This window comes from Pseudomonas sp. TMW22091, assembly GCF_022496705.1.
GTDB lineage: Bacteria > Pseudomonadota > Gammaproteobacteria > Pseudomonadales > Pseudomonadaceae > Aquipseudomonas > Aquipseudomonas saxonica.
In genome coordinates, this window is the sequence record NZ_SCFI01000006.1 from 170,774 (window position 1) to 286,116 (window position 115,343).

Consider the following 115,343-nt stretch of genomic DNA (forward strand, 5'->3'; position numbering starts at 1 on the left):
AGTCGGAACATCTGCGGTGTGTATGCCTGCCAGATCAAACTACGATCGATCGTCGCAACGGCACGCCCTTGTTTATCCACCTTTTTAAGGGTGTCCCGTGCAGGCACGGCTAACAAGCCACCTACAGGATCATCGGCTAACTCACCCAAGAGTTTGTCGAGGTCTTCGCGAGAAAGATTCGGCCGGGCCGCATCGTGAACCAATACCCAATCGTCATCGCACGCGCCGTGCGCATGTAAATGCAAAAGTGCATTGAGCACCGAGTCGGCACGTTCGCGCCCACCGTCAACCCGCACCACACGCGGGTCAGCAGCTGACGGCAAGGACGGCCAGAAGGGATCATCAGAAGCAATGCTGACCACCAGCCCTTTAAGGCCTGGATGATCGAGAAAACAGCCAAGGCTGTGTTCCAGAATAGTGCGCCCGCCCAATTGCAAATACTGCTTGGGACGGTCTGCAGCCATACGGGCACCGACGCCCGCGGCAGGAATCACGGCCCAAAAGGCCGGTGATGAAAAGCTCATTGGGCCAACTGGTAGAGGGTTTCGCCCTCCTTGACCATACCCAATTCATGGCGGGCTCGTTCTTCAACGGTCTCCATGCCTTTTTTCAATTCAAGCACTTCCGCATCCAGCACGCGGTTACGCTCCAGCAACACTTCATTTTCAGCATGCTGATCAGCGATTTGCTGTGTCAGGTCGGTAACCTGCGCCAAACTGCCATTTCCCACCCACAGACGATACTGTAGGCCAGCCAGCAGCAAGAGCAAGATGAGAAACAACCAATTGGGACTGCGCATCGAATATCAGGTATCCAGTGAAAAGACAGCCATGCCGAAAACGTAAACAACGAATAGTACAAAGCCTGGACGAACCAGGCTTGGTATACAGAAGCATCAGACTAGTGTCAAAAAACCGTACTTGGCGAATTTTCTGACACTATCTGAGGACTTTTTACCATCTACCGCTTAGCCGCGAAACTCGTTGCGACCGTTGTACTTGGCTTTCGCCCCCAACTGCTCTTCGATGCGCAGCAATTGGTTGTACTTGGAAACGCGATCAGAGCGGCACAGAGAGCCGGTTTTGATCTGCCCAGCCGACGTGCCCACGGCCAGATCGGCAATGGTGGAGTCTTCGGTTTCGCCCGAACGGTGGGAAATGACCGCCGTGTAACCCGCGGCCTTGGCCATCTGGATAGCTTCCAGTGTTTCGGTCAAGGTGCCGATCTGGTTGAACTTGATCAGAATCGAGTTGGCGATCTTTTTATCGATGCCCTCTTTCAGAATCTTGGTGTTGGTAACGAACAGGTCATCACCGACCAACTGAACCTTCTCACCAATTTTGTCGGTCAGGATTTTCCAGCCATCCCAGTCAGACTCGTCCAGACCGTCTTCAATAGAGATGATCGGGTAACGCTGAGTCAGACCTTTCAGGTATTCAGCAAAGCCTTCGGAATCGAACACTTGACCTTCGCCCGACAGGTTGTACTTGCCGTCTTCGTAGAATTCGCTGGCAGCGCAATCCAGCGCCAGCGTTACGTCTGTGCCCAGGGTGTAACCGGCATTGGCGATAGCTTCGGAGATTACTTTCAGCGCTTCTTCGTTCGACGCCAGGTCAGGCGCAAAACCACCTTCGTCGCCTACAGCAGTGTTCAGGCCACGGGCCTTGAGCACAGCTTTGAGGTGATGGAAGATTTCAGTGCCCATGCGCAGCGCGTCAGAGAAAGTCTTGGCACCGACTGGCTGCACCATGAACTCTTGAATGTCGACGTTGTTATCAGCGTGCTCGCCACCGTTGATGATGTTCATCATCGGCACAGGCATCGAGTAAACACCCGGCGTGCCGTTCAGGTTGGCAATGTGCGCGTACAGCGGCAGGTCCTGATCCTGAGCAGCAGCCTTGGCCGCAGCCAAAGAGACGGCGAGGATGGCATTGGCACCCAGGGAACCTTTGTTTTCAGTGCCGTCCAGCGCGATCATCGCGTGGTCCAGCGCTTTTTGATCAACCGGGTCTTTACCCAGCAGCAAATCACGAATAGGGCCGTTAATGTTGGCAACGGCTTTTAGAACGCCTTTGCCCAAGTAACGGCTCTTGTCGCCATCACGCAGTTCCAATGCTTCACGGGAACCGGTGGAAGCACCGGACGGCGCGCAAGCGCTGCCGATGATGCCGTTGTCGAGAAGCACGTCCGCTTCCACGGTGGGGTTACCACGGGAGTCGAGAACTTCACGACCTTTGATGTCGACGATCTTTGCCATTGTTGTAAATACTCCAAAGTTGACGAAAACACGCAGCTGAGGGAAATTTCGTTATCGGCGGCAAGGGGTAAATGACAGGCAACCTTGCGGACGATAAGGCTCGGGCCCTGAGGCCCGAGAAATCGTGCGGTACTTTACCGGAGAAACGGGGTTTACGCGGTTTCTATTGTCGGAAAACTCTTAACCAACTCATCCAGCGCTTTCAACTGGGCCAGGAAAGGCTCCAGTTTGTCCAGACGCAAGGCACAAGGGCCGTCGCATTTGGCGTTGTCTGGATCCGGGTGTGCCTCAAGGAACAGACCTGCAAGGCTCTGACTGATGCCAGCCTTGGCCAGATCGGTGACTTGAGCACGACGACCACCGGCCGAATCGGCGCGACCACCGGGCATTTGCAGCGCGTGGGTCACGTCGAAAAATACCGGGTATTCGAACTGCTTCATGATGCCGAAGCCCAGCATGTCGACTACAAGGTTGTTGTAGCCAAAGCTGGAACCACGTTCACAGAGGATCAACTGATCGTTGCCGGCTTCTTCGCATTTGCTCAGGATGTGTTTCATTTCCTGAGGTGCAAGGAACTGGGCTTTCTTGATGTTGATCACAGCACCGGTCTTGGCCATGGCCACGACCAGATCAGTCTGGCGCGACAGGAAAGCCGGCAACTGGATGATGTCGCAAACTTCCGCGACCACGGCTGCTTGCGCAGGCTCGTGGACGTCGGTGATCACAGGCACGCCAAAGGCGGCCTTGATGTCCTGGAAAATCCGCATGCCTTCTTCGAGGCCGGGGCCACGGTACGAGCTGACAGATGAGCGGTTGGCCTTGTCGAAACTGGCCTTGAATACATAAGGAATACCGAGCTTTTCGGTAACCCGCACGTACTCTTCACACACCTGCATGGCCATATCACGGCTTTCCAGCACGTTCATGCCACCGAACAAGACCATTGGCTTGTCGTTGGCAATTTCGATATTGCCTACACGGATAATCTTTTGCGCCATGCTGTTTATGCCTTCTTCTCGTGTTGCGCCAGTGCTGCTTTGACGAAACCTGTGAACAATGGATGGCCATCACGTGGCGTCGAGGTGAACTCCGGGTGGAACTGGCAAGCGACGAACCAAGGATGATCCGGTGCTTCAACCACTTCTACCAACGCGCCGTCGCCGGAACGACCCGTCACTTTCAGGCCCGCTTCCATCAACTGAGGCAGCAGGTTGTTGTTCACTTCGTAGCGGTGACGGTGACGTTCAACGATCACGTCTTTGGCATAGCAGTCGTGCACCTTGGAGCCGGGTGCCAACTGGCAGTCCTGCGCGCCCAGACGCATGGTGCCGCCCAGGTCCGAGGTTTCGGTACGGGTTTCGACTGCACCAGTGGCGTCTTCCCACTCGGTGATCAGACCCACTACCGGATGGCCGCTGTTGCGATCAAACTCGGTGGAGTTGGCGTCTTTCCAGCCCAGCACATTACGTGCGAACTCGATAACCGCTACCTGCATGCCCAGGCAGATACCCAGGTATGGCACCTTGTTTTCACGTGCATATTGAACCGCGGTGATCTTGCCTTCGACGCCGCGCAGACCGAAGCCGCCCGGAACCAGAATGGCATCACAGCCTTCAAGCAGTTCAGTGCCTTTGTTTTCGATGTCTTCGGAGTCGATATAACGCAGGTTGACCTTGGTACGGTTGGAAATACCGGCGTGGCTCATCGCTTCAATCAGCGATTTGTACGCGTCCAGCAGTTCCATGTACTTGCCTACCATCGCGATGGTGACTTCGTGCTCCGGGTTCAGCTTGGCGTCGACCACTTTGTCCCATTCGGACAGGTCAGCGCTGTTGCATTCCAGACCGAAACGCTCAACGACGAAATCATCCAGGCCCTGAGCGTGCAGCATGCCCGGGATCTTGTAGATGGTGTCGGCGTCTTCCAGCGAAATAACGGCGCGCTCTTCTACGTTGGTGAACAGCGCAATCTTGCGACGCGAGGACACATCAACGTGGTGATCGGAACGGCAGATCAGAACATCTGGCTGCAAGCCGATCGAACGCAGCTCTTTAACCGAGTGCTGTGTAGGTTTGGTTTTCGTTTCGCCTGCGGTGGCGATGTACGGAACCAGTGTCAGGTGCATCAGCATGGCGCGCTTGGCGCCCACTTCGATGCGCAACTGACGGATTGCTTCGAGGAACGGTTGCGACTCAATGTCACCCACAGTGCCGCCAATCTCAACCATCGCTACGTCGGCATCGCCGGCGCCCTTGATGATCCGACGTTTGATTTCGTCGGTGATGTGCGGAATTACCTGAATGGTTGCACCCAGGTAATCACCACGGCGCTCCTTGCGCAGAACGTGCTCGTAAACACGGCCCGTGGTGAAGTTGTTGTTCTGGGTCATCGTCGTGCGGATAAACCGCTCGTAGTGACCCAAGTCCAGGTCGGTTTCTGCGCCGTCGTGTGTGACGAACACTTCACCGTGCTGGAACGGGCTCATGGTGCCCGGATCAACGTTGATGTAGGGGTCCAGCTTCAGCATGGTGACCTTAAGTCCCCGCGCCTCCAGGATGGCTGCCAATGAAGCCGAGGCAATGCCTTTCCCCAATGAAGAAACAACACCGCCCGTGACGAAGATGTAGCGCGTCATGAAAAACCCTAGAAGTCTGCGTTAAAGCGGTCAGAGCCGCCGGGGAAAGCGAAGGAAGGCCGAAGCCCCCAATCACCAGCATTAGTCACAGTGCACCTTTTGAAAAACTGCTGCGTTGGAACAGACCGATGGCAACCACCGGTTCGATACAAGCCACACATTTTTTTAAAATCGCCCAGCAAAGACTGCTTGGTAATCGGCAACTTCTGTAATTCTGGTGAATCTACAGAAGTTGTATCAAGAAGGGAGCGTAGTCTACCGGAAACCCCCTTTCAGCTCAAACCTTGATCGCTGGAAGTTGGCAGCCACTGTAATTTCCAGCGTCCACAGGGGCTGGAGTCCAGTCCGGGCACGTTTGCCACCGCCAATAACTGCTCATTTACAGATACAAGCGGCAATCTGCCACGGGCAAACAGCGGAACACCGCGCTCGTTCAACAGACGTTTGAGGTCGCGATGCCCCCGTTGTGCCAACTCCATCACTTCACCGCCTTGACGATAGCTCACTTGCACAGAGCCAGCGGGAATATCTCCGTGCAGGCTGAGCAAACCGTTACCCGGCAAGACGAGCGGATGCTGCGGCTGCATCCACAATCCGGGCGCAACAGGTGGCTTTAGCCAATCACCTGAAAGCCACCACACTCGCCCACTCGCACGATGCATTTCCCCACCCGCCAGGCGCCATATCGGCTGCGCCCCTTCACGGGCATCACGAAGGGTTTCCCACCCGGCCCAATGCTCCGTATCAGGCATGGGACTGAATGCATTGAGCCAATGACGCAAGGCGTTGCGCTGACGTGCAGGCGACATACGGGCAAGTGGAGCCAGCTCCAGCGATGGAACGCCTAGCCAGTCGAACGCTGTGGGCGAAACAGCGGCCTGTAAATCCTGTTCAGCCAATTCGCTCAGCAAGCCTTGAGCTTCAGCGCAGTGATCGGCATTGCGGGCGAGCGTGGTGGTGGCTTGCGGCCAGCGACGCTCGAGAACCGGAAGCACTTCATGACGCAAATAATTGCGGGAAAAGTTTGTCTGACTGTTGGAGGGATCTTCAACCCATGTCAGGCGCTGGTCATGAGCGTACGCCTCCAGTTCGGCTCGGGACACGTCCAGTAAAGGTCGACACAGTGAACCTTGCCCCAAGCGGCGCTGGCGCGGCATACCTGCCAGACCGTTCACCCCAGCGCCACGTAACAGACGAAAGAGCACGGTTTCAGCTTGATCATCACGGTGCTGCCCTGTCAGCAACACCTCATCGGCACGAGTGCAGGCCACAAACGCCTGATAGCGCGCCTCCCGCGCAGCCCGCTCAAGGCTTGCGCCAGGTTGCACCTGTACGCGAATGACCTGTAATGGAACCTTCAACTCATCACACAACGCCTGGCAATGGGCCGGCCACGCGTCAGCTGTCGCCTGAAGACCATGATGGACATGGACAGCGGTGATCGGGGGGAGTGAATGGGTTTGACGGAGTTGAACGAGAAGATGCAGCAGAACGGTAGAGTCAAGACCGCCGGAGAAGGCGACGTGCCAGGCTTTGGCTTTGCGCCAGGCTTTCAAGGCTTGAAGGAGCTGGATTGAGAGGTTGGGCATCACACAATCCCGCGAAAAAAAGCCATCAAGATCAAAAGCCCCTCACCCTAGCCCTCTCCCGGAGGGAGAGGGAACTGATTGCGCGCGACGCCAAGAACACCTCCAATCAGCGCCCTCTCCCTCTGGGAGGGCAACTGACTGCACGGGGCGTCAAGAACACCTACAATCAGCTCCCTCTCCCTTTGAGAGAGGGTTGGGGTGAGGGTCAGCCGTTAATCAAAATCAAAAGCCCCTCACCCTAGCCCTCTCCCGGAGGGAGAGGGAACTGATTGCGCGCGACTCCAAGATCACCTCCAATCAGCTCCCTCTCCCTCTGGGAGGGCAACTGACTGCACGGGGCGTCAAGAACACCTCCAATCAGCTCCCTCTCCCTTTGGGAGAGGGTTGGGGTGAGGGTCAGCCTTTAATCAGAGACCGTAGCTCATCAAGCGATCATAACGACGCTTAAGCAAGGTTTCGTGATCCAGCTTGTTCAGCATGTCGAGCTGGGAAATAAGATCGGCACGAATGGTGGCAGACGCCGCCGCCGGGTCACGGTGCGCGCCGCCCAAAGGCTCGCCAATCACCTTGTCCACGATGCCCAGGCCTTTCAAACGATCGGCCGTAATGCCCATCGCCTCAGCAGCGTCCGGCGCCTTCTCGGCCGTTTTCCACAGAATCGAAGCACAGCCCTCAGGCGAGATAACCGCGTAGGTCGAGTACTGCAACATGTTCAACTGATCGCAAACACCGATCGCCAACGCACCGCCCGAACCGCCTTCACCAATAACCGTGGCGATAATCGGTGTTTTCAGACGCGACATGACGCGCAGGTTCCAGGCAATTGCTTCGCTCTGGTTGCGCTCTTCAGCGTCAATCCCAGGGTAGGCACCCGGCGTATCGATAAAGGTCAGGATCGGCATTTTGAAGCGCTCGGCCATTTCCATCAGACGGCAGGCCTTGCGGTAGCCTTCAGGACGCGGCATGCCGAAGTTGCGGCGAACCTTTTCGCGCACTTCACGCCCTTTCTGGTGACCAATCACCATTACTGGCTGATCGTCCAGACGCGCAATACCACCCACGATCGCCGCATCGTCAGAGAAGTGACGGTCGCCGTGCAACTCATCAAACTCGGTGAAGATATGCTCGATGTAGTCAAGCGTGTAAGGACGACGCGGGTGACGGGCCAGACGGGCAATCTGCCAGCTGGTCAGTTTGCCGAAAATATCTTCAGTCAGCGTTTTGCTTTTGTCTTGCAGACGAGAGATTTCATCACTGATATTCAGCGAATTATCATTACCAACCAAGCGCAACTCTTCGATTTTGGCTTGCAGGTCAGCAATCGGCTGTTCGAAATCAAGAAAATTCGGGTTCATAAGCATCCGTCTTGGGTCGGCGGCAAAGCATGCCAGGAGGTCTAAAACCCAGCATTTGCTGGTGTATAGCGCCTCACTGGGGCAGCCGGTTGATCTGTATCGCGCCTACCTTAAGGGACAGGCGCTCTCAGGTCGAGATTAAAAATTCAGGTCAAGGTCAGGACGCGGCTATCGCCCCTGACCATCAACGGTATTGGAGGAAGACGTTGTCTCGCCCAAACTGGTCACGCAAGGCTTGAATCAAGCTATCCGCCGGATCAATTCGCCAGGTCTCGCCAAACTGCAACATGGCTTTGGCGCCTTCCCCGGTGTACTCCATGGTAATCGGGCACGCGCCACGGTGTTTCTTGAACAATTCGCCCAACCAACGCAACTGATCCCCCTTGAGCGCCGCTTGCGCCACTTTCAATCGCAGGCTTTCGGCCAGATTGGTGCGCGCATCTTCCATGCTCATCACGCGCTTGACCCGCAGTCGCAAGCCGCCCGAGAAGTCGTCATTGCTGACTTCACCCTCGACCACCACCATCGCATCCGTCTGCAATAAGGATTGAGCTGAATGAAATGCCTCAGCAAACAGCGAGGCTTCAATCCGGCCCGAGCGGTCATCGAGGGTGATAAAGCCCATCTTGTCGCCCTTTTTATTCTTCATCACTCGCAAGGCGATAATCATGCCAGCCACAGTCTGAGTATCACGAGCCGGCTTCAAGTCGATAATGCGCTGGCGGGCGAAACGACGAATTTCACCTTCATATTCATCGATCGGGTGCCCCGTCAGGTACAGACCGAGGGTGTCCTTCTCACCTTTGAGACGCTCCTTAAGCGTCAGTTCCTTAGCCTTGCGATGATTGGCATAGACGTCGGCGTCTTCCTCGACAAACAGACCGCCAAACAGGTCGGCGTGCCCACTGTCATGGGTACGCGCCGTCTGCTCAGCGGCCTTGATGGCTTCTTCCATGGCCGCCAGCAACACCGCGCGATTCTGGTCAATGCTCGCTTGCCACGCTTTGGGCTCATCATGAAAAAACGGCCCAAGCCGGTCCAGTGCACCACTGCGGATAAGACCATCAAGGGTACGTTTATTGATCCGCTTAAGGTCAACCCGTGCGCAGAAATCGAACAAATCCGTAAACGGACCATTCTGTCGCGCCTCAGTAATTGCCTCTACCGGGCCCTCACCGACACCCTTGATCGCGCCAAGGCCGTAAATAATCCGGCCTTCATCGTTTACCGTGAACTTGAACTCCGAAGCATTCACATCCGGCGCGTCAAGACGCAGCTTCATGGTGCGAATTTCTTCGATCAAGGTCACGACCTTGTCGGTGTTATGCATATCCGCCGACAGTACCGCGGCCATGAAAGGCGCCGGGTAATGGGTTTTCAGCCATGCGGTCTGGTAGGACACCAGGCCATAGGCTGCGGAGTGAGACTTGTTGAAGCCATAGCCGGCAAATTTCTCTACCAGGTCGAAAATGTTACCGGCCAGATCGGCATCAATGTTGTTGTTGGCGCAACCTTCAATAAAGCCGCCACGCTGCTTGGCCATTTCTTCGGGCTTTTTCTTACCCATCGCCCGACGCAGCATGTCTGCGCCACCCAGCGTGTAACCCGCCATGACCTGAGCAATCTGCATCACCTGTTCTTGATACAGAATGATGCCGTAGGTCGGCGCCAAGACAGGCTTCAAGCCTTCGTATTGATAATCGGAGTGCGGGTAAGCCAGCTCGGCACGGCCGTGCTTACGGTTGATGAAGTCATCCACCATGCCGGATTGCAAAGGGCCCGGACGGAACAAGGCCACCAGTGCGATCAAATCTTCCAGGCAGTCGGGCTTGAGCTTTTTGATCAGCTCTTTCATGCCGCGCGACTCTAGCTGGAACACCGCGGTGGTTTCAGCTTTTTGCAGCAGTTGATACGTCGGCTTGTCGTCCAGCGGGATAAAGGCGATATCCAGCGGCGGCTCATCGACTTTGGCGCGATCGCGGTTGATGGTTTTCAGTGCCCAGTCGATAACCGTCAAGGTTCTCAGGCCGAGGAAGTCGAACTTCACCAGACCCGCAGATTCAACGTCATCCTTGTCGAACTGGGTGACCAGGCCGCCACCCTCTTCATCGCAATAAATCGGCGAAAAGTCGGTGAGTTTGGTTGGCGCAATTACCACACCACCGGCGTGCTTACCTACGTTACGCACAACGCCTTCAAGCTTTCGAGCCATTTCCCAGATTTCTGCCGCTTCCTCATCAACCTTGATGAAATCGCGCAGAATCTCTTCTTGCTCGTAGGCTTTTTCCAGCGTCATGCCCACTTCAAACGGAATCATCTTCGACAGACGATCCGCCAGTCCGTAGGACTTGCCCTGAACCCGCGCCACGTCTCGAATAACCGCTTTCGCAGCCATCGAACCGAAGGTAATGATCTGGCTTACAGCATTGCGGCCGTACTTGTCAGCCACGTATTCAATGACCCGATCGCGACCATCCATGCAGAAGTCGACGTCGAAGTCGGGCATCGACACCCGTTCCGGGTTAAGGAAACGTTCGAACAGCAGATCGTATTCCAACGGGTCCAGGTCAGTAATCTTCTGCACATAGGCCACCAGCGAGCCGGCACCCGACCCACGGCCCGGGCCTACAGGCACGCCGTTGCTTTTAGCCCACTGGATAAAGTCCATTACGATCAGGAAGTAACCGGGGAAGCCCATCTGGATAATGATATCCAGCTCAAAATTCAGACGGTCGACATACACCTGACGCTTGGTGTCGTAGTCTTCGGTGGTGTCTTTGGGCAGCAGAACGCTCAAGCGATCTTCAAGCCCCTCAAACGACACCTTGCGGAAATATTCGTCAATGGTCATGCCATCGGGAATCGGGAAGTTGGGCAAAAAGTGAGTGCCCAGCTTCACGTCGATATTGCAGCGCTTGGCAATTTCAACCGAGTTAGCCAGTGCCTCAGGCAAGTCACTGAACAGTTCAGCCATTTCATCGGCGCTTTTCAGGTACTGCTGATCGCTGTAGTTCTTGGAGCGGCGCGGGTCATCAAGGGCCCGGCCTTCACCAATGCATACGCGGGTTTCGTGAGCTTCGAAATCTTGCTGGCGCAAGAACCGCACATCGTTGGTGGCCACCAGTGGAACGCCGAGCTTGTCCGCCAATGCGACAGCACCGTGCAAGTGCTCCTCATCATTGGGACGCTTGGTGCGCTGCACCTCTAGGTAGAAGCGGTCCGGAAATACTGACATCCATTCACGGGTCAGCATTTCGGCCTCTTGCGTATTACCACTGATCAGTGCGACGCCAATTTCACCCTCTTTGGCGGCTGACAGCATGATCAAACCTTCAGCCGCTTCAGCGACCCACTCACGCTCGATGATCACCTGACCATTGCGCTGGCCTTCGATGTACCCCCGGGAGATCAACTCGGTGAGGTTGCGATAGCCCAAAGGGTCCATCGCCAACAGGCTGATTCGGCTTAGCGGGTTTTCCGGGTCTTTGTTCGACAGCCACAGATCAGCACCACTGATCGGCTTGATCCCACCGCCCATGGCGGCTTTGTAGAACTTGACCAGGGAACACATATTGTTCTGGTCAGTCACCGCCACGGCAGGCATGTTCATACCGACCAGGGTTTTGATCAGCGGCTTGATCCGCACCAGGCCATCGACCAGTGAGTATTCGGTGTGCAGGCGCAGGTGAACGAATGAAGCCGGCATGGTGATCCTGTCTATAAGCTTTGAAAAACAACAAGGCCCGGATTGTACCGGGCCTTGGCAAAAACATCAGCCTCGCGGCTAAACCTTGGCAAACCCTTCGCGGGCTTCGTAGGCACGGCGCACCGGACCAAACGAACGCCGATGAATCGGTGTTGGGCCCAGACGCTCTAACGCCTCAAGGTGAACAGAGGTCGGATAGCCTTTGTGGCCACCAATCCCGTAACCCGGATATTGCAATTCAAACGCCGCCATTTCACGGTCGCGACTGACCTTGGCCAATATAGAAGCGGCTGCAATAGCAGGTACTTTGCTGTCGCCCTTGACCACTGCCTCAGCGGGCATCGTCAATACAGGGCAGCGATTACCGTCGATCATGGCCAGATTAGGGGTAATGCTAAGCCCTTCAACCGCTCGCTGCATGGCCAACATCGTAGCGTGCAGGATATTGAGCTCGTCAATTTCCTCGACCTCTGCACGGGCGATATGCCAGCTCAGCGCCTTCTCACAAATTTCATCAAACAGCTTTTCACGGCGTGTTTCTGTGAGTTTTTTCGAGTCATTGAGGCCAAGAATAGGACGATTGGGGTCGAGAATGACCGCCGCCGTGACTACCGCACCGCATAGCGGACCACGGCCAACTTCATCAACACCGGCCACGAGCTCTTCGACCAGATTGAAATCCAATCCGATTTGCATAGACACTTTACTCATTAAGGTTTTGCTATCAGGTCCAGTACCGCATGGGCGGCCTGATTGGAAGCGTCGAGACGCAAAGTTCGATGGATCTCGTCAAAGCTGCGAGTCTGCTCTTCACCGCCATCCAGTAAAGGCAACAACGCGCTAGCCAATGCCTCTGGCGTGGCATCGTCCTGTAAAAGCTCAGGAACCAGCATCCGTTGAGCAAGCAGGTTGGGCAGCGAGACGTAAGGGCTTTTGACCAAACGCTTGAGAATCCAGAAAGTCAGGCGGGCCAGGCGATAAGCCACAACCATAGGGCGTTTGTACAGAAGCGCTTCGAGTGTCGCGGTGCCTGATGCAATCAACACGGCATCGCAGGCGGCCAGAGCCAGATGCGAACGCCCGTCCAACAGCGTCAGCGGCAGATCACGCCCCACCAGCATTTGCTCGATCTGTGCACGTCGCGCAGCATTGGCACAAGGCAGTACAAAGCGAACATCTGGACGAGATTGACGAATAATCTGCGCAGCATCGAGAAACAGCCCACCGAGTTTGGCGACTTCTCCACCACGACTGCCGGGCATCAACGCGACCAGCGGCCCATCAGACAAGCCCAACTCGGCGCGAGCAGCGACCTTATCAGCCTCAAGCGGAATCGTATCGGCGAGTGTGTGACCGACAAAACGCACCGGCACACCCTTCTCTTCGTAGAATTTGGCTTCGAACGGTAAAAGCGTGAGCATCAAATCGCAGCCTTCGCGAATCTTCAGCACCCGTTTTTGGCGCCACGCCCATACGGACGGGCTGACGTAATGCACAGTCTTGATTCCCGCACGACGCAATTGAAGCTCAATATTGAGTGTGAAGTCAGGAGCATCAATACCGATAAATACATCAGGCTTTTCAGCGATCAGGGTTTGTACCAGATCCTTGCGCCGCTTGAGCAGTTCTCGCAAGCGCCCCAGCACTTCAACAAGGCCCATTACCGACAGGCGCTCCATCGGGAAGTAAGAGGTCATGCCCTCGGCTTCCATCAACGGACCACCCACACCGATAAATTCGATATCCGAATGCTGAGCCTTGAGCGCTCGCATCAACCCCGAACCCAAAATGTCGCCCGAGGCCTCGCCCGCCACCAATGCAATGCGCAATCTGGCCATAATTAGCGTGTAATGCCGCGGGTTGAGGAGCGGATGGACTCAACAAAAATAGCCACTTCCGGGAACTGTGCAGCAGGTTCGGCCAATTCGACCAACGCCTGTTCAACGGTCAGACCCTGACGGTAAACCACTTTATAGGCGCGACGCAGCGCATGAATGGCATCATCGCTAAACCCACGGCGACGCATGCCTTCGAAGTTCATGCTGCGCGCTTTTGCCGGACTGCCAAACACCGTCACAAACGCTGGTACATCCTTGCCAATCGCCGTACCCATGCCCGAAAAGCTGTGAGCACCGATGTGGCAGAACTGATGAACCAGGGTGAAGCCCGACAGTATCGCCCAGTCGCCCATATGCACATGGCCCGCCAGCGCGGCGTTATTGACCAGAATGCAGTGGTTGCCGATCACGCTGTCATGACCGATATGGGCATAGGCCATGACCAGATTGTGATCGCCTAATGTCGTTTCGGCGCGATCCTGGATCGTCCCGCGGTGTATGGTGACCCCTTCACGAATAACGTTGTGGTCGCCAATGACCAAGCGAGTGTCTTCACCCTTGTACTTGAGATCAGGCGTGTCCTCGCCTACCGAAGAAAATTGGTAGATGCGATTGTGCTTACCGATCCTGGTTGAGCCCTTGATGATCACATGCGGCCCAATCACAGTCCCCTCGCCGATTTCCACACCTGCGCCGATGATCGACCAAGGGCCGACCTCGACGTCGTCGGCCAGTACGGCCGTCGGATCGATGATTGCGCGAGGGTCAATCAAACTCATAGTTTGCGTTCCGCGCAGATAATCTCAGCCGAACAGACAGGCTTGCCATCAACTGTGGCCTGACATTCGAATTTCCAGATAGAGCGCTTGCTGCTCAGGAACTTGGCTTCCAGAATCAGTTGATCACCTGGCAACACCGGCTGACGGAAACGCAGTTTGTCAGAGCCTACGAAATAATAGAGTGTGCCGTCAGACGGCTTCAGATCCATCATCTTGAAACCCAGAATGCCAGCAGCCTGAGCCATCGCTTCAATGATCAGAACGCCCGGCATGATTGGATGCGCCGGGAAATGACCGTTGAAAAAAGGTTCGTTGATGCTGACATTCTTGTAGGCACGAATGCGCTTGTTCTCGACATCCAGATCCACCACTCGGTCCACCAGCAGGAACGGGTAACGGTGGGGCAGATATTCGCGAATCTCGTTGATGTCCATCATTTCGTGGGGAAGCCTGTAATAAAGATTGGGCGCGCGCAACTAAGGCGCGCTCCTCTAGCAAATCAAGGAGGCAAACCAGTGGCTATGCACTCTTGATATGGAAAATGTACTAGCCCTCTGAAGAAGCTTTGCTGTTCGGGGTCACTTCCCCTACGCGCTTCTCCAGATGTTTTAGCCGCCGGGCAATATCGTCAAGCTGACGAATCCGTGCAGCGCTCTTGCGCCACTCGGCTGCTGGCTGCATGGCAGTGCCTGAAGAATAGGCGCCCGGCTCGGTAATCGAGTGGGTCACCATCGTCATGCCGGTCAAAAATACGTTGTCACAGATTTCAATGTGTCCGACCAAACCGACGCCACCGGCCAACATGCAATGTTTGCCAATTTTAGTACTACCGGAAATTCCGACACAGGCGGCCATCGCCGTATGGTCACCGATATGCACGTTGTGAGCGATTTGTATCTGGTTATCGAGCTTGACGCCATTACCGATGACTGTATCGGCCAAAGCACCACGATCGATTGCCGTATTAACGCCAATTTCGACGTCATCACCGACGGTCACACCACCGATTTGGGCGATTTTTTGCCAGACACCTTTCTCATTGGCAAAGCCAAAGCCTTCACCGCCGAGCACAGCACCCGATTGAATGACCACTCGCTTGCCGATGCGCACATCGTGATAAAGCGTCACACGAGGCGCCAGCCAGCCGTTTTCACCGATCTCACAGCGCGCACCGATGAAGCACTGAGCCCCCACCGTAACCCCGGCGGCTATTCGCGCGCCGCTTTCGATCACAGCAAAAGCCCCAATGCTTGCACCAGGGTCAACCATGGCATCCTCAGCAATTACCGCTGTCAGGTGAACACCGGCAGAGGCTTTTGGCTTGGGATCAAACAGGTGTGAAATTCGCGCATAAGCCAGATAAGGATCGGGCACAACCAGCGCATCACCGGCATATTCTTCAGCGTCAGCGGCCTTGAGCAAAACGGCTCCGGCGTGGCAGTCGACCAGGAACTTTCGGTACTGAGGGTTGGCCAGAAAGCTCAACTGAGCTGGGCCAGCCTCTTGCAAAGTGGCTAGCCCAGTGATTTCTTTCTCCGCGGGGCCACGCAACGTGGCACCGAGGAACTCGGCCAATTGGCCGAGTTTTATAGTCGCAGTCATAATTACTTCAGCTGGTTCATGCGCTCGATAACCTGGCGAGTAATGTCGTACTGAGGTTTGACATCAATCACAGCACCACGCTCGAACACCAGGTCAAAGGCACCTTTCTTGATGACTTCTTCAACAGCGCTGTCCAGTTTTGGCTTGAGCTGTTTCAGCATTTCACGGTCAGCAACGGCTTTGGCTTCGTTCAGCTCCTTGGATTGGAACTGGAAGTCACGGGCCTTTTGCTTGAATTCAAGCTCCAGACGCTCACGCTCGCCCTGGGCCATTTTGTCGCCGCCTTTTACCAGACGGTCCTGAATGCCTTTGGCGCTGCTTTCCAGGCTTTTCAGCTTGGTCAGTTGCGGGCCGAACTTCTTCTCGGCATCAACGGCATAACGCTTGGCTGCGTCTGATTCGAGCAATGCCATCTGATAGTTCAGGACGGCAATTTTCATGTCGGCGAATGCCGGGCCAGCCACTAAAAGCGAAGCCAGGAGAACCAATTGAGTCAACTTACGCACGATGCACTCCTAAAAAATCCGTTATCTGTCGCTAAGGTCAGGCTTTTAGAAAGTCTGGCCGAGGGAAAACTGGAACACTTGGGTTTCTGCATCATTAGGCTTCTTGATCGGCATGGCCAAGCTGAAGCTCAGCGGGCCCAGAGCCGTCACCCACGTCACGCCAAGACCCACAGAGCTGGCCATGTTACTGAAGCCGATGTCGCAATCCTTAGTGTCGCCTTTGCAGTTGGTGTCGAACACGTTACCGACATCCCAGAATACTGACGTACGCAGGGAGCGCTGATCTTTCACGAACGGCATCGGGAACAGGACTTCAACACCACCCTGGATCAGCACGTTACCACCAAATGGTAGCGGATCTTGATCCGGGTCAGCGATGGTGCCTGGGTTTTTACCCGAGCTCGGCGTACTGCGAGGGCCCAAGGTGCTGTCTTTGAAACCACGTACCGAGTTGAAACCACCTGCGTAGTAGTTCTCGTAGAACGGCAGCCCCGAGGTCGAACCGTAACCGTCGCCATAGCCCAACTCAGTGTGCAGACGCATGGTGTAGGTGTCGCTCAACGGTTGGAACAACTGAGCACGGTAATCAAGCTTGTAGAACTGCAAGTCGCTGCCCGGGATGGTCGATTCAAGCACCAGACTCTGCGAGGTACCGCGGGTTGGCAATACGCCCTTGTTCAGGGTCGACTCAGACCAGCCTACCGACGCCTTGAAGTTGAGGTACTTGTCGCCTTCACGGTTTACGAAGTCGAAAATCTCGTCAACGGTGTACTGACCTGTGCTGATTTCATCTTGCTGCACGCTCAAGCCGTAGGTCAGACGCGAGGTATCACTGATCGGATAACCCATCGTGATACCGGCACCCAGGCTGTCAACGGAGTAGTTGGCAACGTCAACGTCCAGCTCTTTGTAGTCAGTGGTACGGTAGAAAACGTTGTAACCCAGGCTCACACCGTCCGCAGTCCAGTACGGGTCAACGTAGCTGAAGTTGTAACGGCTTTGATATTCGCTGCGCGTCAGGCCGATGCTGACCTTGTTACCGGTACCCAGGAAGTTGTTCTGTGTGATCGAACCACCCAGAATCAAGCCCGCGCTCTGCGCGAAACCAACGCTGGCGGTAATGGAACCCGAAGCCTGTTCCTCTACGGCGTAGTTCACGTCTACCTGGTCATCAGTGCCTGGCACTGCCGGGGTTTCAACGTTCACTTCCTTGAAGAAGCCCAGACGCTCAAGGCGCACCTTGGACTGGTCGATCAGGTACGTCGATGCCCAGCCACCTTCCATCTGGCGCATTTCACGACGCAGCACTTCGTCTTCGGACTTAGTGTTGCCGCGGTAGTTGATACGGTTAACGTAAGCACGCTTGCCCGGATCGACTACGAATGTAATGGCAACGGTGTGATTCTCAGGATCGGGTTGCGGCACGGCGTTCACGTTAGCGAACGTATAGCCCTCGTTACCCAGACGGCGAGTAATCAGCTCGGAAGTGGTGGTCATCAGCTTGCGCGAGAAGACCTGACCCGGCTGAACCAGCAACAGCGACTTGATCTGATCTTCCGGCACCTTGAGGTCACCGCTCAGCTTCACTTCGCCGACATTGTATTTTTCGCCTTCGTTCACGTTGACCGTGATGTAGACGTTTTTCTTGTCAGGTGTGATCGATACCTGCGTCGAAGCAATATCCATATTGATATAGCCACGATCGAGGTAGTAAGAGCGCAGACGCTCAAGGTCACCCGACAGTTTTTCACGTGCGTACTTGTCGTCGTTCTTGAAGAACGACAACCAGTTCGTGGTTTTCAGTTCGAACAGATCAACCAGATCGTCTTCAGGGAAGACGGTATTACCCACCACGTTGATGTGCTGGATAGAGGCAACGGTGCCTTCATTGATGTTGACCTTCAATGCAACACGGTTGCGTGGCTCAGGCACCACTTCGGTGTCTACCGTAGCGGAGTAACGACCTTGTGCAACGTATTGACGTTGCAGCTCGTTACGTACGCCCTCAAGGGTTGCACGCTGGAAGATTTCACCTTCGGCCAGACCCGACTGCTTCAGACCCTTCATCAGGTCATCAGTGGAAATGGCCTTGTTACCGTCAATCGTGATGCTGGAGACGGAAGGACGCTCGACAACCGTAATGACAAGCACATTGCCATCACGACCCAGTTGGATATCCTGAAAGAACCCGGTTTTGAACAACGCACGAGTGGATTCCACCAAACGGCGGTCATCCGCTACTTCACCCACGTTCAGCGGTAACGCACCAAACACACTGCCGGCGGAAACCCGCTGCAGCCCGTTGACACGGATATCAGAGACAGTGAAGGACTCGGCGTGAACTTCGGTGATCATCAGTACGGCGAGAACCGCAGTTAGCAGCAGACGTTTCATGAAGTCCTTTCTTATTTCCAACTGGCAATAAACAAACTGCCGCAAAATGCGGCAGATTCGCAATTCAGCGAAGTGTTTACAGACGGCCCAAATCGTTGACCAGGGCAAGAAGCATCACCCCAACCACCAAACTGATGCCAATCTGCATCCCCCAACCCTGCACCCGATCTGACAAGGGACGACCACGCGCCCACTCGATCAGATAAAACAACAAATGCCCCCCATCCAGTACCGGGATGGGCAACAAGTTCAGAACTCCAAGGCTAATACTCAGATAAGCCAAGAAATTCAGGAAATCCGCGACACCCGACTGGGCAGAAGCGCCCGCCACTTTAGCAATGGTTATCGGTCCACTCAAGTTTTTTACCGAGAGCTCGCCGAACAACATTTTCTTCAGGGAATCGAGCGTCAATACGCTCATGGTCCAAGTCCGCTTTACCCCCTCGCCGACAGCGGCGACCGGGCCAAAACTGACCTCCCGAATCATTGCTGGTGGCCAATCGACGCCTTTGACGCCAGCGCCCAGGTAACCCGCAGCGTCCTTGCCCTCGCCGCGAGAAGCGAGCGTGACAGGCACCTCGACAGGAACACCATCACGCTCAACACGCAACACAATGCGGGCATCCGGACGCTCTCGCACCCAGTCGACGACTTGCTGCCAGTCCTTGACCGGCTGATCGTTCATGGACAAGAGCTTGTCACCGGTTTTAAGGCCCGCGGCTTGCGCCGGGCCTTTCGGGTCAAGTTCTGCCAGTACGGCAGGCAATTCAGGACGCCAAGGCCGAATACCCAGCGACTTGATGGGGTCTGGCTCGTTTGCATTCTTGAGCCAGTCGTGAAGCGTCAGCTGATGGGTGGATTCCACCTCTGAGTCAGGACCACGTACTGCAACCTTTATGGAGCCGCTTTCGCCGAGGCGACGCACCAGCTGCAGATTCACATTCGACCAGCCGCCGGTTGGCTCGCCATCAATGGAAACAATTTCCTGACCCGCTACTAAACCGGCCTGCGCAGCCAGACTGCCGCTTTCAACTGCACCAATGACGGGGCGCACTTGCTGGCTGCCCATCATGGCCAATATCCAGAAGAACACGATGGCCAGCAGAAAGTTGGCAACCGGCCCGGCCGCTACAATGGCAATGCGCTGCCCGACGGTCTTGCGGTTGAAAGACTGGTCGCGTAGCTCCAAAGGCACGTCACCTTCGCGCTCGTCGAGCATTTTGACGTAACCGCCCAACGGAATGGCGGCGATTACGAACTCAGTGCCCTGACGATCATGCCAACGAACCAAAGGCGTGCCGAAGCCCACAGAAAAACGCAGAACCTTGACGCCACACCGGCGCGCCACCCAAAAGTGGCCGAATTCATGAAAAGTGACCAGCACCCCCAATGCCACCAGGGTGCCAACAATCATATAGAGCGCACTCATCTACTTTTCTCCGCATTCACGTCCGGTTTCGGCAAGCACCACCTATTAGCCGTTACGGCTTAACCACTGTTCAGCCCGCAATCTTGCTTTGCTATCAGCGCTAAATACCGCATCCAGCTCGTCTACGGCAACCACTGGTTCACTGCTCAGGACATCTTCAATCAACGCGGCAATCTGCGGGTAACGGATTTGCCCCTTGAGAAAAGCCGCTACCGCCACCTCATTCGCCGCATTCAGCATGGCCGGCGCGCTGTTACCCGCCTCGGCAGCTTCGCGAGCCAAACGCAGACAAGGAAAGCGCTGTTCATCAGGCCGCTGGAAGTCCAGGCGCGCCACGGCAAACAAATCAAGAGGCGCGACCCCCGAGTCAATGCGCAGGGGCCATGCCAATGCATTGGCAATAGGTGTGCGCATATCGGGATTACCGAGCTGCGCCAATACCGAACCATCGACATAGTCGACCAATGAATGAATCACGCTTTGCGGATGAATGACCACTTCGACCTGACTCGGCTTGGCATCAAACAACCAGCAGGCCTCAATCAGCTCAAGGCCTTTGTTCATCATGCTGGCGGAGTCTACGGAGATTTTGCGCCCCATCGACCAGTTCGGATGAGCACAAGCCTGATCTGGCGTCACACTCTCAAGCGCTGCCAACGGCGTTTCTCGAAAAGGCCCGCCGGACGCCGTCAACAGAATACGACGCACCCCGACAGCCCCCAAGCCGCGAGCATAATCCTGAGGCAAGCACTGGAAAATAGCATTGTGCTCACTATCGATAGGCAGCAGTACTGAGCCACTGCGCCGCACGGCCTGCATAAACAAAGCGCCCGTCATTACCAGCGCTTCTTTATTGGCCAACAGAATTTTCTTGCCAGCATTGACCGCCGCCAATGTCGGACGCAAGCCAGCAGCACCGACGATAGCAGCCATAACAGCATCGACCTCTGGCGCAGAGGCGGCCTGGCACAAGCCCTCCTCCCCCACCAGCACTACGGTATTAAGTCCGGCTTTACGCAAATCCGCCTGCAACAGGGTTGCAGCTTGATCATCCGGCACCACTGCCACCTGCGGCCTGTGTTTCACACACAATGCAAGCAGCTCAGCGAGCCGGCTATAACCGCTCAAGGCAAACACCTGATAGAGATCAGGATGACGCGCAATCACGTCCAGGGTGCTCAGACCAATCGAGCCTGTAGCCCCCAAAACTGTAATATTTTGCACATGACTCATGACGCTGCCATCCACAGCAATACCGCAAATACCGGAATTGCCGCTGTCAGGCTGTCAATACGATCCAGAACACCGCCATGGCCTGGCAGCAAATTACTGCTGTCTTTAATGCCGGACTGACGCTTGAACATGCTTTCAGTGAGATCACCCACCACCGAAATCAAGACAATAAGGGCTGCGCCTGCCAAAGCGGCGAACATCTGGCTCGCACTCCAACCACACACCACACCCACTACCGCAGTGATTAACAAGCTCAATAACAAGCCACCCAATACGCCCTCCCAGCTTTTGCCCGGGCTGACCTTAGGGGCGAGTTTGCGCTTGCCAAATTTGCGCCCTGAAAAGTAAGCGCCGATATCAGCCCCCCAAACCAGAACCATCACGGCCATGATCAACCAATTGCCCAGCGGCATAGCCTTGATAAGCACCAAGCCCTGCCAGGCAGGCAGCAGAATCAACAAACCGATCAGTAGTTTGGTTGCCGTTGCAGACCAATGCACCGCGGATTGCGGAAACGTCAGCACCAGATACGTAGCCACCGCCCACCACAAAACCGCTGCACCCAGCACCCAAGGCGCCAGATCAGGAAAAATGTGCAGTCCGAACAAGAGCACAGCAACAACGGCCGCAAATGAAACGCGCACAATCTGTGCGTCAAAACCTGCCAGACGCGCCCACTCCCATGCACCCAGGGTTACGACCAGGCCGATAAACAGCGCAAAGCCGGAACCCTCGAGCAGGAAAAAACCGCATAAGGCGATTGGCAGCAGAATAAGAGCTGTAATGATTCGTTGTTTAAGCATTAAACCCGGGCTCCAGCCTCAACCTGCTCGCTTGTTTTACCGAAGCGACGCTGGCGAGAAGCGAAATCAGCCAATGCATTACGCATGGCCTCGTGTTTGAAGTCCGGCCAGAACAGGTCGGAAAAATACAACTCGGAGTAAGCAAGCTGCCACAGCAAGAAGTTGCTGATGCGATGCTCGCCCCCCGTGCGAATACACAGGTCCGGCAAAGGCAGATCACCGGTTACAAGACAGGTTTGGAGCAGCCCCGGAGTGATGTCCTCAGGCTGCAGATGACCTGCCTGAACCTCCCGGGCCAGACGCTGCGCAGCCTGCGCGATATCCCACTGGCCACCATAGTTGGCGGCAATCTGCAGAACAAAACGCCCGGCACCTGCGGTGATCTGCTCCGCCTCACGCATCGCAACCTGTAAATCAGGGTGGAAACGTGTGCGGTCGCCAATGATCCGCAAGCTGATGTTGTTTTCGTTGAGACGCTTGGCCTCTCGACGTAGCGCCCTGAAGAACAAATCCATCAAGGCGCTGACTTCAGCTGCGGGACGCTGCCAGTTCTCACTGGAAAACGCGAACAAAGTAAGCACTTCGACCTTGGCCTCTGCGCATACCTCAATCACTGCACGAACAGCATCCACTCCCGCCTTATGCCCGGCCACACCCGGCATAAAGCGTTTTTTCGCCCAGCGATTATTGCCATCCATGATGATCGCGACATGACGCGGCACCGATGATGGTTCAGACTGCTTGGTCTTTTCCATAAAACGCCCAGGCCCTTATACGGCCATCAGGTCCGCTTCTTTCTGCTTGGTAGCTGCATCGATATCGGCTTCGGCTTTATCCGTCAGCTTTTGAATATCAGCTGCAGCACGACGCTCTTCGTCTTCGCTGATGGCTTTGTCTTTAACCAGCTTTTTAAGCTCGCCCAATGCATCGCGACGAATGTTGCGCACCGCAACACGTGCATCTTCAGCTGCGCTACGCGCTTGCTTGGTGAAGCCCTTACGGGTCTCTTCAGTCAGCGCCGGCATGGAAATCAGCAACAACTCGCCGAGGTTGGTCGGGTTGAGGTTCAGACCTGCACTTTGAATCGCCTTGTCGACTGCTGCCAGCATGTTGCGCTCGAACGCCACAACTTGCAGCGTGCGCGAATCTTTAACCGTCACGTTGGCAACGCTGCTCAATGGCGTATCAGCGCCGTAGTACGGCACCATCACGCTACCCAGAATGCTTGGGTGCGCCTTGCCAGTACGGATTTGGCCGAATGCATGGTGCAGGGAATCAAGCGACTTCTGCATGCGCGCTTGAGCGTCTTTTTTGATTTCGTTGATCATTGTTGACCTTCCTCGATCAGAGTGCCTTCAGCGCCGCCATGGACAATATTAAGCAAGGCGCCGGGCTTGTTCATATTAAATACACGTAGTGGCATTTTATGGTCACGGCACAGGCAGATGGCCGTCAGATCCATTACGCCCAGCTTGCGATCCAGCACTTCATCGTAAGTCAGATGATCGAACTTCTCGGCATGCGGGTCTTTGAATGGATCAGCGGTATACACACCGTCAACCTTGGTTGCCTTCAGCACCACATCAGCGTCAATTTCAATGGCACGCAGGCAAGCGGCCGAATCCGTTGTAAAGAACGGGTTGCCCGTACCTGCCGCAAAAATCACCACATCTTTTGCGTTCAAGTGGCGCATGGCTTTACGACGGTCGTAATGATCCGTCACGCCCACCATGGAAATGGCCGACATTACGATGGCGGAGATATTCGCACGTTCCAGCGCGTCGCGCATCGCCAGGGCGTTCATTACGGTTGCCAGCATGCCCATATGATCGCCTGTAACGCGATCCATACCGGCAGCACTCAGCGCAGCACCACGGAACAAGTTGCCACCACCAATCACCAATCCGACCTGAACGCCAATGCCGACCAATTGGCCAACTTCCAGCGCCATGCGGTCGAGCACCTTGGGATCGATCCCGAACTCTTCAGAGCCCATCAGGGCTTCGCCGCTTAGCTTGAGTAGAATGCGTTTATAGCGAGCTTGATAACCACTGCCCTGCTGAGCCATTGCGAATCTCTCCTGCCGCGTTTTATAAAAAATCTGTGCGAGGCCATGTGCGGCCTGCGCTTACTCTAGCTTGGCGCTGCACAGCAGCACCATCGGAACACGACGTTAGCGGTCGGTTCCGCAAGGACAGGCAAAAGCCTCTCCCATTTGAAAAGAGGCTGCGCGCGTGAGCGGGCAGCCTCTTCGGGTCGACAGTTTAAAACCGTCTTATTGCTTGGCTGCAGCCAGCTGAGCAGCAACTTCTTCAGCGAAGTTATCAACTGGCTTCTCGATGCCTTCGCCTACTTTGAAGTAGGTGAAAGAAACGATTTCAGCACCGGCTTTTTTAGCCAGATCGCCGACTTTGATTTCCGGGTTCTTAACGAACGCTTGCTCAACCAGGCTGGCTTCAGCCAGGAACTTGCTGATACGACCGGCAACCATTTTCTCAACGATTTCTGCTGGCTTGCCTTTGATCTTGTCTTCGTTGAGGCTCATGAACACAGCTTTTTCGCGTTCGATGGCATCAGCGGAAACTTGCGATGGCAGCAGGAATTCCGGGTTGCTTGCAGCAACGTGCATAGCGATGTCGCGAGCCAGCTCAGCGTTGCCGCCTTTAAGAGCAACCACAACACCGATTTTGTTGCCGTGCAGGTAAGCATCAACAACGTCGCCTTCAACACGCACCAGGCGGCGAATATTGACGTTCTCGCCAACTTTACCTACCAGTGTTTCACGTGCGGATTCTTGAGCGGCGATCAGCGGAGCTGCGTCGGTCATTTTGTCAGCAAATGCTTTTTCTACGCTGGCAGCAACGAATTGCTTGAAGTCGTCTTGCAGAGCCAGGAAGTCGGTTTGCGAGTTGACTTCAAGGATAACGGCCGACTTGTTGTCGTCCGCAACTTTAACTGCGATAGCGCCTTCAGCAGCAACGTTGCCTGCTTTTTTGGCAGCCTTGATGGCGCCCGAAGCACGCATGTCATCAATGGCTTTTTCGATGTCGCCGCCAGCCTTGGTCAAGGCTTTCTTGCAATCCATCATGCCTTCGCCGGTACGCTCACGCAGTTCTTTAACCAACGCTGCAGTAATCTCTGCCATTTCAAAATTCCTCTTGGATAGGTTTTCAACCATTCCACCCGATCGAACGGGCGTTCAATTCGTTTGAAGCGCACCTCGATACAACATTGCCAGGCGCCATCTGATACAGATACGACGAGCATAGTTACAACAAATGGATTTCGAGGTGGCAAAAAGGGGGCCAAGCCCCCTTTTTGCGTACTGAGTAAACGCTAGGCGTTAATGACTCAGCCTTCAACTACCGCTGCAGCTGGAGCTTCTTCGACGAAAGTGTCGGTGCCGCCAGCAACGTGGTTACGACCACGGATAACAGCATCAGCCATCGCACCCATGTACAGCTGGATGGCGCGGATTGCGTCATCGTTGCCTGGGATGATGTAGTCAACGCCTTCTGGGCTGCTGTTGGTATCGACAACGCCGATAACCGGGATACCCAACTTGTTAGCTTCGGTGATCGCGATACGCTCGTGGTCAACGTCGATAACGAACAGTGCGTCTGGCAGACCGCCCATGTCCTTGATACCACCCAGGCTACGGTCCAGCTTTTCCAGATCGCGAGTACGCATCAGCGCCTCTTTCTTGGTCAGCTTGGCGAACGTACCGTCTTCGGCTTGAATTTCAAGGTCACGCAGACGCTTGATGGAAGCACGGATGGTTTTGAAGTTGGTGAGCATGCCGCCCAACCAGCGGTGATCAACGTACGGCGAACCGCAACGTGCTGCTTCTTCAGCAACGATCTTGCCAGCGGAACGCTTGGTGCCGACGAACAGAATCTTGTTTTTGCCCTGGGCCAGACGCTCTACGAAAGTCAGAGCTTCGTTGAACATTGGCAGGGTTTTTTCAAGGTTGATGATGTGAATCTTGTTACGCGCGCCAAAGATGTATTTACCCATCTTCGGGTTCCAGTAACGGGTTTGGTGACCGAAGTGCACACCGGCCTTCAGCATATCGCGCATATTGACTTGGGACATGGTAGTTCCTTAGTAAGTCGGGTTAGGCCTCCACGTATCCCAACGACCAACCAGCAGCTTCGAGCTGAAGGCACCCAGGTCATCGTGTCGATACGTGTGTGGGTTTGTGCTCTGCGGGCTATACCCGCAAAGCGGCGCATTTTATACCACAAGACGCGCAAAAAACGAAGCGTGGATTTGGACTTTATTGCTAACTCGTTGCCCTACAAGGGTTTACGCTTCCCCTGAAAGTTGAAGCACCCACGTTTTTCGCTTGTTGCTTGGCGCTTCTCGCTTGCCGCTCAATGCTACTGCCGCCACCGAACACTGAGGCCCCTCACAGGAGGCTGCACGCTGGTGCGGTTATGGCACCGGGCAAGCATGGATATGTACTCAATGCTCCAGTTATATAAACCAGGTACATATCCATTTCATGTATCACGACTTTTTACGGGTTCCGCCCTTACGGCGGCTCACTTTTGTCAAACAGCCGAGTGTCGGACCACCACAAAAAAAGCAAAAAGTCCTTGCCTCCGCGTGCGGCCCTCGCTTCGCTCCGGTCCCGCTCCGTGGGCACGCTGCGCAGAACCTCCACTCGGCCTCCCGAAGGGGCGGTAGATCAAGATCAAAAGCCAGATCAAAAGCAGATCACAAGCAAGTCACAAGCAGCGCTTGTGGCTTGCAGCCTTTTGCACAGGGCTTGGAATAGCGCCAGAATGCCCCACTCTGTTAATAGAAGCGATGGCACAAGGCTCATGTTTGAAGCCGACCGTCTGTTAGAATCGCGTTTTTATGGCGGTGTGTAGCTGTAATGTCTTGTCACACACCCGCAATCCCGTTGATGAGCGCCAACGCGCGAAGAGAGCCTGTATGACCGTCACCCTCAAAACCCCCGAGGACATCGCAAAAATGCGTGTCGCCGGCAAACTGGCCGCCGAAGTGCTGGAAATGATCGCCGAGTACGTCAAGCCGGGCGTCACGACTGAAGAGCTGGATCGCATTTGCCATGACTATATCGTCAATGTGCAAAAGGCCATCCCTGCCCCGCTCAACTATAAGGGCTTCCCGAAGTCGATCTGCACATCGATCAATCACGTGGTTTGCCACGGCATACCCGGTGACAAGGCCCTGAAAGACGGCGATACCCTGAACATCGATGTCACTGTTATCAAAGATGGTTACCACGGCGACACCAGCCGCATGTTCCACGTTGGCAAAGTGCCGGTCTGGGCTGAGCGTCTGTCGCAGGTGACCCAGGAATGCATGTACAAGGCCATCGAAATCGTTAAACCCGGCTGCCGCCTGGGCGATATTGGTGAAGTGATTCAGAAGCACGCAGAAAAGAACGGCTTTTCGGTGGTTCGTGAGTTCTGCGGCCACGGCATCGGCAAGGTGTTCCACGAAGAACCGCAAATCCTGCACTACGGCCGCGCAGGCACGGGCATGGAATTGAAAGCCGGCATGACGTTTACCATCGAGCCGATGATCAATCAGGGCAAGGCCGACACCAAAGTCCTGGGTGATGGCTGGACCGCAATCACCAAGGATCGCAAGCTGTCCGCACAGTGGGAACATACCCTGCTGGTGACCGAAACGGGTTACGAGATCTTCACGTTGCGCAGCGATGACACGATCCCGCGCGTTTCCGGCTGATCCGCAGCTTCACTGACACGCGCCTCTATAAAACGAACATATTTACCCCAAGGAAAGCCAATCGATGCCGCAGGTGGATCCCGAACTTTTTGACCGCGGCCAGTTCCAGGCCGAACTGGCGTTGAAGGCAAGTCCCATTGCCGCTTTCAAAAAGGCGATCCGCCAGGCACACGAGGTGCTCGATGAACGCTTTCGTAAAGGGCGCGATATTCGACGCTTGATCGAAGATCGCGCCTGGTTCGTCGACAATATCCTGCAACAGGCGTGGAGTCAGTTCACCTGGAGCGATCAGGCCGATATCGCATTGGTGGCCGTCGGTGGCTATGGCCGTGGCGAACTCCACCCCTACTCCGATATCGACCTGCTGATCCTGCTCGAGAACGACGATCACGAGATTTTTCGTGATTCCATTGAGCGCTTTCTGACACTGCTTTGGGATATTGGCCTGGAAGTCGGCCAAAGTGTGCGCTCAGTGAACGAGTGCGCCGAACAGGCCCGTGCCGACCTGACTGTCATCACCAACTTGATGGAAAGCCGCACCGTGGCCGGCCCTGAACGCCTGCGCCAGCGCATGCTGGAGGTCACCAGCACCGCCCATATGTGGCCCAGCAAAGAGTTCTTTCTGGCCAAACGTGCCGAGCAGAAAGCTCGCCACCACAAATACAACGACACCGAGTACAACCTGGAGCCCAACGTAAAAGGTTCACCCGGTGGCCTGCGCGATATACAGACCATTTTGTGGGTAGCCCGCCGCCAATACGGCACGCTCAACCTGCGCGCCCTGGCCAATGAGGGTTTTCTGGTCGAAAGCGAACACGCGCTGCTTGCCTCCTCGCAAGAGTTCTTGTGGAAGGTTCGTTATGCCCTGCACATGCTGGCCGGGCGAGCCGAAGACCGCCTTTTGTTTGACTATCAACGCAGTATTGCCGAGCTGCTCGGCTATACAGGCGAAGACACCAAACAGACCATCGAAAACTTCATGCAGCAGTACTACCGCGTGGTCATGAGCATTGCGCAACTGAGTGACTTGATCATTCAGCATTTCGAAGAAGTCATTCTCGCTCCGGATGACGAAGCGCCGCCAACGCCGATCAACTCGCGCTTCCAGCTACACGACGGCTATATAGAAGCCACCAGCGATCATGTGTTCAAACGCACGCCGTTTGCGATGCTCGAAATTTTTCTGCTGATGGCCCAACACCCTGAAATCAAAGGCGTACGCGCTGACACCATTCGCTTGCTGCGCGAACACCGTTATTTGATCGACGATGATTTTCGCAACGACATTCGCAACACCAGCCTTTTTATCGAGTTGTTCAAATGCAAGATCGGTATCCACCGCAACCTGCGCCGGATGAACCGCTACGGCATTCTGGGACGTTACCTGCCCGAGTTCGGTTTTATCGTTGGGCAGATGCAGCACGACTTGTTCCACATCTATACGGTCGATGCCCACACCCTTAACCTGATCAAGCACCTGCGCAAGTTGCAGTACACCCAGGTCTCGGAGAAATTCCCGCTGGCCAGCAAGTTGATGGCCAAGCTGCCCAAACCCGAGCTGATTTACCTCGCCGGGCTGTATCACGACATCGGCAAAGGCCGTCACGGTGACCACTCCGAAATTGGTGCAGTAGATGCCGAAGCGTTCTGCATTCGTCACCACTTGCCTCAGTGGGACACACGTCTGATTGTCTGGTTGGTGCAAAACCATCTGGTCATGTCCACCACCGCTCAGCGCAAAGACTTGTCGGACCCTCAGGTAATCCATGACTTCGCCCAGTTTGTAGGCGACGAAACTCATCTCGACTACCTGTATGTATTGACCGTCGCCGACATCAACGCCACCAACCCGACGCTGTGGAACTCATGGCGCGCCAGCCTGTTGCGCCAGCTCTACACCGAAACCAAGCGTGCTCTGCGTCGAGGCCTGGAAAACCCCGTCGACCGCGAAGAGCAGATCCGCCAGACCCAGCGTGCAGCGCTGGACATCCTGGTGCGCAATGGCAATGACCAGGATGACGTCGAACAACTCTGGTCACAGCTGGGCGATGACTACTTTTTGCGCCACACCTCTGCGGATGTGGCCTTGCACACCGAAGCCATCCTGCAACAACCCAGTGATGGTGGGCCGCTGGTTCTGATCAAAGAAACCACCCAGCGCGAATTCGAGGGCGGCACACAGATTTTCATCTATGCACCCGACCAGCATGACTTTTTCGCCGTAACAGTGGCCGCGATGGATCAGCTCAATCTGAACATCCATGACGCGCGCATCATCACCTCCAGCAGCCAGTTCACCCTCGACACCTACATCGTGCTCGACAATGACGGCGACTCGATCGGCAACAACCCCGAGCGCATAGAGAAAATCCGCAAAGGTCTGACCGAAGCCCTGCGCAACCCGGATGATTACCCCAACATCATTCAACGCCGAGTCCCGCGCCAACTGAAACACTTCGCGTTCCCGCCACAAGTGACCATTCACAATGATGCGCAACGTCCGGTGACCGTACTGGAACTCAGTGCTCCCGACCGCCCCGGACTGCTGGCGCGTATTGGCATGATCTTTCTGGAATTCGATCTGTCGCTGCAAAACGCCAAGATCGCCACGTTGGGCGAGCGCGTTGAAGACGTCTTTTTTATTACCGACGAAAACAATCAGCCCTTGTCTGACCCGCAACTGTGCATGCGCTTGCAGGAAGCCATCGTTGAACAGCTGACCGTCGACAAAAACTCATCCCCTGAAGCCTGGCGCCTGAGTATCTGACCGCCGCTGTGTGAGACCCGTACCCGATGAACAATGCTCTAAACCAGTTACAGCCTTACCCGTTCGAAAAGCTGCGCGCCTTGCTTGGCAGCGTGCAGCCCAACGCCGACAAACGTCCGATTGCGCTGTCGATTGGCGAACCTAAACACCGCTCACCCGAGTTCGTCGCCAAAGCCTTGGCCGACAACCTTGACCAGATGGCGGTCTACCCGACCACCCTGGGCATTCCAGCCCTGCGTGAAACCATCGCTGGCTGGGCAGAACGCCGCTTTAACGTGCCTAAAGGCTGGCTTGATCCGGCGCGTAACATCTTGCCGGTCAACGGCACACGCGAAGCGCTGTTCGCGTTCACGCAAACCGTGGTCAACCGCGAGGATAACGGGCTGGTGATCAGTCCGAATCCGTTCTACCAGATTTACGAAGGTGCAGCGTTCCTGGCCGGTGCCACCCCGCACTACCTGCCTTGCCTGGCAGAACACGGCTTCAACCCGGACTTCGACGCCGTATCGACCGAGACCTGGAAGCGCTGTCAGATTTTATTCCTGTGCTCACCGGGCAACCCGACCGGTGCATTGATCCCGCTGGAAACGCTTAAAAAGCTGATCGCACTGGCGGATGAACATGACTTCGTAATCGCTGCAGATGAATGCTATAGCGAGCTGTATTTCGACGAACACACACCGCCTGTTGGCCTGCTCAGCGCCTGCGTGGCGTTGGGCCGCGAAGATTTCAAACGTTGCGTGGTGTTCCACAGCCTGTCCAAACGCTCGAACCTGCCGGGCCTGCGCTCAGGGTTTGTAGCGGGCGATGCCGAAATCCTCAAGGCCTTCTTGCTGTACCGCACCTACCACGGCTGCGCGATGCCGGTGCAAACCCAGCTGGCCAGCATTGCCGCCTGGAATGACGAAGCCCACGTGCGCACTAACCGTGATCTTTATCGCGAGAAGTTCGATGCGGTGCTGGAAATTCTGACGCCCGTGATGGACGTACAGCGCCCGGATGGCGGTTTTTATCTGTGGCCCAAGGTAGAAGGCGACGATGCCGAGTTTTGCCGCGACCTGTTCGCGCAAGAACACGTGACGGTGGTACCGGGCTCTTACCTGTCCCGTGACGTTGAGGGCTTCAACCCCGGTGCTGGTCGAGTGCGCATGGCGCTGGTTGCACCGTTGGCAGAATGCGTCGAAGCCGCAGGGCGGATTCGCGACTTCATCCTGCGTCGTCGCTAGTTAATCCGCGCCCCATAGCAACTGGCGCAGGCTGCGTTCGGCGACGAATTCGTCGTAATCGAACGCAGCCTGCGCCAGCGTGCTACCCAGGCAGGGGGCTATCCCCTACTTCACCGCTCCCAGATTCGCTTCGCTCAAATCCAGATCACGCAGAATCTCGCCCAGCACTTCATCGCCAATTTCGTGATGACGACGCATGCTATACAGCTCCAGTCGCTGCGCACGAAGCGCCTTGAGACGCAGACGCCCCTCCAGCTCATCCATTTTCGACGCCAAAGCCTGTGCTTCCGCCGAGTCATTGAACACGTCGAGCTGATGACGGTACTCAGACATGATCTGCGCCTTCAATTCAGACGCCAACGCTGCCTGAGCCGCATCCGGCTGTTCGTTGGGGTCAACTACCTCTTCGGTTTCCAGGGCATGAATGGCCGCCTCGGCCGTACGGCGCCAGGCCTCACGCACTTCATTGTGCTTGGCGTCATCTGACGTTTTGGAAATGCCGCGCAACAAGAGCGGCAACGCGATGCAGGCCACGATCAACGACAACAGAATCACGCCTGCCGCAATGAAGATCAGCAATTCACGCTCAGGGAAGTCGATACCTTCGTTAATCAACAAGGGGATCGACATCACGCCCGCCAGCGTGACCGCACCGCGCACACCGCCCACGGTCAGGATCCAGCAAGAGCGTGCTGTCGGCACCATGGTCAGCTCTTGCTTGCCACGCCAGCGGCGCAGCAGACCGGACAAGCGCCAAATGCTCTGCACCCAGATAAACCGCAAGGCGATCAGCACCAGGAAAATCACCACTACATCAAAGCAGCGATACATCAAGGTCGGCCACAGATGGGTTTCCAGATGCACAACTGCCTTGATGATGTCAGGCAGTTGCAGACCCAACAGCAAAAAGATCAGACCGTTAAAGGCAAACTCCAGAAGCGACCACACACTTCGGTTGAGCAATCGGGTACTGGTCTGGCGCGGCAGCAAATCCAGCCAGCTCTGCATCATGCCCGCCGCCACTGCGGACAAAATGCCTGAGGCGCCCAGACGCTCAGCCAGTACATAGGCCGCGAAAGGCAGCAGCAACATAAATACGACGTGGGTGGCCGGGTCATCCCAGCCACGGGCAATCATCCACGAACGCATACGTCCCACGACCCAGCTCAACGCAACCCCGATGGCAAGACCACCGCAGGCAACCAGCAGGAATGTGACACTGGCATTGGCCAGCGAAAAAACGCCCGTAATGGCGGCAACCAATGCGAATTTGAATGTCACCAGGCCGGTTGCGTCATTCATTAACGCTTCGCCTTGCAGCATATGCATCAAAGGTGCAGGCAAGCGGCTTTGCGCAATCGCCGAGACGGCCACGGCATCGGTGGGCGACAACACGGCAGCCAGCGCAAAGGCCACAGGCAAGGGTATGGTCGGCAACAACCAGTGAATAAAGTAGCCAGCGCCCACGACCGTAAACAGCACCAGCCCCACCGCCAGCGTCAAAATCGGCCCGCGCAAGCGCCAGAACTCACGCTTGGGAATGCGCCAACCATCCGAAAACAGCAACGGCGGCAAAAACAGAAACAGAAATAACTCCGGGTCCAGCGCCACATGCAGCCCAAGGGTTGGCCAGGCCAGCGCGGCCCCGGCAGCAATTTGGACCAGCGGTAATGGCAGCGGGATAACACGCCCCAATAAACGCGAGACTCCCACCAACATCAATAAGATGAGGACGGTATAAGCGGTTTGCATATCAACAGGTTTCCCAAACAATCAGCGTTCAACTAGACACAGCTAGCAACATTTTGGCATTGCAGACCATAGTAGCGTTTAACGGATCAACCCGAGCCTGAACAAAAGTAGCAGTGCGACGACATGTCACAAGCCCGTGCCAAGCTTGCAGCGGTGCACGCCCAAGGCCGTCGCTCATGGCATAATCCGCCACCGCTCATTTCAGGCATCTCCAAAGGAGGGGCAATTTCAGTGACCGAATCAGACAAAACGTTGCACCTTTTCGGCATCAAAGCCTGCGACACCATGAAAAAGGCTCGCACCTGGCTGGATGAACATGCTGTACGTTACGACTTTCATGACTACAAGAGCAGCGGTATCGACCGTGAACACCTCACTCGGTGGTGCAACGAGCACGGCTGGCAAGTGGTGCTCAATCGTGCCGGCACGACCTTTCGCAAACTCGACGACGAACAAAAAGCCGATCTCGACCAAGCGAAAGCGATTGAACTGATGCTCGCCCAACCCTCGATGATCAAGCGCCCGGTGCTTGAACTCGGTGACAAAACCCTGATTGGCTTCAAGCCAGATCTTTATGCGGCGGCCCTTCTTTAACCTGTGAGCCAAAACCGCCCATTATTTTTGTAAAGAGGTAATTGCATGTCTACTACCCTGTTCAGCGCAGCCTTCGGCGTCGGCACCCAGAACCGTCAAGGCGCATGGCTGGAAGTGTTCTACGCACACCCCCTGATCAACCCGTCGGCCGAGCTGATCGAAGCCATCGCCCCCATTTTGGGCTACACCGGCGGCAATCAGGCAATCACCTTCACCACCGCACAAGCCGCGCAATTGGCTGAAGCGGTCAAACCGGTCGATGCTGCTCAAGCAGCGCTGCTGACCCGTCTGGCTGAAAGCCACAAGCCACTGGTCGCCACTCTGCTGGCCGAAGACGCTGCACTGACCTCCACGCCTGAGGCCTACCTCAAGCTGCACTTGCTGTCCCATCGTTTGGTCAAGCCGCACGGCCTGAGCCTGGCGGGTGTGTTCCCGCTGCTGCCCAACGTGGCCTGGACCAGCCAGGGTGCGATCGACCTGAGTGAGCTGGCCGAGCGCCAACTCGAAGCTCGCCTGCGTGGCGATTTGCTCGAAGTGTTCTCCGTCGACAAATTCCCGAAGATGACCGACTACGTAGTTCCGGCGGGTGTGCGTATTGCAGACAGCGCACGTATTCGTCTGGGCGCTTACATTGGCGAAGGCACCACCGTCATGCACGAAGGGTTCGTCAACTTCAACGCGGGCACCGAAGGCCCGGGCATGATCGAAGGCCGCGTTTCGGCGGGCGTGTTTGTTGGCAAAGGTTCGGACCTGGGCGGCGGTTGCTCGACCATGGGCACCCTGTCGGGCGGCGGCAACATTGTGATCAAGGTTGGCGAAGGCTGCCTGATTGGCGCCAATGCCGGTATCGGCATCCCGTTGGGCGACCGCAACACCGTAGAGTCGGGTCTGTACGTGACCGCTGGCACCAAAGTGGCCTTGCTGGATGAAAACAACCAACTGGTTAAAGTGGTCAAAGCCCGTGAGTTGGCTGGCCAGCCTGACCTGTTGTTCCGTCGCAACTCGGAAACTGGCGCTGTGGAATGCAAAACCCACAAATCGGCCATCGAGCTGAACGAAGCACTGCACGCTCACAACTAAGCGTCTTTCTGCCACTGACGGGGCTGCGTACAGCCCCGTCATCAGAGCCCGGAACCCATGCTTTTGCCTTCCCCCTGGCGCGCTGACTTTCCAGCCATCGCGGCCATGCAACGTCAGGACCAGACCTATCTGGACAACGCTGCTACCACGCAAAAACCCCAAGCCCTGCTTGACGCACTGATGCACTACTACGCCAATGGCGCAGCCAATGTGCACCGGGCCCAACACCTGCCGGGCGCTCTGGCGACCCAGGCCTTTGAAAACACCCGCCATAAAGTGTCGCGATGGCTTAATGCCGGCGACAGCGGACAGGTTGTTTTCACCCACGGTGCCACCTCGGCACTGAACCTTCTGGCCTATGGCCTGGAGCATCTTTTCAATCCAGGCGATGAGATCGTCATCAGCGCCCTGGAACACCATGCCAACCTGCTGCCGTGGCAACAGTTGGCACTGCGCAAAGGCCTGAATCTGGTGGTATTGCCGCTGGAAGACAACGGCACCATTGATTTAAATGCCGCTGCACGCCTGATCACCTCACGCACCCGCTTACTGGCCGTCAGCCAACTGTCCAACGTGCTCGGCGTGTGGCAGCCACTGCACGCCCTGCTGGCTCTGGCCAAGGTGCACAACGCAATCACCGTCGTCGATGGTGCACAAGGCATCGTTCACGGCCGCCATGACGTACAAGCGTTAGGGTGTGATTTTTATGTATTTTCCAGCCACAAACTGTACGGCCCCGACGGGCTGGGCCTGCTGTTTGGCCGCCATGACGCACTGAGCCGTTTGAAGCACTGGCAATACGGCGGCGAGATGGTGCAAGACACCGACTACCAGCACGCGACCTTTCGCCCGGCCCCGCTGGGCTTTGAAGCGGGTACACCGCCCATTGCCAGCGTTATCGGTTTTGGGGCGACCCTGAGTTACCTGAGTAACCTCGATCAATTAGCCGTTGAAGCTCACGAAACGGCCCTGCACTCTTTACTGGTCGATGGCTTAAAACAGCGCAAAGGCATCCGTCTGCTCGGTTCTGCGCACGTCGCACTGGTTAGTTTTGTCGTTGAGGGCGTACACAACGCAGACCTCGCCCACTTGCTGACAGAGCAAGGTATTGCCGTGCGGGCCGGACATCACTGCGCCATGCCGCTACTGAAAAGCCTGGGGCTGGCCGGAGCTATACGTGTCTCGCTGGCGCTGTACAACGACTCAAGCGATGTAGAACGCTTCTTTGATGCACTCGATAAAGCGCTGGAGCTGCTGCAATGACTTTGCCTGTACAAGCCCAAGCGGCGCTGGACAGCTTTACGAGCTGCTCCAGCTGGGAGCAACGAGCACGCTTGCTGATGCAATGGGGCCAGCGTTTGCCGGAGCTTGATGAGCACGACAAAATCGAGGCTAACCGCGTGCATGGCTGCGAAAGCCAGGTATGGCTGGTGGGTGAATGCAAAGACGGCCACTGGCAGTTTGCTGCCAGTAGCGATGCGCGGCTGATTCGTGGCCTTGTGGCGCTGCTGCTGGCACGGGTCAATGGCTTGACTACGCAGGAGTTGAAGCAGGTCGATTTGCCCGACTGGTTCGACCAACTGGGCTTGAGCCGCCAGCTTTCGCCTTCGCGCAGCAACGGGCTGAATGCCGTTTTGCAGCGGATGCGGGAATTGGCATTGAGCTGAAAGCCCCTCACCCCAACCCTCTCCCAGAGGGAGAGGGGGCTAATCGAGGCACCTTGTAAAGTGTGTTCGACGCGGTGGTTCAGGTCGCCGAATCCGTTGGAACAACGCGGTCTGTCCCCTCTCCCTCTGGGAGAGGGCTAGGGTGAGGGCTTTGCTTAGCCTTAACCTTCTCTGATGGCCGCCGCACACCCGCCACGATCTTGTCCACGGCCTTGGTCGCCGCAACCATGCCGAACGTGGCCGTCACCATCATCACCGCTCCAAACCCGCCAGCACAGTCCAGCTTCACACCGTCCCCGACAAAACTCTTCTGCAAGCAGATACTGCCGTCCGGCTTGGGATAGCGCAGCTGTTCAGTCGAAAACACACACGGCACGCTGTAATGTCGAGTCACAGTGCGCGAAAAACCATAATCACGACGCAGCGTGGAACGCACTTTCGATGCCAGCGGATCATTGAACGTGCGGTTCAGGTCACACACCTGAATCAGCGTCGGGTCAATTTGCCCGCCCGCACCGCCCGTCGTAATGATCTGAATCTTGCGGCGCTTGCACCAGGCAATCAGCGCTGCCTTGGCATTGACGCTGTCGATGCAGTCAATCACACAATCCATATCCGGGGTGATGTACTCAGCCATGGTCTCGCGGGTCACAAAATCCGCCACCGCATGCACGGTGCAATCGGGGTTGATCTGACGCAGACGCTCAGCCATCACTTCGACTTTGTCCCGACCAATGGTCGAACTCAGCGCGTGCAACTGCCGATTGCTGTTGCTGACGCACACATCATCCAGATCAAACAGCGAAATTTCGCCAACGCCGCAACGGGCTATGGCTTCAGCCGCCCACGAGCCAACGCCGCCCACACCCACGATCGCGACATGCGCAGCTTTCAAGCGTGCCAGGCCTTCAATGCCATATAACCGGGCTACACCGGCAAACCTCGGATCTTCTGTACTCATGAACATCACCCTAAAACCGGCGCGCATTATAGGGGGACTACATAGCATTGAGTACTTTTCCTACCAAGCCAGCTTTAATAACTCTCAAAGTTAGAAGATTAGACCTACAAGCAATCGATAGAGATATTTAGGCAGCTTCAACAACCCTCTCTGGATCAGACTCCACGTGCTGTACGCTAGGTCGAAGCGCAGTGTAGGATGCGCGCCGCTTGGTCTTTGCCGAACGATCTTCGTTCCACTCCCTTTGGAACCCGAAATAGTTATGTCATCGCGTAAATTTGGACTCAACCTGGTGGTGGTGCTTGCCATCGCTGCACTCTTCACGGGCTTCTGGGCGCTTATCAATCGCCCGGTTTCAGCGCCCAACTGGCCTGATCAGATCTCCGGTTTTTCGTACTCGCCGTTCCAACAAGGCCAGTACCCACAGAAAGACCAATACCCGTCCGACGAGGAGATGCGTCGAGACCTGGAGATCATGAGCAAGCTCACCGATAACATTCGGACCTACTCGGTAGACGGCACCTTGGGCGACATTCCCAAACTGGCCGAAGAGTTCGGTTTACGGGTGACCATCGGTATTTGGATCAGTCCGGATAAAGAGCGCAACGAGCGCGAAATTCAGAAGGCCATTGAACTCGCCAATAACTCACGCAGCGTGGTGCGGGTTGTGGTCGGTAACGAAGCCTTGTTCCGTGAAGAAATCACGCCAGAAGAATTGATCACGCTGCTGGATCGGGTGCGGGCCGCCGTCAAAGTCCCCGTGACCACCTCCGAGCAATGGCACATATGGGAAAAATACCCGCAGTTGGCCAATCACGTTGACCTGATCGCCGCGCACATCCTGCCGTACTGGGAATTTATTCCCATGGAAGAAGCAGGCGAGTTCGTATTGGACCGGGCGCGCGACCTGAAAAAAATGTTCCCGAAAAAACCACTGCTTCTTTCGGAGGTTGGCTGGCCAAGCAATGGCCGCATGCGCGGTGGCGCCGATGCGACCCAGGCTGACCAAGCCATTTATCTGCGCACACTGGTCAACACGCTGAACCGCCGCGGCTACAACTACTTTGTGATCGAAGCCTTTGACCAACCGTGGAAGGCCAGCGATGAAGGCTCCGTGGGCGCGTATTGGGGTGTATTCAACGCGGCCCGCCAGCAAAAATTCAATTTCGAAGGCCCAGTGGTCGCTATTCCGCAATGGCGAGTACTGGCGATTGGCTCGGCTGTTATGGGCCTGTTATCACTGGCCTTGCTACTGATCGACGGTTCCGCACTGCGCCAGCGTGGCCGCACCTTCCTGACCTTCACCGCCTTTCTGTGCGGTTCGGCATTGGTCTGGATTGCGTACGACTACAGCCAGCAATACAGCACCTGGTTCAGCGTGACGGTGGGTATCCTGCTGGGTCTAGGGGCATTCGGGGTATTTATCGTCTTGCTGACAGAGGCCCACGAACTGGCTGAAGCGGTATGGATTCGCAAGCGTCGCCGAGAGTTTTTACCCGTCGAAAGCGACGACGCTTATCGCCCGAAAGTCTCGATCCACGTGCCGTGCTACAACGAGCCGCCGGAAATGGTCAAACAGACCCTCGATGCACTTGCGAACCTCGATTACCCGGACTTCGAAGTGTTGATTATCGACAACAACACGAAAGACCCGGCCGTGTGGGAACCGGTGCGCGACTACTGCGCCACACTGGGCCCGCGGTTCAAGTTCTTCCATGTGGCTCCGCTGGCAGGCTTCAAGGGCGGCGCGCTGAACTATCTGATCCCGCACACCGCGCCTGACGCCGAAGTGATTGCCGTGATCGATTCAGACTATTGCGTTGATCGCAACTGGCTCAAGCACATGGTGCCGCACTTCGCGGACCCGAAAATCGCCATTGTGCAATCGCCTCAGGACTATCGCGACTACAACGAAAGCACGTTCAAAAAGCTGTGCTATTCGGAATACCGAGGCTTTTTCCATATCGGTATGGTGACCCGCAACGACCGCGACGCGATTATTCAGCACGGCACCATGACCATGACCCGTCGCTCTGTGCTTGAAGAACTTGGCTGGGCGGACTGGTGCATTTGTGAAGACGCCGAACTGGGCCTACGTGTGTTTGAAAAAGGCTACTCAGCTGCCTATTCCCACAATAGCTACGGCAAAGGGTTGATGCCTGATACCTTTATCGACTTCAAGAAGCAGCGCTTCCGTTGGGCCTACGGTGCTATTCAGATCATCAAGCGCCACACCTCCAGCCTCATATTCGGTAAAGATTCCGAACTGACACGAGGCCAGCGCTACCACTTCCTGGCGGGCTGGCTACCGTGGATTGCTGACGGCATGAATATCTTCTTCACCATAGGCGCCTTGCTGTGGTCGGCGGCAATGATCATCGTGCCAACGCGGGTAGATCCGCCGTTGCTGATCTTCGCAATTCCGCCTTTGGCGCTGTTTGTCTTCAAGGTCGGCAAGATCATCTTCCTGTACCGCCGCGCTGTGGGGGTTAACCTCAAAGACGCATTTTCAGCGGCACTGGCAGGGCTCGCGTTGTCCCATACCATCGCCAAAGCCGTTCTGTATGGCTTCTTCACCAGTAGCATTCCGTTCTTTCGCACCCCCAAAAACGCCGACAACCACGGCTTTTGGGTTGCCATTTCGGAAGCCCGCGAAGAAGTGTTCATCATGCTCTTGCTGTGGGGCGCGGCCTTGGGGATCTTCTTCGTCCAAGGTCTGCCGAGCAATGACATGCGCTTCTGGGTGGTGATGCTGCTGGTGCAATCGCTGCCGTATCTGGCCGCGCTGATCATGGCCTTTATGTCCTCGCTGCCCAAACCGGTGGAAGCACCTGAGCAGCACCCCGCGACATAAATTGACTGCAACCACTAAACGGCGGCCTATGGCCGCCGTTTTGCTTTAAGATAACCGCCCTTTTGTGCCCTGCCCGCCCGCACTTGACCCGCTTCGGAGCTCATACCATGACGGCCCACGCCGACCTTTCGCCGACCCTGCAACTTGCCTGCGATCTGATCCGTCGCCCTTCCGTGACGCCCATCGACGCCGATTGCCAGAAGCTGATGATGCAGCGTCTGGGCGATGCGGGCTTTAAGCTGGAGCCCATGCGCATTGAAGACGTCGATAATTTTTGGGCCACCCACGGCAAGCACGACGGCCCTGTACTGTGCTTCGCTGGCCATACCGACGTGGTGCCGACCGGTCCGGTGCAAGCCTGGCAGAACGACCCGTTTGACGCGCTGATCGACGAAAATGGCATGCTCTGTGGCCGTGGGGCCGCCGACATGAAAGGCAGCCTGGCAGCCATGCTGGTCGCCGCAGAACGGTTCGTCGCCGATTACCCGGACCACAAAGGCTCGGTCGCGTTTCTGATTACCAGCGACGAAGAAGGCCCTGCACATCACGGCACAAAAGCCGTGGTCGAACGCTTTGCTGCGCGCAACGAGCGTCTGGACTGGTGCATCGTTGGCGAACCCTCGAGCACCACTCTGGTGGGCGACGTGGTCAAAAACGGCCGCCGTGGCTCCCTGGGCGCCAAGCTGACCGTTCGCGGCATTCAGGGCCATGTGGCCTACCCGCACCTGGCCAAAAACCCGATTCATCTGGCGGCTCCAGCGCTGGCCGAACTGGCTGCCGAGCATTGGGACAACGGCAATGCGTTCTTCCCGCCGACCAGCTTCCAGATTTCCAACCTTAACTCCGGCACGGGCGCGACCAATGTCATTCCCGGCGACCTGGTGGCTGTGTTCAACTTCCGCTTCTCGACCGAATCCACCGTCGAAGGCTTGCAACAGCGTGTCGCTGACATTCTCGACAAGCACGGTCTGGATTGGCACATCGAGTGGGCGCTGTCTGGCCTGCCCTTTCTAACCGAGCCGGGAGCTCTGCTGGACGCGGTGTCGCAAAGCATCAAACAGGTCACGGGCCGCGAAACCCAGGCGTCCACCAGTGGCGGCACCTCTGACGGACGCTTTATCGCGACCCTGGGCACGCAAGTGGTAGAACTGGGGCCGGTCAATGCCACGATCCACCAAGTCAACGAGCGGGTGCTGGCCAGCGATCTCGATGTTCTGACCGAGATCTACTACCAAACTCTGATCAAGTTGCTCGCCTGATGCTTGCCTGCCCCATTTGCAGTGAGCCACTGAGCGCGGTGGAAAACGGCGTTGTCTGCCCCGCCGGCCATCGCTTTGACCGTGCGCGTCAGGGTTACCTGAACCTGTTGCCGGTGCAGCACAAAAACAGCCGCGATCCGGGCGATAATCAGGCGATGGTCGAAGCCCGCCGCGACTTCCTCAACGCGGGCCATTACGCCCCGGTTGCCAAGCGCCTGGCCGAACTGGCCGCCGAACGCGCACCACAGCGCTGGCTTGATATCGGTTGTGGCGAAGGTTATTACACCGCTCAAGTGGCCGAAGCCTTGCCCAACGCCGATGGCTACGCGCTGGATATTTCCCGCGAAGCCGTCAAACGTGCCTGCAAGCGCAACCCGCACCTGACCTGGTTGATCGCCAGCATGGCCCGAGTACCTTTAGCCGATGCCAGTTGCCAGTTTCTGGCCAGTGTTTTCAGCCCTCTGGACTGGCTCGAAGCCAAGCGCTTGCTCAGCCCCGGTGGCGGCTTGATGCGTGTAGGCCCGACTCGCGGTCACTTGATGGAATTGCGCGAGCGTTTGTACGACGAAGTACGCGAATACACCGATGACAAGCACTTGGCGCTAGTCCCTGAAGGGATGCAGTTGCAACACAGTGAAATACTGGAGTTCACGCTGAGCTTGAGCGAACCTCAGGATCGCGCCAATCTGCTGGCCATGACACCCCACGGCTGGCGCGCCAGCGCTGAACGTCGCGCGCAAGTGATCGAACACCCGCAGCCTTTAGTGGTGACGGTCTCGATGCGCTACGATTACTTCGTTCTTCAATAATCAATTTACGGCCTGCGGCACACGCCGCAGACCCGACGAATCCGCGAATGGATTTTTCAGACACGCAGTGAGGACATCCATGCGCCAGCCCGATATCGAGATTTACCTGAAAGAGGCTAAATCTGGTCACGAACACGTTGTTGATTGGCTTTCTGAGGCTCTGGGCACTTGTACACCCTGGGTGAAAAAGGGGCAGGTGTGGAAATGCACCGCAGGCGGCATACCCGTCACCTGGATGCCCAACGCCGTGGGTAAATGGAACAGCTTGTACCTGGACAGTGACCAAACGCCTTGGGACGATGACATCGCCTGTGCTCAAGCTGCATTCAAAGCGCTTAACGTCGAAGTGCGTTGCGCACCGGGCACATGGAAAGAGGAGCAAGGTGAAGCAGACGCCGATCGCTGGATCCGCATCAGCGAGGATGGTCAGGAAGAAATCACCTGGAAAACCAATTCCTGAGGTGCAATCAAGCCTTGTAGCAGCTGCCGCAACCTACGGCAGCTGCTACAAAGGACGTTAAAGCCCTACCACATCATCCGCTTGTAAACCTTTTTCACCCGTCACCTGGGTGTACTCCACCTGCTGACCTTCGGCCAGAGAGCGATGGCCTTCACCGCGAATAGCACGGTAATGCACGAACACATCACCGCCACTTTCGCCCTGAATGAAACCGTAGCCCTTGGCGTCATTGAACCACTTCACACTGCCTGTCAAACGCGTAGCCATAGATCACTTCCCCCTTTTTGTTATTAATTGGGCGCATTAGTGGCCCGTTAAGAACTTTCGCTAGAACTTACCTTTTTGAAATCAGGTCTTACACTGCATAGCGAAAGACCTTCGAGTATAAGTCAGCCCGAAAAACACTCAATCAATATTACTTCGCTGCTTTTTTGCCGATTTTCCAGAGATACGGCACACTACCGGGCCGAGTAAATACTCGTTAAATCCACTCACGCAGAAGCCGTATGACCCGTTCCCCATTCCGCCGCCTTGTTTTTGGCGCTCTGCGTCGCTTGCTGTACCTGTGGGTGCGCTCAGAGACGATCAATCAATCGTCTTTGTCCCTCAACCTGGATCGCAGCCGGCCCGTTTTCTACGTCTTGCAATCCCCCTCCATCACGGAACTGGCGGTGGTTGACACCGAGTGCACCAAAGTCGGTTTACCGCGCCCGGTACTGCCCGTTTCTGTTGGCCCTATGATGGAGCCTGCGGCGTTCTTTTACCTGACCCCCGAGCCTGATTGGGTGGGACGTCAAGACAAGCGCGGAGCCCCGCCTACACTGACCCGCCTGGTCGATGGCCTGACCCTGAACCCGGCCGAGGATGCGCAAATCATCCCGGTCAGCGTGTTCTGGGGTCAATCGCCCGACAGCGAGTCCAGCCCATGGAAACTGCTGTTTGCCGACAGCTGGGCCGTCACCGGGCGCTTGCGTCGCTTGCTGCGCATTCTGATTCTGGGCCGAAAAACCCGGGTGCAGTTTTCAGCGCCCATTCATTTACGCGAGCTGGTAGACCTCAATAAAGGCCACGAGCGCACCGTGCGTATGGCCCAACGTATTTTGCGGGTGCACTTTCGCAACCTCAAAACCGCCACCATCGGGCCCGACCTGTCTCATCGCCGCAATCTGGTCAAAGGCTTGATCAACGAACCGGCAGTGCGCCAGGCGATTCTCGATGAAGCCCAGCGCGAGAACATCTCGCCAGAAAAGGCCCGTGCCCAGGCATTGCGCTACGCCAATGAAATTGCCTCGGACTACACCTACACCGCGATCCGCTTTTTTGAAGTGGTGCTCAGCTGGTTCTGGAACAAGATTTACGACGGGGTCAAGCTCAACCACATCGAGGGCGTACAGAACGTCGCGCAAGGCCACGAAATCGTCTATGTGCCCTGCCACCGCAGCCATATCGACTACTTGCTGCTGTCCTACCTGCTTTTTCGCAACGGCCTGACCCCGCCGCATATTGCCGCGGGGATCAACCTGAACATGCCCGTGGTGGGGCCTTTACTGCGCCGCGGCGGAGCGTTTTTCATGCGCCGCACGTTCAAGGGCAATCCGCTGTACACCTCGGTGTTCAACGAATACATGCATACCCTGTTCACCAAAGGCTTTCCGGTTGAGTACTTCGTCGAAGGCGGCAGATCGCGCACCGGCCGTATGCTGCAACCCAAAACCGGCATGCTGGCGATCACCGTGCGCAGCTACTTGCGCTCATCGCGTATGCCCATTGTCTTTGTGCCGGTCTATATCGGTTATGAGCGCGTGCTCGAAGGTCGCACTTATCTGGGAGAGCTACGCGGAGCGAGCAAGAAGAAAGAATCGATATTCGACATGTTCAAGGTCATCGGCGCACTCAAACAAAAGTTTGGCCAGGTCGCCGTCAACTTTGGCGAGCCAATCAAGCTCGCCGATTTCCTGGACAACGAACAGCCGGACTGGCGCCAGCAGGAACTTGCCCCGCTGTATCGCCCGCAGTGGTTAAACGCCGCCACCCATCGCCTGGGCGAGAAAGTTGCACAAAAACTCAACGAAGCCGCTGCTATCAACCCCGTCAATCTGGTGGCACTGGCATTGCTGTCCACCAGTAAGCTGGCCCTTGATGACCGTGCCTTGGCGCGCGTTCTGGACTTGTATCTGGCCCTCTTGCGTCGCGTCCCTTACTCGCCGTACACCACATTGCCTGAAGGCGATGGCCGGGCGTTGATTGAGCACGTAAAAGGCATGGATCTGCTCTCGGAACAGAGCGATGCGCTGGGTAAAATCCTGTATCTGGATGAGCAGAATGCGGTTCTGATGACCTATTACCGCAACAACGTGCTGCATATCTTTGCATTGCCATCGTTGCTCTCCAGCTTCTTCCAGAGCGCTTCGCGCATGACCCGCGAACAAATCCTGCGCTACACCCATGCGCTGTACCCGTACCTGCAATCGGAGCTGTTCATTCGCTGGTCACGGGAGGAGCTCGACGCTGTGGTCGATCAATGGTTAGAAGCCTTTGTCGAGCAAGGCTTGTTGCGTTTTGAAGGTGAGGTCTACCTGCGCCCTGCACCAAGCTCACGCCACTTCGTATTGCTGACGCTGCTGTCTAAAAGCATTGCGCAAACCTTGCAGCGCTTCTACATGGCCATCTCGTTGTTGCTCAACAGTGGCCAAAACACCTTGAGCGCTGAAGAGCTGGAAGACCTGTGCACGATGATGGCCCAGCGCCTGTCGATCCTGCACGGCCTCAACGCACCCGAGTTCTTCGATAAAAGCCTGTTTCGGCACTTTATCGAAACATTGCTTGAAGAGGATGTGTTGCGTCGTGATGCCAACGGCAAGTTGAGCTATCACGAGATGCTGGGGGAGCTGGCCGAAGGGGCTGCCAAACGTGTATTGCCGGCCGAAATTCGCCTGTCGATCCGTCAGGTGGCCTTGCACCGCAGCGAAGACGCCGCGGATCAGCCCGAAAACGTCGGATAAGGCTGGCCGTTCCACGAGGATATATCAGCAAAGATGCATGGAAGCGTCTCTGCCTGATTCAACGCCCTGAACGTTCGCTAGGCTGAGTTACATGCCGGTTTAAGTGGCATAAACCCTTTATTCAACAAAGATAAGGACATCTTTTATGACCCCACAAAATACAACTGGCGTTCATGGCGGCAATGGCATTAGTCCAGCAACTGGCAGCTTTGACGCACACGCCTCCACCTCGCAAAAACAGGCCATCGCCAATCCGGTGTTCACCATCAGCATGGGTGAAGTCAAACTCTCGGTATTTGCCCCAGCCTGACCAACCATTAAGTCGGAGCACGCTGAATGGGCATTGCCTCATAGTTGGCGTGTTGACGTATTTATCTTCATTACTATCGTCAATGAGGGTGCTGACAGAAATTCATGGTAAAAAACTTTTCTGAATAAGGTGCGAACTATCTGCGCCAGAAAAAAGGAGATTTACACCCCATGAATAAAATTCTATTGCTCGCACTGACGGTATTGCTCGGAGCTTGTAGCACGATGAACTCTACCCCCCACGCCACACTGGATGGCGAAGTGTATTACCTGGAACGTATCGGCCTGCCAAGTACGGCAACCGTGAAAGTGAGCCTTCAGGATGTATCTCTGGCCGATGCCCCTGCGGTGACGCTGGCCAAGCAAAGCGGCCAGATAAAAGGCCAGATCCCGCTGCCCTTTCACCTGACCTATGACCCTGCCGACATCAAGCCAGGCCATCGGTATGCGATCAGCGCACGAATCGAAAATAATGGCCGCTTGTTGTTTATCAACACCGAACACCACGGCGTCGATCTCAATGCCAAGTCGTTGCAGCCGATTCGGGTGCGCGTCAACCCAGTCGCCAACTGACTGCACCTGCGCTCCCTCACCCCCAACCCTCTCCCAAAGGGAGAGGGAGCTTGATCTCGGGTGCTGCTTATAGCCCCTCTCCCTCCGGGTGAGGGGCTGTTTACCTAGAGCTTCTTCACTCTGAACCACGCCGCGTACAGCGCTGGCAAAAACAGCAACGTCAGCGCTGTCGCCACGATCAGCCCGCCCATAATTGCCACCGCCATCGGCCCGAAGAACACGCTGCGTGACAGCGGAATCATCGCCAGCACCGCCGCCAGCGCGGTCAGCACGATCGGCCGGAAGCGCCGCACCGTCGCTTCGATAATGGCCTGCCAAGTGTCCAGCCCCGCGGCTTTATCCTGCTCGATCTGGTCAACCAGAATCACCGAGTTGCGCATGATCATCCCTGACAAGGCAATGGTGCCTAGCATCGCGACAAAGCCAAAAGGTTTGTCGAACAGCAACAGGAACAACGTCACCCCAATCAAGCCCAATGGCGCGGTCAGAAACACCATGACCATGCGCGAGAAGCTGCGCAGTTGCACCATCAACAAGGTCAGCACCACCACAATAAACAACGGCACTCCCGCTTTTACCGAATCCTGCCCGCGCGTTGAATCCTCCACCGTGCCCCCCACTTCAAGCAAATAGCCATCAGGCAGTTCGGCACGCACGTCTTCAAGGGTTGGCAATATTTGCGCGACCAGTGTCGCCGGCTGCTCCTTGCCATAAATATCGGCGCGCACCGTCACCGTTGGCAGCCGGTTGCGGTGCCAGATAACGCCTTCTTCAAAACCATATTCCAGCGTCGCAATTTGCGACAACGCTACGCTCTGTCCATTGTCGGTCGGCACCGACAGACTCGGCAGTAACGACAACTCTGTGCGCTCATGAGCCGTGCCGCGCAACAGAATCTCGATCAACTCATTATCTTCCCGGTACTGGCTGACCGTAGAGCCGAGCAGCGTACTTTGCAGGAAACGCGATACCTGTTGCGTACTGACACCCAAGGCCCGCGCCCGATCCTGATCAATGTTGAGGTACACCACCTTGCTCGGTTCCTCCCAGTCCAGGTGAACATTGACCACATGCGGGTTCTCACGGACTTTGACCGCCACCTTGCGCGCCAAGGCCCGCACCTCCTCGATGTGCTCACCCGTAACCCGGAACTGAACCGGGTAACCCACAGGCGGCCCATTTTCCAGACGTGTCACCCGCGAACGAACACCAGGGAATTGCTCGTTCAGGGTTTCGATCAACCAGGTGCGCAGACTTTCACGGTCTTCAATAGTCTTGGCCAGCACCACAAACTGGGCAAAGCTGGCCGCCGGCAATTGCTGATCCAGCGGCAGGTAATACCGGGGTGAGCCTGTACCGGCATATGACACATAGTTGACGATGCCTGGATGCTCCTTGAGCAGTTTTTCCAGGTGCTTGACTTGATCCGTGGTGTTACTCAACGAGGCACCTTCAGCCAGTTTCAAGTCCACCATCAGTTCCAGTCGGCTAGACGCCGGGAAGAACTGCTGCGGAACCAGCTTGAACAGCATGACCGAGCCGATGAACAACGCTACGGTCAGCGCTATGACCGTCTTGCGCCGACGCACACACCACTCCACCAAGTGCCGTATCCGCTGATAAAACGGGGTCGCATACGGGTCGGGAGCTCCTGACGCCGCGCCATGTTTTTCAGCATGCTGTTTCGCCAGATCCGGCAACAATAAAGCGCCCAGATACGGCACAAACACGACGGCGGCGATCCAAGATGCCAGCAGCGCAATGGTCACCACCTGAAAAATCGAACGCGTGTACTCACCGGTGCTCGACTGCGCCATTGCGATCGGCAAAAAACCCGCCGCCGTAATCAGCGTACCGGTCAGCATCGGGAACGCCGTGCTGGTCCATGCAAAGCTGGCCGCTTTGAGCCGGTCGTAGCCCTGCTCCATTTTGATTGCCATCATTTCAACGGCAATGATCGCGTCATCCACTAACAAGCCCAGCGCCAGCACCAGCGCACCCAGCGAGATTTTGTGCAAGCCAATGCCAAAATAATGCATCGTGGCGAAGGTCATCGCCAGCACCAGCGGTATGGTCAGCGCAACCACCATGCCAGTGCGAACACCCAACGAGAAGAAACTCACCAGCAAGACAATAGCCAGCGCCTCTACCAGCACCTGAACGAATTCACCCACACTGGTTTTCACCGCTGCCGGCTGATCCGACACTTTGCTCAACACCATCCCGGCCGGCAATTGCCTCTGAAGCCGTTCAAATTCAGCTTCCAGAGCCTTGCCCAGCACCAGAATATCGCCACCGTCTTTCATCGCCACGGCCAGCCCTAAAGCGTCATTGCCCATAAAGCGCATGCGCGGTGCCGGTGGGTCACTGAAACCACGGCGCACATCGGCCACGTCACTGATGCGCAGCGTTCGCTCCCCCACCCGAATCGGGAAACGCTCAATCTCCTCAACCGTTTTGAAATTGCCGCTGACCCGCAATTGCACGCGATCGGTCGGGGTCTCAAAAAAGCCTGCCGTTGATACCGCGTTCTGCTCTTCAAGGGCTTTTTGAACGGCCGCTAGCGGCAACCCCAGGGTCGCGAGTTTAAGATTGGACAGTTCGACCCATATTTTTTCGTCTTGCAGGCCCAGCAGCTCTACCTTGCCAACGTCCTTGACCCGTTGCAGCTGGATCTGGATACGCTCGGCGTAGTCCTTGAGCAGCGCATAGTCAAAGCCCTCACCACTCAAGCTGTAGATGTTGCCGAACGTAGTGCCGAATTCATCATTGAAAAAAGGCCCCTGAATATCCGGCGGCAACGTCTGGCGAATATCACTGATTTTTTTGCGCACTTGATACCAAAGCGCAGGGACTTCGTCCGAGTGCATCGAGTCGCGTGCCATAAAGGTCACTTGCGATTCACCGGGGCGCGAGAACGAGACGATACGTTCGTACTCACCGGTTTCCATGAGCTTCTTTTCGATGCGTTCAGTGACTTGCCGCGAGACTTCCTCGGCCGAGGCCCCAGGCCATAACGTGCGAATGACCATTGCCTTGAACGTAAACGGCGGGTCTTCACTTTGCCCAAGCTTGGTATATGAAATGCCCCCAACAATGGCCAACAACAGCATCAAGAACAGCACGATCTGGCGATTGCGCAACGCCCAGGCGGAGAGGTTGAAACCCATCAGGCTTACTCCTTGGCCGCCACGTTGATCGTTCGGTTGGAGCGATCGATTGGCCGCACCTCTTGCCCTGAGTGCAACACATGCACCCCCGCAGCCACGATCCAGTCGTCAGGCTTGAGGCCTGCGAGCACAGGCACACTCTTCTCGCCAAACGGCCCGACCTGAACCGGCACCTGCTCCAGCGTATTGCCCTTAGTGATACGCCAGATATACGTCGCGCCATTTTCAGCACTCAAGGCAGACAGCGGCACCGAAAGAGCGCTGGCCCCTTCACCTTGTATGTAAACACGGGCACTTTGCCCCAGCTCGGCAGGCACTTTGCCTGCCTGGAAGGCGATACGAGCCGCAAAGGTTCTCGATTTTGGATCGGCCGAAGGTGACAGCTCACGAATGCGACCACTGAAGCGCTGGTCAGGCTGAGACCACAGCTCTACGGAAACAGGCATCCCTAACTTGAAGCGCGCGAAATCTTGCTCAGGCAAGCTGATCAGCACTTCACGCTCGCCATCGGCTGCGAGGGTAAACACTGTCTGCCCGGCGGCCACCACCTGCCCTACTTCGACCTGACGTTGGGCGATGACGCCATCTTGAGGCGCGCGCAACACGGCATAGCTGGCCTGATTGCTGGCCACTTCCTGTTCTGCCTTGAGCTGCTGGAGTTTGGCTTCACCGGAGCGGTAGAGGTTTTCGGCGTTATCGAATTGCGATCGGCTGACCATCTGCCGATCGAGCAAGGTTTTGTAACGATCACGCTCTGCACGCACCAGATTCAGATTGGCCTGACCGGCAGCAACCTGCGCGCGGTTGACTTGCAACTGCAAGCGCACATCTTGCGGGTCCAGTTCTGCCAGGGGTTGATCAGCCTTGACCCGCTCCCCTTCGTCGACCAGTCGCCGGGTGACTTTACCGCCGATACGAAATGCCAATTGCGGGTCGAAACGTGCGCGCACCTCGCCGGGATAGCTTTGACTGGCCAATGCGAAAGGTTGCGGTTGCACCACCAACACTGGGCTGGTGCTGACGTGTACTGGCTCCTCTTGCCCGCACGCGGTTAACAGAAACACCAAAAAGACAGGCACGGCGCGGGGCAAGGCGTGGCGCAACATGGAGATGACCTTTCGCAAATAGGGCTTGGAATATTTATACTGGGCGGCATGTTATTAATACCAAACTCACCAGTCCAGTAATAAACAGAAATGTCTGACAATCGTTTAAACCCCAATTCTGCCGGGCGCCCCAAGGATATGGCAAAACGCCACCTAATCCTTGAAGCGGCTAAAACTTTGTTCCTGAGCAAAGGCTTTGCCAGCACCAGCATGGACGCGGTGGCTGGCCTTGCGGGGGTATCAAAACTCACGGTTTACAGCCATTTCACCGACAAAGAGACCCTGTTCTCGGCGGCGATCATGGCCAAGTGTTCAGAGCAGTTACCAGAATTGTTTTTTGAGTTGCCTGCAGGTGCCCCGATTGATTCAGTGCTATTAAACATTGGCCGGGGTTTTTACACATTGATCAACAGCGAAGAGTCACTCAACCTGCATCGGCTGATGATGACCCTGGGTAGCCAAGACCCGAAGCTGTCGCAAATTTTCTTTGAGGCGGGGCCTCAACGGGTCGTGCTGGAAATGGAGCGTCTGCTGAGCAAGATTCACCACACGGGTGAGTTGCAGATTGAAAAGCCCCTCAATGCGGCGGAGCATTTCTTTTGCCTGATCAAGGGCGGGCCTAACTTTCGCCTGCTGTATGGCTATGGTGAACCCTTAAGTGCAGAGGCTGGCGAGGCGCATGTGCGGGATGTGGTGGGGATATTTATGAGGGCTTATCGGCCGGATTGAAACCGCATTGGGCGCTGCCCTCACCCCAAGCCGATTGGCGCTGATCGTGCGGCCGCGCGCGGTTAGTCCCCTCTCCCTCTGGGAGAGGGCTAGGGTGAGGGGCTTTAAGGCTTCAGCGCTTTTTTCGGGTAAATATCGTAACGGCTCGATTTACCATCCAGCGCATGGCTCGGCTTGGGCCCGGCAATACACGGCGCCTTGCGCGGTCGTTTAACCACAACACGATGACTCGCCAAGGCCAATGCAGCCTCCAGCAACGCCGGCGCATCATTGTCATCCCCCACCAAAGGCCTGAACAGACGCATTTCTTTCTTAACCAATGCCGTTTTCTCACGGTGCGGAAACATGGGGTCAAGGTAGATCACCTGTGGCGGCTCGCCCTCCCAGTTGCGCATCACGTCAATCGAGTTGCCTTTGAGCAAACGCATACGCGACACAATGGGCGCCACCTCAAAGTCATCAAGCCCGCGCGCCAGACCATCCTCCAGTAGCGCACCAATCAATGGCTGACGTTCAATCAGGCTCATCTCGCACCCCAGACTGGCCAACACAAAGGCGTCTTTACCCAAACCCGCCGTGGCGTCCAGCACCCGCGGGCGAACGCCTTGCTGAATACCGACAGCCTTGGCAATCATTTGCCCGGTGCCGCCGCCAAACAAACGACGATGAGCCGCACCGCCTTCGACAAAATCGACCCGCACCGGCCCCGGTGCATCAGGGCCCAGCTGTTGCAACTGCAAACCTTGCTCCCCAACCTGCAACGCAAAGTCGGCTTGCGCCTCGTCCAAGGGCAGAACCAGACGTTCAGCCCACTGCTCGGCCAAGGCCTGATACGCCTCGCCCAATGCTTCGACTTTGATACGACAGCCCGCTGCTTGCTCAATCATCTAAAAACACGCTCAAAAATTTAATGATCGGCAAACGCTGCCGATAAATGAAATATCCGGCATTTTGCCAGAGCTGGGCGTCGACCGAGAGCTATGTCAGACATTCATTCCACATCTATTGGCTTTATCGCCCCGATTGGCGACTTTGGCCGGCACAATTCGCAGATCACAGGCAGCGTCAATCACCTGTGGAGGGACTTCTACGCCCAGGCGTTGGCCGAACAGGGTACAACCCAAGACGCACCCACAACGGGCAGCGAGCCACTGGCCGTAGATGACAATGTTGAGCCTCAAGGCGGCAGCGAGGTATTGGGCACTATCGTGACCCAACGTCAGTGCGAGGTCGAGGACACCGAGCTACAACCGCCCGAAGCCTTGTTTTTACCCATCGCCGAGTTTGAGCTGGACTTGTTACCGCCGCCCGCCACGCCCTGGCCACCCGAAGAAATCATCGAGCAACAACGTCAGCAGGATTTCACCACGACCTGGGTACGCCCCACCGTTATGGCTTTGGGCCATCCTCTGCCTGATCCCGGCCCGGCTCCTGAGCCGCGACCGTTACACCTGCCCATTGCCGAATTCGAACTGGATTTGCTCGACAAGCCCGCCGAGCCATACGACCCCCTGACGCTGATTGAACAGCAACGGGCGATGGACTTCGATATGGGCTGGGCACGGCCATTGATCATCAACAACCTGCGTTTGGCGGCCTAAAGCAGCCCCAACTGCTCGCTCGCGTGCGGGTCGGACAACTGGGGTAGCGCAGGCAACCCGGGTAATCGATCGCTCAACTGCTGATGGAATCGTCGCGCCAACTCAGGTGCCCGATGATTATCTGGGGTGTGCAGAAACACGTAGGGGGTACGCCCTTCTTCAATCCAGCCCGCTACTTTTTCAACCCATGGGATTAAATACGGATCGTTGGCCTCCAGCTCTGGCCGACCAATAAAGCGCACTTGCGGAAAATTCGTGAACGCTGCCGGACGTGGCGGCACTCTGGGTTTTTTCGCTTGAGCGTGAAGCACGGCGGGGTCGGTTGAGGTGCAACTGAACAGCGCCCGTGGATCAAGGCAAATGCGCTCGACCCCACGCTCCAAAAGCAATCGGTTAAGCCGCTTTTCGGCATCGCCCCTGGCAAAGAACTCCGGGTGACGCACTTCTATGGCCAATGGCCGCTCAAGAGCGTCTATAAAGCTCACCAACTCGGCCAAACGCTGTGGCCCGAAACTGGCCGGGAGTTGTAGCCAAAATGGCGCTACACGCCCTCCCAAGGGCTGTAACAAGTGCACAAAGTCTTGCGCAGCATGAAGGTGCTGGCGTAAGTCCCCCCCATGACTGATATCCCGGGGAAACTTGGCGGTAAACCGGAAGTGCTCCGGCAAGCTTTGCACCCAACGCGTCACCGTGGCAGGTGCAGGACGGGCATAGAAGGTTGTGTTGCCTTCCACCGCATTGAAGACTTGCGCGTACAGACTTAAAAAATCGGCTGGGCGGGCATTGTGTGGGTACAGGCCTTCGCGCCAGGCGTTTTCACTCCAAGACGGGCAACCGAGGTAATAAGGCAGAGGGGCATCATTCATGCGCTCAAATGTACAGGTCCAACCCCAGCACTTCTATTTCCCAATCGACAAAACCTGCCGTCGTCAGGTAGCTGGCCAATGCACTGGCCGCATTTTTACTCATGCCGCGCTGAAAAATCATGTCTTGTGAGCGCACCGCAAGCGGACTGGCACGATCACCCGAAGGTGACGCTCGAGTGGCTTGGGGGGCACTTTCAAACGCCGTGTCTTGGTCGTCCACCGACTCATCAATCAGCGTTTGGCCTTTACGCGGCTTGCGCTTGATGGGGTAAGACTGTGAGGAAAAGCCGTCTATGCGCATGACTGCATGCTCGGGAGCGATAACGGCAATTTAGCGGCGTTGGCCGAAGTTAGCAAATACGCCGCTACGACACCGCAACGGGCTCGCGCCGGAAGTACGGTTTACGGCCGGGCTTTGGGGGTCGCTACCTTGTCGCGCAGATACACGGGCTGCGCGTCATCTGCGGTAATGGCTTCACCACGCGCCCAAGCAAAGCGCGCCAGGGCCAGCAGGTCTTCGGCGTGAGGCAACATGCCTGCGTCCATCGCATAAGGCTTGAGGCTCAAGCGCTCGGCATAACCCCAGCCGGTGCCCGCGCCAAACCATTCACCACTGGCGCCATCAGGCAAAGCGGCCACCTCGGGCGGCAAAACCGCTTCGACACCGGCCAGGCACATTTCGCCTGCCTGCTCGCGATAGCAGCCCCAGTACACTTCGTCCATGCGCGCATCAATCGCCGACGCCACCTGAGTCGCGCCATGCTCACGAAAAGCCCGCTGGGCCAGTACCGCCAGGTTGGAGATCGGTAACACCGGACGCTCCAGTGCAAAGGCCAGGCCCTGCACCACGCCAATGGCGATCCGTACACCAGTGAAGGCGCCCGGCCCACGTCCAAAGGCAATCGCATCCACCGCTGACAACTCGATACCCGCCTCGGCCAGCAGGTCTTTGATCATCGGCAACAGCTTTTGCGCGTGCAGGCGCGGGATCACCTCGTAGTGGCTCGTGACCTTGCCATCGTGCAGCAAGGCAACAGAGCAAGCTTCAGTCGCGGTATCCAGGGCCAGCAAGGTGCTCATCGGTGTTCCCGTCAAAATCAAAAGTGGAAAAAGTGCTGCAGTATAAACAACAACAGCCCGCAAGCGGGCTGTTGTCACAAAGCAAAACCGACTTATCAGCTCAGGGCTTCAAGCACCTTGGCCGTGATCGCCTCTACTGAACCAACACCTTCGATGTGGCTGTACTTTGGCTTGCCTTGGGCAGCCGAAAGCTTTTGATAGAAATCTACCAGCGGCTTGGTTTGCGAATGGTAAACAGACAGACGATGGCGAACGGTTTCTTCGGTGTCGTCTTTACGCTGTACCAGCGCTTCACCCGTCACGTCGTCCTTGCCTTCTGTTTTAGGCGGGTTGTAGATCGTGTGATAAACACGGCCCGACGCTTCGTGAACGCGACGACCAGCAATACGCTGAACGATTTCTTCGTCTTCGACTGCGATTTCTACCACGTGATCCAGTTCAACGCCCGCTTTGACCAGCGCCTCAGCTTGCGGAATGGTGCGTGGGAAACCGTCGAACAGGAAACCGTTTTTGCAGTCGTCCTGAGCAATACGTTCCTTGACCAGATTGATGATCAGGTCATCGGAAACCAGAGCACCGCTGTCCATTACGCTTTTAGCGATCAGACCCAGTTCGGTTCCGGCTTTAACGGCTGCACGTAACATGTCGCCGGTGGAGATTTGCGGGATGCCAAATTTTTCAGTGATGAACTTTGCCTGAGTACCTTTACCGGCCCCGGGAGCTCCCAGCAGAATTACGCGCATCGATGTGCTCCTCAATTTTTTATTTAAGTGACAGCAGACTCGCCTCTTTGGGCCAATCTCAAAATCGGATTATGGTCGTCAAAACGGCCAAGGGCTGACCAAGATACACAGCCGTCCCGGCCCACACAAGCGGGCCAAAGTAGGAAAAAGTACTAGGAAATGCACCCTTGCGGCCTGGTGTCACAGGGTGCAACCCCACTGAAAAGAATCGTCTGCGCGCCGAGATCGGCCTCAAAACAGCCCTTGGCTCTGCGCGCAGACGCGTCGACAGGGCTTAACCGGTATTGCGCAAGCCCGCTGCGATCCCGGCCACAGTGACCAGCAACGCTTGTTCCAGAGGGCTGTCCTGAGTAGCTTCCTGGCGTCGAGAGCGGGCCAGAAGTTCGGCCTGCAACAGATGAAGAGGGTCAAGGTAGGTATTGCGCAAACGGATGAATTCCAGTGTCTCGGGGCTATGCGCCATTAACTGAGACTGGCCGGTCAAACCCAAGACCACGGAGCACGCCTGCGACAATAAGTCGCGTAGCTGCACACCCAATGGCAGCAACTCGGCAGACACCAGACGCTCGTCATAGAGCCGCGCGATGTCAGCGTCCGCTTTTGCCAACACCATTTCCAACATGTCGATACGCGTGCGAAAGAACGGCCACTGCTCACGCATGCGCGCCAACTGCTCACCTTCACCGCGCGCAAGGGCCTGATTCAGCGCTGTTTCCCAGCCGAGCCAAGCAGGCAACATCAGGCGAGTCTGGGTCCAGCCAAAAATCCACGGGATGGCTCGCAGGCTTTCAATGCCACCAGCGCGACGTTTGGCGGGGCGGCTGCCCAGCGGCAAGCGGCCCAATTCCTGCTCCGGAGTGGACTGTCGGAAGTACTCGACGAACTGCGGATTGTCGCGCACGACCCCACGGTAAGCCTTGACCCCGTCGGCCGCCAACTCGTCCATCAACGTCCGCCAAGCGGGCTCTGGCAGAGGTGGCGGGAGCAAGGTGGCTTCGAGCACTGCCGCCAGATACAGGTTGAGGTTTTGCTCGGCAATGTCCGGCAGGCCGAACTTAAAACGGATCATTTCCCCTTGTTCAGTGGTACGGAAGCGCCCCGCCACCGAGCCCGGCGGCTGCGACAGGATAGCTGCGTGCGCCGGGCCACCGCCACGGCCCACTGTGCCCCCACGGCCATGGAACAGCAGCAATTCAACCCCTTGTTCGTGACAGATATTGACCAGCGCTTCCTGCGCACGGTATTGCGCCCAGGCGGCGGCCGTGGTGCCTGCATCCTTGGCCGAGTCGGAGTAACCGATCATCACTTCTTGCGGCCCTTGCAGGTGCGCCCGATAACCCGGCAACAGCAACAATCGCTCAATCACGGGCCCGGCATTGTCCAAATCGGCCAGGGTTTCGAAGAGGGGAACAACGCGCATCGGGCGTTCAAGGCCGGCCTCTTTAAGCAGTAATTGCACCGCCAGTACATCCGAGGCCGAGCCCGCCATCGATATGACATAGGAGCCTAAAGAAGCGGCCGGGGCAGCCGCCACTTCGCGGCAGGTGGCCAGCACCTCTGCGGTATCTGCACTGGGCTTGAAGTAACCGGGCAACAGCGGGCGGCGGTTGCTCAGCTCGCGTAACAGGAAAATAAGACGGGCATCCTCGTCCCAGTCTTCATAGCGTCCCAGCCCGAGATAATCGGTGATTTCTGTCATGGCCGAGGCGTGTCGTGCTGCATCCTGACGCACATCAAGGCGCACCAGAAACAGGCCGAAGGTCACGGCCCGGCGCAAACAATCGAGTAACGGGCCGTCTGCAATCACGCCCATGCCACAGGCGTGCAGCGATTGATAGCACAGCTGCAACGGCGCCAACAGGTCGCGATTGTCTTGAAGCACCTCTGGCCCAGCGTCTTGCGACGTGCCCAACGCGCTATGCGCCCAGTTGCGGGTGGCCCGCAAGCGTTCACGCAGTTGTTTCAAGACCGCACGATACGGCTCGGCACTCTCCCCCGCCTGCGCCAGCAATTGCGGCGTAGCCTGTTGCATCGACAGGTCGGCCGCCAGTTTGTTGATGTCGCGCAGGTATAAATCAGCGGCCATCCAGCGAGCCAGTAACAGCACTTCGCGGGTTACGGTGGCGGTCACATTCGGATTGCCATCGCGGTCGCCGCCCATCCAGGAAGCAAAGCGGATCGGTGCGGCCTCCAGCGGCAAATGCAAGCCGGTGGCCGCATGCAGCGCTTTGTCTGCCTTGCGCAACATGTGCGGTACGGCGTGCCAAAGTGAATGTTCGATCACCGCAAAGCCCCACTTGGCTTCATCGATCGGCGTTGGCCGGGTACGACGAATTTCCTCGGTGTGCCAAGCCTCGGCAATCAGCCGTTGCAAGCGTTGTTCAATCTCGGATTTTTCGGCAAGGGTCAGATCACGGTGATCTTGAGCGGCCAACTGTTCGGCAATCGCGTCGTACTTTTGGATCAACGTACGCCGGGTCACTTCAGTGGGATGCGCCGTCAGTACCAGTTCAATTTCAAGACCACTGACTTGCCGCGCCAGCGCCTCGGGTTCATGCCCTTCTGCCAGCAGACGATCGAGCAACTGAGGCAGCACCAGAGCCTCAAAGGGCTGGGCTTGACCCTCTTCACGCCGATGGATGAGTTCGTATTGCTCGGCGATATTGGCCAGGTTCAAAAACTGGTTGAACGCCCGCGCTACAGGCAGCACTTCATCATCGCTCAGGGCGCCCAGAATCTCACTCAATTCCTCACCGGTAGTGCCGCGCCGGTCGGCCTTGGCACCTTGGCGAATCCGCTCGATCTTGGCGAGAAATGCGTCGCCGTATTGGTCACGAATCGTATGGCCCAACAGCTCACCCAGAAGGTGAACATCATCGCGCAAGCGTGCATCAATATCGGTCATCAGCAAATTCTCCGGCAGTGAGCGGGGATGTTCGTGCCTCAAGAGTCGTTGCAAAGGCTGCTTTTGACAAGGCGCTGAAGCGGGAAATGGGGGATTAAATGCCTGACCAATCAGTCAGGAATTTTTTAGGCCAATTGCCACCTTTTATTTTGAACTATTCAAAAACCGCTCGGGTCACACCCATTAACCATCACTGCTGGAACGTGTGTTCCAACCCTCTGGCTGGCGCTTCGGGGTGATGGAATCAGTTTTTTTAAGGAGCTTCCCAATGGAGTTGAAGACCATGATGACCCGCACTGTCAAAACCACCTCACCTCGCCTGCGCGGTCTGAAACTGGCTGCCCTGGCAATCGGTACCAGCTTCGTTCTGGCCGGTTGCGCGGGTAACCCACCGACAGAGCAATACGCCGTCACTCAGTCCGCTGTGAATAACGCCGTGAGTGCCGGGGCTACGGAATACGCCCCGGTAGAAATGAAAGCGGCCCAAGACAAGCTCAAAGAAGCAGAGCTTGCCATGCATGACAAAAACTACGAAGACGCCCGTCGCCTGTCCGAACAGGCGGAGTGGGATGCTCGTGTAGCAGAACGCAAAGCGCAGGCTGCAAAAGCCGAGAAAGCTGCACAGGATGCTCAGACAGCCGTTCAGCAACTGCGTCAAGAAGGCATGCGCGGCCTTAATAAGTAATCGCCGCCCTTTTTGACTGCACCTGACGACCCAGCATTCCTAATTGATAGAAAGGACTAAACATTATGCGCAATAAAGTCATGATTCCTGCCCTGTTGGCCCTGAGCGTAGGTCTGGCCGCGTGCTCGCACCAGCCAAACGTCAACCTGGAAAATGCCAAGACCAACTTCTCGGCCCTGCAAACCAACCCTGAAGCCACCAAGGTTGCCGCTCTGGAAACCAAAGACGCCAGCGAGTGGCTGGACAAGGCTGAAAAGGCCTACATGAATAAAGAGGACGACTCGAAAGTCGACCAGTTGGCTTACCTGACCAACCAGCGTGTTGAAGTCGCCAAGCAAACCATCGCGTTGCGCACGGCTGAAAACAAACTGAAGAACTCCGGCTCCGACCGTGCACAGGCCCTGCTGGATGCGCGTGACGCCCAGATCAAAGCGCTTCGCGGTATGAATGCCAAGCAAACTGAACGCGGTACATTGGTGACCTTTGGCGACGTACTGTTCCAGTTCGGCAAGTCCAATCTGCAACCCAACTCGCGCAACAACATCAACACGCTGGCCAACTACCTGATCCAGAACCCGGATCGCAAGGTGATTGTTGAGGGTTACACCGACAGCGTCGGCTCAGCTGCTTTCAACCAGACCTTGTCTGAGCGTCGTGCTGAGGCAGTGCGTGCGGCTCTGGTTAAGGCTGGTGTAGATCCTACCCGCATCGTGGCCCAGGGCTATGGCAAGGAATACCCGGTAGCGAGCAACGCCACTGATTCGGGCCGTGCTCAAAACCGCCGCGTTGAAGTGACCATCTCCAACGACAACCAGCCGGTAGCGCCGCGTTCGTCGATGCAGTAAGCGCTTGAGAAAAAGCCCCGCCTGAGAAATCAGGCGGGGCTTTTTGTTGTTCGAAAGAAAAAGCACGGCGCGCTATTCAGCGGTCTTTAAAATTACCGGGCTATTCGAAAAAACACTAACCAACTGGTATTTCTGACAGTGATCCCTGTCTTCAAAACGCTTATAAATAGTGCTCGCGGATCACCGATCTGATTGCACTCATAAACACGTTGATTGCACCAGATAACTTACCGAGCTTTGTTATGTCGAGGGATCAACATGCCTGCCAAATCTAAAAACACAGTACCCCACCAACTATCTGCCTCAACAATGCCCGACATGAGCAACAGACAAATCATCATGGGCTTTTGGCATAATTGGGCAGAAGGCGAATGGAGCGGAAGTGGTTATCAGCAAGGCTCCTTCAAGAACATGTCACTGCTCGATATACCTGAACACTACAATGTCGTAGCGGTAGCCTTTATGAAAGTTGCGGCAGGCAGTACAGACCCCATCCCCACCTTTAAACCCTATAACGAAACGGATGAAGAGTTCCGTCGGCAAATAGGCGTACTGAATGCCCAAGGCCGTGCAGTGCTCATCTCCTTAGGGGGAGCAGATGCACACATTGCACTGTCGAACGCCGATGAAGACGCATTGGTTGAGCGCATTATTTATCTGACAGACACCTACGGTTTTGATGGCCTTGATATTGATCTTGAGCAAGCGGCGATTATAGCCAAGGACAACCAAACTGTTATCCCCGCTGCCCTCAAGCGAGTAAAATCTTTATATCGTGAACAGGGCAAAAACTTTATTGTGAGCATGGCGCCTGAGTTTCCCTACTTGCGCACCGGCAATAGTTACGTCCCCTACATCACGTCGTTAGAAGGTGATTATGATTTCATTGCGCCGCAATTTTATAATCAGGGCGCTGATGGCGTATGGGTTGACGGACTTGGCAACTTAAAACAAAACGATGACACCGTAAAAGAGGACTTCCTCTATTATTTAACCGAAAGTATCGTGACCGGCACACGCGGCTATATAAAAATCCCTCACGAAAAGTTTGTTATTGGTTTGCCGAGCAACAATGATGGCGCCGCCAATGGATACGCCTCAAATCCACAAGATGTGATAAAGGCACTGGAGCGTCTTAAAGCCGCCGAACTGCCAATAAAAGGCCTTATGACGTGGTCGATTAATTGGGACGCTGGGAAGACTAAATCAGGCGTCCCTTATGATTGGGAGTTTATAACACGCTACGGATTTATAGCGGGCGGTGAAACTCCGAACCCGGAAAAACCCTCAACGCCGAGTGACGTCCTATCGATTGCCATAACGAAAACTGAAATTGCGTTGGACTGGAAGCTGTCAACAGGCCCGAATCCGATTGTTCATTATTGGATTTACCGTGACGGTAAACCCGCAGGTCAGAACCAAGCCCCCCCCTTTACCGATAGAAACTTACAACCCGACACGCTTTACAACTATCAAATACTGGCAAGAGACAGTCTGGGTAACAGCTCTGATTTAAGTGCCATTGTGCCTGTACGCACGGCAGGTTCAGGCGACAGTGAGAGTGAGTGGAAGCACGAAACCTGGTATGCGGATAACTCAAGCGTCACCTATCTCGGGCTGGCGTATCGCTGTGTGATGCAGCACACCGCTATCGAGTTTTGGACACCGGATAAAGCCACGTCACTTTGGCAGCGCACGTAAAACCCACGTTGTTGCTCTCACTCTCTTTTACACCTGAGGCCTACCATGTCAAAAGTTCGAGCCAAAAATGTAATTAGCCGAGGCAAACAGCTGCGCCACGGTCATGTTTTTTCGCCCGCATCACGTGCGTATTTTGCGTGGGAAGCAGGCGACCTGGAAACAGGGCAATTAAATCAGCGCGAATCCGGTAAATTTTTTCCAGCCAGGGTCGAAAAGTTACAGGATGCCTATGCCCCTTCAGACATTGTTAACTTTGCGCCGCCCCCTGATGGAAAGATTGCCAGTGCCAACCAGGGCAACGGAGAGTTTCTGGATAAAGCCGGTACTCATTGGCAAAAACATGAAGTTCGTGGGGGGGAGGTGCTGGATATTTCCTGGAATTTTTCGGCGGCCCATACCACACGTCGTTGGAATTACTTCATCACTAAACCAGAGTGGGACCCTCAACAGGTATTGGCCCGGGATCAATTTGAACCGGAACCCTTTTATACCGTCCAGATCAATCTTAAACCTTACTGGGAGCATGGGGATGCGATGATGCCTTCGTCGCCCACCACCCATGAAGTGCCTTTGCCACTGCGTGAGGGCTACCATGTTTTGCTGGCTGTATGGGAAGTGGCAAACTCTGGAAATGCGTTCTACCACATACTGGACCTCGACTTCATCGCTGATGAAGGTGGGGGGGAGCGCCCGACTACGCCTGCCGACTTCACCGCCAGCGATGTTACTGACAAGCACGTCGCATTAACGTGGAGTGCCTCAACGGGTACAACCCCGATTGCTACTTACCGCATAACGCGCAATGGCGTCACCACAATTGATATTGATGCTCCACTGCTTGACTGGACTGACTATAGTGTTGCCCCGGATACGTCTTATACCTATTTCATCAGTGCTATTGACGAACTCAATAACATTTCTGCTCCAAGTCGAGCCATCAACGTTCTTACGTTGGGTGAAGGGGGGCAAGATGGGCCACCTACTGCGCCGAAAAGCTTGCACAGTATGAAACAAACGGCTAACAGCGTGAGCCTGATGTGGGGAGTGTCCAATGGCCCCTCACCTGTTACGCACTACATCGTCTTTCGCGATGGACGAGAAGTGAGCCGGGTGAGTGGGACTCAAACGTCCTATGAAGATGCAGGCTTGACGCCGGAAAGCGAATATCGCTATTTCGTAGCCGCTCTTGACCAACGAGCCCAATGGTCGGTTCCCAGTAATGTGATCAGCGTCAAAACAGAGGCAGATCAGGGAGGCGGCGAGGATAACCCTGCCTGGAAACTTAATACGCTTTATCAAACTGCAGATTTAGTCAGCCACAAAGGCAGTAACTGGCGTTGCTTGCAGTCCCATACTTCATATACCGAAGACTGGGCTCCTGGGCAGGCCTCCAGTGAGGTCCTGTGGGCAGCGGCAGCAAAACGATAAAAAACAGGGGGAGCTTAACGCTCCCCTGCTTTTATTGAGACTGTTTAGGGGTTTCCTGACCCACACAGCGAACCGCCTGCTTCTTGTTGTTCACCAACACCCCCGTCAGGCCTTTTTGCTCGGTATCAAACAGCACGATAACCCCGTCAATGCATTGCGCCACTTCCTTGGCAGGGGTCAGCGACACTTTGTAGTCTTCGCCAGGGATGGTTTTGAGCATGGTGTAATCACTGAGCAACAACGCATCTTCGGGCTTGGCGAAGTGCAGGTAGCCGTAATACCACAGGCAACCAACCGTGCCGATGATGCTGCATATACCGGTGATGATCAGGGGAATAGCGTTACGCTCTTCACTCATTGCGGACTCTCTGGCTGGATCGCTTTATTGGAATTCAGGGGAGCTGGGTAATTGGGGATTTCTCCCAGTCGACGTACACCATCGAAATGCTGCGGGTCATCCAGATAGCGCAGCATCACCTGACGCCAGATGGGGTCGGCAAACGTCTGTACATGACCGCCGCGTGTCAGCTGCAGCACTTTGGGGGGCGGCGCCGCCTTATACAGTTGCAGACCATTGGAGAGCGGTACGATCGGGTCATCCAGACTGTGGAAGATCAGCATGGGCACACCCGTGACTTGCGGTATCGCATACACCGCGCTGTCGGCATCCGGCACCCACCACGACAACGGCACTTGCAGGGGCCAGGTCAACCACGACGTGCTCAAGGCGAACTGCCCTACTTCGCGGTAACTGGCGGGCACCCCATCGAGGATCATCGCTTTAATACGCTGGCGCTGTTCAGGATGCTGGCTCAAGTAATGCAGGCCCATCGCCCCGCCCAAACTTTGCCCCAGCACGATCAACGGCTGACCTTGAGCTTGAGGCTGTTGCTGCAACCATTTGAAAGCGGCATCGATGTCCTGATACACCGCTGGCAACGTGGGCGAGCCTTCGGACAGGCCGTAACCGCGATAATCAAGCATCAACACTTGATAGCCTTGCTCGGGTAACCAGGCGGTAGCGCCCAGGTGATAGGCCAGATTGCCGCCATTGCCATGCAAGTGCAGCACGGTGCCTTTAAGGGGCACGCCTTTTTTGACCGGTAGCCACCAACCGCTCAGGCGCGTGCCATCAGCGGCAGCCAGCGTGACCTCGCGATAGTCCAGACCGGCCGCAGCAGGCGTAATCGGCTGGCCAGGCTCAGGATAAAACAGCAGTGAGCTGCATCCGCTGAGGGCTAACAGCAGGCAGAGTGCAGCCAAGGTTTTCATCAATTGAATACTCGCGTGAGGATGGCATACCCCGTAGCAGCTGCCGCAGGCGGCGTCCGGCGACGGAGTCGTCGTGAAATCAAGCGGCGCGCAGCTTCAGGTTGACCGCAACCTGAGGGTTTACGATCGCTGCGCAATCGGACGCAGCCTTCGGCAGCTGCTACGAAACGAAGCAAGCAAACCTTAAAGAATGTTGGAATAGTCGGCCTCGATACGATCCAGGCTCAGGTGGTTGAGGAAGTTGGAGAAACACATCCAGGCCGAAAGCGCGTTCATGTCGCGGAACTGATCCGGCAAATACTTGGGCGCAACCACCAGCCCCTCATCGACCAACTGGCGCAAGGTTCGCATGTCTTCCAGTGTGGTCTTGCCGCAAAACAACAGCGGCACTTGCTCCAGTTTGCCTTTGCGCACGGCCAACTGAATGTAGTTGTAAACCATGATGAAGCCTTTGAGGTAGGACAAGTCTTTGGTGAATGGCAGGCCATTTGGCACCGATCCACGAAAAACTCGACTCGCATTGCCATAGCTTTGCGACATCTCGAAGCCTTGCTCGCGGAAGAACTGGTACACCTGCATAAAATCCGCGCCCTCCTCCACCATATGAATGGCACGCGTGCGGTTGGTCAATTTGCGAAGACGGCTGGGGTACGAGGCAAAGGTGATGACTTCCATGAGGATTGCCAAGCCTTCCTGAGTGACCGTGGACGACGGCGGCCCCTTGGACAAAAAGGTACAGATGGGCTGATTTTGCCCGTTTAACGTGGTGCCCACGTGCACCAGACCTTCGTGCACTTCCAGCGCTCGAACGTCACGCTCGTTGAACATCGCATCACTGCGAATTTTAATGTAGTCCGCACCCGCCGCAGCGTCCGCGACGATGCCATCCGATTCAAACACGCGAATGGTTTCTTCGGCCTCGCCAAACACTTTGTTCAAACGGGTTTGCAGCATGTTCACGGCATCTTTGGCGGTCAAGGTTTTAGCTTCGTCCTTGAGTGCACCATGCCCGTCAATGTTGTCCAGGTAATCCGACATCATCAGACCCAAATCAGCCAGCGTCGGGTCTCCGGCATGAAAGGCGTCGGATGCGGCGCCATACAACTCCTGGGAAATCAGCCCGAAGTCTTCAGTGCCTCGCGCTTCGAGCATGCGCACCACCATTCGGTACTCTTTGCACATACGTCGCATAATCTGCCCGACCGGGTTGAACTGACCCAGTTGGCGAGTGATGTCTCGTTCGATGTTCTGAAATTCGGATTTAACCGCCGCAGAATCAAACGACAGTGGCCGCCCTTGGTAATACTCGCGCGTGACGGCCGGCATCTCCTTGCCCTTGGACTTGAGAAAGCCCTGACGGATGCTGTCATCCCACTTCACCGCATCCAGAACACGGATAGGGGTTTGTGCCAGCACAATACGGTCTGACAGTGTGCGTATCGTGCGCTGGTAGTCGTCCACCCGCAGCTCCTTCAATAAATGGCTTACTTGGCCACGCGCTTATAGCGGGCCGCTTCGACAAAGACGTCGGAGTTGGCCGGGTCGTCCAGGTAGGCAAACACTTCGGCTGAGGGGCTTTGGATTACAGTCCCGGCGCCTTCGGCGGTTTCGACCGGCTCGCCACTCAACACCGACTGACCGATGGCCTGCTTGATTTGATCAAGGTCCAGATCGTAAATCACCAGCTCACCGTTATCGGTCAGTTCAAAACCGCTCAACGTGTAATGCCCCCCCAGTTTTGCCGGCAGCGCTGCCGAGGCATACCAACGACTGCCGTGGCGAGCGACGATAAACGGATAACGTTCGCGGACTTTGGGCTCACCCTTGGGATACGCAACCGCCTGATAGTGCGTTTTGTCGACGGCACTGATCTCAAGATTACGCGCCTGGCCCCAGGCATCCTTGCTGACCCACTTACCCAACAGCTGCTTTGGCGCCGGCTGTGCAATCAACGGCGCCTGACTAAAGGTCACCAGGCAACCGTTCAACATTAAAAACGACAATGCCATGAGCATTACGCGCCAAACTTTCATGCCTGCTTCCTTCTATAGAGCGGCCAACACCAAGTGCATGTAGCGCGTGAGAATAGCCAGCCGGTCATCATCCGCCTCGAGCTGCGCGCCATCCAGTAGCGCCTGATATTCCATCCGTCCGATAATCGCCGTCAACACTTTGGCATCCTGCTGAGGTTGCGTGGAGCCTAGCACCTCAAATATCTGGCCGGTGCCCTGCAGGAAAATTTGCTGGTGCGAACGCACCAGCGTGGCCAATCTCGGGTTGATTAACGCCGCCTGATGGAAGGCTTGCTCTGCCAATAAATAATCACGGCGGGTGATTAATTGATGCTGGAGGTACTCTGCAACCATCAAGGCAATTTCATCGGCCAGCGCAGCGCGTGATTGCGCACTGCCATTACCCTTGGCCACCAGTTCGCGCAGTTTGCCTTCTGTGCTTTCCCACAGTTTGGCCATGAAGGCTGCGCTGCGCTCCACGTACTGAGCGAACGTGTCGTTGAGCAGGTCGTCAATGTCTTTGAAGTAGTAAGTCGTTGCCGATAATGGCACCCCGGCTTCTGCGGCGACCGCCCGGTGCCGTACACCACGCACCCCGTCACGCACCACAATTCTCATGGCTGCATCGAGAATCAGTTGGCGGCGCTGCTCACTGCCCTGGCGGCTGGCCTTGCGCCCTTGGTATTGAACACTTTCGGCCACGGCCACCGCGACATCGACCGCACCTTCTGAAGACCTGACAAGGTTCACGATAAATTCCTTTTAAGGTTGAAAGTCATCCTGCAGCTACCGTTAAACAGGCAATAAAAAGCCGCCTTTAACGGCGGCTTCTTGATAGGGCAATGTTACGCCTGCGCACGCATGTGCGGAAACAGGATTACGTCACGAATCGAGGGGGAATTGGTCAGCAACATGACCAGACGGTCGATACCAATGCCTTCACCGGCGGTCGGTGGCATACCGTATTCCAGAGCACGTACAAAATCAGCGTCGTAGTGCATGGCTTCGTCGTCACCGGCGTCCTTGTCCGCAACCTGTGCCATGAAACGCTCAGCCTGGTCTTCTGCGTCGTTCAACTCGGAGTACGCGTTGGCAATTTCACGGCCACCAATGAACAGCTCAAAGCGATCGGTCACGTTCGGGTTGTCGTCGTTACGACGGGCCAGCGGCGACACTTCAAACGGATACTGAGTAATGAAGTGCGGCTGCTCCAGCTTGTGCTCGACCAGTTCTTCGAAAATCATCACCTGCAGCTTGCCCAGACCTTCAAAGCCCAGCACCTTGGCGCCGGCTTTCTTGGCAATGGCGCGAGCCTTGTCGATGTCGTTCAGGTCGTCAGCGGTCAGCTCAGGGTTGTACTTGAGGATCGAGTCGAACACTGAAAGACGCACGAACGGTTCGCCGAAGTGGAACACCTTGTCGCCGTACGGCACGTCGGTTGTGCCCAGAACCAGTTGCGCCAGTTCGCGGAACAACTCTTCGGTCAGGTCCATATTGTCTTCGTAATCGGCGTAAGCCTGATAGAACTCCAACATGGTGAATTCTGGGTTGTGACGAGTCGAAACGCCTTCGTTACGGAAGTTACGGTTGATCTCGAACACTTTCTCGAAACCACCGACAACCAGACGCTTGAGGAACAGTTCCGGCGCAATGCGCAGGTACATGTCCATATCAAGTGCATTGTGATGGGTTTCGAAAGGCTTGGCTGCCGCGCCGCCCGGAATGGTTTGCAGCATCGGCGTTTCAACTTCCAGGAAGTCGCGTGCCATCAGGAAGCTGCGGATGTGGGCAATGACTTGCGAGCGCACACGGAAGGTATGACGCACGTCTTCGTTAACGATCAGGTCAACGTAACGCTGACGATAGCGTTGCTCGGTGTCGGTCAGGCCGTGGTGCTTGTCCGGCAGCGGACGCAGCGACTTGGTCAGCAGGCGCACGCTGGTCATTTCAACGTACAGGTCGCCTTTACCGGAGCGGGCCAAGGTCCCTTCAGCGGCGATGATGTCGCCCAGGTCCCAGGTTTTGACTTCGGCCAGGGTTTCTTCCGGCAGGGTCTTGCGGTTGACATAGACCTGAATGCGGCCGGTCATGTCCTGAATCACCATGAACGAGCCACGGTTAAGCATGATGCGACCAGCAACCTTGACCGGGATCGCGGCTTCTGCCAGCTCTTCCTTGGTCGCTTCGGCGTACTGCTTCTGCAAGTCAGCGCAGTAGTTTTCACGGCGGAAGTCATTCGGGAAGGCATTGCCCTTGGCGCGCTGAGCTGCAAGTTTTTCCTTGCGCAGGGCGATCAGGGTGTTTTCTTCCTGTTGCAGGTCTTGCGGATCGAGTTGTTGGTCGCTCATAGCTTTAAAAATTCCGTCACAGTTCTGTTGCCCCCGCCTTGCGGCAGGGGGAAGCGGGCTTCAGCGCGCCCTGTAGGCATCGCGTCAGCTGCGCACTTGAAGGTGTTGCGCGACTTACAGCCCTTGTTTCAGGCTGGCTACCAGGTACTCGTCGATGTCGCCATCGAGAACCTTGTCGCAATCGCTGCGCTCAATATTGGTACGCAAATCTTTGATGCGCGAGGCGTCGAGAACATAAGAGCGGATCTGATGCCCCCAGCCGATATCACTTTTGGTGTCTTCCAGTGCTTGAGAAGCTGCATTGCGCTTCTGCACTTCTTGCTCATAAAGACGTGCACGCAACATTTTCATGGCGGTGTCTTTGTTTGCATGCTGCGAACGTTCGTTCTGGCAGCTCACCACGGTGTTGGTCGGAACGTGAGTAATACGCACGGCCGAGTCAGTGGTGTTTACGTGCTGACCACCTGCACCGGAGGAGCGATAGGTGTCGATCCGCAGGTCAGACGGGTTGATGTCGATTTCGATGTTGTCGTCGATTTCCGGCGAAACAAACACGGCCGAGAACGAGGTGTGACGACGGTTACCCGAGTCGTACGGGCTTTTACGAACCAGACGATGGACGCCAATTTCGGTGCGCAACCAACCAAACGCGTATTCGCCTTTGATATGGACGGTTGCACCTTTGATACCGGCGACTTCACCGGCGGACAATTCCATGATGGTGGCATCGAAGCCGCGCTTGTCGGCCCAGCGCAAATACATCCGCAACAGGATATTGGCCCAGTCTTGCGCTTCGGTGCCACCGGAACCTGCCTGGATGTCCAGGTAAGCGTTGTTGGCATCCATTTCACCGCTAAACATGCGGCGGAATTCGAGTTTTTCAAGGGCTTCGCGCAGACGTTCTACCTCAGCGGCAACGTCATCCACAGCGGCCTGATCTTCTTCCTCGGCGGCCATCAGCAACAGGTCTTTGGCGTCTGCCAGACCGGTGTGCATCTCATCGAGGGTTTCAACGATTTGCGCCAGCAAGGAGCGCTCGCGCCCCAGTTCCTGGGCATAAGAAGGGTTGTTCCAGACACTCGGATCTTCAAGCTCGCGATTGACTTCGGTCAGACGCTCATGCTTTTGATCGTAGTCAAAGATACCCCCGAATAGTTTCGGAGCGCTCTGACAGGTCCTTGATGCTGTTAAGGATCGGGTTGATTTCCATGACTGGCGGCACTCGTAGGCGATTTTTACAAAGCCGGGGAGTATACCGTAAACGTTGCTTATCAGCAGCCCGCTTGGCGGGGGGACGGGTGTTGATTTGATTGATGTTCCTATCCGGTGCGGTGAAGCTCAAAAGATCGCGAGCAAGCCTGAACCTAAAGAGGTGCAGTGCACGCTGAACCCGTAGCATTTACCGAGCGTTGCGAGGCTACGTTCAGCTGCGTGACGATAGCTTTTTGACGCATTCCGTCAGCAATTTCCACTTCCCAATGCAGGACACTTCCTAGAAGATTGCCCCCGCTCGTGAGTCGCTTGCGCCTTGGCAAAATCGGGGTTTAGTCTGCGCCCTTCGTTGAATCTTCAACGGACGGATGTGGAAGTCCGGTGTTAAAGGCGCATTAACCTGATTGAACTTTGTTTATCGAGTTCGAGTTATGGCGGTTGTGCGTAGGGCATCTTCGGGTGCGCCGGTTCTTTAGCCCGGTCTTCCACACCTGCGCACAGCTGCCACCTATCCATGTGGAAGTGGATAAAGCAGCTTTTCTAAATTTGCTAAAGGAAAAGTGACAACTTATGAAAAGGCCAGACTCTCAGCTCCCTACCACCGAAGCACTCCAAATCACTCAACAACGCATCCTCACAGCCCTTAACGCCTCTTCCCCCCAACTCGATTCAACCCTGCCCAACACTAGTCATCGCGCCTTTGGCCCTGTGGATTCGACCTTACAACCCATGTTCAGCCTGCGTGCCGGAATCAGTGCTCACGACGCCTTGATGCATGTGTCGCTGTTGCTGTTATGCGCAGAACAGACCAGTGATGAAATCACAGAACTGGGCAGTGGTGTGGAGCGCGGATTGATCTGGTCGATGGTGCACTCGGTCGAAATGGCCCGTGCGGTGGTGGATTCGATGCTGGAGGGTTCACAGCATCACGCTCTATAGACCCGATTCCATGGACTGATTAGCCAAGCCACTGGCAACGATGGCAAGCAGTTCAGGGAAAGAGTCCGTCAGCTTCTTTTAGTTCAGGCTTGACGGACTTCTCATTAGCGGGCATTTCACGACGACAACAAAAAAACTCACCCTAAAACCACCGTTCGTCCGACTTAAGAAAATATTCAGACTTTTAAAAAAACAAGCATCGAGAACGTCATTTACTAAAAAAACTTCACGCTTTTAATAAGTCCTTTTCTATCAACTGATTAAAAAAAACAACCAAACCTAATGCAAGTTATCTCCTACAAGCTCAAAAGAAACATCTTACAATCAGAACTACAAAAGCTTCACCCTATAAAAAATACTCGTTTGACATTCAAGAAATACAAAACTATAAAAATACGAACGCTAGACACACTCGCGTTTAAACGCGCATCACTTACTTCGCACTCAATATAAGGAGTAGCTCATTATGAACACAGAAGACGATATTGAAATTCTCGAAGACGTGGCCTCGGAGATTGAAACCCTTACAGCACTTGTAGAAACTGACTATGACGCTGTCGGCGGAAAGACCTCTCCAGAGTTTTAAATCACCTGCGATGCGAACCTTGCTCTAGCAAGGTTCGCACAAGGAGACATGCCATGCTCTTAAACTTGAAAAAGGAAGTCTTTTCGTATTCAAACTTAGGATTTTGTTTTTTTCACAACGGCAACCACTTATTAAAAATAAACAAGAAAACATTTTTAAACGCACTCAACCATCCGACTGAAGCCAAACGAATGATCGATCAATATCCTGCGTTTTTTACTGCCCCCTTTTCAGATGGCGATGGTAAAACTTATGAACAAAGTATCATCGATTTTTCAACCCTCCACGAGTGACTCTGGCAGGTTCACGCCTGAATTAAAAATCGCCTTGGTTGCCCTACCCTATGAAGAAGGTCCGCAGAGGATAATGCCATTAGGCCTACAGAACATATCTGCGTACATCAAGAAAAATATAAAACAGAAAAGTGCCATAAAGATATTTGATTACTCCAACCTCGAAAGCTCTGATACAGAACAGCTCGACGATCTCATTCTATGGAAACCTGACCTCATTGGCATTTCTATTTATAGCAGCCACGTCTGTGCAGCTATTCATTGGGGGCATACGATTCAACATTCACTCCCTGAGAGTTTTATATTTTGTGGAGGGCCGCACATCAGCCTTGCCGCAGAGGATTTTTTGATTAGAAGTCACCCCCTATTCAAACTGGCCATTCAAGGTGAAGGCGAATATCCAACCCGGCTGCTTATAGAACACTTCGATACCTTACCCCCTTCAAAAAAATCCGTAGAATACGACAACTGGGCAGAACACATACCGAATGCAGTGTGGATCAACTCGAAAGGCCAGATAAAAAGAAGTTCAGATAGACAATTACAACTCCCGCCTAACGAGTGGGAGAACCCATTATTAGAGTACCATTCTGAACGTTTACAAAACCTTTACTTCACAGATCGTCGGGATGGAAAAAAACGAAGGGCCATCGCACTCACGAGTAGTCGTGGTTGCCCATTAAGCTGTTCTTTCTGCGCGATTGTTGCTGCGGATAAAGAGGGTCCCAAATGGCGTGCCATTCAAGCTGAGACACTTGTTTCATGGATTGAAGAAGCTCTACACACTTATGACTTTCAACATGTCTACATAATGGATGCCAATTTTTTTGTAAAAAAAGAAAGAGTTTTGTCGTTCTCCAGAGGCTTGAACCGGTTAAGGGGCGGCACACTTACCTGGAGCAGCTCGTCCACCGTAGGTTATCTTTTAAAAATAAGAAACGAACTCCCGACACTCGTACTTCAGGGTTTACGTCTGGTTGAAATGGGTATAGAAGCAGGTTCCCAATCACAGCTGGACTACATGAACAAACGTGTTAGCGTGCAAAACAATATCGATGCCATTAAAGCATTACAGCTAAACAGTATTGACATCGGTTTGGATTTTATAATGTTTTACCATGACCAAAAACGACAAGAAATCATAGAAAATCTTATCTTTCTTGTCCGTGCAGGTGTCACTGAGCATGAATCATTTGACCACTATTTCAATATTATGATGCTTTATCCTGGCACACCGGTAAGACACAATTTGGAAAAAAGTATTGGTCAAGAGCTTACGCTCGATAAGCTACCGTTCACCAGAGACTACATCGATCACTACGACGTAAAGAAAATTTATTCCTCGTTCATAGATGACTTCGCCAAGCCTTGGCTAGGAAAATTGGAAGCTGCTATATCGTACAACTTAAGGGTGCTTTCGCAATCAAAAAACAAAGAACTCAACGCACAACTATCACTGATGAATATTTATTTAAGGCACATGCCCTTCATCGTTCTATGGGGATTAGCACATGCTAAAAACCATACTTCTATTGAAACTATTGTCCCTCAGTTTTCAATCTACACGCAGCACATAAATAGTCTTTTACTTGGCAAAGGAGATGCCGTTATCGAAAACAAAACAATAGAGACAGGCTCAACGGGTGTCGGAGGGCGTAGCGGAGAGCTCATCAGTAAAATTTCATAACTTAAATAAAAGAGGGTAAGCGCATGCGTACCAACACCATGCGGTTAGGCATTAGCGGTGACATAAAAAAATTAGCCAGCATTGCCAATGCAGTTACACAAGGACATAATCATCCTTTTCATAACATCCACCACTTCAGCCTAGGGTTAAGACCTTGGGACACACTGGATGAAACGCTTATCGATTTTTTAAAAAATCACAATATCAGCTTATCGGCGCACCCTACGGATATTAACTTTTCTGGACGACTCAATATTGCAGAACTTAAATTATTAAAAGAAAACCTTAAACTTTGGCCTGTCTTATACATCGAGGAAGATATGGGGCTGTGGCGTTCCGGAAAATTATTTCTAGGCGCACATCAGTTAAACCCGGTCATGAATGAAGCCTCTCTGCACTTAACAACAAGAAACATTATAGAGACTTCGGAAGTTTTAGAATTACCAATCACTATTGAAAACCCTCCCATCTACTATGAAGCTGGGCACCTCAATTTTTGGGACTATTATTATGAAATATGCACCCGATCAAAATGCCAAATGGCTTTTGATGTAGGTCATTACATGGGGTATTGCAAAAGCCAAAATCTATTATCTGCTAGCAGCCCTCCCCGCCACGAGCTTTGGAACCTCATAAAAACAGTGCACATATCCGGCGTAAAATCCTGGCACTGGAACCGTATACCCGTTTGGTTAGACCAACATGCCGATGAATTTAAAGCGCCTGCTCTAGATCTTTTAAAACAGTCCGTTGGGCAAGCCCATAATACGTTCAGCGTATTACTTGAAATGGAAGGATCGACAGCTTCAACGGAAGAGAAAAACATCAACCTTGTATCGACTTTATTAAAAGACTTTCTTTATCATGAGTAAATCAATAAGCAAAACCACTGAACTACTCAGCAAAATATACAGGCTTGAGAATATCAGACCTTCAGTCGCTCATTCGCCTCAAGACCCGCATCTTCTTTTCGAAAGCACACGAAGATTTCTGGATATTACTCGACACATTTACCGCCGATGGCCATACTCAGTTCCTTACATACTGGCTTTTGACCAAACCCACTTACTGACTCAAGTTTTCGAGCAATTCCCCTGGCGCGCACGTCATTGCAGTAATATAGCCATGGGGGCCCAGAAGCTTTTTCAAGAATCAGTCACTCTTTTGAGCAACCCCTTCTTTGCAGAGCTTCTTGAGTATGAAGACGCCCTAAACACGCAGATTCGCCTTTCTATTTCTTACACAACTGAACGGCCCACCAAAGGTCGATATTTAAAATTACCCTATGACCTTGAGTCCTTCTATATTAGTTTATTATTCTATGGCAGAGCCTCAGCACCAGCATTCTTATACCAACAACTAATCCCCGAGCCGGGGACAACATATAAATTACTATCATGATACAGGCCACCCGAATCATTGCCCGGTCTGACGCGATGTATTGCGGCGTCGCCATGGCTGTCACCATTCTGGAACTTGCTCTTATTGCGACTAATTCACAGCTGGGCGCTCACGCACTAGAGATGGCGCTATTATTACAACTCATCATTTCGGCGTCGTTAGAGTTTTACGCAGGTGCCGCATTAAATTTTTATATCGGCATGGCCAAAGCTATGCTAATGGGGTTCGCGCTTAAGCTGGGCAGCGCGATAAGCTTCCTGATAGGCTTTTGTTTATCTTACCAAGACATGATGACTCTCACATGGTGTTTCTTAGTGATGGCGTTTATTCTTGATGCTATCGGCACAGGGTGTCTGAAATCTACATTTCGCCCCACGTATAACAGAGTCCATTTAACCTTGACAGGGGAAAGCGCGAATTATGCAACTATCGCCTTTAGTTTTTTGACCCTACGTCTTCTATTACCTTTCATCCTGTTACTTTTAGCCAGTTATACATTGAGCTTTTGGCGTTCATCTCACGCAGCAGCGATGATTTTTTCAACGATCATCTTGTGCAGATCCATTCAACTTTTTTACGCTCATCACGACCTTAAACATATCCATGGCGCCTATACAAAAAAACAAAACATCCACATTCTCTCACTCCGTAGATTGCTCATGGTTTACCAACGAAACACGACTGCCTTTTATGGATTTTTAACCGGGAATTTGTTCGAATCAGTTATCCTAATGTACGCGATTGGGCTGCTTTACCAATACAAACACTACTTAAAACTACCCGAGTTTTTATCGTGGTTAGGCAGCTCAATGATTGCACTCACTCTGTATTTTATTTCCGTCATTGTTGGAGGCAGGATACTCATAAGACTCGCGGACAAATCACTGGCCAAATCATTATCTTTACTTTTTTTCAGCATGACACTTTCAAGCTCCCTCTGGTTAGTGTTCAGCACCTCCGACCTTAGCTTATTTTATGCACTGACGGCCTTTAGCTTTTCAGGCGTGATCATTGGATTAGTTTTAATGAGGCTCTCGACGAATTCAATTTTGAAAGTTACATCTGACGCTGAAGCTATAGACTTCTTCCTCTTGGTCGAAGTCATTACAACGATCCTCATCATTGTAATTGCCACCGCTGCCCTCTTAATTTTCGGCCCTGACGGTCTCCTCAAAGGCTTAGGACTGGGCATCACGCTTATCATGTTTATTTATTTTTTCCACTTATATGGAAAACCAGTCATCACGCCACCTTGATGCCTGTGTTGCTGTTATGCGCCAAGCAGACCAGTGATGATCACTGAGCTGAGGTGCACTCGCTCGAAATGGCCCGTGCGGTGGTGGATTCGATGCTGGATAGGGCGTCGCCTGTTTAAAGAGGCGACCTCGCAGGCGCTGCCAGAGGCTGAGATCTTTTGCTTTTAAAACCCAAAAGATCGCAGCCTTCGAGCCTCGACAGTACCTGCCAACCGTGTGTTTTGGCGTCGTTACTCAAGCCCTACCCGGTTACGCCCGTTTTTCTTGGCCAGGTACAGGCCCTTGTCTGCGGCTGAAATCAGCTCACGACAACTGCTTCCCTGCTGCGGGGTCACGGTCGACAAGCCAATGCTGATAGTCAGGTAGCAGCCTTCAGTCGGGGAGATATGCTGAATTTTCAACGCTTCTACAGCCTGACGCAGTTTTTCAGCAACCAAGCGAGCGCCGCCCTGAGAGGTGTTAGGCAGTACGAGGGCAAACTCTTCCCCGCCATAACGGGCCGGCAGGTCCGAAGGGCGACAACTGGCTTCACGGATCGCTGACGCGACTTTTCGCAGCGCCTCATCGCCCTCCAGATGACCAAACGTGTCGTTGAATGACTTGAAGTAGTCGACATCAATCATCAATAACGACATCTGCGTTTGCTCGCGCATGGCGCGGCGCCACTCCAGCTCCAGGTACTCATCAAAATGTCGACGATTGGACAGCCCGGTCAGGCCATCAGAGTTCATCAATCGTTGCAGAACCAGATTAGTGTCCAGCAGTTGTTGCTGGCTGACGCGCAGTGCGCGATAAGCCGCATCACGCTGCAACAAGGTCGTATAAGAGCGAGAGTGATAGCGAATACGCGCGACTAATTCGATGTTGTCGGGCAGTTTTACCAAGTAATCATTGGCGCCTGCCGCAAACGCAGCACTTTTGATCAGCGGATCTTCCTTGGTTGAGAGCACGATAATCGGAATGTTCTGCGTGGCCGGGTGGTTGCGGTATTCGCGCACCAGGGTCAGCCCGTCCAGGCCCGGCATGACCAGATCCTGCAAGATAACGGTTGGCTTTATCCGGATCGCTTGTGCGATAGCTTGGTGAGGGTCAGAGCAGAAGTGAAAATCGATATTTTGCTCAAGTGCCAGCCCACGACGCACGGCTTCACCGATCATCGCCTGATCGTCTACCAGCAACACCATGGCGGAATTTTCGTCAGTTTTAGTGTCGTCCAACTGTAAATCGCTCATGCGCTCACCTGAATTACTAGTCTCCAGCCAGTCCTGCCGAGTTTTGTCAGTCATTTGCCGAATACCTCCTGCAGGCGTGACGCAATGTTGCCCAAAGGGCGAATTTCTACCGCAGCATCAATGGCTGCCGCTGCTTTGGGCATGCCATACACAGAGCTGCTTTGCTGATCTTGAGCGATCGTGAGGAAACCCTGCTCGCGCATCAGCTTGAGACCTTGTGCGCCGTCGCGCCCCATGCCGGTCAATAACACGCCAACCGCGTTACCGTTCCAATACTGGGCAACACTTTCAAAAAAAACATCGATCGAGGGTCGATAAATTTCGTTAACCGGCTCTGCGGTGTACGCCAGCGTCCCGTTCTTCAATAAGCGGATGTGGTGGTTGGTACCGGCCAGCAATACAACTCCCTGTTGCGGCGCTTCACCATCGCGGGCCAAACGAACATCGAGGCCGCACGACGAGCCTAGCCATTCAGCCATGCCGGCAGCAAAAACCTGATCGACATGCTGAACCAGCACGATGGCGGCGTTAAAGTCTTTGGGTAACCCTTTAAGCAAGCTTTCGAGCGCCGCCGGGCCGCCGGCAGACGAGCCAATGGCAACTAACCGTTCGCAAGCGTCCAGCACACGAGGGTGCGCCGACACCGTTTTGACCCGTTTTTCGCTTTGGCCTATCAGCCAGCCAATGTTGAGAATTTTGCGCAGCAAGGGTGCAGCCGCTTCTTTAGGATTGCTCCCCCCCAACACCGGTGTGTCGACCACATCCAGCGCACCAAAGCCCATGGCTTCGAAGACTCGATGCACATTCTGTTGCCGGTCAATGGTCACAATCACAATCGCACATGGGCTTTCGGCCATGATCCGGCGCGTGGCCTCTACCCCGTCCATGATGGGCATGATCAGGTCCATCAAGATCAAATCCGGAGTGTTTTCAGCACACAGCCGAACGGCCTCCGCCCCATTGCTGGCGACCCAAACAATGTCATGTGCCGGCTCAAAGGCCACCGCCCGGCGTAACGCTTCAACGGCCATGGGCACGTCGTTGACGATGGCGATTCTCATGTCTGGGCTCCTCCAATGAGTTCAACCACTGCATCGAGCAGGGCATCGTCATGGAAACTGGCTTTGGCTAGATAATAGTCGGCGCCTGCGTCCAGGCCTCGCCGACGGTCTTCTTCACGATCTTTATAAGAAACCACCATGACTGGCATGGATTGCAGGCGATTATCACGGCGCAACAACGTGACCAACTCGATGCCGTCCATACGCGGCATGTCGATGTCTGTAATCAACAAATCAAAGTGTTCGGCGCGCAACGCATTCCAACCGTCCATGCCGTCCACCGCCACCGCCACGTCATAACCGCGATTGATCAATAGCTTGCGCTGCAATTCGCGAACGGTCAGCGAGTCGTCCACGACCAGAATGCGCTTGCGCGTCAACTCGGCAGCCTGTCGATGACGTCGATCGATGCGTTCCAGACGCCCCGTATTGAGTAACTTGTCCACCGAACGCAGCATGTCTTCGACATCCACGATCAGTACAGCAGAGCCATCGTCGAGCAAGGCTCCGGCCGAAATATCCTGCACCTTGCCCAGACGATGATCGAGAGGCAATACCACCAGGGTGCGCTCACCGATAAACCGGTCGACCGCCACACCGTAGACCGCATCGCGCTCGCGAATGACCACGACTTTGAGGGTTTCGTCATCGCCTTGAGCCGGTGGACGCTGGAGCAATTGACTGGCAGCGACCAGCCCTACGTGCCGGCCTTCATACCAGAAGTGTTGACGCCCTTCGAGCTGGACGATGTCATCCGATTGCAGCTCACACATGCGCTCGATATGCGCCAACGGGAAGGCATAGGCTTCATCCGCCACCTCAACCACCAGGCTGCGCACCACCGACAACGTCAGCGGTACTTCCAGATGAAAACGGCTGCCCTGCGACGAGGTCTGCTCCAGCACGATGGCCCCCCGAAGCAAGCGCACCATGTGCTGGACAGCATCCAGCCCGACACCTCGCCCCGAGACCTCGGTGACGGTGTCGCGCAGGCTAAAACCCGGTAAAAACAGAAAGCTGAGCAATTCTTCTTCGCTCAACTGCGCCACGGTTTCAGCGGTCGACAATTGGCGCGCGACAATAGCGCTGCGTAAACGGTCAAGGTCGACACCCGCCCCGTCATCACTCAGGTCCAGCACCAACAATCCCGCTTGATGTGAAATGCGCAGGCGAATCACACCTTCTGCGGGTTTACCGGCCAACAGGCGCTGCTCAGGTGTTTCGATGCCATGGTCAGCGGCATTGCGCAGTAGATGGGTCAAAGGCGCTTCGAGTTTTTCCAGTACATCGCGATCAACCTGGGTTTTCTCGCCTTCTATTTCCAGGCGAATTTGCTTGCCCAAGGCACGGCCCAGATCGCGAACCATGCGCTCCTGCCCGACCAGCACATCGGCGAAGGGTCGCATGCGACACGCCAAAGCGGTGTCGTAGAGCAATTGTGCACGCTGGCCAGCCTGCCAGCTAAATTCGTCCAGTTCGGCGATCTGCTCACTGAACAGCTGCTGTGAATCTGCCAGTATCCGCCGCGCTTCGATCAAGGCCTCTTCGGCTTCATGGCTCAGACCCACCGACTTGAGCTGTTCATTGAGCATGTCCAGCGCTCGCAGGCTGTTGCCTTGCATGCGTTTGATACGCTGCAAATTGACCAGCCAGGTTTTCAGCCGCTGGGTTTCGACCAATGATTTGCTGGACAAATCGAGCAGGCTGTTAAGCCGTTGCGCGGTGACGCGTAGAACGCGTTCGCCGCTTTCGGTCAGGCGTTGGGAGCGCGGGGCGGGTGCGGGCTCAGGCTGCTGCGGCGGCTCGTGAGCTACGACCGCAGGCGCGTCCGGTGTTGGTGGCAGCAAGAGTTGCGATACATCGAACTCAGGTGGCGTAACCGGTGCCGAGATCGAATTGGGGTCCAGCAGCCGGTTCATGAGCGCGACATAGGCGTCAACATCCTGCGGACCGGCGTTGGCACTGCCGGGCGTGGCAATCCGCATTAGTAGGTCAGTGCCCTGCAACAAGGCATCGATATGTTCCGGCTGCAGGTACAAACGGCCTTCCTGGGCGCTGACCAGGCAATCTTCCATCACATGAGAAACGCTGACGCCAGCATCGACACCGACGATACGCGCAGCCCCCTTGAGCGAGTGCGCGGCACGCATGCAGGCTTCCAGTTGGTCAGCCTGCGTCGGGTTACGCTCAAGCGCCAGCAACCCAGCACTGAGCACTTGAGTCTGCGCCTCGGCCTCAAGGCTGAACAGTTCAAGCAACGAGGCATCGCGCATTTGCTCGGGGGTCATGTCAGGCTCCGGGTAATGGCGCCAAGCAGTTGCTCTTCATCCAGCCAGCGCAGGCTGCGGGTTTTCCACTGCAACACCCCACGGGTGTATTTTGCGCTGACGTGTTCGCCCGACGCGGATGCGGCGTTGAGCACGCGTTCTTCAATGTTATGGATGCCATCCACCTCATCCACCGGCACCACCACAGGCCCGCCGTGGGCGGCCAGAATCAGCATTCGCGGCATCACCCGTAACGATGTCGGGCCCGCTAGCGTAGGGTCCAGGCCCAACAGTTCAATCAGCGACAAGCACGGCACCAACGCTCCCCGCACGTTGGCGACCCCCTGCAGGGCACGCGAACGCTGGTGCGGCAGTGAATGAATGGGTTGCATCGGCGCCACCTCATCCAGACAGCGTGTGGCCAGCCCTAGCCACTCGTCGCCCAGGCGAAAGATCATCAATGATCGCGTCGCCACCTTGCGCTCATCGACTCGCGTGGCGTACTGCTCGACATGCTCTTGCTCAAAAGAATAGCGATCCAGTAAACGCGTCGCGGCGGCCGAGTAGACAGAACAGTTGCGGCAATGAATATGTTCGGGCAGTACCGGGCAAGATTTGTCGCCATAGATACCGATGCGGTTCCAGCAGTCATCAATGGCGAGTGCTTCGGTGTGGATCAAACTCTGGGCTGATAGCGCGCTCATTGCTTACCCTCACTCTGATCAGATAGCCGACTACGCACAGCACGCTCTTGCAGACGCTTGGCCCCGGCGACATCACCTCGCGATTCCAATAAGGCGGCAAGGTGCGCCAACGCCTCTGAATGCTGGGGTTCCAGATACAACGCCTTGCGGTAATAAGTTTGCGCTTGAGCCGCCTGCCCGTCGACGTCACTGAGCAAGCCCAGCCAGTAAAATGCCTGCGCGTGAGGGCCGTGATGTTTCAATAATTGCTCACAGGCCAAGCGCGCCTCCGTGCTTTTGCCTTCGTTGGCCAAGGTGGCGATATGCTCCAGCTCTGATTTCAGCTCGTGGGGCTTGGCGCGCGGGGCGTGTTCGGCAGGGGCTTGGGAAGGCGAAATAAAGGGCCGAGGGGCCACAGCAGCCAGAGGCGATGTTGAGCGCACAGCGGGTTTGGGCTTGGCCGCCACTAGATACGGTGCGGGTGCGGCGGGCTCGGGCTGCGGGTTGTGAGAAAAAGCAAACGACTGTGGCGCGCCGATTGAACGCATTCCCAGACGGCTCAACAAACTGCCTTCTGCCGGGCCAATAAATAAAACACCGTCATCGCGGGTCAGACGCTTGAGCACGTCCAGTGCCTGCTGCTGGGTCTTGAGGTCAAAATAGATCAGCAGATTGCGGCAGAACACAAAGTCATAGGGAACATGACTGGCCAAAATCGCCGGATCCAGCAAGTTACCCACGTTAAAACTGACTTGATCACGCACGCGGTCAGACACGACGTAACCGTCCTCGTCGGCGCTGAAATAGCGCTCGCGAAAATCAGTCAGTTGGCCTCGAAATGAATTTTTGCCGTACCGCGCACGCTGCGCCTTCTGCACGGAGTGAGGGCTGACATCCAGCGCCTGAACACTGAACTGGTGGGCAGATAACCCGGCATCAAACAACGCCATGACAATTGAATACGGCTCTTCGCCCGTCGAGCACGGCAAACTCAAAATACGCAGGGTGCGAGGGCTGCTCATTTCGGCCAGACGTTTTTTGGCCAGTCGGCCCAGTGTGGCAAACGATTCCGGGTAACGAAAAAACCATGTTTCCGGCACGATTACGGACTCGATCAGTGCCTGCTGCTCGTCTTCAGAACTGATCAAATGCTGCCAGTAAAGGTCGTTATCGGCGACTTTCAGCGCTGTGCAACGCTGGCGCACGGCGCGTTCGATAATGGCCGGGCCAACGGATGCCACGTCCAGGCCGATGCGCCTTTTCAGGTAATCGAAAAATCGTTGATCGCTACTCATGCGGGCACCTGCGCGCCGACATCATCGGGGCCGATGGCAAACAACAACGCAGACTCGGCCGGACTCAGCAAGTCATCCACACTGAGCCATTGCAACAGGCCTTGATGATCTTTGCGCACAGGGCCCAGATAGGGCGCGTCATGGTTATCCACGCCATAAGGCTGAAACTCTGCCGGATCACAGCGCACTGTATCGCTGGCCTGTTCGAGCATCAGCCCGAGCACCTGCCCCCGATAATTGACCAGCACCAACCGGGTGCTGGTTCGGGCCACCGAGGCCTGACCGAAGGTCATGGCGCTTATATCAATCACCGGCACCATTTGCCCACGATGCGAAAAAACCCCGGCCACCCAGACTGGCGTGTGAGCAACCGGTTTGAGCGGCAAACGCGGCAGCACTTCCACTACATCAGTGGCGGGTAAGGCAAAACGTTCGTCGCCGATGTAAAACACCAGAAAGAGACGTGTTTTTACCGCTGCCCCGGCTGCGCGTTTAGCAAGAGGTTCGCTCATCAGACTTTGAATCGCGAAACGCCGCTGCGCAGTCCCACCGCGACCTGACTGAGTTCGTCGATCGCAAAGCTGGCCTGACGCAAGGACTCGACGGTCTGGCTGCTGGCATCGCCTAATTGCACCAAGGCCAGATTGATCTGCTCAGCACCGGTAGCCTGGGCCTGCATGCCTTCATTGACCATCAACACGCGCGGAGCCAAGGCCTGAACCTGGTGGATGATTTGCGACAATTGCTCGCCGACCTGTGTCACTTCGAACATGCCACGGCGTACTTCTTCAGAAAACTTGTCCATGCCCATGACGCCCGCAGAAACGGCAGACTGGATTTCACGCACCATTTGTTCAATGTCGTACGTCGCCACGGCGGTCTGATCGGCCAAGCGTCGAACTTCGGTCGCTACCACTGCGAAACCACGACCGTATTCACCCGCTTTTTCCGCTTCGATAGCGGCGTTGAGCGACAGCAGGTTGGTCTGATCCGCCACTTTGACAATGGTCACCACCACCTGATTGATGTTGCCGGCCTTCTCATTAAGAATCGCCAGCTTGGCGTTGACCAGATCAGCAGCCCCCATGACCGAATGCATGGTTTCTTCCATACGGGCCAGGCCTTGTTGCCCGGAGCCCGCCAAAATTGAAGCTTGATCGGCGGCTGAGGTGACTTCGGTCATGGTGCGAACCAGGTCGCGGGACGTGGCGGCAATTTCCCGTGAGGTGGCGCCAATTTCGGTGGTGGTGGCGGCCGTTTCGGTCGCGGTGGCTTGTTGCTGCTTGGAGGTGGCCGCGATTTCGGTGACTGACGTCGTGACCTGTACCGAGGAGCGCTGGGCTTGCGATACCAAGGCAGTCAGTTCGGTCATCATGTCATTGAAGCCGGTTTCTACGGCGCCGAATTCGTCTTTACGCTCCAGGTTCAAACGCGAACTCAAATCACCGGAGCGCATGACTTCAAGAATCGCCACGATGCGTTTCATGGGCGACATGATGGCTTGCAACAACAGGAAGCCGCACAGCGCTGCCGCCAGAACAGCGATTGCCAACGAAATCAGCATACTGACTTTCGCGGCAGTCACGGCTTGGGAGATGTTTTCGCTCGCGGTGGTGGCCGAAGACCGATTGCTGTCAATCAGTGTGTTGAGCTGTTTGCGGCCACTCGCCCATACGGGTGCCAACTGTTCGCTGACAAGGGTCTCGGCCTGGGCAAACTCCTTGTTTTCGTACAACTGGAGTACTTGAGCCAAGGTTTTGCCAAACACCTGGTGAAGCCGCTCAAACTCATTGAACTCGGCCCGATCCTGATTATCGAAGATGGTGCCTCGGTAGTTTTCCAGCTCGCGATTCAGACGTTCTTCATAACTGGCGTAAAGCTTTCGATCTTCGCTGGTGAGATCACGCTGATTGGACGAACCGACCAATTGCAGGGTGAGTACAAAACTGTCCACCCAGGCACTGCGGACCATCGAACTGTAGTAGACCCCGGGGATCGAATCGGTGCGTACCGTTTCTGCGCTGGTCTGGATTGACAACAAGCGTGAGTAAGACGCCACAACCATCAACAACATGATGGCAATGATCACCGCAAAGCTCGCCAAAATGCGTTGGCGCAACGTCCAGTTCTTCACAGTCAATCCTCGGAGGCCATTCAAATGAAGGGGAGTATAGCCGAGGGTACTCTATGATTCGCACGAACTCTGAGACCAATCTCACAGCGTTCGGCAAAAAAACCTACATGTAATTTCCTCCTTGTAGACGCTGACGAGAAACGAGGGCTGGAATCAAGCGCGCAGCCACTCAACGTGAGGAGTTGTCTTTGTCTTTGTCTTTGCTGTAGCCACGCGATTTTTGGGTCGACGCGAATGTCGACACTCGGCGTTTGCCTAAAGCACCTCGCCATAAAGGCGAAACCTTTATTCCAGTTAAAAGCATGTAATGGATATGTACTCGAAGCTTTTAATTGGCCTGCGTACATATCCATTGGATGTATTAAGACTTTCTACGGGTTCCGCCCTTACGGCGTGTCACTTTGCAAAAGCCGAGTGTCGGACCATGACAAAGTAACCAAAGCGCTTCCGCCCCCGCGTACGGCCCTCGCTTCGCTCAGGTGTCCCTCACTCCGGTCCCGCTCCGTGGGCACGCTGCGACGGGCCATCCATGGCCCGATCGCAGCTCTCCCGGCATCCATGCCGGTCGACCCACTCCGCGAAACCTCCATTCGGCCTCCCGAAGGGGCGGCAGATCAAGATCAAAAACTAGATCAAAAGCCAGATCAAAAGCCAGATCACAAGCCAGATCACATGGGCCGATCGCAGCCTCGATCCTCTTCAGCGACTACAGGTACTGCCTTAAGCGGCGGCAGAGTGTCTGACCTCTTTCTCAAGCGCGAGCTTCAAGTCTGAATTGAGCTTCAAGTGCGTAGCCAACTCGTCCAGATACACACGCTCCTGAGGGTTTTCTTCATCAGCGACCAGCACACTGGCAAGGTACATTTCGACCGCCATGCCCGTGTCCGTCGCATAAGCTGCCACGCTTGCCGCATCCAGTGGCGATTGCAACTCCTGATCCAGCCACTGCTTGATGGCGAAGTTGCCACTCTCATGCTTAAACCGCTCATTAATTAACTGATCCTCCCGTTCATCGATTTGACCATCCGCCTTGGCGGCCGCGATCATGGCTTTGAGAATGGCCAGCGTGTGTTCCTCAACTTGTTGCGGTGACGTCAGGCGGTCAAGGGTTTGCGGCTCGGTCTGAGGGGCCGCAGCCTGATTGGCTTGCCAGTTGGTATAGGCCTTGTAAGCCAGCGAACCCAAAGCCGCCAACCCGCCATAGGTCAATGCCTGACCACTGCCCCCCTTGCGACCCAGCAACATGCCCAGAACGCTGGCAACCATCGCGCCGCCCCCGGCGCCCGAGAGTAAACCGCCCAAACCTCCAGCGCCTGCTGAACGGTCGGTTCCACCCGCACCGCCCAGCAAATCGCCTAAACCACCCAGCCCCCCCAGGCCTCCTGTACCCGCAGAACCTGCAGCGCTGCCTTGAGCGCCGGTCTTGTCCTGCATCATTTGCTGACCGGACTTGAGTAACTGTTCGAGCAATCCAATGGTGTTCATGAGAAACCTCTTGCTTGAGGGGGTGAAGGGAACAACACGTTGTTTCAATCTCGCAAATCAGACTCATGAATCGGCTGATCGCGATGGGTCGCACGTTGATACTGGGCCGGCCAAATGGCCTGTCGTCCCCCAAGGTCATCATCTGCGTGCAAAGGCCAATACGGGTCACGTAACAGCTCGCGTGCCAGCAAAATCAAATCAGCCTGACCGGTGCGCAGAATGTGCTCGGCCTGTGCAGGCTCGGTGATCATGCCGACGGTACCCGTCGCAATGCCTGACTCTTTACGCACGCGTTCGGCGAATCGGGTTTGATAGCCAGGCCCGACAGGAATCTCGGCATTGGCCGCCGTGCCGCCCGAAGAGACATCGATCAGGTCAACCCCAAGGCCTTTGAGGCGTCGCGCCAGCTCGACGGTTTCGTCAGGGTTCCAACCGTCCTCTACCCAGTCGGTTGCCGAAACCCGCACGAACACGGGCAGTTCTTCGGGCCACACTTCACGCACGGCCTCGGTGACTTGCAGCACCAGACGAATGCGGTTTTCAAAGGAACCGCCGTATTGATCGAGCCTTTGATTACTCAGGGGCGAGAGGAATTGATGCAACAGATAGCCGTGAGCCGCGTGCACCTCGACCACTGAAAACCCGGCCTCAAGCGCCCGCTTGGCAGCGTCGGCAAAGGCCTGTACGAGATCATTGATCTGAGATTCGTCCAACTGCGTAGGCACCGTATGGCGAGGGTCGAACGCAATAGGGGAAGGGCCTACAGGCACCCAACCGCCCTCCTCCTCTTTGACGCTGCCATGCTTGCCCAGCCAGGGGCGATAAGTGCTGGCCTTGCGCCCGGCATGGGCTAGCTGAATACCCGCTACAGCACCTTGAGCCCGGATAAAACGGGTGATGCGCTGCAACGGTTCGATTTGATCGTCATGCCATAACCCCAGGTCTTGGGCTGTGATGCGCCCGTCCGGGGTGACAGCGGTCGCTTCGGTAAAAATCAGTCCCGCGCCCCCCACTGCACGGCTGCCGAGGTGAACCAGATGCCAATCATTGGCCAGCCCATCAACGCTGGAATACTGGCACATGGGTGAAACGGCAATACGGTTAATAAGGGTCAGTTGGCGCAGGGTATAGGGTTCGAGCAGCAGACTCATGGGTCACCTCTCATTGCAGTTGGCAGGCTCCAGGCATCAAGCATTACCTAGAAGCCTAGTCGACAACACTGAAAGAGGCAGGGTTCAAATTAAGAGGGCTGGCGGGCAGGTGCCCCTAGGCGAGGAGAAACTGCCAGTAACCCGCCTGAGCATCGACCTGTAGTCGCGGACGAGGCTGCGATTACAGGACGACAGAGAGGTTTAGTCAGCGGGGTTCAATGTGGGCAATCATCAGTTGCACGGTTTCGTTGCCGCGAAACTCATTGAGATCGAGCTTGTACGCCAGTTCTACCCAGCGGATGGTCGGGTTGGGCCACACTTCGCGGTCAATACCGAAGGCGATACCGTCCAGCTTTACGCTGCCACATTCAGTTTTGAGAACGACTTTCAAATGCCGCTCACCTACGATGCGTTGCTCTACGAGCTGGAACACACCATGAAACAGCGGTTCTGGAAAGTGCTGCCCCCAAGGCCCGGCATTACGCAGGGCACGCGCCAGTTCAAGATGAAACTCCTCGACGGCCAGGCTGCCATCAGAAAGCAAGCGGCCTGTGAGGTCTTCCTGGCTCAGCTGACGACGCACTTCTTCGTCAAATGCCTGGGAGAAAACCTCAAAGTTCGCCGCTGGCAAGGTCAACCCCGCCGCCATGGCATGGCCACCATATTTGGCGATCAAGTCAGGATGTTGTGCTGCGACCACGCTCAACGCATCACGAATGTGAAACCCCGGCACCGAACGCCCTGAGCCTTTAAGCAAACCGTCTCCTGCATCGGCAAACGCAAATGTCGGACGGAAATAGCGCTCTTTAAGGCGTGAAGCCAGAATACCGATCACCCCTTGGTGCCATTCGGGATCAAACAGGCATAAACCAAATGGCATGCTGTCGATCGGCAGTTCCTTGAGCTGGGCCAGCGCTTCACGCTGCATGCCTTGCTCGATGGACTTGCGATCCTGGTTCATTTCATCCAGTTGTACGGCCATTTCTCGCGCGGCATTCGCGTCATCCGTGAGCAGGCATTCAATGCCTAAACTCATGTCATCGAGCCGACCAGCGGCATTGAGCCGTGGGCCCAGAATAAAGCCAAGGTCTGTAGAGGTGATGCGCGAATGATCGCGCTTGGCCACTTCCAGAATGGCTTTTAACCCCGGCCGCGCACGGCCGGCGCGAATACGCTCAAGCCCTTGATGCACCAGAATGCGGTTATTGGCATCCAGCGGCACCACGTCTGCCACGCTGCCCAAGGCGACCAGATCAAGCAACTCGGCAATGTTGGGGGCCTTGCTGTTTTGATACCAACCCAGGCTGTTCAAACGTGCACGCAAGGCAATCAGGACATAGAAAATCACCCCCACCCCGGCCAGCGCCTTGCTCGCAAACTCGCAACCCGGCTGGTTGGGATTGACGATGGCATCCGCCGCCGGCAATTCATTACCCGGCAAGTGGTGGTCGGTGACCAAGACACTCAGACCGGCTTTTTTCGCCGCCGCGACGCCTTCGACACTGGAAATGCCGTTGTCCACCGTGATCAATAACTGCGGCTTGCGAGTCAGCGCCACCTCAACGATTTCTGGCGTTAAGCCATAACCGTATTCAAACCGGTTGGGCACCAGATAATCCACATGGGCTGCGCCCAGCAAACGCAAGCCAAGCATGCCTACCGTACTGGCCGTCGCACCATCGGCGTCAAAGTCGCCGACGATAAGAATGCGCTGGCGCTGCTCGAGTGCAACCACCAGCAAGTCCACCGCGGCGTCGATGCCCTTGAGCTGCTGGTACGGGATCAACCGCGCCAGGCTCTTGTCCAGTTCAGCTTGCGACTGCACACCCCGTGCCGCGTAAAGACGCGTCAGTAAAGTCGGCATTTCGCCCAAAAAAGGCAGGGTTTCAGGCAGTGGACGGGGTTCAATACGCATAAGCGGTGGGCGTTTCTCGTTGAAGGAATAAAGGGGCGTTTACTTAACCGCGGTCGCCTTGCAGCCACTGCAATTGCACTTCGTGCTGACCGCGATCATCGGTCACGAAAATCGTGCCTTCACTGATCATCACGTCCCACTTGATAACGCGGGGCATGTCTTTGGCCAATACCTCAAGAATCTCTTGCGGTACCGCAGCGATATTGACGTTTTTCAGGTTTTTGATGGCCGGAATGACCTTGCCTTCCCAAACACGCAAACTGCCATAGGCCAGCAGGCTGGTGCGTTCCGTACGACGCGAACACCAGGTCAGGCGGTCGGCATCGGGCTGGCCCACTTCGATCCAGTGAAGAACACGGTCATCCAGACTTTTTTCCCAGAGCGCGGGTTCGTCAACATCTGAGAGACCACGGCCAAATGACAGCTGTTCGTTGTACCACAGGGCATACGCCAGAAGGCGCACGGTCATGCGCTCTTCCGTTTCCGAAGGGTGACGCGCAATGGTCTGCTTTACGCTTTCGTACACATTACGGTCGAGATCGGTGAGATTGAGTTCAAACTTGTAGGTCGTGGACGGCTGGGCCATGAACGGGCTTCTTGATACAGAGAAAGGCGGCAAGTCTAACCGATACGCTGCCATGCGCCGAACATATCCTGTGAACGGACTTGACCGGGATGCCGCAGGCGCGGCGCATCGTGCCAACCAGACCCTCAGCAGGATTTGTACGGCCACCTATGTTAAAAGTCTGTACTCGCCTCCACGGACAAGGATTCCAAATGCCAATCGCCACCCACCCGCTTTCAGGCGTCAAAGTCATTGAACTGGGCACTCTGATTGCAGGACCTTTTGCGTCGCGTATCTGCGCTGAATTCGGTGCTCAGGTGATCAAGGTTGAATCCCCGGATGGCGGCGATCCGTTGCGCAAATGGCGCAAATTATATGAGGGCACCTCCCTCTGGTGGTTTGTTCAGGCCCGCAACAAAAAGTCTCTGACCCTGAATCTCAAACACCCTGAAGGCTTGAGTATTCTCAAAGCCTTGCTGGCAGACGCCGATATCCTGATCGAAAACTTTCGCCCCGGCGTATTGGAGAAACTCGGTCTGGGCTGGGAAGTGCTGCATGCCCTAAACCCCAAATTGGTAATGGTGCGGCTTTCCGGTTTCGGCCAAACCGGCCCGATGAAAGATCAACCGGGATTTGGCGCCGTAGGCGAATCAATGGGCGGGTTGCGCTACATCACCGGTTTTGAAGACCGGCCTCCCGTGCGGACGGGCATCTCTATCGGTGATTCGATTGCGGCGCTGTGGGGAGTGATTGGCGCGCTGATGGCTCTGCGTCATCGTGAGGTCAATGGCGGAAAAGGCCAGGTTGTTGACGTAGCGCTGTATGAAGCCATTTTTGCCATGATGGAAAGCATGGTGCCTGAGTTCGATGTGTTCGGATTTATCCGGGAACGCACCGGCAACATCATGCCGGGCATCACGCCCTCCTCGATTCATACCAGCCAGGACGGCAAGCACGTCCAGATTGGCGCCAATGGCGACGCCATCTTCAAGCGCTTCATGCTCATCATCGGACGTGAGGATCTGGCCAATGACCCTCAGTTAAGCAGCAATGACGGCCGCGACGAGCGCCGTGACGAGTTATACGGGGTGATCGATCGCTGGGTAGCCAGCCAGTCGCTGGAGCGCGTACTTGAGCAATTGAGTGCAGCCCAAGTACCTGCCAGCCGCATCTTTTCGGCCGAGGACATGTTCAGTGACCCGCAATTTTTAGCCCGAGAAATGTTTTTACAGGCCAAGTTACCTGACGGCAAAGCGTTCAAAATGCCCGGCATCGTGCCAAAGCTGTCCGACACCCCAGGCTCTGCCGAGTGGGTCGGCCCCGAGTTGGGCGCCCACAACAACGAAGTCCTGAATAATTTGGGCTATGACGCCAGCGCCATAGCTCACCTGAAGCTAACAGGCGCTATTTAAGCAGCATGTTGATTGGCTTGAAGGAAACAGCAAATGGCTAAGACCAGGAATTTGCCTGGCCTGTGGGCAGGCCTGATCGTTGTGGCATTGCTTGCCTGCGCTGCCGAGAGTCGAGCCGCTGAGAAACTCATCTGGCTGCTGCGTGACCTTGCGCCCCTGACGGTGTTTGATGGCCCGAAAAAAGGCCAAGGCATGATTGATCAACTGATGCCTGCACTGATCGCCAGCATGCCAAGCTATGAACACGTTGTTTTGCGGGTGAACAAGGCACGTGCCATTCAGATGCTCAAAGATCAGCCGCTGGCCTGCGACCCCACATTGATATGGAGCTCGGCTCGCGCTCACTCAATCATTTACTCCACTCCCATAACCGGTTTGCACAGCAACGGCCTCGCCATCCGCCGCGAGAACCAGCCACTGCTGGAGCCTTTTGTCCACGACCAAGAGTTAGACCTGCTGGCCCTGCTCAATACCAAGACGGTAAAGCTCGGGGTGATTGCCCAGCGCAGTTATGGCGAGTGGATCGATGAACAAGTGTCACATGGCCCGCAGCAGCAACTGTTTAAGCATTACGGCAGCGACCCACTGGGTAGTTTGTTGCAAATGCAACGCGTTGGACGAGTGCAGGCCGTCCTGGGGTACTGGCCGGAAATCCAGTCCAAAGCCGACCAGGTAGGGCTGCCAAAGGACGCATTGATTTTTTATCCGGTAAAGGGAGCCCCCAAGTATCAACTGATCTATATCGGTTGTTCGGACACTGAACAAGGCCGCGAAGCCATTCATACGATTAACGCCGTATTGGCCAATCTGGGCGATAACGTCCTGAACACGTTAAAAGCGCAATGGGCCATTCCTGATCATACCGAGGAGTATCAGGAATCGGGCTCAGTCGTGCCCTCCGTCATTGAGCGCTGACAAAAAAAACGCAAAAAAAGCCCCGAGCAGTGGGGAGACAACTCGGGGCTTAACAGGGTCTGATGACCTGCTCAACAGGCTGCACGCATCGGAGCAATATGCATGATCCTGTTGATGAAAAATAAGACCTGCAGGCGCCATTAAAGGTTCCCTGTGATGCGTCATCAATTTTGACGCTCAGCCTCCTCCGCACTGCCTGACTGCTCGTACAAGGCCAACAAGCGCCCCAAGTGACTGACGGTCACCGGTTTGGCCAAACAGCCCAATACCCTGAGCCCTTCTTCGCGCGCAGCATGAACCGCACGCGCCATGACTTCAGGCGCTGCACAGCTAAGAATAATCAACGCGCGCGCCTCATGGTTGATGGCCATTTCGCGAATCAACTCCACGCCGCTGGCCCCGTCCAGATACAGATCGCAAATAGCCACATCAATGATCCCGCGCTTGGCAATTGAACAACGGGCAGACTCGATGTCTTCGGCAGCCAGCACATCAAAAATGTGAAAGGCATTCAACATTTGGTGCAGCACCATCAGTTGAAAAGGGTTGTCTTCCAGTATCAACACTTTAAGAGAACGCATCACGGGCCTTTGAAACATAACGCGTACTTGGCGCGGGAAAATGACTCTAGAGAGGTTGAGTGAAAACCAACATAGGATAATTCCTAAATGTCAGTAGGACGTGTCACCAATAAATCAAGAAGAGCCATCACTCCCACGCTTTGTGCCCAGAAATATCGAACCACCCCCCCATGGCACCTTCTAAATGGCCAGAACCCGAGTAGACAGGCACGATCCAGCGGTAAATCTCAACACTGTGTTTTTTGAATGTAACTCGACGCTTTTCATACAGCGGTTTTCGACTCTCCAGCACTTGCATCACTTCGGCATGAAATAGCTCGCCCACTTCGGCGGTGAACATGTCCACTTCGGTGACCCGTTGCCCGCTCATGAGTTCGGCCTGGGTGGCAAAGCATTCAGAGTAGGCACGATTACAGGCAATGATTTCGCCCTTCAGCCCCCTTATAAACATCGGATTGGGCACGGCATCAACATAACGTTGATGTGACGCCTGACGTTCTTGCAAATGATGAAAGGCTAAACGGATGATTCGCAGCTGCTTGATCAGATGCCAATACCAAAAAGCACAGATTACGCCTAACGCAGTCCCCGCAACCGATAGCCAAAATACCCACGGTGACGCCCCGTCACTGGGCTCGATAACCGGCGCACTGCCCACCCCGCCCAGCCACTTGACGCGCAAAGCGCGTACTTCGGCCATGGACAAAGCTTCAAGCCCCTTGTTGAGTATGTCGCGTAACTCCGGGTGCCGGGCCGAGACAGCAAAATTATCCGCGGACCACCGCCCCTCTACACTTCGGCCTACTTTCAAGCGCCCCGGGGGATAAAGATAAGCCTGGGTTTCATTCTGAATCGTGGCTACAGCATCGCCCCGCTCAACCAGATGGCGGGCCTGGGCATAATTTTCAACCAGCTTTAATTGTATTTGCGGATGCTCACTACGAATCATCGGCACTAAGGCATGACGCGCTGGCAGCACCAGTACCTGGCCTGCCAGTTGAGACAAGGCACCCAACCGGGAGTCATTGATGCGTACAACAAAGACCCAAGGCGCACCGCCAAACGAGTAGGTAAAGTTCAAGAAGGCTTTACGTTCCGCACTCTCGGTCAACGTCGTATTCATATGGGCCTGGCCGCTTTGCAGCAGCTCCAGGGTTTGTGCCGTGGAGAAACTCTCCCGGTGTACAAACTCCAGACCGGTCATGCGCGAGATGCGATAGAGGATGTCCTGGCTCAAACCCACCCACCGCTCATCTCCGGTTTTGAACGTATAAAGCGGGTATTGCTGAGACGCGACGGTGACTACAGGGTTTTTTCTGATCCAGTCTCGCTCTCTGGAAGACAGCTTGATCTGCTTATGACCTATGCCCCCGCCCAGCCCGGTGGTCCAGCGCGCGTGGATCACTTGCGTCAACCCGGTATCCAGGCTGCTCAAGACACGATCAATCAGCCTGCGTAATTGCTCTTCATCACGTCGGGTAGCAAAGGCAAAGCCCGATACGGGCAGATTGCTCTCCCCCACAATACGTAGCCCCGAGTTTGGCCTTAAGGTTTTGAAAGACCGTACAACCACCTCATTACCGATGAACGCATCAACTTCACCCTCTGCCAGGGCTTCTAGCGCACTGTTTAAATCAGGCATGAGGATAATCTGGCTTTTAGGGTAAAACGCATGGGCAACCAGACTGTCGACCTGGCCCTCCAGAAAGCCTATTTTTTTTCGGTCCCAATTATCCGTGCCATTAACTTCACTTCCTCGCCCAACCACCACTGACCGATCGGCCATATAGTCCGCTGAAAAAATCAGCCCTTCGACACCGCGCTCATAGCCACCGGCACTGGTTAACAGATCGATCTTGCCCGAGAGCAAGGCAGCTACAGCCTGCTCACGTTTACTGAATCCAGAAACACTCACTTTGATCCCGAGCGTATCTCGAATGAGGCCTAAATAGTCGGCACTGATGCCCTGATAGCGATTGCGACCGCCAGTAATGTCCAGCGGGGCATAGTCACCCACGAAGACACCCACGCGCAAAAGCCCACGCTGCTCCAGAAATTGCTGTTGCGCGTGATCAAAGGTCAAGGATTTGGGAGAAATAAAGCTTTGAGGAAGTTGCAAAGGCACTGCTTGCGCAGCATGGGCCACTGAACCAAGTGAGGCCAGCGTGACTAACAATACGCTTAGAAACCAATCCTTGAGCTCGCGACTAGATCGTGACATGACAGCCTCCTTGACCGACTACTCGCCAGCATTCAGAGGCGAAAACGGGGCAAGTTTGCCATGCACGTACAAAAAAGCCCGTCAGATGACGGGCTTCATATTACGTAGGAGAAGTGCCTTTAAAGCGCTTTTCCACGATTGCCATGCTGGCTGACAAAGGCTTGTACGGCTTTCAAGTCATTGTTCAAAACGGTGTAACGCTCTTCTCGATCAAACAGATCAGAAAGATGTGCAGGCAGCTCAAGCGCCTTTCCTACACCCGCTTTCTCGACCGCTTCCGGAAACTTGACCGGGTGAGCTGTTCCCAGAATAACCATCGGAATATCCAGGCTACGGCGGCACTCGCGGGCAGCTTTGACGCCGATCGCGGTATGGGGGTCCAGCACTTCGCCGGTTTCAGCAAATACCTGAGCAATGGTTTCGCAGGTTTGCTCGTCATCAACAGCCAGCGAGTCGAACAAACGACGGGCCTCAGTCCAACGGTCGTCTTCAACGCTGAAGTTGCCGGTTTTCTTGAAGGTGTCCATCAGGCCAGCGACTGCTGCGCCATTGCGGCCGTGAAGATCGAACAGCAAGCGCTCGAAGTTCGAGGACACCATGATGTCCATCGACGGCGACAGAGTGGCATGCAATGTCTCTTTGGCGTACTGATTGCCGCTCATGAAACGGTGCAGGATGTCGTTACGGTTGGTCGCCACGATCAACTGATTGATCGGCAAGCCCATGTTGCGCGCCAGGTAACCGGCAAAGATATCGCCAAAGTTACCCGTCGGCACAGAGAACGATACCGAACGGTGTGGCCCACCCAACTGCAGGGCTGCGTGGAAGTAGTAAACGATCTGGGCCATGATGCGAGCCCAGTTGATCGAGTTGACCGCCACCAGACGTGTGCCCTTGAGGAATCCCTGATCGGCAAAGCTGGCCTTGACCATTTCCTGGCAGTCATCGAAGTTGCCTTCAATGGCGATGTTATGGATGTTTTCGCCAAACAGCGTGGTCATTTGCCGACGCTGGACTTCCGACACCCGGTTATTGGGGTGCAGGATGAAAATATCGACGTTTTCGCAATGCTTGCAGCCTTCAATCGCTGCCGAGCCGGTATCGCCGGAAGTAGCACCGACAATCACAACGCGCTCGCCACGCTTCTCAAGCACGTAGTCGAGCAAACGGCCGAGCAGTTGCAGGGCAAAATCCTTGAATGCCAAGGTAGGCCCGTGAAACAGTTCCAGTACCCATTCGTTGCCATTCAACTGGCGCAAGGGAGCAACGGCTGCGTGGGAGAAAACACCGTAGGTTTCTTCGAGGATTTTTTTAAAATCTGCGTCAGGAATGCTGCCGGTCACAAACGGGCGCATGACCCGGAACGCCAGCTCGTGATACGGCAGGCCAGCCCAGGAAGCGATTTCTTCCTGAGTAAAGCGCGGCAGGTTTTCCGGCACATACAAACCGCCATCGGTGGCCAGACCGGCCAGCAATACATCTTCAAAATTCAGGGCCGGTGCCTGGCCACGGGTGCTGATATAGCGCATGGTTTCAAACCTTCGGTTTGAGCGGCAAGCGGTTCAGCGGCAAGCGGCAAGTAAAAGCAGTCTGGCTCTTGCTTGCCGCGATTAGCGGATCGCTTGCAGCTGTTAATTAATTAAGATGCTCAACGCGGATGCGAACCACAGAGCCGACAACGCCTTGCAACGCTTCGAGCGCCGTAATCGCGTCGTTCATGTGCTGCTCGATCACACGGTGGGTCAGCAAGATCATTGGCACCAGGCCGTCATGCTCTTCGACTTCTTTCTGCATGATCGATTCGATGTTGATACCGCGCTCGGACAGAATGCTGGCCACTTGAGCCAATACACCCGGATGGTCCTTGGCCTGGATGCGCAGGTAGTAAGCACTTTCGCAGGCTTCAATCGGAAGGATCGGGTGATCAGACAACGAATCTGGCTGGAAGGCCAAGTGCGGCACACGGTTTTCAGGATCGGACGTCATCGCCCGCACAACGTCCACCAGGTCGGCCACTACTGACGAAGCCGTTGGCTCCATGCCAGCGCCTGCACCGTAGAACAGAGTGGAGCCCGCTGCATCACCATTGACCATGACGGCGTTCATGACGCCATTGACGTTGGCAATCAGACGGTCTGCCGGGATCAGTGTCGGGTGTACGCGCAGTTCAATGCCATTGGCGGTGCTGCGTGCCACGCCCAGGTGTTTGATGCGATAGCCCAGCGCTTCTGCGTAATTCACATCAGCGGTAGTCAGTTTGGTAATGCCTTCTGTGTAGGCCTTGTCGAATTGCAGCGGGATACCAAACGCTATCGACGCCAGAATAGTCAGCTTGTGCGCCGCATCAATACCTTCCACGTCGAAGGTCGGGTCTGCTTCGGCGTAACCCAGGGCCTGCGCTTCAGCCAATACGTCTTCAAACGTGCGGCCCTTTTCGCGCATTTCGGTCAGGATAAAGTTACCCGTGCCATTGATGATGCCAGCCACCCAGTTGATGCGATTGGCCGACAGACCCTCACGAATCGCCTTGATCACCGGAATACCACCGGCCACCGCGGCTTCGAACGCAACGATCACGCCCTTTTCCTGAGCCTTGGCGAAAATCTCGTTGCCATGAACCGCGATCAGCGCTTTGTTGGCGGTGACGACGTGCTTACCGTTTTCGATGGCCTTGAGCACAAGCTCTCGAGCGATGGTGTAACCGCCGATCAACTCGATAACGATGTCGATTTCGGGGTTGGTTGCTACAGCGAAGACATCGTTTGTAATGGGGGTACCGGCAATGTCGCACTGAGGGTTTGGCGTACGCATGGCAATTTGCGCAACCTGGATACCACGCCCGGCACGGCGGGCAATCTCCTCGGCGTTACGCTTTAGTACGTTGAAGGTGCCGCCACCGACGGTCCCGAGCCCACAGATACCTACTTTGACCGGATTCACACTGAACTCCCCATAAAACGGCCGACTCAAGGTCGGCCGTGAAACACAACCGTGGATTGCCACGGTTCTCTATTTAATAACCGCACAACTGAGCTGCACGGCCTTGATCGCCAAGCGTTTAGCCTGGCGATGCGGGATTATTTAGCACCCAGGGCCAGCTTGCCAACCTGTGCAGCAGGCTGATAGCCCGGAATAACCTGGCCGTCAGCCAAAACAATGGCTGGCGTACCGTTCACACCAATCGATTGGCCCATGGCGAACTGCTTGGCGACCGGGTTGGCGCACTTGGGCGCTTCAACCTTTTTGCCTGCCGTCATTTTGTCCATCGCGCTTTTCTTGTCAGCCGAACACCAGACCGCTTGCAACTGCTGGTCACCCGCAGAACCCAAGCCCTGACGCGGGAACGCAACATAACGCACTTCAATGCCCATTTTGTTCAACTGAGGCACTTCTTCATGCAACTTGTGGCAATACGGGCACGTGGTGTCGGTGAAAACGGTGATATGCGACTTGGTTTCACCGATTGCAGGGTAAACGACGGTTTCGGCTACCGGAATACCATTGATCAATTTCGCCACGCCCACACGCTCGGCTTGCTCGGTCAGGTTGACCGGCTTGCCGTCTTTAAGCTGAAACATGTAGCCCTGCACGATGAACTGACCATCGGCGCTGGCATACAGCACACGGCTGCCGCTGAGCTTGACTTCATACAGGCCGGCCATCGGGCTGGCACTGATGCTCTCGACAGGAACATCCAGTTTCAGTGCTTCCAGGCTTTTACGGATAGCTTGTTCGGCGCCGGTGTCGGCAAATGAGAAGGTACTGACCAACGCAATGGCTGCGGCGGCTAAAATTCGGGTCACGCGCATGAGAACTCCTGAAGGCGGACAAAACGATCAAGCTTGAACGACTCCCTAAAACAGAGTCGCAACAGCTCGCGTTCTAAACCGGCAAAGCCTACCACAGATGGTTTGCCGGGCCGACCCTGAGACACGACTAACCCCTAGGGTGATGGCGAGCATGAAGGTCTTGCAGGCGAGCGCGCGCCACATGGGTGTAAATCTGCGTAGTCGACAAATCGCTATGGCCCAGCAGCATCTGCACCACGCGCAAGTCAGCACCGTGGTTGAGCAAATGGGTGGCAAAGGCATGCCGCAACGTATGCGGTGACAGTGATTTGTCGATGCCTGCCACTTTGGCCTGATGCTTGATCCGGTGCCAGAAGGTCTGGCGGGTCATTTGCTCACCGCGCAGGCTGGGAAACAGCACATCGCTGGGGCGCCCCCCCAGCAGTTCATGTCGCGCATCGCGCATATACCGCTCAACCTGAACAATGGCCTCTTCGCCCATAGGCACCAGGCGCTCTTTACTGCCTTTGCCCATTACTCGCAACACGCCCTGGCGCAAGTTGACCTGCTCCAGCGTCAGACTGATCAGTTCGGTCACTCGCAGGCCGCAGGCATACAGCACCTCCAGCATTGCCCGATCACGCTGGCCAATGGCTTCGCTCATGTCAGGCGCCGCCAGCAAGGCTTCCACATCGGCTTCCGACAGGGACTTAGGCAGTGGCCTGCCCAACTGCGGCATATCGACTTGCAAGGTCGGGTCTACACCAATCAGTTTTTCACGCAGTAAATATCGGTAAAAGCCACGAGCACCCGACAGGAATCGCGCGGTTGAACGGGGTTTGTACCCTTGATCAAGTCGCCATGCCAAGTGATCAAGGATCATGTCGCGCCCCGTGTTGATGAGTGCTACATCGCGTTCCTGCAACCAGCCGTTAAACAGCGCCAAATCACTTTGGTAAGCATCGCGGGTGTTATCGGACAGGCCTTTTTCAAGCCACAAGGCATCCAGAAAACGGTCGATAAGTGGATCATCTATAGCGGGCATTGGCTCTCTAAGCGCAGGTGTAAAAAACTGCGCACAAATAAAAGGTGAACGTTCAAAGTGACCGCTAGTCTTTCATAGCCCGCCCGCAATGGCCTAGACAAAATGCCCGTAAAGGATGCCCTATGAACGAACAACAGATCCTGCTGACGTTTGGCGGTATAGGTGTCGCCGCGCTGGGCTGCCAATGGCTGGCCTGGCGGCTGAAATTACCCGCCATTCTGTTTTTGCTGCTAACGGGAATACTGATCGGGCCGGTGCTGGGATGGCTTGATCCTCAAACGCTGTTTGGCCCATTGCTGATGCCGCTGGTCTCACTGGCTGTCGCACTGATTCTGTTTGAAGGCAGCCTCACGCTGCACCTGTCTGAATGGCGTGAGATTGGCAGCGTAGTGCATCGACTGGTGACGATCGGCGCCTTGTCCACATGGGCGGTCATTACCTTGGCCACGCACTGGCTGCTCGGGTTTGACTGGTTGCTGGCCCTGCTGTTCGGGACCTTGACACTGGTGACCGGCCCCACCGTGATTGTGCCAATGCTGCGCGTCGTGCGGCCCAAAGCCTCGATTGCCAACATCCTGCGCTGGGAAGGTATCGTCATCGACCCGATTGGCGCCTTGCTCGCCGTGGTGGTGTACAGCTTTATCATTGCCCGCGCCGCCGGTGATGGCTTGAGTCATAGCTTGCTGACCTTTGCCGGGGTCATCATTTGCGGCAGTGTGTTCGGCATCGCCGGGGGCTGGGCATTGGGTAACGTGTTGCGTCGTCAATGGCTGCCCGAATACCTGCATAGCCTGGCGACCCTGGCGGCGGTGCTGGGAATTTTCATTGCCTCCAACCAGATCATGCATGAGTCCGGCTTGCTGGCTGTCACGCTGATGGGCATGTGGATGGCCAACATGAAGGGCGTAGACGTACGGCATATCCTGCACTTCAAGGAAAACCTCAGCGTACTGCTGATCTCCGGGCTGTTTATCTTGCTCGCCGCCCGCCTCGACCTGCATGCCATGCTGGCGCTAGGGCCCGTTGTGCTGGTTCTGCTACTGATTATTCAATTTATTGCACGCCCCTTGAACGTATTGCTGTCGACAGCCGGTTCAAAGCTGAGCTGGCGTGAGCGGACGTTGCTGGCCTGGATCGCTCCACGGGGCATCGTCGCGGCAGCTGTATCTGCCATTTTTGCGATACGACTGGATGAAGCAGGTCACGAAGGCGCCTTGCTGCTGGTTCCATTAACCTTTGCCGTCATCATCGGCACGGTGGTGCTGCAAAGTGCCACCGCTCGCCCATTGGCACGACTGCTGAAAGTGGCAGAGCCGCCACCCAGCGGCTTTTTGATCGTGGGCGCAAACGGTCCGGCACGGGTGATTGCCAAAGCGTTGCAACAACTGGGTATCCGGGTGTTATTAACGGACTCCAATTGGGAGAACATCCGCGCCGCGCGCATGGAAAACCTGCCCACCTACTTTGGCAACCCGGCCTCTGAACATGCGGAGTCGCATCTGGACCTGGTGGGCTTAGGCCATTTGCTTGCACTGTCACCATCAGGTGAACTGAACACACTGGCAGTCACGCGCTTTCGTCACGAGTTCGGCGCGCAACGTCTTTACACCTTGACCAACAGTCAGGAAAGCCGCCGCTCTGACAAGCATCGCGCCAGCCATGAACATCGCGGCCAAGTGTTTGGTAAGCCTGCAATCACTTATAGCCAACTGATAAACGAGTTACATCAAGGGGCAGAAATTTACAGCACGCACCTGACTGACAGCTTCTCCTGGGACGATTACCAGGCACTGCACGGTCAACGTGCAACACTTCTGTTCGCGCGCGACAGTAGCGGCTGGGTGCACGTGATAACACCCGACAGTGAGGTGACGCCGGATACGGGCTGGACGGTATTGGCACTTGTAAAACCCGAAGCACCGAATTGACGGGTTTTACGAGGGCTTTGCCGCCGAACGCAGCCGCGCTCTATTCGTCAGCGGCAGAGGAAGTTATCTACGAAGCCTGCGCAAAACCGGGTAACACCGGTACCGGGCGCTTGTCTTCGTCGATGGCAACAAAGCTGAACAGACCCTGGATGGCCAGTTCGCGACCATCGCAACTCATGCTCTCAACGTACACCTCTACTTCGACCTTGAGGCTGGTATTGCCCACTTTCACCACACGCCCAACCAACTCCACAATGGAACCCGCGGCGATCGGATGATTGAAATCGATGCGATCGGTCGAAACGGTGACTAACGGCAGGCGGCAAAAGCGTGTGGCGGCGATAAACGATACTTCGTCCATCCAGGCCAATGCTGTGCCACCAAACAAGGTGTTGTGATGATTGGTGGTCGAAGGAAATACAGCTTTGGTGATGCGCGTAACGGACAGCTCTGTACGACGTTGAATCTCTTTTTCACGTGAATTCATGCTTTCTACAACCTTACAACTGAACAAAGGTCTGACAAATTTCAGGCAACAAAAAAGCAGCCCGAAGGCTGCTTTTTTCTGCATCGGGAAGCTGGACTTAAGCCAGTTTTTCCTTGATGCGAGCTGCTTTACCCGACAGGTCACGCAGGTAGTACAGCTTGGCTTTACGAACGTCACCGCGACGCTTAACAGCCATGCTGTCGATTTGCGGGCTGTAGGTCTGGAAAGTACGCTCTACGCCAACACCGTTGGAGATTTTACGAACAGTGAAAGCACTGTTCACGCCACGGTTACGCTTGGCAATCACTACACCTTCGAAAGCTTGCAGACGCGAACGATCGCCTTCCTTCACTTTCACCTGAACGACAATAGTGTCGCCCGGGGCAAAAGTAGGGATCTCTTTAGTCATCTGCTCTGCTTCGAGTGCAAGGATGATTTTGTTAGTCATGCTGTGCTCCTAAGGTAGGTCATCGGACCTACCATCGATACGTTGTTAACTATCGTCCCGCTCGCGGATGTATTCCTCGAGCAGCTTCTTCTCTTCTCCAGAAAGCGAGCGGCTTTCCAGAAGATCGGCGCGTCGTTCAAAGGTCCGCCCAAGGGACTGCTGTAAACGCCAACGCCGGATGTGTGCATGATTGCCACTTAGCAATACGTCGGGAACACGCTGATCCGCATACACCTCCGGTCGGGTGTAGTGCGGGCAATCCAGCAGACCATCCGTGAAGGAATCTTCCTCCGCGGAGTCCGCATGCCCTAAAGCTCCAGGCAGCAGTCGTGTAACCGCATCAATCAGAACCATCGCCGGCAGCTCGCCACCGGAAAGTACATAGTCACCAATCGACCACTCTTCATCGACATAAGCATCTATAAAACGCTCGTCAATGCCTTCATAGCGACCTGCAATAAGGATTAATGCTTCCTCATTCGCCAGTTCGCGTACCGCCGACTGATTCAGTTGACGGCCTTGGGGCGACAGGTAAATAACCTTCGCCGCCTCTCCGGCTGCTTCTCTGGCCTGAACCAGTGCATCTTCCAGAGGCTTGATCTTCATCACCATGCCCGGACCACCGCCAAATGGGCGATCGTCCACAGTGTGATGCCGATCCGTTGTGTAGTCTCGCGGGTTCCAACAAGTCAGCTGCAAGAGCCCTTGTTTCACCGCACGACTAGTGATGCCGTAGTCGCTGATGGCGGAAAACATTTCGGGAAACAAACTGATCACTTCTACGCGCAATTTAGCCACGCTTAGAAGTCCGCATCCCAATCCACCTTCATCTCGCCAGCTGCAAGGTCAACGCTCAACACACACTGCTCTGTATAGGGCAACAAGCGATCACGATCATCCAGGCTACCTGGGCAAGGTTTGACTTCCATGACATCGTTCGAGCCAGTTTCCATCAGATCAACAATCTTGCCGAGCAATTGCCCTTCAAGGTTGGTCACTTTCAGTCCCTGCAGCTGGTACCAGTAGTACTCGCCGTCGGTCAGCTCAGGAAACAGGTTACGCGGCACGCAGATTTCGAATTCGCGAAGAAGACCAGCTTCATCACGGTCATCGAGACCTTTGAGCTTTACAACCAGAAACTTGCCGTTATGAGAACGGCCACTGACCAGCTCTGCCTGTCGCACATCATTACCGCGCCGAAGCGTCAGCTTTTTGTAGTCCAACAGGTTATCAATTGGATCCGTAAAGGAATAAACCTTCACTTCGCCGCGCACGCCGTGAATTGAGTAGATTTTGCCGATAACGATCAAATCATCAGCAGTTTCAGGCGTCACGCTCATATTGCTCAGGCCGCAACCTTAGCTTTTTCGTTTTCTTTAACCAGCTGAGCAACACGCTCAGACAGTTGAGCACCAACGCTCAGCCAGTAGGCGAGGCGGTCTTCTTTAACGGAGAAACGAACTTCCTGACCACGGGCAACCGGGTTGAAGAAGCCAATTTGTTCCTTGTGGGAACCGTCACGTGGGTTACGGCTGTCGGTAACGGTCAAGTGGTAAAACGGGCGCTTTTTGGAGCCGCCAAGGGCAAGACGGATTGTTAGCATGTGAACATCGTTCCTGTAGTCGGTGCTGCAAATCTAAAGGCACAGCGGGCATAGGTGCCCGAAAGGCCGCATATTCTAAGGAATATCCGGACTTTTGCAAATGTCTTTTTCTGGCGCCTGCCGGCATGCCCTACAGATTTGCAGCGAGATCGCCACGAATGGCGAAGGGTCAGCTCCCGCACAGTGCGGGTTTGCCGGGTGTCTCGCATCACTGCGAGCTGCCCGGACGCAAGCGCCCGGGCAGGTAAATTACATTTTTGGCATGCCGCCGCCGGGCATCATCGAGCCCATGCCGCGCATCATTTTGGCCATTCCACCTTTAGTGGAGAACTTCTTCATCATCTTTTGCATCTGCTTGTGCTGCTTGATCAAGCGGCCGATGTCCTGCACCTGAGTGCCGGAACCCATGGCAATACGGCGTTTGCGCGAACCACTGATGAGGTCAGGGTCACGGCGCTCGGCCGGGGTCATGGAGTTGATGATGGCTTCCATTTGCTTGAACTGCTTTTCTGCTGCGCCCTGGGCATTACCCATTTGAGCCAGATTGACGCCGCCCATGTTCGGCAGCTTGTCCATGAGGCCGCCCAGGCCGCCCATGTTCTTCATCTGTTGCAGTTGATCGCGGAAGTCTTCGAGGTCGAAGCCCTTCCCCTTCTTGAGCTTTTTAGCCAGCTTGTCGGCTTTGTCTTTATCGAGGGTCTGTTCGGCCTGCTCGATCAGACTGAGCACGTCGCCCATGCCCAGGATGCGCGACGCAATACGATCCGGGTGGAAGGGCTCAAGCGCATCGCTCTTCTCGCCCATACCGATGAACTTGATCGGCTTGCCAGTGATCGAGCGCACGGACAAGGCCGCACCGCCACGGGCATCACCATCAACCTTGGTCAGGATCACACCGGTCAGCGGCAACGCGTCGCCAAAGGCCTTGGCCGTGTTGGCGGCATCCTGGCCCGTCATCGCATCCACGACAAACAGTGTTTCTGCCGGCTTGACGGCCGCGTGCAGTTCCTGAATCTCGGCCATCATCTCGGCGTCGATGTGCAGACGACCGGCGGTGTCGAGAATCACGACATCAATAAACTTCAGCTTGGCTTCCGCAATGGCGGCGCGAGCGATGTCTACTGGCTTCTGACTCAGGTCGGACGGAAAAAAGGTCACACCGACTTCGTTGGCCAGTGTTTCCAACTGCTTGATCGCCGCCGGACGGTAGATGTCCGCCGACACGACCATGACGGTTTTCTTTTTACGCTCTTTAAGGAAGCGCGCCAGCTTGCCCGCAGTGGTGGTTTTACCTGCACCCTGCAAACCTGCCATCAGCACAACGGCAGGTGGCGTCACATTGAGGACCAGGTCCTCGTTGGCAGCGCCCATCAGGCTTTCAAGTTCAGCCTGGACGATTTTTACGAACGCTTGGCCCGGCGTCAGGCTGCGCGACACTTCAGTGCCGACAGCGCGCTCTTTGACCGCAGCGACGAAGTCCTTGACCACTGGCAAAGCCACGTCGGCTTCCAGCAACGCCATGCGTACTTCACGCAGGGTGTCTTTGATATTGTCTTCGGTCAGCTTGGCCTTGCCGGTGACATGGCGCAGCGTCTGCGAAAGACGGTCGGTTAAATTTTCAAACATGCGCGATCCTTTCAGGCCCAAAGTAGACCGGGGTTATTGCGGCCCAGCCCGTGTAAAACTGATGCTCGGCGAGCCTGCGGCGTGGGCAGGTCGCGGATTATAGCGAAGACTGGCCGTGTCCGACACCTTACCGTCGGCTTATGTGGCTTTCGTGCATGGCCGGTTGTATGCCAAACTCATCCCTTTCGGGCTTGCCTAACAGGATTTATGCTCCCCTTGTCACCCAGTTTGCTACCCAGTCTCGCCGCCGCCTGCTTATATGCCGCTGCGACCCTCTATCAAGGCACTTGCCTGCGCCAAGGCGTGAAGGCAAATAAAAGCCTGCTGGTGACGCTCGGCATTATTGCCGTGATCGCCCATGCCATCAGCCTGTTCACCCACTTGATGACGCCAGCCGGCCTTGAACTGGATTTCTTCAGTGCAGCCAGCCTGATCGCAGTCGCGGTCATTGCCGTGACCTTGGTAGCCTGCGCACGCATCCCGGTCGAAAACCTGCTGCTGCTTTTATACCCGCTGGGCATACTCACGGTATTGATGTCCCAATTTGCCCCGCCTGGCACCGTTCAGGTCATTGATGAAGAGCCGGGCATTCTCGCCCATATCCTGCTGTCGCTGCTGGCCTATGGCATGTTCACCATCGCGGTATTCCAGGCCTTGCTGCTGTCGCTGCAAAATTATCAGCTCAAACGCAAACACCCCAAAGGCCTGATCAAGAACTTTCCGCCCCTGCAAACCATGGAAAGCCTGTTGTTTGGCTTTTTATGGGCTGGCTGGTCGCTGCTGTCCCTGTCGTTGATCTCCGGCTGGCTATTTCTGGGCAACCTGTTCGCCCAGCACCTCGTCCACAAAACCCTGTTGGCCTGTCTGGCATGGGTCGTGTTCAGCGTGTTGCTGCTGGGGCGCCATTACCTTGGCTGGCGTGGACACAAAGCCATTCGATGGACATTTGCCGGCTTCTGCCTGCTGATGCTGGCCTACTTCGGCAGCAAGCTGGTTCGCGAATACATTTTGCATATCTGACGGGCGATTATTATGGATAGCTTGCCCCCCGGGCCATTGCTTGCACTCTCGGCTTTGCTGATCGCTGGAGCCGGGTTACTCGCCGGCTTTTTTATTGGCAAACGCAGCACAGTGGCTCAGCGCGCCCAAGCCCAAGAGCTTCGCGACGAACACCCACAGCAGAATGACGAGCAAACCAACAACCGCCCGCACCTGCTCACCGGCATTCATGCGCTGGACAACATCACGGTCAATGACATCCTGATCCCGCGCAATGAAGTTGAAGGGCTTAACCTCGACGAACCGATCGAAGACCTGATCGAGCAACTGCGCCAGACCCAGCGCACGCGCTTGCCGGTGTTTCACAACGACATCAACCAGGTCGAAGCCATCCTCAACACCCGCCACATCCAACATATGCTGCCCGATGCCAGCCTGACCAAAGAAGCGTTACTGGCCGTCTGCCACGAACCGTACTTCATTCCCGAGAGCACCCCGCTGCAACTGCAACTGCTGAATTTCCACAAGCAGCAACGGCGACTCGGAGTGGTGGTGGATGAGTACGGCGAAGTACTGGGCATCGTGACCCTTGAAGACATTCTCGAAGAAATCGTGAGCGAGTTCGAGGACGAACAGCACATCAATAACCCGCTGATTGATCCTTTGCCCGACGGCCGTTACGTGGTCGATGGTGCCGTATCGATTCGGGAGCTGAATAAATGCCTGGGCTGGCATCTGCCCTGCGACGGCCCAAAGACCCTCAACGGGTTGGTCACCGAAGCGCTGGAAACCATTCCGGAAACCACTGTCTGCGTGAAAATCGGCCGCTATCGACTGGAAATTCTTGAAACTGAAGAGAACCGCGTCAGCCGTGTACTGATCTGGCATAACAGCGTCAAACCCGCGGTTTAATCACCGCGCAGGGTCTTGTTACATTCGAACGGGCCTCCCTATACTCTTTCTCGCTTACCCAAGCCTCGCCGACACGCGTGTTACCCACACTCAGCGCTGTCGGCGCGATGCTTTGCGCAGTACCTGCGTACGTTCCCATCCTGAACTGCGCTTGCACCCTGTCATCCATCAGGGCCAACGACCATAAAAATTGCTCGCCACGTCACGCTGCAAAGGCAGACATCGGCACAGAGCGCATAACTGTCAGGGATAAACACATGAGCACCAGCACCACGTACAGCGAAGCTTCGGCCGAGAAACCGGTAAATTCTGCCACCCGCGTTGCCACGGCCAGCTTTATTGGTACCGCCATCGAGTTCTATGATTTCTATGTGTATGCCACCGCCGCTGCACTGGTGATCGGCCCGGTTTTTTTCCCGCAGACATCTGGCACAGCGCAAATGCTGTCGGCGTTTCTGACATTTGGCATCGCCTTTCTCGCCCGCCCGCTGGGCTCTTTTCTATTCGGCCATTTCGGCGACCGCATCGGCCGCAAATCGACACTCGTCGCCTCTTTGCTGTTGATGGGCGTGTGCACCACCTTGATTGGTGTACTGCCGGGGTACGCCACAATTGGTGCCTGGGCACCGATCCTGCTCTGTGTGCTGCGCTTTGGCCAAGGGCTGGGGTTGGGCGGCGAATGGGGCGGTGCGGCTTTGCTCGCAACCGAAAATGCCCCGAAGGGTAAACGCGCTTGGTACGGCATGTTTCCACAGCTGGGGCCTTCAATTGGCTTTCTGGCGGCCAACGGCCTGTTCTTGATTCTGGCCATGAGCTTGAGCGATGAACAATTCCGCGCCTGGGGCTGGCGGATTCCGTTCCTGCTCAGCGCTGCATTGGTGATGGTCGGTTTGTATGTGCGCCTCAAGCTGGAAGAAACCCCAGTATTTGCCAAAGCCGTTGCGCAGCACGAACGGGTAAAAATGCCGATCATCGAGCTGTTTAGCCAATATTGGGCCCCCATGCTGTTGGGCGCGGCGTCGATGGTGGTGTGCTATGCACTGTTTTATATTTCGACGGTATTTTCGCTGAGTTATGGCGTCGCCACGCTGGGCTACACCCGCGAGACGTTCCTCGGGCTGCTGTGCTTTGCCGTGTTGTTCATGGCTGCCGCGACGCCTTTGTCAGCGTGGGCCAGTGACCGTTACGGGCGTAAACCGGTGCTGATTGTGGGCGGCATTCTGGCGATTTTGTCGGGATTTTTGATGGAGCCGCTGCTGACACAAGGCTCTACGTGGGGCGTAGCGCTGTTTTTGTGTATTGAACTGTTCTTGATGGGCGTGACGTTTGCCCCGATGGGCGCCCTGCTCCCTGAACTGTTCCCGACCCGCGTGCGCTATACCGGCGCGTCGGCGGCCTACAATCTGGGCGGCATTGTCGGGGCTTCCGCTGCACCGTTTTTTGCGCAAAAGCTGGTGAGTATGGGGGGATTGAGCTGGGTGGGCGGGTACGTGTCAGGCGCCGCGATCCTCAGCCTGATCGCTGTGCTGTGCCTGAAAGAAACCAAAGAAGCCGACCTGAACAAGGTGGTTTGAGGCCCCCGTAGCAGCTGCCGCAGGCGGCGTCCGATTGCGAAGCAATCGTAAACCTCAGAATGCGGTTTATCTGACTACCGCAATTTCTGACTTTACGACGACTGCGTCGCCGGACGCAGCCTTCGGCAGCTGCTACGCGGAGGAGTGTGTTACAGCTCTACGACGACGGCTTGGGCAGCACGAGTCGCTTTGGCACGGGCCGCTTCAATCGACTCGTCACGCGCCAGGGCAACGCCCATGCGGCGCTGGCCATTCACTTCTGGCTTGCCGAACAGGCGCAACGCCGTGTCTGGCTCGCTCAAGGCCAATTCAAGATTAGCGAAGGCCGTCTGAGTGGATTGGCCTTCGACCAGAATCACTGCTGAGGCCGACGGGCCGAACTGGCGAATCAGCGGAATCGGCAATCCCAGAATGGCTCGCGCATGCAATGCAAACTGCGAAAGATCCTGCGAAATCAGCGTGACCAGACCCGTGTCATGAGGACGCGGCGACACTTCGCTGAACCACACTTGATCGCCTTTGATAAATAGCTCAACCCCAAACAAGCCACGGCCACCCAGCGCTTCGGTGACGGCCTTGGCGACCCGTTCGGATTCTGCCAGTGCAACCGGGCTCATGGCCTGCGGCTGCCAGGACTCTTGATAGTCGCCCTTCTCTTGACGATGACCGACCGGGGCACAGAACGTGGTGCCACCGACATGGCGCACGGTGAGCAAGGTGATTTCATAGTCGAAATCGATAAAGCCTTCGATGATGACCCGGCCTTTACCTGCACGGCCGCCTTCTTGGGCGTAGTCCCAAGCAGCTTTTACATCCTCGGCACCGCGCAGCAGGCTCTGGCCTTTACCGGATGAACTCATCACCGGCTTGACCACACACGGGAAACCCAAGTCCTGCACAGCGCTGCTGTAGTCCTCGAAGGTGTCGGCAAAATGGTAAGGCGAGGTTGGCAAGTCCAGCTCTTCTGCCGCCAGACGACGAATGCCTTCGCGGTTCATGGTCAGCGAGGTGGCCCGTGCGGTCGGGATCACAGTAAAGCCTTCAGCCTCCAGCTCAAGCAAGGTCGCGGTGGCGATGGCTTCGATTTCCGGAACGATGAAATGCGGCTTTTCCAACTCGATCACCGCCCGCAGGGCAGCACCATCAAGCATGTTGATCACGTGGCTGCGATGCGCAACCTGCATGGCCGGTGCGTTTTCATAGCGATCAACGGCAATCACTTCAACGCCCAAACGCTGCAGTTCGATGACGACTTCTTTGCCCAGTTCGCCGCAACCACACAGCAATACACGGGTCGCAGTCGGCGACAATGGAGTTCCGATACGGGTCATTTCAGGTCCTCAAGGAAGCAAATCATCGAAGGCGCTCGCAACGCTTGCGCCTGCTGGGTAGAAGGCCGGCATCTTACATGATCCGGGCGCTCTGGCCTTATTGAGCTGCGGCTTTGCGCAAGCGCCAGGCCATCGCCAGCCACACGCAGGTCACGCCGGCGAATTTGGACCCCATCGCAGTCAAAATCACGGCCGGCGTAAAGGCGTCAATCATGCCGAAAAATATGAAGGTATCAATTGGGATACTGAGCGCCGAGCTGATCCAAAGACGGTCATGCAACGGACGCTTGGTGATGCTGAACACCAGCCAGTCAATGCATTCGGACACCGCAAAGGCGGTGGCGCTGGCCAGCGCAATAGAGGGGTCGGAGGTGATGTAAGACAGTACCAGCGCTGCCAGCATGGCCAACAGTGCGCCGTGGCCGAAGCGGGTTTGCACCATGTCGCGCAGAACAAACACCAGCCCGCCCCACGCTGACCAGATAATGTCCAGATCGGGCGCCGAGGAGAAGGCGTAATTGATCAGCACGACGCTGGCGATATAAGCGATAAGAAACAGCATGGCAGCGTGGGACACCTCTGAGTAAGGCGCACAGGGTACTTGAGGGCGCGTGCGGGGCCAAGACCCTCACCCCAACCCTCTCCCAGAGGGAGAGGGAGCCGATTTGCGGTGTTCGTGAATCCGCTTGTGGTCAGTCCCCTCTCCCTCCAGAGGGAGGGGGCCGATTGGCGGTGCTCATGAATCTGCGTGCGGTCAGTCCCCTCTCCCTCCGGGAGAGGGTTAGGGTGAGGGCGCTCTCAGGTTTAAGAACCCAGCATCCACACCACACCACTGGCTTTCGCCCGTTCATGGCACAACACAAGCACCTCGCGACGCTCCACGTTGGTCATGCGGCTCCAGCGGGTGATTTCGGCAACGGTACGCTGGCACCCCGAACACACATCATCGTCATCAAGCGCACAGATATTGACGCAAGGCGAGGCAACCGGACGCTCCACCTCACTCATCGTCCTGCACCTCAAGGTCACGGGCATATCGCTGGCCATTCTTGACGTAATTCGCCGCACTAGCCTCCAACTTGAGCTTTTGCGCTTCGGTCAGTTCGCGCACCACTTTGCCCGGCGAGCCCATGACGAGCGAGCCATCGGGAATAACCTTGCCTTCGCCAATCAGGGCGTTCGCGCCAATGATGCAGTGCTTGCCGATACGCGCGCCGTTGAGGATTACCGCATTTATGCCGATCAAGCTGTAATCATCGACCGTACAGCCGTGCAACATGGCTTTATGGCCAATGGTGACACCTGTCCCGATCGTCAACGGGTAGCCCATGTCCGTGTGCATCACGGCACCATCCTGCACATTGCTGTGCTTGCCAATCAGGATAAGTTCGTTGTCACCGCGCAACACCGTGTTAAACCACACACTGGCACCCTGCTCCAGACGTACTTTGCCGATCAACACGGCGGTGGGAGCAATCCAGCTGTCAGGGTGGGTCTCGACGAGTGAATCACCCAGGCGATATTTCATGCGTTTGTCCTCAAGCAGGCGCGGCTGTGTGCTGACAGCTCTAAATATTGATAAACCGTTGCGGCGGGGTGTGCAGATTGATGTTCACGTCGTCGTACAGCAGGTTCATCAGTTCAACGATCATGATTGCCGTCAGCCCCCAGATTTTGTAAACGCCAAAACGGTAGCTGGGCACATACCAACTGCGCCCCTGATAATCAATCCGGTGCGTATGCTCACGCGGGTCTTCACGAAAAAACCTCAACGGAACACTGAAGACTGCGGCAATTTCGGCGTCATTGGCCACGTACTCAACGTAGTCCGGCACCAAACCGACATACGGCGTGACGCGTATCCCGTGCAGCGACACAAGAGGACTGAGCGGCCCGATCACTTCGACCAAGCCCGGCGGCAGGCCAATTTCTTCTTCAGCTTCACGCAGGGCGGTGAACACCAAGTCAGGATCCTCAGGATCACGGCGTCCGCCAGGAAACGCCACCTCGCCGCCGTGAGTCGACAACCCGCTGGCACGCAGGGTCAAAATCAATTCGGGCTCAGCGCTTCGCGTCACCGGCAACAACACCGCAGCCTCAGGAAAATGGCGGTCTGTTTCCAGCGTCCTCGGTGTGTAACGACTCACTCGGCTAAGTAGCTCGTCCAGCATAGGTCATCTCGATCCGTCACTTATCGGGCATCATGCACCAATTCACTCGCGGCACCCAAGCTCCACGCTGTCGCAGGCTGACAAGTGAAGCTTGCCGTTACACCGTAATACCCCCCAAGATAGGGGACGCCTCCGAGATCCCAGCATGAAATTTTGCAGCCAGTGCGGTCATTCTGTCAGCCAACATATCCCGCCAGGCGATTCACGCCTGCGCTACGTCTGCCCACAGTGCCAGACCGTCCATTATCAGAACCCCAATATTGTCGCCGGTTGCTTGCCGACCTGGGGCAGCCAGGTGCTGTTGTGCCGGCGCGCAATTGAGCCGCGCAAGGGTTACTGGACGCTGCCAGCCGGGTTTATGGAAAACGGCGAAACCGTCGAACAAGCCGCCCAGCGCGAAACCCGCGAAGAAGCCTGTGCCGAAGTCATCAACTTGAACATCTATACCCTGATCGATGTGCCCCACATCAATCAGGTGCATATTTTCTACCGGGCCGAACTGCAAAGCCCCGACTTTGCCGCAGGCGATGAAAGCCTGGACGTTCGCCTTTTCGATGAAGCAGACATCCCTTGGTCTGAGCTGGCTTTCCGCACGGTCAGCCGTACCTTAGAATGCTTTTTTTCCGATCGCCACGAGAACGCTTATCCCGTGCGCAGTGAGGCCGTGCCGCCTCTGGCCGGCCTGGTCACCCCCAAACAATAATGTTGTCCGTCACCCATCAGGGATACCGCTCCAATGCGCTGGTTGCTTGCTGCCCTTTGCTTGTCATTTGCCGTTATCTGCCAAGCTGCTGTTGTCGTCACCGTTAACGGCAAACCCGTCAATAAATATGAAGTGATTAAACCGAAGCTCGCGCCGCTGCCCGAAACTATCAGTACAAGCGTCGAAAAAATCCTGGTTCTCAAATCAGCGCGTAAATTGCAGCTGATACAGAACGGTCGGGCCATCAAGACCTATCGCATTTCATTGGGCAAACAACCCAAGGGACATAAGCTGCGCGAAGGCGACAAGCGCACGCCTGAGGGCATCTACTGGATCGACTGGCGCAAAAAAAGCGACAAGTTCAACCTGGCGATGCACATTGACTACCCTAATGTCAGTGACGCCGCGACCGCGCGGCGCGAGGGTGTGGACCCAGGTGGAATGATCATGATCCACGGCACGCCAGACACCGAAGAAAACCCCGAATCACTGTTTCATACGCTGGATTGGACCGATGGCTGCATTGCCATGAAAAACAGCGAAATGCGCGAAGTCTGGAGCCTGGTCAAAAACGGCACAATGGTCGAGATTCGCCCTTAACGCCTCTCGAACCGGCAATAAAAAACCCGCTGAACCGGTAACGGTCAGCGGGTTTTTTAATGGCCAAGCGACTAGAAATCAGCCAGTTGCACCACCTCATACGCAGGGGTTTCATACGGGTGGCTGAGCTTGAGCGCAGCCACAACCGCCTGAATCAGATCATCGGCAACGACCAGCTCA

General features: G+C 55.6%; 101 protein-coding genes and 2 pseudogenes (2 of these 103 running past the window's edge). 33 read left to right on the forward strand and 70 right to left on the reverse strand.

Features of this window, described 5'->3' with window-relative positions; genetic code table 11:
* The 23 genes from ispD to rpsB all read right to left on the reverse strand — a co-directional run.
* Positions 1-524, reverse strand: partial view of a 2-C-methyl-D-erythritol 4-phosphate cytidylyltransferase gene (gene ispD / locus EQV93_RS13660; protein WP_122781860.1) — the 5' portion only. 181 nt of this gene lie to the left of the window's left edge; 524 of the gene's 705 nt are visible here — the first part of the coding sequence; it begins with the start codon at positions 522-524; its stop codon lies beyond the left edge, outside the window.
* Complete coding sequence (gene ftsB, locus EQV93_RS13665) at positions 521-799, reverse strand: cell division protein FtsB (protein ID WP_003440483.1); 279 nt, start codon at positions 797-799, stop codon at positions 521-523. Before ftsB ends, ispD begins: the two co-directional genes overlap by 4 nt.
* Positions 800-967: 168 nt before the next feature.
* Positions 968-2,257: a phosphopyruvate hydratase gene (eno, locus tag EQV93_RS13670; RefSeq protein WP_122781859.1), complete on the reverse strand. Its 1,290-nt coding sequence runs from the start codon at positions 2,255-2,257 to the stop codon at positions 968-970.
* 152 nt (positions 2,258-2,409) lie between these two features.
* Positions 2,410-3,255, reverse strand: coding sequence for a 3-deoxy-8-phosphooctulonate synthase (gene kdsA, locus EQV93_RS13675; protein WP_122781857.1), 846 nt, complete (start codon positions 3,253-3,255; stop codon positions 2,410-2,412).
* Between the two features lie 5 nt (positions 3,256-3,260).
* Entirely contained in the window at positions 3,261-4,892 is a 1,632-nt protein-coding gene (locus EQV93_RS13680; RefSeq protein WP_122781855.1) for a CTP synthase, read from the reverse strand.
* A 272-nt stretch (positions 4,893-5,164) separates the two neighbouring features.
* Positions 5,165-6,481 (reverse strand): tRNA lysidine(34) synthetase TilS, encoded by a 1,317-nt coding sequence (gene tilS, locus EQV93_RS13685; RefSeq protein WP_240891742.1) that lies wholly within the window; start codon positions 6,479-6,481, stop codon positions 5,165-5,167.
* 407 nt (positions 6,482-6,888) lie between these two features.
* Positions 6,889-7,836 (reverse strand): acetyl-CoA carboxylase carboxyltransferase subunit alpha, encoded by a 948-nt coding sequence (locus EQV93_RS13690; RefSeq protein WP_122782409.1) that lies wholly within the window; start codon positions 7,834-7,836, stop codon positions 6,889-6,891.
* A 184-nt stretch (positions 7,837-8,020) separates the two neighbouring features.
* Positions 8,021-11,542, reverse strand: a complete 3,522-nt coding sequence (gene dnaE / locus EQV93_RS13695; protein WP_240891743.1) for a DNA polymerase III subunit alpha — start codon at positions 11,540-11,542, stop codon at positions 8,021-8,023.
* Positions 11,543-11,620: 78 nt separating this feature from the next.
* Positions 11,621-12,238, reverse strand: a complete 618-nt coding sequence (gene rnhB / locus EQV93_RS13700; protein ID WP_240891744.1) for a ribonuclease HII — start codon at positions 12,236-12,238, stop codon at positions 11,621-11,623.
* A 14-nt stretch (positions 12,239-12,252) separates the two neighbouring features.
* On the reverse strand, positions 12,253-13,380 hold the full coding sequence (gene lpxB, locus EQV93_RS13705) for a lipid-A-disaccharide synthase (protein ID WP_146425193.1): 1,128 nt from the start codon (positions 13,378-13,380) through the stop codon (positions 12,253-12,255).
* A gap of 2 nt (positions 13,381-13,382) precedes the next feature.
* Positions 13,383-14,159, reverse strand: coding sequence for an acyl-ACP--UDP-N-acetylglucosamine O-acyltransferase (lpxA, locus tag EQV93_RS13710; protein ID WP_122782413.1), 777 nt, complete (start codon positions 14,157-14,159; stop codon positions 13,383-13,385).
* Positions 14,156-14,596 (reverse strand): 3-hydroxyacyl-ACP dehydratase FabZ, encoded by a 441-nt coding sequence (gene fabZ / locus EQV93_RS13715; RefSeq protein ID WP_122782414.1) that lies wholly within the window; start codon positions 14,594-14,596, stop codon positions 14,156-14,158. The genes lpxA and fabZ overlap by 4 nt, the downstream gene beginning before the upstream one ends.
* A gap of 109 nt (positions 14,597-14,705) precedes the next feature.
* The gene (lpxD, locus tag EQV93_RS13720) at positions 14,706-15,761 is read right to left on the reverse strand and encodes a UDP-3-O-(3-hydroxymyristoyl)glucosamine N-acyltransferase (RefSeq protein WP_240891745.1); all 1,056 of its coding nucleotides are present in this window, start codon (positions 15,759-15,761) and stop codon (positions 14,706-14,708) included.
* A 2-nt stretch (positions 15,762-15,763) separates the two neighbouring features.
* Complete coding sequence (locus EQV93_RS13725; protein ID WP_122782416.1) at positions 15,764-16,267, reverse strand: OmpH family outer membrane protein; 504 nt, start codon at positions 16,265-16,267, stop codon at positions 15,764-15,766.
* Positions 16,268-16,312: 45 nt separating this feature from the next.
* The gene (gene bamA, locus EQV93_RS13730; RefSeq protein ID WP_240891746.1) at positions 16,313-18,661 is read right to left on the reverse strand and encodes an outer membrane protein assembly factor BamA; all 2,349 of its coding nucleotides are present in this window, start codon (positions 18,659-18,661) and stop codon (positions 16,313-16,315) included.
* A gap of 76 nt (positions 18,662-18,737) precedes the next feature.
* Complete coding sequence (gene rseP, locus EQV93_RS13735; RefSeq protein WP_146385278.1) at positions 18,738-20,090, reverse strand: sigma E protease regulator RseP; 1,353 nt, start codon at positions 20,088-20,090, stop codon at positions 18,738-18,740.
* A gap of 45 nt (positions 20,091-20,135) precedes the next feature.
* On the reverse strand, positions 20,136-21,323 hold the full coding sequence (gene ispC / locus EQV93_RS13740) for a 1-deoxy-D-xylulose-5-phosphate reductoisomerase (RefSeq protein WP_240891747.1): 1,188 nt from the start codon (positions 21,321-21,323) through the stop codon (positions 20,136-20,138).
* A complete protein-coding gene (locus tag EQV93_RS13745) occupies positions 21,320-22,126 on the reverse strand; it encodes a phosphatidate cytidylyltransferase (protein ID WP_240891748.1) in 807 nt (268 codons plus the stop codon). The genes ispC and EQV93_RS13745 overlap by 4 nt, the downstream gene beginning before the upstream one ends.
* Positions 22,126-22,881 (reverse strand): polyprenyl diphosphate synthase, encoded by a 756-nt coding sequence (uppS, locus tag EQV93_RS13750; protein ID WP_122782421.1) that lies wholly within the window; start codon positions 22,879-22,881, stop codon positions 22,126-22,128. Before uppS ends, EQV93_RS13745 begins: the two co-directional genes overlap by 1 nt.
* Before the next feature lie 15 nt (positions 22,882-22,896).
* Positions 22,897-23,454, reverse strand: a complete 558-nt coding sequence (gene frr, locus EQV93_RS13755) for a ribosome recycling factor (protein ID WP_122782422.1) — start codon at positions 23,452-23,454, stop codon at positions 22,897-22,899.
* Entirely contained in the window at positions 23,451-24,194 is a 744-nt protein-coding gene (gene pyrH, locus EQV93_RS13760; protein ID WP_003440426.1) for a UMP kinase, read from the reverse strand. Before pyrH ends, frr begins: the two co-directional genes overlap by 4 nt.
* A gap of 207 nt (positions 24,195-24,401) precedes the next feature.
* Positions 24,402-25,271: a translation elongation factor Ts gene (gene tsf / locus EQV93_RS13765; protein ID WP_122782423.1), complete on the reverse strand. Its 870-nt coding sequence runs from the start codon at positions 25,269-25,271 to the stop codon at positions 24,402-24,404.
* Positions 25,272-25,477: 206 nt separating this feature from the next.
* Positions 25,478-26,221 carry a 30S ribosomal protein S2 gene (gene rpsB / locus EQV93_RS13770; RefSeq protein WP_122782424.1) on the reverse strand — a complete coding sequence of 248 codons (744 nt, stop codon included), beginning with the start codon at positions 26,219-26,221 and terminating at the stop codon, positions 25,478-25,480.
* Positions 26,222-26,992: 771 nt separating this feature from the next.
* On the opposite strand from rpsB, the gene map reads away from it, so the two are divergent.
* The 3 genes from map (at position 26,993) to dapC (ending at position 31,846) form a co-directional block, all read left to right on the forward strand.
* On the forward strand, positions 26,993-27,853 hold the full coding sequence (gene map, locus EQV93_RS13775; protein ID WP_122782425.1) for a type I methionyl aminopeptidase: 861 nt from the start codon (positions 26,993-26,995) through the stop codon (positions 27,851-27,853).
* 64 nt (positions 27,854-27,917) lie between these two features.
* Complete coding sequence (locus tag EQV93_RS13780) at positions 27,918-30,620, forward strand: [protein-PII] uridylyltransferase (protein ID WP_122782426.1); 2,703 nt, start codon at positions 27,918-27,920, stop codon at positions 30,618-30,620.
* Between the two features lie 26 nt (positions 30,621-30,646).
* Positions 30,647-31,846: a succinyldiaminopimelate transaminase gene (gene dapC, locus EQV93_RS13785; RefSeq protein WP_240891749.1), complete on the forward strand. Its 1,200-nt coding sequence runs from the start codon at positions 30,647-30,649 to the stop codon at positions 31,844-31,846.
* Positions 31,847-31,951: 105 nt separating this feature from the next.
* Here the strand turns inward: dapC and EQV93_RS13790 are convergent, their stop codons facing one another.
* On the reverse strand, positions 31,952-33,598 hold the full coding sequence (locus EQV93_RS13790; RefSeq protein ID WP_122782428.1) for a Na+/H+ antiporter: 1,647 nt from the start codon (positions 33,596-33,598) through the stop codon (positions 31,952-31,954).
* A gap of 231 nt (positions 33,599-33,829) precedes the next feature.
* On the opposite strand from EQV93_RS13790, the gene EQV93_RS13795 reads away from it, so the two are divergent.
* Genes EQV93_RS13795 through EQV93_RS13810 form a run of 4 tightly spaced genes read left to right on the forward strand, consistent with a single transcriptional unit; the run spans position 33,830 to position 36,939 of the window.
* Entirely contained in the window at positions 33,830-34,192 is a 363-nt protein-coding gene (locus EQV93_RS13795; protein WP_122782429.1) for an ArsC family reductase, read from the forward strand.
* Between the two features lie 45 nt (positions 34,193-34,237).
* Positions 34,238-35,272, forward strand: a complete 1,035-nt coding sequence (dapD, locus tag EQV93_RS13800) for a 2,3,4,5-tetrahydropyridine-2,6-dicarboxylate N-succinyltransferase (RefSeq protein ID WP_122782430.1) — start codon at positions 34,238-34,240, stop codon at positions 35,270-35,272.
* Positions 35,273-35,329: 57 nt separating this feature from the next.
* A complete protein-coding gene (locus EQV93_RS13805) occupies positions 35,330-36,535 on the forward strand; it encodes an aminotransferase class V-fold PLP-dependent enzyme (protein WP_240891750.1) in 1,206 nt (401 codons plus the stop codon).
* The gene (locus EQV93_RS13810; protein WP_122782432.1) at positions 36,532-36,939 is read left to right on the forward strand and encodes a SufE family protein; all 408 of its coding nucleotides are present in this window, start codon (positions 36,532-36,534) and stop codon (positions 36,937-36,939) included. The genes EQV93_RS13805 and EQV93_RS13810 overlap by 4 nt, the downstream gene beginning before the upstream one ends.
* 160 nt (positions 36,940-37,099) lie before the next feature.
* Here the strand turns inward: EQV93_RS13810 and tcdA are convergent.
* Positions 37,100-37,900, reverse strand: a pseudogene (gene tcdA, locus EQV93_RS13815) (tRNA cyclic N6-threonylcarbamoyladenosine(37) synthase TcdA); the annotation flags it as partial.
* A 262-nt stretch (positions 37,901-38,162) separates the two neighbouring features.
* On the opposite strand from tcdA, the gene EQV93_RS13820 reads away from it, so the two are divergent.
* The 4 genes from EQV93_RS13820 to EQV93_RS13835 all read left to right on the forward strand — a co-directional run bounded on the left by EQV93_RS13820 (position 38,163) and on the right by EQV93_RS13835 (position 43,282).
* Entirely contained in the window at positions 38,163-40,754 is a 2,592-nt protein-coding gene (locus tag EQV93_RS13820; protein ID WP_240891752.1) for a glycosyltransferase, read from the forward strand.
* Between the two features lie 107 nt (positions 40,755-40,861).
* Positions 40,862-42,013, forward strand: coding sequence for a succinyl-diaminopimelate desuccinylase (dapE, locus tag EQV93_RS13825; protein ID WP_122782434.1), 1,152 nt, complete (start codon positions 40,862-40,864; stop codon positions 42,011-42,013).
* Positions 42,013-42,822 carry a putative RNA methyltransferase gene (locus EQV93_RS13830; protein WP_122782435.1) on the forward strand — a complete coding sequence of 270 codons (810 nt, stop codon included), beginning with the start codon at positions 42,013-42,015 and terminating at the stop codon, positions 42,820-42,822. Before dapE ends, EQV93_RS13830 begins: the two co-directional genes overlap by 1 nt.
* A gap of 79 nt (positions 42,823-42,901) precedes the next feature.
* Complete coding sequence (locus tag EQV93_RS13835; RefSeq protein WP_122782436.1) at positions 42,902-43,282, forward strand: hypothetical protein; 381 nt, start codon at positions 42,902-42,904, stop codon at positions 43,280-43,282.
* 57 nt (positions 43,283-43,339) lie between these two features.
* On the opposite strand, the gene EQV93_RS13840 is transcribed toward EQV93_RS13835, so the two are convergent.
* Positions 43,340-43,549, reverse strand: a complete 210-nt coding sequence (locus tag EQV93_RS13840) for a cold-shock protein (RefSeq protein ID WP_122782437.1) — start codon at positions 43,547-43,549, stop codon at positions 43,340-43,342.
* Between the two features lie 239 nt (positions 43,550-43,788).
* On the opposite strand from EQV93_RS13840, the gene plsB reads away from it, so the two are divergent.
* The 3 genes from plsB to EQV93_RS13855 all read left to right on the forward strand — a co-directional run bounded on the left by plsB (position 43,789) and on the right by EQV93_RS13855 (position 47,166).
* Positions 43,789-46,284, forward strand: coding sequence for a glycerol-3-phosphate 1-O-acyltransferase PlsB (gene plsB / locus EQV93_RS13845; RefSeq protein ID WP_122782438.1), 2,496 nt, complete (start codon positions 43,789-43,791; stop codon positions 46,282-46,284).
* 145 nt (positions 46,285-46,429) lie between these two features.
* Positions 46,430-46,594: a hypothetical protein gene (locus EQV93_RS13850; protein WP_240891753.1), complete on the forward strand. Its 165-nt coding sequence runs from the start codon at positions 46,430-46,432 to the stop codon at positions 46,592-46,594.
* 170 nt (positions 46,595-46,764) lie between these two features.
* Positions 46,765-47,166, forward strand: a complete 402-nt coding sequence (locus EQV93_RS13855) for a YbaY family lipoprotein (RefSeq protein ID WP_240891754.1) — start codon at positions 46,765-46,767, stop codon at positions 47,164-47,166.
* A 104-nt stretch (positions 47,167-47,270) separates the two neighbouring features.
* On the opposite strand, the gene EQV93_RS13860 is transcribed toward EQV93_RS13855, so the two are convergent.
* Both EQV93_RS13860 and EQV93_RS13865 read right to left on the reverse strand, forming a co-directional pair.
* Positions 47,271-50,336 (reverse strand): efflux RND transporter permease subunit, encoded by a 3,066-nt coding sequence (locus tag EQV93_RS13860; protein WP_240891755.1) that lies wholly within the window; start codon positions 50,334-50,336, stop codon positions 47,271-47,273.
* 5 nt (positions 50,337-50,341) lie between these two features.
* Positions 50,342-51,442: an efflux RND transporter periplasmic adaptor subunit gene (locus EQV93_RS13865; protein ID WP_240891756.1), complete on the reverse strand. Its 1,101-nt coding sequence runs from the start codon at positions 51,440-51,442 to the stop codon at positions 50,342-50,344.
* Positions 51,443-51,532: 90 nt separating this feature from the next.
* Between EQV93_RS13865 and EQV93_RS13870 the strand changes: the two genes are divergently transcribed.
* Entirely contained in the window at positions 51,533-52,171 is a 639-nt protein-coding gene (locus EQV93_RS13870) for a TetR/AcrR family transcriptional regulator (protein ID WP_122782442.1), read from the forward strand.
* 104 nt (positions 52,172-52,275) lie between these two features.
* On the opposite strand, the gene EQV93_RS13875 is transcribed toward EQV93_RS13870, so the two are convergent.
* A complete protein-coding gene (locus tag EQV93_RS13875; RefSeq protein WP_122782443.1) occupies positions 52,276-53,058 on the reverse strand; it encodes a class I SAM-dependent methyltransferase in 783 nt (260 codons plus the stop codon).
* A 93-nt stretch (positions 53,059-53,151) separates the two neighbouring features.
* Here EQV93_RS13875 and EQV93_RS13880 point away from each other — a divergent pair, with 93 nt between their 5' ends.
* Positions 53,152-53,772, forward strand: coding sequence for an energy transducer TonB (locus tag EQV93_RS13880; RefSeq protein WP_240891757.1), 621 nt, complete (start codon positions 53,152-53,154; stop codon positions 53,770-53,772).
* On the opposite strand, the gene EQV93_RS13885 is transcribed toward EQV93_RS13880, so the two are convergent.
* The 5 genes from EQV93_RS13885 to ppc form a co-directional block, all read right to left on the reverse strand.
* On the reverse strand, positions 53,769-54,638 hold the full coding sequence (locus tag EQV93_RS13885) for a DUF72 domain-containing protein (RefSeq protein WP_240891758.1): 870 nt from the start codon (positions 54,636-54,638) through the stop codon (positions 53,769-53,771). The two genes, EQV93_RS13880 and EQV93_RS13885, sit on opposite strands and share 4 nt — an antisense overlap.
* 4 nt (positions 54,639-54,642) lie before the next feature.
* The gene (locus tag EQV93_RS13890) at positions 54,643-54,939 is read right to left on the reverse strand and encodes a hypothetical protein (protein ID WP_146385307.1); all 297 of its coding nucleotides are present in this window, start codon (positions 54,937-54,939) and stop codon (positions 54,643-54,645) included.
* Between the two features lie 101 nt (positions 54,940-55,040).
* Positions 55,041-55,718, reverse strand: a complete 678-nt coding sequence (tsaB, locus tag EQV93_RS13895) for a tRNA (adenosine(37)-N6)-threonylcarbamoyltransferase complex dimerization subunit type 1 TsaB (RefSeq protein ID WP_122782447.1) — start codon at positions 55,716-55,718, stop codon at positions 55,041-55,043.
* 95 nt (positions 55,719-55,813) lie between these two features.
* Complete coding sequence (gene adk, locus EQV93_RS13900) at positions 55,814-56,461, reverse strand: adenylate kinase (RefSeq protein WP_122782448.1); 648 nt, start codon at positions 56,459-56,461, stop codon at positions 55,814-55,816.
* 274 nt (positions 56,462-56,735) lie between these two features.
* On the reverse strand, positions 56,736-59,366 hold the full coding sequence (ppc, locus tag EQV93_RS13905; RefSeq protein ID WP_122782449.1) for a phosphoenolpyruvate carboxylase: 2,631 nt from the start codon (positions 59,364-59,366) through the stop codon (positions 56,736-56,738).
* A 283-nt stretch (positions 59,367-59,649) separates the two neighbouring features.
* Here ppc and EQV93_RS13910 point away from each other — a divergent pair, with 283 nt between their 5' ends.
* From EQV93_RS13910 to EQV93_RS13925, 4 genes are all read left to right on the forward strand, one after another.
* Complete coding sequence (locus tag EQV93_RS13910; RefSeq protein ID WP_199750899.1) at positions 59,650-60,051, forward strand: DUF4398 domain-containing protein; 402 nt, start codon at positions 59,650-59,652, stop codon at positions 60,049-60,051.
* A gap of 65 nt (positions 60,052-60,116) precedes the next feature.
* On the forward strand, positions 60,117-60,896 hold the full coding sequence (locus tag EQV93_RS13915) for an OmpA family protein (RefSeq protein ID WP_122782451.1): 780 nt from the start codon (positions 60,117-60,119) through the stop codon (positions 60,894-60,896).
* Positions 60,897-61,154: 258 nt separating this feature from the next.
* On the forward strand, positions 61,155-62,597 hold the full coding sequence (locus tag EQV93_RS13920) for a glycosyl hydrolase family 18 protein (RefSeq protein WP_240891759.1): 1,443 nt from the start codon (positions 61,155-61,157) through the stop codon (positions 62,595-62,597).
* 45 nt (positions 62,598-62,642) lie between these two features.
* On the forward strand, positions 62,643-64,025 hold the full coding sequence (locus EQV93_RS13925) for a lytic polysaccharide monooxygenase (RefSeq protein WP_240891760.1): 1,383 nt from the start codon (positions 62,643-62,645) through the stop codon (positions 64,023-64,025).
* Positions 64,026-64,056: 31 nt separating this feature from the next.
* Here the strand turns inward: EQV93_RS13925 and EQV93_RS13930 are convergent, their stop codons facing one another.
* The 7 genes from EQV93_RS13930 to prfB all read right to left on the reverse strand — a co-directional run bounded on the left by EQV93_RS13930 (position 64,057) and on the right by prfB (position 70,867).
* Complete coding sequence (locus tag EQV93_RS13930; RefSeq protein WP_122782453.1) at positions 64,057-64,383, reverse strand: hypothetical protein; 327 nt, start codon at positions 64,381-64,383, stop codon at positions 64,057-64,059.
* Positions 64,380-65,297 carry an alpha/beta hydrolase gene (locus EQV93_RS13935; RefSeq protein ID WP_240891761.1) on the reverse strand — a complete coding sequence of 306 codons (918 nt, stop codon included), beginning with the start codon at positions 65,295-65,297 and terminating at the stop codon, positions 64,380-64,382. Before EQV93_RS13935 ends, EQV93_RS13930 begins: the two co-directional genes overlap by 4 nt.
* Positions 65,298-65,480: 183 nt before the next feature.
* The gene (locus EQV93_RS13940; protein ID WP_122782455.1) at positions 65,481-66,758 is read right to left on the reverse strand and encodes a flavohemoglobin expression-modulating QEGLA motif protein; all 1,278 of its coding nucleotides are present in this window, start codon (positions 66,756-66,758) and stop codon (positions 65,481-65,483) included.
* 23 nt (positions 66,759-66,781) lie between these two features.
* Positions 66,782-67,330 (reverse strand): hypothetical protein, encoded by a 549-nt coding sequence (locus tag EQV93_RS13945; RefSeq protein WP_122782456.1) that lies wholly within the window; start codon positions 67,328-67,330, stop codon positions 66,782-66,784.
* 12 nt (positions 67,331-67,342) lie between these two features.
* Positions 67,343-68,059 (reverse strand): TetR/AcrR family transcriptional regulator, encoded by a 717-nt coding sequence (locus EQV93_RS13950; RefSeq protein WP_146385317.1) that lies wholly within the window; start codon positions 68,057-68,059, stop codon positions 67,343-67,345.
* Between the two features lie 95 nt (positions 68,060-68,154).
* Positions 68,155-69,657, reverse strand: a complete 1,503-nt coding sequence (lysS, locus tag EQV93_RS13955; RefSeq protein ID WP_122782458.1) for a lysine--tRNA ligase — start codon at positions 69,655-69,657, stop codon at positions 68,155-68,157.
* Positions 69,658-69,771: 114 nt separating this feature from the next.
* Positions 69,772-70,867 (reverse strand): peptide chain release factor 2 gene (gene prfB / locus EQV93_RS13960; RefSeq protein WP_122782459.1). Its coding sequence is split into 2 segments (ribosomal slippage): positions 69,772-70,794 and positions 70,796-70,867, totalling 1,095 coding nucleotides; the frame shifts between segments, so codons are not numbered across the junction.
* Positions 70,868-71,439: 572 nt separating this feature from the next.
* Between prfB and EQV93_RS13965 the strand changes: the two genes are divergently transcribed.
* The 5 genes from EQV93_RS13965 (at position 71,440) to EQV93_RS13985 (ending at position 77,031) form a co-directional block, all read left to right on the forward strand.
* Positions 71,440-71,808 (forward strand): DUF3077 domain-containing protein, encoded by a 369-nt coding sequence (locus EQV93_RS13965; protein ID WP_240891762.1) that lies wholly within the window; start codon positions 71,440-71,442, stop codon positions 71,806-71,808.
* A 639-nt stretch (positions 71,809-72,447) separates the two neighbouring features.
* Complete coding sequence (locus EQV93_RS13970) at positions 72,448-72,687, forward strand: hypothetical protein (RefSeq protein WP_240891763.1); 240 nt, start codon at positions 72,448-72,450, stop codon at positions 72,685-72,687.
* Positions 72,647-74,374 (forward strand): B12-binding domain-containing radical SAM protein, encoded by a 1,728-nt coding sequence (locus EQV93_RS13975; RefSeq protein ID WP_240891764.1) that lies wholly within the window; start codon positions 72,647-72,649, stop codon positions 74,372-74,374. Before EQV93_RS13970 ends, EQV93_RS13975 begins: the two co-directional genes overlap by 41 nt.
* Positions 74,375-74,397: 23 nt before the next feature.
* Positions 74,398-75,246, forward strand: coding sequence for a multinuclear nonheme iron-dependent oxidase (locus tag EQV93_RS13980; RefSeq protein WP_240891765.1), 849 nt, complete (start codon positions 74,398-74,400; stop codon positions 75,244-75,246).
* 582 nt (positions 75,247-75,828) lie between these two features.
* On the forward strand, positions 75,829-77,031 hold the full coding sequence (locus tag EQV93_RS13985) for a hypothetical protein (protein WP_240891766.1): 1,203 nt from the start codon (positions 75,829-75,831) through the stop codon (positions 77,029-77,031).
* 230 nt (positions 77,032-77,261) lie between these two features.
* Here the strand turns inward: EQV93_RS13985 and EQV93_RS13990 are convergent, their stop codons facing one another.
* From EQV93_RS13990 to EQV93_RS14040, 11 genes are all read right to left on the reverse strand, one after another.
* Positions 77,262-78,263: a response regulator gene (locus EQV93_RS13990; RefSeq protein WP_122782532.1), complete on the reverse strand. Its 1,002-nt coding sequence runs from the start codon at positions 78,261-78,263 to the stop codon at positions 77,262-77,264.
* 50 nt (positions 78,264-78,313) lie between these two features.
* Positions 78,314-79,324: a chemotaxis response regulator protein-glutamate methylesterase gene (locus EQV93_RS13995; RefSeq protein WP_240891767.1), complete on the reverse strand. Its 1,011-nt coding sequence runs from the start codon at positions 79,322-79,324 to the stop codon at positions 78,314-78,316.
* Entirely contained in the window at positions 79,321-81,612 is a 2,292-nt protein-coding gene (locus EQV93_RS14000) for a hybrid sensor histidine kinase/response regulator (protein ID WP_240891768.1), read from the reverse strand. Before EQV93_RS14000 ends, EQV93_RS13995 begins: the two co-directional genes overlap by 4 nt.
* Positions 81,609-82,295 carry a chemotaxis protein CheW gene (locus EQV93_RS14005; RefSeq protein WP_122782464.1) on the reverse strand — a complete coding sequence of 229 codons (687 nt, stop codon included), beginning with the start codon at positions 82,293-82,295 and terminating at the stop codon, positions 81,609-81,611. Before EQV93_RS14005 ends, EQV93_RS14000 begins: the two co-directional genes overlap by 4 nt.
* Positions 82,292-83,569 (reverse strand): protein-glutamate O-methyltransferase CheR, encoded by a 1,278-nt coding sequence (locus tag EQV93_RS14010; RefSeq protein ID WP_240891769.1) that lies wholly within the window; start codon positions 83,567-83,569, stop codon positions 82,292-82,294. Before EQV93_RS14010 ends, EQV93_RS14005 begins: the two co-directional genes overlap by 4 nt.
* Positions 83,566-84,081 (reverse strand): chemotaxis protein CheW, encoded by a 516-nt coding sequence (locus EQV93_RS14015; protein WP_122782466.1) that lies wholly within the window; start codon positions 84,079-84,081, stop codon positions 83,566-83,568. The genes EQV93_RS14010 and EQV93_RS14015 overlap by 4 nt, the downstream gene beginning before the upstream one ends.
* On the reverse strand, positions 84,081-85,703 hold the full coding sequence (locus EQV93_RS14020) for a methyl-accepting chemotaxis protein (protein WP_240891770.1): 1,623 nt from the start codon (positions 85,701-85,703) through the stop codon (positions 84,081-84,083). Before EQV93_RS14020 ends, EQV93_RS14015 begins: the two co-directional genes overlap by 1 nt.
* Before the next feature lie 720 nt (positions 85,704-86,423).
* On the reverse strand, positions 86,424-87,188 hold the full coding sequence (locus EQV93_RS14025; RefSeq protein WP_240891771.1) for a tellurite resistance TerB family protein: 765 nt from the start codon (positions 87,186-87,188) through the stop codon (positions 86,424-86,426).
* A 44-nt stretch (positions 87,189-87,232) separates the two neighbouring features.
* Entirely contained in the window at positions 87,233-88,339 is a 1,107-nt protein-coding gene (locus EQV93_RS14030; RefSeq protein ID WP_146426453.1) for an NADH:flavin oxidoreductase/NADH oxidase, read from the reverse strand.
* A 205-nt stretch (positions 88,340-88,544) separates the two neighbouring features.
* A complete protein-coding gene (gene recJ / locus EQV93_RS14035) occupies positions 88,545-90,254 on the reverse strand; it encodes a single-stranded-DNA-specific exonuclease RecJ (protein WP_240891772.1) in 1,710 nt (569 codons plus the stop codon).
* A 43-nt stretch (positions 90,255-90,297) separates the two neighbouring features.
* Positions 90,298-90,840 carry a YaeQ family protein gene (locus EQV93_RS14040; protein WP_122782471.1) on the reverse strand — a complete coding sequence of 181 codons (543 nt, stop codon included), beginning with the start codon at positions 90,838-90,840 and terminating at the stop codon, positions 90,298-90,300.
* 191 nt (positions 90,841-91,031) lie between these two features.
* On the opposite strand from EQV93_RS14040, the gene EQV93_RS14045 reads away from it, so the two are divergent.
* The gene (locus EQV93_RS14045) at positions 91,032-92,231 is read left to right on the forward strand and encodes a CaiB/BaiF CoA transferase family protein (RefSeq protein WP_122782472.1); all 1,200 of its coding nucleotides are present in this window, start codon (positions 91,032-91,034) and stop codon (positions 92,229-92,231) included.
* A gap of 33 nt (positions 92,232-92,264) precedes the next feature.
* Entirely contained in the window at positions 92,265-93,146 is an 882-nt protein-coding gene (locus tag EQV93_RS14050; RefSeq protein WP_240891773.1) for a TIGR02285 family protein, read from the forward strand.
* A 164-nt stretch (positions 93,147-93,310) separates the two neighbouring features.
* Here the strand turns inward: EQV93_RS14050 and EQV93_RS14055 are convergent, their stop codons facing one another.
* The 6 genes from EQV93_RS14055 to xerD form a co-directional block, all read right to left on the reverse strand.
* Positions 93,311-93,727 (reverse strand): response regulator, encoded by a 417-nt coding sequence (locus tag EQV93_RS14055; RefSeq protein ID WP_240891774.1) that lies wholly within the window; start codon positions 93,725-93,727, stop codon positions 93,311-93,313.
* Between the two features lie 127 nt (positions 93,728-93,854).
* Positions 93,855-95,948 (reverse strand): transporter substrate-binding domain-containing protein, encoded by a 2,094-nt coding sequence (locus tag EQV93_RS14060; protein WP_122782474.1) that lies wholly within the window; start codon positions 95,946-95,948, stop codon positions 93,855-93,857.
* 119 nt (positions 95,949-96,067) lie between these two features.
* On the reverse strand, positions 96,068-97,477 hold the full coding sequence (gene thrC, locus EQV93_RS14065; protein ID WP_122782475.1) for a threonine synthase: 1,410 nt from the start codon (positions 97,475-97,477) through the stop codon (positions 96,068-96,070).
* A gap of 106 nt (positions 97,478-97,583) precedes the next feature.
* Positions 97,584-98,888: a homoserine dehydrogenase gene (locus EQV93_RS14070; protein WP_122782476.1), complete on the reverse strand. Its 1,305-nt coding sequence runs from the start codon at positions 98,886-98,888 to the stop codon at positions 97,584-97,586.
* Positions 98,889-99,025: 137 nt separating this feature from the next.
* Positions 99,026-99,757 carry a thioredoxin fold domain-containing protein gene (locus tag EQV93_RS14075; protein ID WP_122782477.1) on the reverse strand — a complete coding sequence of 244 codons (732 nt, stop codon included), beginning with the start codon at positions 99,755-99,757 and terminating at the stop codon, positions 99,026-99,028.
* A 127-nt stretch (positions 99,758-99,884) separates the two neighbouring features.
* Positions 99,885-100,781, reverse strand: coding sequence for a site-specific tyrosine recombinase XerD (gene xerD / locus EQV93_RS14080; RefSeq protein WP_122782478.1), 897 nt, complete (start codon positions 100,779-100,781; stop codon positions 99,885-99,887).
* Positions 100,782-100,903: 122 nt separating this feature from the next.
* Here xerD and EQV93_RS14085 point away from each other — a divergent pair, with 122 nt between their 5' ends.
* Positions 100,904-102,709, forward strand: coding sequence for a cation:proton antiporter (locus EQV93_RS14085; protein ID WP_146385339.1), 1,806 nt, complete (start codon positions 100,904-100,906; stop codon positions 102,707-102,709).
* Between the two features lie 67 nt (positions 102,710-102,776).
* On the opposite strand, the gene EQV93_RS14090 is transcribed toward EQV93_RS14085, so the two are convergent.
* From EQV93_RS14090 to ffh, 6 genes are all read right to left on the reverse strand, one after another.
* A complete protein-coding gene (locus tag EQV93_RS14090; RefSeq protein WP_122782534.1) occupies positions 102,777-103,196 on the reverse strand; it encodes an acyl-CoA thioesterase in 420 nt (139 codons plus the stop codon).
* Positions 103,197-103,293: 97 nt separating this feature from the next.
* A complete protein-coding gene (gene rplS, locus EQV93_RS14095; RefSeq protein WP_003175895.1) occupies positions 103,294-103,644 on the reverse strand; it encodes a 50S ribosomal protein L19 in 351 nt (116 codons plus the stop codon).
* A gap of 45 nt (positions 103,645-103,689) precedes the next feature.
* Positions 103,690-104,442 carry a tRNA (guanosine(37)-N1)-methyltransferase TrmD gene (gene trmD / locus EQV93_RS14100; protein WP_003440270.1) on the reverse strand — a complete coding sequence of 251 codons (753 nt, stop codon included), beginning with the start codon at positions 104,440-104,442 and terminating at the stop codon, positions 103,690-103,692.
* A 2-nt stretch (positions 104,443-104,444) separates the two neighbouring features.
* Positions 104,445-104,984 carry a ribosome maturation factor RimM gene (gene rimM, locus EQV93_RS14105; RefSeq protein ID WP_048363294.1) on the reverse strand — a complete coding sequence of 180 codons (540 nt, stop codon included), beginning with the start codon at positions 104,982-104,984 and terminating at the stop codon, positions 104,445-104,447.
* 5 nt (positions 104,985-104,989) lie between these two features.
* Complete coding sequence (gene rpsP / locus EQV93_RS14110; protein ID WP_095028900.1) at positions 104,990-105,247, reverse strand: 30S ribosomal protein S16; 258 nt, start codon at positions 105,245-105,247, stop codon at positions 104,990-104,992.
* Positions 105,248-105,496: 249 nt separating this feature from the next.
* Complete coding sequence (ffh, locus tag EQV93_RS14115) at positions 105,497-106,873, reverse strand: signal recognition particle protein (protein ID WP_122782480.1); 1,377 nt, start codon at positions 106,871-106,873, stop codon at positions 105,497-105,499.
* A 207-nt stretch (positions 106,874-107,080) separates the two neighbouring features.
* Between ffh and EQV93_RS14120 the strand changes: the two genes are divergently transcribed.
* The 3 genes and pseudogenes from EQV93_RS14120 to EQV93_RS14130 all read left to right on the forward strand — a co-directional run bounded on the left by EQV93_RS14120 (position 107,081) and on the right by EQV93_RS14130 (position 110,358).
* Positions 107,081-107,893: a cytochrome C assembly family protein gene (locus tag EQV93_RS14120; protein ID WP_122782481.1), complete on the forward strand. Its 813-nt coding sequence runs from the start codon at positions 107,081-107,083 to the stop codon at positions 107,891-107,893.
* Between the two features lie 198 nt (positions 107,894-108,091).
* Positions 108,092-108,784: pseudogene (locus tag EQV93_RS14125) on the forward strand (transporter associated domain-containing protein); the annotation flags it as partial.
* A 257-nt stretch (positions 108,785-109,041) separates the two neighbouring features.
* Positions 109,042-110,358 carry an MFS transporter gene (locus EQV93_RS14130; RefSeq protein ID WP_122782483.1) on the forward strand — a complete coding sequence of 439 codons (1,317 nt, stop codon included), beginning with the start codon at positions 109,042-109,044 and terminating at the stop codon, positions 110,356-110,358.
* Positions 110,359-110,507: 149 nt separating this feature from the next.
* Here the strand turns inward: EQV93_RS14130 and purT are convergent, their stop codons facing one another.
* From purT to EQV93_RS14155, 5 genes are all read right to left on the reverse strand, one after another.
* Complete coding sequence (gene purT, locus EQV93_RS14135) at positions 110,508-111,689, reverse strand: formate-dependent phosphoribosylglycinamide formyltransferase (protein ID WP_146385343.1); 1,182 nt, start codon at positions 111,687-111,689, stop codon at positions 110,508-110,510.
* 97 nt (positions 111,690-111,786) lie between these two features.
* Positions 111,787-112,251 (reverse strand): VUT family protein, encoded by a 465-nt coding sequence (locus EQV93_RS14140; protein ID WP_146385345.1) that lies wholly within the window; start codon positions 112,249-112,251, stop codon positions 111,787-111,789.
* Between the two features lie 242 nt (positions 112,252-112,493).
* Positions 112,494-112,697 (reverse strand): DUF1289 domain-containing protein, encoded by a 204-nt coding sequence (locus EQV93_RS14145; protein ID WP_146426447.1) that lies wholly within the window; start codon positions 112,695-112,697, stop codon positions 112,494-112,496.
* Complete coding sequence (locus EQV93_RS14150) at positions 112,690-113,217, reverse strand: gamma carbonic anhydrase family protein (RefSeq protein WP_122782487.1); 528 nt, start codon at positions 113,215-113,217, stop codon at positions 112,690-112,692. Before EQV93_RS14150 ends, EQV93_RS14145 begins: the two co-directional genes overlap by 8 nt.
* A 40-nt stretch (positions 113,218-113,257) precedes the next feature.
* Positions 113,258-113,860: a CoA pyrophosphatase gene (locus EQV93_RS14155; protein WP_240891775.1), complete on the reverse strand. Its 603-nt coding sequence runs from the start codon at positions 113,858-113,860 to the stop codon at positions 113,258-113,260.
* Between the two features lie 145 nt (positions 113,861-114,005).
* Here EQV93_RS14155 and EQV93_RS14160 point away from each other — a divergent pair, with 145 nt between their 5' ends.
* Positions 114,006-114,563, forward strand: a complete 558-nt coding sequence (locus tag EQV93_RS14160) for an NUDIX hydrolase (RefSeq protein ID WP_122782489.1) — start codon at positions 114,006-114,008, stop codon at positions 114,561-114,563.
* A 33-nt stretch (positions 114,564-114,596) separates the two neighbouring features.
* Positions 114,597-115,163: a L,D-transpeptidase family protein gene (locus EQV93_RS14165; RefSeq protein ID WP_122782490.1), complete on the forward strand. Its 567-nt coding sequence runs from the start codon at positions 114,597-114,599 to the stop codon at positions 115,161-115,163.
* Positions 115,164-115,234: 71 nt separating this feature from the next.
* Here the strand turns inward: EQV93_RS14165 and EQV93_RS14170 are convergent, their stop codons facing one another.
* Positions 115,235-115,343, reverse strand: the 3' portion of a protein-coding gene (locus EQV93_RS14170) for a Nif3-like dinuclear metal center hexameric protein (protein WP_122782491.1). It continues 203 nt past the right edge of the window; the window shows 109 of its 312 coding nt (coding positions 204-312); its start codon lies off the right edge, out of view — the gene reads right to left on this strand; it ends in the stop codon at positions 115,235-115,237.

Excerpts from the sequence above, each read along its gene's own strand:
- ftsB (WP_003440483.1), bottom strand. The coding sequence starts at position 799 with ATGCGCAGTCCCAATTGGTTGTTTCTCATCTTGCTCTTGCTGCTGGCT.
- eno (WP_122781859.1), bottom strand. The coding sequence starts at position 2,257 with ATGGCAAAGATCGTCGACATCAAAGGTCGTGAAGTTCTCGACTCCCGT.
- kdsA (WP_122781857.1), bottom strand. The coding sequence starts at position 3,255 with ATGGCGCAAAAGATTATCCGTGTAGGCAATATCGAAATTGCCAACGAC.
- EQV93_RS13680 (WP_122781855.1), bottom strand. The coding sequence starts at position 4,892 with ATGACGCGCTACATCTTCGTCACGGGCGGTGTTGTTTCTTCATTGGGG.
- tilS (WP_240891742.1), bottom strand. The coding sequence starts at position 6,481 with ATGCCCAACCTCTCAATCCAGCTCCTTCAAGCCTTGAAAGCCTGGCGC.
- EQV93_RS13690 (WP_122782409.1), bottom strand. The coding sequence starts at position 7,836 with ATGAACCCGAATTTTCTTGATTTCGAACAGCCGATTGCTGACCTGCAA.
- dnaE (WP_240891743.1), bottom strand. The coding sequence starts at position 11,542 with ATGCCGGCTTCATTCGTTCACCTGCGCCTGCACACCGAATACTCACTG.
- rnhB (WP_240891744.1), bottom strand. The coding sequence starts at position 12,238 with ATGCAAATCGGATTGGATTTCAATCTGGTCGAAGAGCTCGTGGCCGGT.
- lpxB (WP_146425193.1), bottom strand. The coding sequence starts at position 13,380 with ATGGCCAGATTGCGCATTGCATTGGTGGCGGGCGAGGCCTCGGGCGAC.
- lpxA (WP_122782413.1), bottom strand. The coding sequence starts at position 14,159 with ATGAGTTTGATTGACCCTCGCGCAATCATCGATCCGACGGCCGTACTG.
- fabZ (WP_122782414.1), bottom strand. The coding sequence starts at position 14,596 with ATGATGGACATCAACGAGATTCGCGAATATCTGCCCCACCGTTACCCG.
- lpxD (WP_240891745.1), bottom strand. The coding sequence starts at position 15,761 with ATGACTGCGACTATAAAACTCGGCCAATTGGCCGAGTTCCTCGGTGCC.
- bamA (WP_240891746.1), bottom strand. The coding sequence starts at position 18,661 with ATGAAACGTCTGCTGCTAACTGCGGTTCTCGCCGTACTGATGATCACC.
- rseP (WP_146385278.1), bottom strand. The coding sequence starts at position 20,090 with ATGAGTGCGCTCTATATGATTGTTGGCACCCTGGTGGCATTGGGGGTG.
- ispC (WP_240891747.1), bottom strand. The coding sequence starts at position 21,323 with ATGAGTCATGTGCAAAATATTACAGTTTTGGGGGCTACAGGCTCGATT.
- EQV93_RS13745 (WP_240891748.1), bottom strand. The coding sequence starts at position 22,126 with ATGCTTAAACAACGAATCATTACAGCTCTTATTCTGCTGCCAATCGCC.
- uppS (WP_122782421.1), bottom strand. The coding sequence starts at position 22,881 with ATGGAAAAGACCAAGCAGTCTGAACCATCATCGGTGCCGCGTCATGTC.
- frr (WP_122782422.1), bottom strand. The coding sequence starts at position 23,454 with ATGATCAACGAAATCAAAAAAGACGCTCAAGCGCGCATGCAGAAGTCG.
- pyrH (WP_003440426.1), bottom strand. The coding sequence starts at position 24,194 with ATGGCTCAGCAGGGCAGTGGTTATCAAGCTCGCTATAAACGCATTCTA.
- tsf (WP_122782423.1), bottom strand. The coding sequence starts at position 25,271 with ATGGCAGAGATTACTGCAGCGTTGGTTAAAGAACTGCGTGAGCGTACC.
- rpsB (WP_122782424.1), bottom strand. The coding sequence starts at position 26,221 with ATGTCCCAAGTCAATATGCGCGATATGCTGAAGGCCGGTGTGCACTTC.
- map (WP_122782425.1), top strand. The coding sequence starts at position 26,993 with ATGGCGGTGTGTAGCTGTAATGTCTTGTCACACACCCGCAATCCCGTT.
- EQV93_RS13780 (WP_122782426.1), top strand. The coding sequence starts at position 27,918 with ATGCCGCAGGTGGATCCCGAACTTTTTGACCGCGGCCAGTTCCAGGCC.
- dapC (WP_240891749.1), top strand. The coding sequence starts at position 30,647 with ATGAACAATGCTCTAAACCAGTTACAGCCTTACCCGTTCGAAAAGCTG.
- EQV93_RS13790 (WP_122782428.1), bottom strand. The coding sequence starts at position 33,598 with ATGCAAACCGCTTATACCGTCCTCATCTTATTGATGTTGGTGGGAGTC.
- dapD (WP_122782430.1), top strand. The coding sequence starts at position 34,238 with ATGTCTACTACCCTGTTCAGCGCAGCCTTCGGCGTCGGCACCCAGAAC.
- EQV93_RS13805 (WP_240891750.1), top strand. The coding sequence starts at position 35,330 with ATGCTTTTGCCTTCCCCCTGGCGCGCTGACTTTCCAGCCATCGCGGCC.
- EQV93_RS13810 (WP_122782432.1), top strand. The coding sequence starts at position 36,532 with ATGACTTTGCCTGTACAAGCCCAAGCGGCGCTGGACAGCTTTACGAGC.
- EQV93_RS13820 (WP_240891752.1), top strand. The coding sequence starts at position 38,163 with ATGTCATCGCGTAAATTTGGACTCAACCTGGTGGTGGTGCTTGCCATC.
- dapE (WP_122782434.1), top strand. The coding sequence starts at position 40,862 with ATGACGGCCCACGCCGACCTTTCGCCGACCCTGCAACTTGCCTGCGAT.
- EQV93_RS13830 (WP_122782435.1), top strand. The coding sequence starts at position 42,013 with ATGCTTGCCTGCCCCATTTGCAGTGAGCCACTGAGCGCGGTGGAAAAC.
- EQV93_RS13835 (WP_122782436.1), top strand. The coding sequence starts at position 42,902 with ATGCGCCAGCCCGATATCGAGATTTACCTGAAAGAGGCTAAATCTGGT.
- EQV93_RS13840 (WP_122782437.1), bottom strand. The coding sequence starts at position 43,549 with ATGGCTACGCGTTTGACAGGCAGTGTGAAGTGGTTCAATGACGCCAAG.
- plsB (WP_122782438.1), top strand. The coding sequence starts at position 43,789 with ATGACCCGTTCCCCATTCCGCCGCCTTGTTTTTGGCGCTCTGCGTCGC.
- EQV93_RS13850 (WP_240891753.1), top strand. The coding sequence starts at position 46,430 with ATGACCCCACAAAATACAACTGGCGTTCATGGCGGCAATGGCATTAGT.
- EQV93_RS13855 (WP_240891754.1), top strand. The coding sequence starts at position 46,765 with ATGAATAAAATTCTATTGCTCGCACTGACGGTATTGCTCGGAGCTTGT.
- EQV93_RS13860 (WP_240891755.1), bottom strand. The coding sequence starts at position 50,336 with ATGGGTTTCAACCTCTCCGCCTGGGCGTTGCGCAATCGCCAGATCGTG.
- EQV93_RS13865 (WP_240891756.1), bottom strand. The coding sequence starts at position 51,442 with ATGTTGCGCCACGCCTTGCCCCGCGCCGTGCCTGTCTTTTTGGTGTTT.
- EQV93_RS13870 (WP_122782442.1), top strand. The coding sequence starts at position 51,533 with ATGTCTGACAATCGTTTAAACCCCAATTCTGCCGGGCGCCCCAAGGAT.
- EQV93_RS13875 (WP_122782443.1), bottom strand. The coding sequence starts at position 53,058 with ATGATTGAGCAAGCAGCGGGCTGTCGTATCAAAGTCGAAGCATTGGGC.
- EQV93_RS13880 (WP_240891757.1), top strand. The coding sequence starts at position 53,152 with ATGTCAGACATTCATTCCACATCTATTGGCTTTATCGCCCCGATTGGC.
- EQV93_RS13885 (WP_240891758.1), bottom strand. The coding sequence starts at position 54,638 with ATGAATGATGCCCCTCTGCCTTATTACCTCGGTTGCCCGTCTTGGAGT.
- EQV93_RS13890 (WP_146385307.1), bottom strand. The coding sequence starts at position 54,939 with ATGCGCATAGACGGCTTTTCCTCACAGTCTTACCCCATCAAGCGCAAG.
- tsaB (WP_122782447.1), bottom strand. The coding sequence starts at position 55,718 with ATGAGCACCTTGCTGGCCCTGGATACCGCGACTGAAGCTTGCTCTGTT.
- adk (WP_122782448.1), bottom strand. The coding sequence starts at position 56,461 with ATGCGCGTAATTCTGCTGGGAGCTCCCGGGGCCGGTAAAGGTACTCAG.
- ppc (WP_122782449.1), bottom strand. The coding sequence starts at position 59,366 with ATGACCGATATTGATGCACGCTTGCGCGATGATGTTCACCTTCTGGGT.
- EQV93_RS13910 (WP_199750899.1), top strand. The coding sequence starts at position 59,650 with ATGATGACCCGCACTGTCAAAACCACCTCACCTCGCCTGCGCGGTCTG.
- EQV93_RS13915 (WP_122782451.1), top strand. The coding sequence starts at position 60,117 with ATGCGCAATAAAGTCATGATTCCTGCCCTGTTGGCCCTGAGCGTAGGT.
- EQV93_RS13920 (WP_240891759.1), top strand. The coding sequence starts at position 61,155 with ATGCCTGCCAAATCTAAAAACACAGTACCCCACCAACTATCTGCCTCA.
- EQV93_RS13925 (WP_240891760.1), top strand. The coding sequence starts at position 62,643 with ATGTCAAAAGTTCGAGCCAAAAATGTAATTAGCCGAGGCAAACAGCTG.
- EQV93_RS13930 (WP_122782453.1), bottom strand. The coding sequence starts at position 64,383 with ATGAGTGAAGAGCGTAACGCTATTCCCCTGATCATCACCGGTATATGC.
- EQV93_RS13935 (WP_240891761.1), bottom strand. The coding sequence starts at position 65,297 with ATGAAAACCTTGGCTGCACTCTGCCTGCTGTTAGCCCTCAGCGGATGC.
- EQV93_RS13945 (WP_122782456.1), bottom strand. The coding sequence starts at position 67,330 with ATGAAAGTTTGGCGCGTAATGCTCATGGCATTGTCGTTTTTAATGTTG.
- lysS (WP_122782458.1), bottom strand. The coding sequence starts at position 69,657 with ATGAGCGACCAACAACTCGATCCGCAAGACCTGCAACAGGAAGAAAAC.
- EQV93_RS13965 (WP_240891762.1), top strand. The coding sequence starts at position 71,440 with ATGAAAAGGCCAGACTCTCAGCTCCCTACCACCGAAGCACTCCAAATC.
- EQV93_RS13970 (WP_240891763.1), top strand. The coding sequence starts at position 72,448 with ATGCTCTTAAACTTGAAAAAGGAAGTCTTTTCGTATTCAAACTTAGGA.
- EQV93_RS13975 (WP_240891764.1), top strand. The coding sequence starts at position 72,647 with ATGAACAAAGTATCATCGATTTTTCAACCCTCCACGAGTGACTCTGGC.
- EQV93_RS13980 (WP_240891765.1), top strand. The coding sequence starts at position 74,398 with ATGCGTACCAACACCATGCGGTTAGGCATTAGCGGTGACATAAAAAAA.
- EQV93_RS13985 (WP_240891766.1), top strand. The coding sequence starts at position 75,829 with ATGGCTGTCACCATTCTGGAACTTGCTCTTATTGCGACTAATTCACAG.
- EQV93_RS13990 (WP_122782532.1), bottom strand. The coding sequence starts at position 78,263 with ATGAGCGATTTACAGTTGGACGACACTAAAACTGACGAAAATTCCGCC.
- EQV93_RS13995 (WP_240891767.1), bottom strand. The coding sequence starts at position 79,324 with ATGAGAATCGCCATCGTCAACGACGTGCCCATGGCCGTTGAAGCGTTA.
- EQV93_RS14000 (WP_240891768.1), bottom strand. The coding sequence starts at position 81,612 with ATGACCCCCGAGCAAATGCGCGATGCCTCGTTGCTTGAACTGTTCAGC.
- EQV93_RS14005 (WP_122782464.1), bottom strand. The coding sequence starts at position 82,295 with ATGAGCGCGCTATCAGCCCAGAGTTTGATCCACACCGAAGCACTCGCC.
- EQV93_RS14010 (WP_240891769.1), bottom strand. The coding sequence starts at position 83,569 with ATGAGTAGCGATCAACGATTTTTCGATTACCTGAAAAGGCGCATCGGC.
- EQV93_RS14015 (WP_122782466.1), bottom strand. The coding sequence starts at position 84,081 with ATGAGCGAACCTCTTGCTAAACGCGCAGCCGGGGCAGCGGTAAAAACA.
- EQV93_RS14025 (WP_240891771.1), bottom strand. The coding sequence starts at position 87,188 with ATGAACACCATTGGATTGCTCGAACAGTTACTCAAGTCCGGTCAGCAA.
- EQV93_RS14030 (WP_146426453.1), bottom strand. The coding sequence starts at position 88,339 with ATGAGTCTGCTGCTCGAACCCTATACCCTGCGCCAACTGACCCTTATT.
- recJ (WP_240891772.1), bottom strand. The coding sequence starts at position 90,254 with ATGCGTATTGAACCCCGTCCACTGCCTGAAACCCTGCCTTTTTTGGGC.
- EQV93_RS14040 (WP_122782471.1), bottom strand. The coding sequence starts at position 90,840 with ATGGCCCAGCCGTCCACGACCTACAAGTTTGAACTCAATCTCACCGAT.
- EQV93_RS14045 (WP_122782472.1), top strand. The coding sequence starts at position 91,032 with ATGCCAATCGCCACCCACCCGCTTTCAGGCGTCAAAGTCATTGAACTG.
- EQV93_RS14050 (WP_240891773.1), top strand. The coding sequence starts at position 92,265 with ATGGCTAAGACCAGGAATTTGCCTGGCCTGTGGGCAGGCCTGATCGTT.
- EQV93_RS14055 (WP_240891774.1), bottom strand. The coding sequence starts at position 93,727 with ATGCGTTCTCTTAAAGTGTTGATACTGGAAGACAACCCTTTTCAACTG.
- EQV93_RS14060 (WP_122782474.1), bottom strand. The coding sequence starts at position 95,948 with ATGTCACGATCTAGTCGCGAGCTCAAGGATTGGTTTCTAAGCGTATTG.
- thrC (WP_122782475.1), bottom strand. The coding sequence starts at position 97,477 with ATGCGCTATATCAGCACCCGTGGCCAGGCACCGGCCCTGAATTTTGAA.
- EQV93_RS14075 (WP_122782477.1), bottom strand. The coding sequence starts at position 99,757 with ATGCGCGTGACCCGAATTTTAGCCGCCGCAGCCATTGCGTTGGTCAGT.
- xerD (WP_122782478.1), bottom strand. The coding sequence starts at position 100,781 with ATGCCCGCTATAGATGATCCACTTATCGACCGTTTTCTGGATGCCTTG.
- EQV93_RS14085 (WP_146385339.1), top strand. The coding sequence starts at position 100,904 with ATGAACGAACAACAGATCCTGCTGACGTTTGGCGGTATAGGTGTCGCC.
- EQV93_RS14090 (WP_122782534.1), bottom strand. The coding sequence starts at position 103,196 with ATGAATTCACGTGAAAAAGAGATTCAACGTCGTACAGAGCTGTCCGTT.
- rplS (WP_003175895.1), bottom strand. The coding sequence starts at position 103,644 with ATGACTAACAAAATCATCCTTGCACTCGAAGCAGAGCAGATGACTAAA.
- rimM (WP_048363294.1), bottom strand. The coding sequence starts at position 104,984 with ATGAGCGTGACGCCTGAAACTGCTGATGATTTGATCGTTATCGGCAAA.
- rpsP (WP_095028900.1), bottom strand. The coding sequence starts at position 105,247 with ATGCTAACAATCCGTCTTGCCCTTGGCGGCTCCAAAAAGCGCCCGTTT.
- ffh (WP_122782480.1), bottom strand. The coding sequence starts at position 106,873 with ATGTTTGAAAATTTAACCGACCGTCTTTCGCAGACGCTGCGCCATGTC.
- EQV93_RS14120 (WP_122782481.1), top strand. The coding sequence starts at position 107,081 with ATGCTCCCCTTGTCACCCAGTTTGCTACCCAGTCTCGCCGCCGCCTGC.
- EQV93_RS14130 (WP_122782483.1), top strand. The coding sequence starts at position 109,042 with ATGAGCACCAGCACCACGTACAGCGAAGCTTCGGCCGAGAAACCGGTA.
- purT (WP_146385343.1), bottom strand. The coding sequence starts at position 111,689 with ATGACCCGTATCGGAACTCCATTGTCGCCGACTGCGACCCGTGTATTG.
- EQV93_RS14140 (WP_146385345.1), bottom strand. The coding sequence starts at position 112,251 with ATGCTGTTTCTTATCGCTTATATCGCCAGCGTCGTGCTGATCAATTAC.
- EQV93_RS14145 (WP_146426447.1), bottom strand. The coding sequence starts at position 112,697 with ATGAGTGAGGTGGAGCGTCCGGTTGCCTCGCCTTGCGTCAATATCTGT.
- EQV93_RS14150 (WP_122782487.1), bottom strand. The coding sequence starts at position 113,217 with ATGAAATATCGCCTGGGTGATTCACTCGTCGAGACCCACCCTGACAGC.
- EQV93_RS14155 (WP_240891775.1), bottom strand. The coding sequence starts at position 113,860 with ATGCTGGACGAGCTACTTAGCCGAGTGAGTCGTTACACACCGAGGACG.
- EQV93_RS14160 (WP_122782489.1), top strand. The coding sequence starts at position 114,006 with ATGAAATTTTGCAGCCAGTGCGGTCATTCTGTCAGCCAACATATCCCG.
- EQV93_RS14165 (WP_122782490.1), top strand. The coding sequence starts at position 114,597 with ATGCGCTGGTTGCTTGCTGCCCTTTGCTTGTCATTTGCCGTTATCTGC.